The organism is Phenylobacterium sp. (assembly GCF_035309685.1).
Classification (GTDB): Bacteria; Pseudomonadota; Alphaproteobacteria; order Caulobacterales; family Caulobacteraceae; genus Phenylobacterium.
Genome location: NZ_DATGEX010000064.1, coordinates 227,563 through 312,460 on the forward strand (window position 1 = coordinate 227,563; position 84,898 = coordinate 312,460).

The 84,898-nt window shown below is 68.4% G+C and carries 74 protein-coding genes and 4 tRNA genes (1 of these 78 cut by a window edge); 27 read left to right on the plus strand and 51 right to left on the minus strand.

The genetic code is table 11. The features are described 5' to 3' along the window. Both VKQ35_RS20075 and VKQ35_RS20080 read left to right on the plus strand, forming a co-directional pair. Positions 1-159, plus strand: partial view of an NADP-dependent oxidoreductase gene (locus VKQ35_RS20075; RefSeq protein ID WP_324364499.1) — the final stretch only. 843 nt of this gene lie to the left of the window's left edge; 159 of the gene's 1,002 nt are visible here — the last part of the coding sequence; its start codon lies beyond the left edge, outside the window; its stop codon occupies positions 157-159. An 80-nt stretch (positions 160-239) separates the two neighbouring features. After that, on the plus strand, positions 240-1,139 hold the full coding sequence (locus VKQ35_RS20080) for a cobalamin biosynthesis protein CbiG (protein ID WP_324364500.1): 900 nt from the start codon (positions 240-242) through the stop codon (positions 1,137-1,139). A gap of 8 nt (positions 1,140-1,147) precedes the next feature. Here the strand turns inward: VKQ35_RS20080 and VKQ35_RS20085 are convergent, their stop codons facing one another. Then, positions 1,148-2,521: an MATE family efflux transporter gene (locus tag VKQ35_RS20085; protein ID WP_324364501.1), complete on the minus strand. Its 1,374-nt coding sequence runs from the start codon at positions 2,519-2,521 to the stop codon at positions 1,148-1,150. Positions 2,522-2,677: 156 nt separating this feature from the next. On the opposite strand from VKQ35_RS20085, the gene VKQ35_RS20090 reads away from it, so the two are divergent. The 3 genes from VKQ35_RS20090 (at position 2,678) to VKQ35_RS20100 (ending at position 6,707) form a co-directional block, all read left to right on the plus strand. Continuing rightward, positions 2,678-3,163 carry a DUF4188 domain-containing protein gene (locus VKQ35_RS20090; RefSeq protein WP_324364502.1) on the plus strand — a complete coding sequence of 162 codons (486 nt, stop codon included), beginning with the start codon at positions 2,678-2,680 and terminating at the stop codon, positions 3,161-3,163. A gap of 257 nt (positions 3,164-3,420) precedes the next feature. Continuing rightward, positions 3,421-3,783, plus strand: coding sequence for a response regulator (locus tag VKQ35_RS20095; RefSeq protein ID WP_324364503.1), 363 nt, complete (start codon positions 3,421-3,423; stop codon positions 3,781-3,783). 71 nt (positions 3,784-3,854) lie between these two features. Beyond that, positions 3,855-6,707 (plus strand): PAS domain S-box protein, encoded by a 2,853-nt coding sequence (locus tag VKQ35_RS20100; protein ID WP_324364504.1) that lies wholly within the window; start codon positions 3,855-3,857, stop codon positions 6,705-6,707. 13 nt (positions 6,708-6,720) lie between these two features. On the opposite strand, the gene VKQ35_RS20105 is transcribed toward VKQ35_RS20100, so the two are convergent. The 5 genes from VKQ35_RS20105 to glmU all read right to left on the minus strand — a co-directional run bounded on the left by VKQ35_RS20105 (position 6,721) and on the right by glmU (position 12,933). Next, the gene (locus VKQ35_RS20105) at positions 6,721-8,106 is read right to left on the minus strand and encodes a class II 3-deoxy-7-phosphoheptulonate synthase (RefSeq protein ID WP_324364505.1); all 1,386 of its coding nucleotides are present in this window, start codon (positions 8,104-8,106) and stop codon (positions 6,721-6,723) included. A 114-nt stretch (positions 8,107-8,220) separates the two neighbouring features. After that, positions 8,221-9,384: an O-antigen ligase family protein gene (locus tag VKQ35_RS20110; protein WP_324364506.1), complete on the minus strand. Its 1,164-nt coding sequence runs from the start codon at positions 9,382-9,384 to the stop codon at positions 8,221-8,223. A gap of 82 nt (positions 9,385-9,466) precedes the next feature. Beyond that, on the minus strand, positions 9,467-10,849 hold the full coding sequence (gene gor / locus VKQ35_RS20115) for a glutathione-disulfide reductase (RefSeq protein ID WP_324364507.1): 1,383 nt from the start codon (positions 10,847-10,849) through the stop codon (positions 9,467-9,469). A 42-nt stretch (positions 10,850-10,891) separates the two neighbouring features. Further along, the gene (gene rpiA / locus VKQ35_RS20120; protein ID WP_324364508.1) at positions 10,892-11,578 is read right to left on the minus strand and encodes a ribose-5-phosphate isomerase RpiA; all 687 of its coding nucleotides are present in this window, start codon (positions 11,576-11,578) and stop codon (positions 10,892-10,894) included. After that, the gene (gene glmU, locus VKQ35_RS20125; protein ID WP_324364509.1) at positions 11,575-12,933 is read right to left on the minus strand and encodes a bifunctional UDP-N-acetylglucosamine diphosphorylase/glucosamine-1-phosphate N-acetyltransferase GlmU; all 1,359 of its coding nucleotides are present in this window, start codon (positions 12,931-12,933) and stop codon (positions 11,575-11,577) included. The genes rpiA and glmU overlap by 4 nt, the downstream gene beginning before the upstream one ends. A gap of 111 nt (positions 12,934-13,044) precedes the next feature. Here glmU and VKQ35_RS20130 point away from each other — a divergent pair, with 111 nt between their 5' ends. Together VKQ35_RS20130 and gph are read left to right on the plus strand one after the other, a co-directional pair. Continuing rightward, positions 13,045-15,324 carry a transferrin receptor-like dimerization domain-containing protein gene (locus VKQ35_RS20130; RefSeq protein WP_324364510.1) on the plus strand — a complete coding sequence of 760 codons (2,280 nt, stop codon included), beginning with the start codon at positions 13,045-13,047 and terminating at the stop codon, positions 15,322-15,324. Positions 15,325-15,334: 10 nt separating this feature from the next. After that, positions 15,335-16,021 carry a phosphoglycolate phosphatase gene (gene gph / locus VKQ35_RS20135; protein ID WP_324364511.1) on the plus strand — a complete coding sequence of 229 codons (687 nt, stop codon included), beginning with the start codon at positions 15,335-15,337 and terminating at the stop codon, positions 16,019-16,021. A gap of 23 nt (positions 16,022-16,044) precedes the next feature. Here the strand turns inward: gph and VKQ35_RS20140 are convergent. After that, positions 16,045-16,119: transfer RNA gene (locus tag VKQ35_RS20140), tRNA-Val, on the minus strand. Positions 16,120-16,470: 351 nt separating this feature from the next. On the opposite strand from VKQ35_RS20140, the gene VKQ35_RS20145 reads away from it, so the two are divergent. Together VKQ35_RS20145 and VKQ35_RS20150 are read left to right on the plus strand one after the other, a co-directional pair. Then, positions 16,471-18,486: a redoxin domain-containing protein gene (locus VKQ35_RS20145; RefSeq protein WP_324364512.1), complete on the plus strand. Its 2,016-nt coding sequence runs from the start codon at positions 16,471-16,473 to the stop codon at positions 18,484-18,486. Between the two features lie 78 nt (positions 18,487-18,564). Beyond that, entirely contained in the window at positions 18,565-19,266 is a 702-nt protein-coding gene (locus tag VKQ35_RS20150) for a DUF899 family protein (protein WP_324364513.1), read from the plus strand. Between the two features lie 7 nt (positions 19,267-19,273). Here the strand turns inward: VKQ35_RS20150 and VKQ35_RS20155 are convergent, their stop codons facing one another. Together VKQ35_RS20155 and VKQ35_RS20160 are read right to left on the minus strand one after the other, a co-directional pair. Continuing rightward, on the minus strand, positions 19,274-19,921 hold the full coding sequence (locus VKQ35_RS20155) for a 2-hydroxychromene-2-carboxylate isomerase (RefSeq protein ID WP_324364514.1): 648 nt from the start codon (positions 19,919-19,921) through the stop codon (positions 19,274-19,276). A 151-nt stretch (positions 19,922-20,072) separates the two neighbouring features. Then, positions 20,073-20,384 carry a hypothetical protein gene (locus tag VKQ35_RS20160; RefSeq protein ID WP_324364515.1) on the minus strand — a complete coding sequence of 104 codons (312 nt, stop codon included), beginning with the start codon at positions 20,382-20,384 and terminating at the stop codon, positions 20,073-20,075. A gap of 288 nt (positions 20,385-20,672) precedes the next feature. On the opposite strand from VKQ35_RS20160, the gene VKQ35_RS20165 reads away from it, so the two are divergent. Genes VKQ35_RS20165 through VKQ35_RS20180 form a run of 4 tightly spaced genes read left to right on the plus strand, consistent with a single transcriptional unit; the run spans position 20,673 to position 24,239 of the window. After that, the gene (locus VKQ35_RS20165) at positions 20,673-21,815 is read left to right on the plus strand and encodes an ABC transporter permease (RefSeq protein ID WP_324364516.1); all 1,143 of its coding nucleotides are present in this window, start codon (positions 20,673-20,675) and stop codon (positions 21,813-21,815) included. After that, positions 21,812-22,666 (plus strand): ABC transporter ATP-binding protein, encoded by an 855-nt coding sequence (locus tag VKQ35_RS20170; protein ID WP_324364517.1) that lies wholly within the window; start codon positions 21,812-21,814, stop codon positions 22,664-22,666. The genes VKQ35_RS20165 and VKQ35_RS20170 overlap by 4 nt, the downstream gene beginning before the upstream one ends. Next, on the plus strand, positions 22,666-23,631 hold the full coding sequence (locus VKQ35_RS20175; RefSeq protein ID WP_324364518.1) for an MlaD family protein: 966 nt from the start codon (positions 22,666-22,668) through the stop codon (positions 23,629-23,631). The genes VKQ35_RS20170 and VKQ35_RS20175 overlap by 1 nt, the downstream gene beginning before the upstream one ends. Then, positions 23,628-24,239: an ABC-type transport auxiliary lipoprotein family protein gene (locus tag VKQ35_RS20180; RefSeq protein ID WP_324364519.1), complete on the plus strand. Its 612-nt coding sequence runs from the start codon at positions 23,628-23,630 to the stop codon at positions 24,237-24,239. The genes VKQ35_RS20175 and VKQ35_RS20180 overlap by 4 nt, the downstream gene beginning before the upstream one ends. Here the strand turns inward: VKQ35_RS20180 and folD are convergent. From folD to VKQ35_RS20200, 4 genes are read right to left on the minus strand one after another with little or no spacing between them, the layout of a single operon-like run. Beyond that, positions 24,236-25,135 (minus strand): bifunctional methylenetetrahydrofolate dehydrogenase/methenyltetrahydrofolate cyclohydrolase FolD, encoded by a 900-nt coding sequence (gene folD, locus VKQ35_RS20185; RefSeq protein ID WP_324364520.1) that lies wholly within the window; start codon positions 25,133-25,135, stop codon positions 24,236-24,238. The two genes, VKQ35_RS20180 and folD, sit on opposite strands and share 4 nt — an antisense overlap. 38 nt (positions 25,136-25,173) lie before the next feature. Further along, positions 25,174-25,647 (minus strand): NUDIX domain-containing protein, encoded by a 474-nt coding sequence (locus VKQ35_RS20190; protein ID WP_324364521.1) that lies wholly within the window; start codon positions 25,645-25,647, stop codon positions 25,174-25,176. Continuing rightward, a complete protein-coding gene (locus VKQ35_RS20195) occupies positions 25,647-26,678 on the minus strand; it encodes a S1/P1 Nuclease (RefSeq protein ID WP_324364522.1) in 1,032 nt (343 codons plus the stop codon). The genes VKQ35_RS20190 and VKQ35_RS20195 overlap by 1 nt, the downstream gene beginning before the upstream one ends. Positions 26,679-26,719: 41 nt before the next feature. Next, positions 26,720-27,307 (minus strand): glutathione S-transferase family protein, encoded by a 588-nt coding sequence (locus VKQ35_RS20200; RefSeq protein ID WP_324364523.1) that lies wholly within the window; start codon positions 27,305-27,307, stop codon positions 26,720-26,722. Positions 27,308-27,507: 200 nt separating this feature from the next. Between VKQ35_RS20200 and VKQ35_RS20205 the strand changes: the two genes are divergently transcribed. The 4 genes from VKQ35_RS20205 (at position 27,508) to VKQ35_RS20220 (ending at position 31,298) form a co-directional block, all read left to right on the plus strand. Beyond that, entirely contained in the window at positions 27,508-27,987 is a 480-nt protein-coding gene (locus tag VKQ35_RS20205; protein ID WP_324364524.1) for a 3D domain-containing protein, read from the plus strand. Between the two features lie 94 nt (positions 27,988-28,081). Further along, a complete protein-coding gene (locus tag VKQ35_RS20210; protein ID WP_324364525.1) occupies positions 28,082-28,648 on the plus strand; it encodes an AAA family ATPase in 567 nt (188 codons plus the stop codon). Positions 28,649-29,060: 412 nt separating this feature from the next. Then, entirely contained in the window at positions 29,061-30,326 is a 1,266-nt protein-coding gene (locus VKQ35_RS20215) for a hypothetical protein (RefSeq protein WP_324364526.1), read from the plus strand. A gap of 228 nt (positions 30,327-30,554) precedes the next feature. After that, positions 30,555-31,298: a PEP-CTERM sorting domain-containing protein gene (locus VKQ35_RS20220; protein ID WP_324364527.1), complete on the plus strand. Its 744-nt coding sequence runs from the start codon at positions 30,555-30,557 to the stop codon at positions 31,296-31,298. Between the two features lie 84 nt (positions 31,299-31,382). Here the strand turns inward: VKQ35_RS20220 and VKQ35_RS20225 are convergent, their stop codons facing one another. The 6 genes from VKQ35_RS20225 to cobA are packed head-to-tail and all read right to left on the minus strand — an operon-like array spanning position 31,383 to position 36,319. Beyond that, positions 31,383-32,204 (minus strand): ferredoxin--NADP reductase, encoded by an 822-nt coding sequence (locus VKQ35_RS20225; protein ID WP_324364528.1) that lies wholly within the window; start codon positions 32,202-32,204, stop codon positions 31,383-31,385. 28 nt (positions 32,205-32,232) lie between these two features. Then, complete coding sequence (locus VKQ35_RS20230; protein ID WP_324364529.1) at positions 32,233-32,973, minus strand: phosphoadenylyl-sulfate reductase; 741 nt, start codon at positions 32,971-32,973, stop codon at positions 32,233-32,235. A 2-nt stretch (positions 32,974-32,975) separates the two neighbouring features. Next, a complete protein-coding gene (locus VKQ35_RS20235) occupies positions 32,976-33,476 on the minus strand; it encodes a DUF934 domain-containing protein (RefSeq protein ID WP_324364530.1) in 501 nt (166 codons plus the stop codon). Beyond that, positions 33,460-35,115: a nitrite/sulfite reductase gene (locus VKQ35_RS20240; RefSeq protein WP_324364531.1), complete on the minus strand. Its 1,656-nt coding sequence runs from the start codon at positions 35,113-35,115 to the stop codon at positions 33,460-33,462. Before VKQ35_RS20240 ends, VKQ35_RS20235 begins: the two co-directional genes overlap by 17 nt. Positions 35,116-35,120: 5 nt before the next feature. After that, positions 35,121-35,480 (minus strand): DUF2849 domain-containing protein, encoded by a 360-nt coding sequence (locus VKQ35_RS20245; RefSeq protein ID WP_324364532.1) that lies wholly within the window; start codon positions 35,478-35,480, stop codon positions 35,121-35,123. Further along, positions 35,477-36,319, minus strand: a complete 843-nt coding sequence (cobA, locus tag VKQ35_RS20250) for a uroporphyrinogen-III C-methyltransferase (protein ID WP_324364533.1) — start codon at positions 36,317-36,319, stop codon at positions 35,477-35,479. The genes VKQ35_RS20245 and cobA overlap by 4 nt, the downstream gene beginning before the upstream one ends. Positions 36,320-36,490: 171 nt before the next feature. On the opposite strand from cobA, the gene gcvA reads away from it, so the two are divergent. Next, on the plus strand, positions 36,491-37,450 hold the full coding sequence (gene gcvA / locus VKQ35_RS20255) for a transcriptional regulator GcvA (protein ID WP_324364534.1): 960 nt from the start codon (positions 36,491-36,493) through the stop codon (positions 37,448-37,450). A 19-nt stretch (positions 37,451-37,469) separates the two neighbouring features. Beyond that, entirely contained in the window at positions 37,470-37,796 is a 327-nt protein-coding gene (locus VKQ35_RS20260; RefSeq protein WP_324364535.1) for a chorismate mutase, read from the plus strand. Here the strand turns inward: VKQ35_RS20260 and VKQ35_RS20265 are convergent. Then, entirely contained in the window at positions 37,793-40,000 is a 2,208-nt protein-coding gene (locus tag VKQ35_RS20265) for a hypothetical protein (protein WP_324364536.1), read from the minus strand. The two genes, VKQ35_RS20260 and VKQ35_RS20265, sit on opposite strands and share 4 nt — an antisense overlap. Positions 40,001-40,090: 90 nt before the next feature. After that, positions 40,091-40,396, minus strand: a complete 306-nt coding sequence (locus VKQ35_RS20270; protein WP_324364537.1) for an Hpt domain-containing protein — start codon at positions 40,394-40,396, stop codon at positions 40,091-40,093. Between the two features lie 148 nt (positions 40,397-40,544). Between VKQ35_RS20270 and VKQ35_RS20275 the strand changes: the two genes are divergently transcribed. The 4 genes from VKQ35_RS20275 (at position 40,545) to VKQ35_RS20290 (ending at position 44,391) form a co-directional block, all read left to right on the plus strand. Beyond that, positions 40,545-40,620: transfer RNA gene (locus tag VKQ35_RS20275), tRNA-Lys, on the plus strand. Positions 40,621-40,678: 58 nt separating this feature from the next. Then, positions 40,679-41,434 carry an alpha/beta fold hydrolase gene (locus VKQ35_RS20280; RefSeq protein ID WP_324364538.1) on the plus strand — a complete coding sequence of 252 codons (756 nt, stop codon included), beginning with the start codon at positions 40,679-40,681 and terminating at the stop codon, positions 41,432-41,434. A gap of 6 nt (positions 41,435-41,440) precedes the next feature. Beyond that, the gene (locus VKQ35_RS20285) at positions 41,441-42,199 is read left to right on the plus strand and encodes a hypothetical protein (RefSeq protein ID WP_324364539.1); all 759 of its coding nucleotides are present in this window, start codon (positions 41,441-41,443) and stop codon (positions 42,197-42,199) included. A gap of 74 nt (positions 42,200-42,273) precedes the next feature. Further along, positions 42,274-44,391, plus strand: a complete 2,118-nt coding sequence (locus VKQ35_RS20290) for a DUF6351 family protein (protein WP_324364540.1) — start codon at positions 42,274-42,276, stop codon at positions 44,389-44,391. 1 nt (position 44,392) lies between these two features. Here VKQ35_RS20290 and VKQ35_RS20295 read toward each other — a convergent pair whose 3' ends face one another. The 3 genes from VKQ35_RS20295 to VKQ35_RS20305 all read right to left on the minus strand — a co-directional run bounded on the left by VKQ35_RS20295 (position 44,393) and on the right by VKQ35_RS20305 (position 48,834). Then, complete coding sequence (locus VKQ35_RS20295) at positions 44,393-45,706, minus strand: hypothetical protein (protein WP_324364541.1); 1,314 nt, start codon at positions 45,704-45,706, stop codon at positions 44,393-44,395. A gap of 182 nt (positions 45,707-45,888) precedes the next feature. Next, positions 45,889-46,149: an SWIB/MDM2 domain-containing protein gene (locus tag VKQ35_RS20300; RefSeq protein ID WP_324364542.1), complete on the minus strand. Its 261-nt coding sequence runs from the start codon at positions 46,147-46,149 to the stop codon at positions 45,889-45,891. A 231-nt stretch (positions 46,150-46,380) separates the two neighbouring features. Next, a complete protein-coding gene (locus tag VKQ35_RS20305) occupies positions 46,381-48,834 on the minus strand; it encodes a hypothetical protein (protein ID WP_324364543.1) in 2,454 nt (817 codons plus the stop codon). Between the two features lie 192 nt (positions 48,835-49,026). Between VKQ35_RS20305 and VKQ35_RS20310 the strand changes: the two genes are divergently transcribed. Both VKQ35_RS20310 and VKQ35_RS20315 read left to right on the plus strand, forming a co-directional pair. After that, positions 49,027-49,488, plus strand: coding sequence for an Lrp/AsnC family transcriptional regulator (locus tag VKQ35_RS20310; RefSeq protein WP_324364544.1), 462 nt, complete (start codon positions 49,027-49,029; stop codon positions 49,486-49,488). Positions 49,489-49,561: 73 nt separating this feature from the next. Continuing rightward, positions 49,562-51,193: an AMP-binding protein gene (locus VKQ35_RS20315; protein ID WP_324364545.1), complete on the plus strand. Its 1,632-nt coding sequence runs from the start codon at positions 49,562-49,564 to the stop codon at positions 51,191-51,193. Here VKQ35_RS20315 and VKQ35_RS20320 read toward each other — a convergent pair. The 6 genes from VKQ35_RS20320 to VKQ35_RS20345 form a co-directional block, all read right to left on the minus strand. Continuing rightward, the gene (locus VKQ35_RS20320) at positions 51,190-51,570 is read right to left on the minus strand and encodes a helix-turn-helix transcriptional regulator (protein WP_324364546.1); all 381 of its coding nucleotides are present in this window, start codon (positions 51,568-51,570) and stop codon (positions 51,190-51,192) included. The two genes, VKQ35_RS20315 and VKQ35_RS20320, sit on opposite strands and share 4 nt — an antisense overlap. Before the next feature lie 26 nt (positions 51,571-51,596). Next, positions 51,597-51,824, minus strand: a complete 228-nt coding sequence (locus tag VKQ35_RS20325; protein ID WP_324364547.1) for a hypothetical protein — start codon at positions 51,822-51,824, stop codon at positions 51,597-51,599. A gap of 115 nt (positions 51,825-51,939) precedes the next feature. Next, positions 51,940-52,830, minus strand: a complete 891-nt coding sequence (locus tag VKQ35_RS20330; protein ID WP_324364548.1) for a 2-dehydro-3-deoxygalactonokinase — start codon at positions 52,828-52,830, stop codon at positions 51,940-51,942. Further along, a complete protein-coding gene (locus VKQ35_RS20335; RefSeq protein ID WP_324364549.1) occupies positions 52,830-53,597 on the minus strand; it encodes an SDR family oxidoreductase in 768 nt (255 codons plus the stop codon). The genes VKQ35_RS20330 and VKQ35_RS20335 overlap by 1 nt, the downstream gene beginning before the upstream one ends. Further along, on the minus strand, positions 53,597-55,336 hold the full coding sequence (locus VKQ35_RS20340; protein ID WP_324364550.1) for an IlvD/Edd family dehydratase: 1,740 nt from the start codon (positions 55,334-55,336) through the stop codon (positions 53,597-53,599). Before VKQ35_RS20340 ends, VKQ35_RS20335 begins: the two co-directional genes overlap by 1 nt. A gap of 9 nt (positions 55,337-55,345) precedes the next feature. Continuing rightward, positions 55,346-56,200, minus strand: coding sequence for an SMP-30/gluconolactonase/LRE family protein (locus tag VKQ35_RS20345; RefSeq protein ID WP_324364551.1), 855 nt, complete (start codon positions 56,198-56,200; stop codon positions 55,346-55,348). A gap of 104 nt (positions 56,201-56,304) precedes the next feature. Between VKQ35_RS20345 and VKQ35_RS20350 the strand changes: the two genes are divergently transcribed. Next, the gene (locus tag VKQ35_RS20350) at positions 56,305-56,580 is read left to right on the plus strand and encodes a hypothetical protein (protein WP_324364552.1); all 276 of its coding nucleotides are present in this window, start codon (positions 56,305-56,307) and stop codon (positions 56,578-56,580) included. An 11-nt stretch (positions 56,581-56,591) separates the two neighbouring features. Here VKQ35_RS20350 and VKQ35_RS20355 read toward each other — a convergent pair whose 3' ends face one another. From VKQ35_RS20355 to VKQ35_RS20385, 7 genes are all read right to left on the minus strand, one after another. Continuing rightward, the gene (locus VKQ35_RS20355; protein ID WP_324364553.1) at positions 56,592-58,667 is read right to left on the minus strand and encodes a response regulator; all 2,076 of its coding nucleotides are present in this window, start codon (positions 58,665-58,667) and stop codon (positions 56,592-56,594) included. A 1-nt stretch (position 58,668) separates the two neighbouring features. After that, positions 58,669-64,524 carry a HAMP domain-containing protein gene (locus tag VKQ35_RS20360; protein WP_324364554.1) on the minus strand — a complete coding sequence of 1,952 codons (5,856 nt, stop codon included), beginning with the start codon at positions 64,522-64,524 and terminating at the stop codon, positions 58,669-58,671. A gap of 207 nt (positions 64,525-64,731) precedes the next feature. Continuing rightward, on the minus strand, positions 64,732-66,183 hold the full coding sequence (locus VKQ35_RS20365; RefSeq protein ID WP_324364555.1) for a glutamate synthase subunit beta: 1,452 nt from the start codon (positions 66,181-66,183) through the stop codon (positions 64,732-64,734). Between the two features lie 26 nt (positions 66,184-66,209). After that, a complete protein-coding gene (gltB, locus tag VKQ35_RS20370; RefSeq protein ID WP_324364556.1) occupies positions 66,210-70,853 on the minus strand; it encodes a glutamate synthase large subunit in 4,644 nt (1,547 codons plus the stop codon). Positions 70,854-71,031: 178 nt separating this feature from the next. Further along, positions 71,032-72,630, minus strand: a complete 1,599-nt coding sequence (locus VKQ35_RS20375) for an alginate O-acetyltransferase AlgX-related protein (protein WP_324364557.1) — start codon at positions 72,628-72,630, stop codon at positions 71,032-71,034. A gap of 3 nt (positions 72,631-72,633) precedes the next feature. Further along, positions 72,634-74,076, minus strand: a complete 1,443-nt coding sequence (locus VKQ35_RS20380) for an MBOAT family O-acyltransferase (protein WP_324364558.1) — start codon at positions 74,074-74,076, stop codon at positions 72,634-72,636. Between the two features lie 28 nt (positions 74,077-74,104). Then, a complete protein-coding gene (locus VKQ35_RS20385; protein ID WP_324364559.1) occupies positions 74,105-74,788 on the minus strand; it encodes a hypothetical protein in 684 nt (227 codons plus the stop codon). A 128-nt stretch (positions 74,789-74,916) separates the two neighbouring features. Between VKQ35_RS20385 and VKQ35_RS20390 the strand changes: the two genes are divergently transcribed. Continuing rightward, positions 74,917-76,170 (plus strand): DUF418 domain-containing protein, encoded by a 1,254-nt coding sequence (locus VKQ35_RS20390; protein WP_324364560.1) that lies wholly within the window; start codon positions 74,917-74,919, stop codon positions 76,168-76,170. A 66-nt stretch (positions 76,171-76,236) separates the two neighbouring features. On the opposite strand, the gene VKQ35_RS20395 is transcribed toward VKQ35_RS20390, so the two are convergent. From VKQ35_RS20395 to VKQ35_RS20460, 14 genes are all read right to left on the minus strand, one after another. Further along, a tRNA-His gene (locus VKQ35_RS20395) sits at positions 76,237-76,313 on the minus strand. Between the two features lie 58 nt (positions 76,314-76,371). Beyond that, positions 76,372-77,208, minus strand: a complete 837-nt coding sequence (locus VKQ35_RS20400) for a LytTR family DNA-binding domain-containing protein (protein WP_324364561.1) — start codon at positions 77,206-77,208, stop codon at positions 76,372-76,374. Between the two features lie 137 nt (positions 77,209-77,345). Next, positions 77,346-77,975 carry an energy transducer TonB gene (locus VKQ35_RS20405; RefSeq protein ID WP_324364562.1) on the minus strand — a complete coding sequence of 210 codons (630 nt, stop codon included), beginning with the start codon at positions 77,973-77,975 and terminating at the stop codon, positions 77,346-77,348. A gap of 104 nt (positions 77,976-78,079) precedes the next feature. Next, positions 78,080-78,511 (minus strand): biopolymer transporter ExbD, encoded by a 432-nt coding sequence (locus VKQ35_RS20410; protein ID WP_324364563.1) that lies wholly within the window; start codon positions 78,509-78,511, stop codon positions 78,080-78,082. A gap of 5 nt (positions 78,512-78,516) precedes the next feature. After that, the gene (locus VKQ35_RS20415; RefSeq protein WP_324364564.1) at positions 78,517-79,398 is read right to left on the minus strand and encodes a MotA/TolQ/ExbB proton channel family protein; all 882 of its coding nucleotides are present in this window, start codon (positions 79,396-79,398) and stop codon (positions 78,517-78,519) included. A gap of 577 nt (positions 79,399-79,975) precedes the next feature. Then, positions 79,976-80,051 (minus strand) — tRNA-Phe (locus VKQ35_RS20420). 67 nt (positions 80,052-80,118) lie between these two features. Further along, positions 80,119-80,289 (minus strand): DNA gyrase inhibitor YacG, encoded by a 171-nt coding sequence (locus tag VKQ35_RS20425; RefSeq protein WP_324364565.1) that lies wholly within the window; start codon positions 80,287-80,289, stop codon positions 80,119-80,121. Beyond that, on the minus strand, positions 80,286-81,326 hold the full coding sequence (locus VKQ35_RS20430; RefSeq protein ID WP_324364566.1) for a ribonuclease E/G: 1,041 nt from the start codon (positions 81,324-81,326) through the stop codon (positions 80,286-80,288). Before VKQ35_RS20430 ends, VKQ35_RS20425 begins: the two co-directional genes overlap by 4 nt. Next, entirely contained in the window at positions 81,323-81,910 is a 588-nt protein-coding gene (locus VKQ35_RS20435; protein WP_324364567.1) for a Maf family protein, read from the minus strand. The genes VKQ35_RS20430 and VKQ35_RS20435 overlap by 4 nt, the downstream gene beginning before the upstream one ends. A 15-nt stretch (positions 81,911-81,925) precedes the next feature. Beyond that, positions 81,926-82,144 (minus strand): translation initiation factor IF-1, encoded by a 219-nt coding sequence (infA, locus tag VKQ35_RS20440; protein ID WP_215341158.1) that lies wholly within the window; start codon positions 82,142-82,144, stop codon positions 81,926-81,928. A gap of 73 nt (positions 82,145-82,217) precedes the next feature. Further along, entirely contained in the window at positions 82,218-82,757 is a 540-nt protein-coding gene (locus VKQ35_RS20445) for a low molecular weight phosphatase family protein (RefSeq protein ID WP_324364568.1), read from the minus strand. Between the two features lie 6 nt (positions 82,758-82,763). Further along, entirely contained in the window at positions 82,764-83,243 is a 480-nt protein-coding gene (locus VKQ35_RS20450) for a UPF0262 family protein (RefSeq protein ID WP_324364569.1), read from the minus strand. A gap of 145 nt (positions 83,244-83,388) precedes the next feature. Next, positions 83,389-84,456 carry a fatty acid desaturase gene (locus VKQ35_RS20455; RefSeq protein ID WP_324364570.1) on the minus strand — a complete coding sequence of 356 codons (1,068 nt, stop codon included), beginning with the start codon at positions 84,454-84,456 and terminating at the stop codon, positions 83,389-83,391. A 36-nt stretch (positions 84,457-84,492) separates the two neighbouring features. Continuing rightward, the coding region (locus VKQ35_RS20460; RefSeq protein ID WP_324364571.1) for a histidinol dehydrogenase at positions 84,493-84,898 on the minus strand (406 nt) is incomplete at its 5' end.

Here is an 84,898-nt window from a genome sequence, read left to right on the forward strand (position 1 = left end):
ATGATGCCGCAATACATCGCCGACCTCTCGGCCTGGGTGGCTGAGGGCAAGGTCAGCTGGAAGGAAACGGTGTTCGACGGCCTGGAGAACGCGCCCGACGCCTTCATCGGCCTCTTCAAGGGCGAGAACCTGGGCAAGATGCTGGTGAAGCTCGGCTGATAACCGTCGTTGGCCTGTCACAACGCAGGGGCTAGAACCCCTGCGTCGCCCGCCCCTTTGTTCGTGTTCCGGAGTCTGCCGTGCCGCGCCTGTTCAGCGCCTATGTGATCGTCGACTGGAGCGCCGCCTCCAAGCCGACCACGGGGGCCGACTCCATCTGGATCGGCGTGCTGAAGCGTGACGTGCGCTTCCGGCTGGCGTTCGAGAGCTACAACGAGGCGACCCGGACGGCGGCCGAGGCGCGGCTCAACACCATCCTGGCCGACCTGAAGAAGCGCTCGGAGCGGGCTCTGGTGGGATTCGATTTCCCCATGGGCTTCCCGCGCGGGTTCGCGGCGACCATGAAGCTGAAGGGCGACCCCTGGCGCGCGGCCTGGGACGAGCTTGGCAAACGGGTGGTGGACAAGCCCACTAACGTCAACAACCGCTTCAACGTCGCCGCCCAGCTGAACCGGCTGCTGACCGACGGACCGTTCCCGTTCTGGGGCGCGCCGCCGAAGGACGTGCAGACCACGCTGATGGCCACCAAGCCGCGCGCGCACGGCCCCGGCGACCTGCCGGAGTTCCGCCACGCCGACCTCGCCGCCAAGGGCGCGGCCTCGATCTGGAAGACCTATTACAACGGCTCGGTCGGCGGTCAGGCGATCATGGGCATTCCGGTCGCGCGGCGCCTGAAGGACGCCCGCGCTGAGGCGGCCAAGGTCTGGCCCTTCGAGACCGGCTTCAAGGCGCTGACCGAGGCGGACCTCGCCGGCGTCGACGTGGTGATGGCCGAGGTCTACCCCTCGCTGATCAAGGGCGCGGCCCTGCCGGGCGAGGTCAAGGACCAGACCCAGGTACGCCTCACCGCCGAGCACTTCGCCCGGCTCGACGAGGCGAACAAGCTGGGCGCGGTGTTCGGACCGGCGAAGGGCACGGCCGCCGACGTGGTGCTGGACGCCGAGCGCGAAGAGGGCTGGATCCTGGGCGCGGGCGCCTAAGGCCGGGATCAGTCCCGCCGGCTGAGCCGCCAGAAGCGGACCAGCAGCAGCCCGGCGGAGACGACGCTGGCGATCACCACCGCCCAGGAGATGCCCAGGATGCCCATGTGCCTGGGGATCGCCAGCCACCACGCGAGCGGCATCATGATCGCGATGTAGCTGGTCAGGTGCGTGCCGGTCGGCAGCCACACGTCGCCCCGCGCCCGCAGGGCCTGGGCCGTCACCACCTGCAGCGAATCCGGCAGGTACATCAGGCAGGAGATCACCAGCGCCGGGACGGCCATGGCCAGCGTCATCGGGTTGTCCGTATAGGCCTTGGAAATCCAGGCGGCGTTCGGCCAGACCGCCAGCGAGATCAGCCCTCCGAACGCGCCCGTCACCGCGAACGCCACCAGGCCCGCGCGCACCACGCCCCGCGGCTCGCGCGCGCCATAGGCGCGGCCCACCCGCACCGCGGCTCCGGTCGCCAGGCCGAGCGGCACCATGAAGACGATCGCCGCGACATTGAGCACGATGGCCCAGGCGGCCACCGCCAGGCCGCCCATCCAGCCGGCGATGACATTCATCGAGGCGAAAGCCGCCACCTCGAAGAAGTTCGACGCCCCGGCCCCGAAGCCGATCCGCCGCTGCTCGGCCTCGGCGGCGCGGTTGCGCTCGGGCTTATCGAAGACGCCGAGCGCGCGGGCCTCCGGCATCAGGGCGATGTAGCCCAGCATGAAGACCGCCAGGAAGGTCCTGGCCCCGGTCGTGGCGCAGGCGCCGCCGATCGCGCCCAGCGCCGGCAGGCCGAAGTGGCCTGGCACCAGGATCAGGTCGAGGGCCAGGTTGATGGCGTTGGCGATCCACATAGCCCAGGCGCCGGGCCCGGGCCGCGACAGCCCCTCCATCCAGAAGCTGGCGCTGACGCTGATCACATAACCCGGCAGCGACAGGCAGAAGACCAGCAGCACCTTGCTGGCCCCGTCCGCCAGGCTCTTCTCCAGCCCGATGGCGTGCAGGAACAGAGGCCCGGCCAGCACCAGGGCGGCCATGGAGATGAGGCCGATCCACAGGCTGTAGCTCAGGCCCCGGCGCAGGACCGCGCCGGTCTCGTGCAGCCGGCCCTCGCCGATCGCCCTCGCCGTCATCACCTGCACGCCGGACAACAGGCCGATGGCCATGGTGATGATCACGCTGGTCGGCGCCCAGCCCAGCGCGTGGTAGCCGAGCTGGGTCGCCGAATAGCGGCCGACGACGATGGCGTCCGACAGGCCCATGGCCATGATGCCCAGGCGCGAGATCACCACCGGCCCGGAGAGCTTCAGAAGCTCGGCCAGCTCAGTGCGGACGGGAAGGACGCGCCCTCCCGCGACGGAGGACGCCTGGGCCGCGGGACGGTCCATGGCGGTGCTGCCTGATTTTCAAAGAGGGGCGGACATTGGCGCCCGCGCCGAAAATGGCAAGCCGTCGCCGGGCGGCGGTTCGGCGGCGTGACCTCGAAGGCACATCCGGAAATCGCCGTTCGGCGGTAAGGTCCCGGTGAAAGCTGGGAGGGGCCGATGGCGAAGATCGTGGCGCGGCGGGTATGCGCGGAACGTGAGGGCGGATTCGTCGTCTTCCTGATCGGGATGCGGGTGAACAAACCCTGGAAGATCTGGAAGTGGCTGCCGGTGGCGACCGCCATGCCCAGGATGATCGTCGAGCTCTCCAGGCGCCCCGAGCTTGGCCTGCTGCACGCCCGCACCCAGTTCGGTTTTCCGAACGTGGTGGTGACCCAATACTGGGAAAGCTTCGAGAAGCTGGAGGCCTACGCCAAGGCGCGGGACCTGGCCCACCTGCCGGTCTGGCAAGCCTTCAACAAGGCCGTGGGCTCGAACGGCGACGTGGGCATCTGGCACGAGACCTATGTCATCGAGCCCGGCAAGTACGAGAACATCTACAACAACATGCCGCCCTGGGGCCTGGGCGCGTGCGCGACCGTCGTCGACGCCATCGGCGGCCGCCGGGCGGCGCGGCAGCGGGTGAAGGAGAGCGCGGGGGCGTGAGGCGGCGGCTTCGCGCCCGATCCCGATCAGGCCGGGGCGCCGCGCCGGGAACAGTTGCTGGCTTCCAGCCTGAAAAGAGCGCACACCCGGGCGATGTCTATATTGGCCAAATACTCAGCGTCGCGGTCCGCCGTCGATAGATCGGCCAGTTGCAACCTAGATGCGAATATTTCGCGTCATGTCATAAACTTCCAAGACGTCGCGCGAAATCTACAGTTCTGCTCGGTAACGTCCCTCGAAAATCGGCGCGCGGGCTGATGGCCTTGATTCTTATCGTGGAAGACGAGCTTTTCCTGCGGGAAAACGCCGAATGGATGATGGAGGATCTGGGCCACACCAGCCTGCTGGCCGCCAACCTTGAAGAGGCCCTGTTGCATCTGTCGACGGCGCCGACCATCGCCGCCCTCTTCGTGGACATGCGCCTGAACGAGCTGAAATTCGGCGGCTATGACGTGGCGAACCAGGCCATCGCCCTGCGGCCCGACCTGCGCGTCCTCTACACCTCCGGAACACCGCTCACGGCGGAGATGTCGGACCAGTTCGTCCTGGGCGGCCAGTTCCTCGCCAAGCCCTACTCCCCGGAACAATTGGGGATTTCCATGGAACAACTTCTCAACTGACGAGCTAGGTCTTCGCAGCTTGGCCGTTCGGGCCAGAGTCAGGACATCCGATCAAAAGTTCCGACGCCGAGATGGGCCTGGCGCTCCCGACCGCCAAACTTCCGGATGGCGAGGGCGCATTCCAGTCCGAGGAATCGCTCGTCAAGATCGGGGCCCTGCAGAGCGCGATCTTCAACAGCGCCAACTTCTCCTCCATCGCTACCGACGCCAACGGCGTGATCCAGATCTTCAACGTCGGCGCCGAGCGGATGCTGGGCTACACGGCCGCGGAGGTGATGAACACCATCACGCCGGCCGACATTTCCGACCCGCAGGAACTGATCGACCGGGCGGAGTCGCTAAGCGCCGAGCTTTCGACGCCGATCACGCCGGGCTTCGAGGCGCTGGTGTTCAAGGCCTCGCGCGGCATCGAGGACATCTATGAGCTGACCTATATCCGCAAGGACGGCACCCGTTTTCCCGCCGTGGTGTCGGTCACCGCGCTGCGCGACGCTCAGGACGCGATCATCGGCTATCTGCTGATCGGCACCGACAACACCGCGCGCAAGCAGGCGGAAGAGGCCCTGCTACAGGCCGGCGCCCTGCAGACGGCGATCTTCAACAGCGCCAATTTCTCCTCGATCGCCACCGACGCCAAAGGCGTGATCCAGATCTTCAACGTCGGCGCCGAGCGGATGCTGGGCTACGCGGCGTCCGAGGTGATGAACAAGATCACCCCGGCGGACTTCTCCGACCCCGCCGAACTGATCGTCCGCGCCGAGGCGCTCAGCGCCGAATTCGGGACGCCGATCACGCCCGGCTTCGAAGCTCTGGTGTTCAAGGCCGCGCGCGGCATCGAGGACATCTATGAGCTGACCAAGGTCCGCAAGGACGGCACGCGGTTCCCCGCGGTGGTGTCGGTCACGGCGTTGCGCGATCCGGTCGGCGCGATCATCGGCTACCTGCTGATCGGCACCGACAACACCGCGCGCAAGCTGGTCGAGGAAGAGCAGAAGAAGTCCGACCAGCGGCTGCGCGACCAACAATTCTACACCCGCTCGCTGATCGAATCGAACATCGACGCCCTGATGACCATCGATCCGGCCGGCATCATCACCGACGTGAACAAGCAGACCGAGGCGCTCACCGGCTGCACCCGCGACGAATTGATCGGCGCGCCGTTCAAGGATTGCTTCACCGACCCGGCCCGCGCCGAGGCCGGGATCAAGCGGGTGCTCGCCGAAAAATCGGTCACCGACTACGAGCTGACGGCCCGCGCCCGCGACGGCAAGCAGACCGTGGTCTCCTACAACGCCACCACCTTCTACGACCGCGGGCGCAAGCTGCAGGGCGTCTTCGCCGCCGCCCGCGACGTCACCGAACGCAAGCGCGTGGAACTGGAGCTCCAGCTCGCCAAGGCCGCCGCCGAGAGCGCCAGCCGCACCAAGTCCGACTTCCTGGCCAGCATGAGCCACGAAATCCGCACGCCGATGAACGCGATCATGGGCATTGCCGACCTGCTGGCGAAGACCGCGCTGACCGGCGAGCAGGACAAGTATGTGCAGATCTTCCGCCGCTCCGGCGACAACCTGCTCAACCTCATCAACGACATCCTCGACCTCTCCAAGGTCGAGGCCTCGCAGCTCGACCTGGAGCGCACCGGCTTCTCGCTGGCCGATCACCTGGAAAAGGTGATGGAGATGGTCTCGCCCAGGGCGCAGGAAAAGTCGCTGACGCTGGTCTGCGAGATCGCGCCCGGCGTCCACAACGAGCTGGTAGGCGACCCGACCCGCCTGCGCCAGGTGCTGCTCAACCTGCTGGGCAACGCCATCAAGTTCACCGAGACCGGCAGCGTCACCCTGCAGGTGGAGCCTGACGGCAATGACGCGGTCCCGACCGCTCTGCGATTCACGGTCACCGACACCGGCATCGGCATTCCCAGCGACAAGCTCGACCGGGTGTTTGAGCGCTTCACCCAGGCCGACAGCTCCACCACCCGCCGGTTCGGCGGCTCGGGCCTGGGGCTGACCATCTCGCGGCGCCTGGTCGAGCTCATGGGCGGCCGCATCTGGGTCGAGAGCGCGGTCGACCAGGGCAGCCTGTTCGCCTTCGCCGTGCCGTTCGAGGTCTCGACCGCCGCCATGCGCCCGGTCGCGGCCCCCGTTGGCGCCGGCCCGGAAGCGCCGCTCCCGCCCCTGCGCATCCTCATGGCTGAGGACTCCCCCGACAACTGCATCATCGCCCTCGCCTACCTCGAGGACACCCCCTACGTGGTCGACGTGGCGGAGACCGGCCTGCTGGCCTGCGAGATGTTCAAGGCCGGGCGCTACGATCTGGTGCTGATGGACCGGCAGATGCCCGCGATGGACGGACTGACCGCGACACGGACCATCCGGGCCTGGGAGAAGGCGCACGACCGCCCACCCACGCCGATCATCGCGCTGACCGCCTCGGCGCTGAAGGGCGACCGGGAAAGCTGCCTGGCCGCCGGCTGCACCGCCTATCTCACCAAGCCGATCAAACAGGACGTCCTGCTGCAGGCGATCAAGGACCATTCCGCCGTCAAGGCGCCGGCCCGGCGCGGCCGCGCGGCCTCGGCGGGCGCCTCCCCGAGGGTCTCCGCGGACGTTTCTCCAATTGTCCCGCCGAGTCTCTCCGGGGCCGCCGCGAAGCTTGCCGCGCGCACGCCGGCCTATCTGGCGAACTGCCGCCTGAACGTCCTCGCCATGCTGTCCGCGCTCGACAACGGAGACTTCGAGGCGGTGACCATCCTGGCGCACAATCTGCGAGGGTCCGGGGGCAGCTACGGCTTCCAGACGATCACCGACATCGGCGCGGGGCTTGAGCAGGCCGCGGACATCTCAGACCCGGTGATCTCGCGCCGGTGGCTGGGCGAGCTGTCGACCTATCTCGACGACCTGCACGCCGGCGAGCGACCGCACTAGGACCGGCGGATGTTCAGGCCCCGCCGGCCGCCCGCTTGACGCTGTCCACCCGCTGGTCCTTGAGCTTCTCGGCCACCAGGAAGGCCAGTTCCAGGGCCTGCTCGCTGTTGAGCCTGGGGTCGCAGTGGGTGTGGTAGCGGTCGGCGAGGTCGCCTTCGCTGACCTGCCGCGCGCCGCCGGTGCATTCGGTGACGTTCTGGCCGGTCATTTCCAGGTGGACGCCGCCGGGGTGGACGCCCTCGGCCTTGCAGATCTCCACGAAGGACTTCACCTCGGACAGGATCCGGTCGAAGGGTCGGGTCTTGTAGCCATTGTTTGCGGTCAAGGTGTTCCCGTGCATGGGATCGATGGCCCAGACCACCGACTTGCCGGCCGCCTTGGTGGCGCGCAGCAGGGCCGGCAGGCGCTTTTCGATCTTGTCGTAGCCGAAGCGGCCGTAGAGCGTCAGGCGGCCAGGCTCGTTGGCGGGCGACAGCGCGTCGGCCAGCCGCATCAACTCGTCGGCCTCCATGGTCGGGCCGCACTTCACGCCGATCGGGTTCTTGATGCCCTTGAAGAATTCGACATGGGCGCCATCGAGGTCGCGGGTGCGCTCGCCGATCCACACCAGGTGGGCGGAGGTGTCGTACCATTGGCCCGAGGTGCTATCGATCCGGGTCATCGCCTCTTCGAGGTTGAGCAGCAGCGCCTCGTGGCTGGTGAAGAACTCCACCTGATGCAGCGCCGGCTGGCTCTCCGGCGTGACGCCGATGGCCTCCATGAACTGCAGGGTCTCGCTGATCTTCTCGGCCATTTCGCGATAGCGGGCGCCCTGCGGGCTGTCGGCCACGAAGCCGAGCGTCCAGCGGTGGACGTTGTGCAGGTCGGCGTAGCCGCCGCCGGCGAAGGCGCGCAGCAGGTTCAGCGTCGCGGCCGACTGGCTGTAGGCCTGGATCAGCCGCTGCGGGTCCGGCGTCCGCGCCTCTGGCGTGAACTCCATGCCGTTGATGATGTCGCCCCGGTAGGACGGCAGGGTCACCCCGCCGACGGTCTCGGTGGGCGCCGAGCGCGGCTTGGCGAACTGGCCGGCCATACGGCCGACCTTCACCACCGGCTTGCCGCCGGCGAAAGTCAGGACGACGGCCATCTGCAGGATCAGGCGGAAGGTGTCGCGGATGTTGTCGGCGGCGAATTCCTTGAAGCTCTCGGCGCAGTCGCCGCCCTGCAGCAGGAACGCGCGGCCCTCGGAGACGTCGGCGAGCAGGGACTTCAGGCGTCGCGCCTCACCGGCGAACACCAGCGGCGGCATGGCGCGCAGCGTCTGCTCCACCTTGGTCAGGGCGGCCAGGTCCGGATAGTCCTCCGGCATGTGCTTGGCGGTCTTGCCCCTCCAGGAGGCCGGCGTCCAATGGTCCGTCATAGCTCGCAACTCCACGCCCCGTGCGGCGGAGCCGAAACGGGGCCCAGCCGACGAAGCCGGGCTTTCTACTCCAAGATAGGGTGAAAGGTCGATGTTTGCGCCGGCGGGGCGGCCTTAAGCGCCGGAGCGTGGCTTGACGGGCACGGGCGCGTTCATCGCCGCCAGCATCGGGATCATGGCGCCCAGCGCCAGCCACCACTCCTGCCAGACGCCGAAGTTGAACATGGCGAACAGCAGATAGACCGAGGCGCTCGCCGCCGTCGTGGCGGTCAGCAGGTTGGACCAGGTGCGGGAGAGCCGGCTCAGCGCCACGCCCCAGAAGCTGGCCACGGCCACCGCGCCGATGGCGCCCAGCTCCATCCAGATCTGCAGGGCGTCGTTGTGCGGGTGCAGCTTGATGCCGGGCCCGAATTCGCGGCTGGCCTCCAGCCCACAGCCGCGCAGGGGGTGCAGCTGGATCCAGTCGATGGCGTGGCTCCAGTAGCCCATGCGCAGGGCATAGGACTTGGGCATGGCGGCCTGGATCGCGGCGTAGTCGCCGAAATGCCGGACTGCCCAGACGATCGCCGGCGCGGTCAGGAAGATGGCCGCGGCGCCGAGCGCCATCACCCTGGGCGCGCCCTTCGGCCAGCGCAGGACGATGACGCCGACCAGGGGCGCCAGCACCAGGCCCAGCACCGGCGCGTCGGAACCGAAGGCGATGGCCGAGGCCCCCGTGCCCAGCGCCATGACCAGCGCCAGCCACCAGCGGAACCTCGCGCCCGCGCCATAGGCGGCGAGCGGCCACAACAGGCCCAGCACGAAGGTCGAATGGCCGATCTTGGCCTCGGCGATGTCGTCGCGCATCGGGTCGTAGTGGGCGTGCACGGTCTTGTAGAGCACGCCGCCGTCGAGGGCCTCGGTCATGAGCGCAAGGCCATAGAGGGCGCAGCCCCAGGCGAGGATCTTGAGCGCGCGGGTTCGGAGCACCGGGTCGGCGCGGCGGGCGGCGGACACGGCGCTCCAGTAGAGCGGCAGCTCGAAGGCGAGCTTCAGGATCGTCGAATGGGCCGCCTTGTCGGGATGATAGGGGCTCCAGGTGGTCGAGACCGCCGCCCAGATCAGGGCCGCGGTGAGGATCAGCGCCGCCGGCCGGTCCTCGTCGGTGATCCGCACCGCCGGCAGGCAGAAGAGGCCGATGGCGGCCATCAGCACGGAGAACTCGCGCGGCGCCAGCCAGCCGGTCACCGGAATCAGCACGGCCGCGCCCGTCAGCACCCAGCCGCACCATACTGCCACGCTCCTCTCAGAGCTTCGCAGCACTGGGCGTTCCACGTCCTGACTCAAGGACCTGTCCTCCGAAGCCTTGGGCGAAGGAGGATCAAGCGACCTGGCCCAGGCCCATGGGCACGTATTTCTCGCGCATGGTGACCAACTCTTCGGCCAGCGTCGGGTGGACCGCGCAGGTGGCGTCCCATTGGGTCTTGGTGACGCCCATCTTGATCGCGATGGCGGCCATCTGGATGATCTCCGGCGAGTCCGGCCCGACCACGTGGCAGCCCAGCACCCGCTCGGTGGCGCAATCGACCACCAGCTTCAACAGCGCCCGCTCCTCCGAACCGCTGAAGGTGTATTTCATCGGCCGCTGGCGGGACAGGTAGATGTCGACCTTGCCGAATTGGTGGCGGGCGTCGGCTTCCGACAGGCCAACCGAGCCGATCGGCGGCTGCGAAAACACCGCCGAGGCCACCATCTCGTGATCGAAGCGGGTCGGCCGATCGTAGAACTCGGTCTCGGCGAAGGCCGCCCCTTCACGGATCGCCACGGGCGTCAGATTGATCCGGTCGGTGACATCGCCCACAGCCCAGATGTTCGTGGCCGTGGTGCGCGAGTAGTCGTCGACCTTGATGGCCCCGGCCTCGTTCAGTTCGACGCCCGCCGTCTCCAGGCCGAGGCCCTCGACATAGGGCCGGCGGCCCACGGCCCACATCAGCACGTCGCTCTCGACCTCGTGGCCGTTGGTGAACTTGTGCAGGAGGCCGGTGGCGGTCTTTTCGATCGAGGCGTGCTGGGTCCCCAGCACCACCGTCACGCCGCGTTTCTCGATCTCCTCGGTCACATGGCTGCGCACGTCGTCGTCGAAGCCGCGCAGGATGTTGGGGCCGCGGTAGACCAGCGTCGTATCGACCCCCAGACCGTTGAAGATGCCGGCGAACTCAACGGCGATATAGCCGCCGCCGGCGATTACGATCCGCTTGGGCAGTTCGGTGAGGTGGAAGGCCTCCTTGGAGGTGATGCCCAGCTCGGCGCCGGGGATTTCGGTCGGCCGCCAGGCCTGGCCGCCGGTGGAGATCAGGATCTTGCCGGCTGTCTTTGTCCCAACCTTGTCGATCTCGATGGTGTGGGCGTCGGTGAGGCGGGCCTTGCCGTGCGCGAGCTCTGCGCCGGCGTTCTGCAGGTTGCGCACATAGATGCCGCTGAGCCGGGCGATCTCCTTGTCCTTCTCGGCCAGGAAGGTCGGCCAGTCGAACGTCGCGCCGTCGATGGTCCACCCGTAGCCCTTGGCCGTCTTGAAATGGTGAGCAAATTCCGAAGCGTAGACCATGAACTTCTTGGGCACGCAGCCGCGGATCACGCAGGTGCCGCCGACGCGGTCTTCCTCGGCGATGGCCACCTTGGCGCCGGACATGGCGGCCAGGCGCGCAGCGCGCACCCCGCCCGAGCCGGCCCCGATCACAAACAGGTCGTAGTCGTATTTGGCCACCTAGGGGCCTCCTTCATCTCGTGGGCGTCAGCCCATAATCCTCTACGGCTCGAGGACGGTTACGCCCGTTTCGCCGCCAATCAGCGCCTGGTCGGCCAGGTCGAGGAACAGGCCGTGCTCCACGACGCCGGTGACGCTCTTCAGCGCGGCCGCCAGCGCCGCCGGCTCCTCGATCCGCCCGCAAGCTGCGTCATAGATGAGGTTTCCGTTGTCGGTTCGCACCGGGGCTCCATCCTTCATCCGCAATCGCGGCGCGATGCCGATCTCGAATTCGCTGAGGACGTCGCAGATCCGCGCCTGCGTCGTCTTGTGCCCGAAAGCCACCACCTCGATCGGCAACGCGAATTTCCCCAAGATCGGCACCAGCTTGGCGGCGTCGGCGATGACGATGGAGCGGCGCGAGGCCTCCCAGACCAGCTTCTCGCGCAGCAGGGCCGCGCCGCCGCCCTTGATCAGCGACAGGCCCGGCCCGATCTCGTCGGCGCCGTCGACGGTGAGGTCGATGGTCCGCGTCTCCCCCAGCTCGGCCACGTTCAATCCGAGGCCGGTCGCCAGGTCGGCGGTCGCCTGCGAGGTCGCAACGCAGGTCAGGGATAGGCCCTGCGCCGCCAGCGCGCGCACGAACCAAGCCGCCGTCGAGCCGGTGCCGAGGCCCACGACCATGCCGTCCTCGACGAGCGCGGCCGCCGCCTCGCCCGCCGCGCGCTTCTGATCATCCGCCGAACTCATTTGGCCTTCTTGGCCGCCCGTTCGGCGAGCTTGCGCTCGCGGAACCGCGCCGCCCAGCCGGGGCTCTCAAGCTGCTTGCTGCGCTCCAGCGCCAGGGCGTCGGGGGCCACGTCCTTGGTGATCACCGAGCCCGAGCCGGTGAAGCCGCCGGCCCCGACCCTGACCGGCGCCACGAGCGCGGTGTTGGAGCCGATGAAGGCCCCCTCGCCCACGTGGGTCTCCCATTTGTCGAAGCCGTCGTAGTTGCAGAAGATCGTGCCGGCGCCGATGTTCGCGCCCGCGCCGACGCTGCCGTCGCCCAGGTAGCTGAGGTGATTGGCCTTGGCGCCCTTGCCGACCGCGACCTTCTTCACCTCGACGAAGTTGCCGATGTGGGCGTCCTCGCCGATGTCGGCGCCGGGGCGCAGGCGGGCGTAGGGGCCGATCAGCGCGCCCTCCTTCACCACCGCGCCTTCCAGATGGCTGAAGGCGCGGATCACTGCGCGGGTCTCGACGCGAACGCCTGGCGCGAAGACCACGAACTGCTCCACCGTGGCGCCGGCCTCGATCTCGGTGTCGTAGGAGAAGTGCACAGTCTCCGGCGCCAGCATGGCCACGCCATCGGCCAGCGCCTGCGCGCGGCGGCGATCCTGAAAGATGCGTTCGGCCTGGGCGAGCTGCATGGGCGTGTCGCAGCCCATGACCGAGCTTTCCGGCACGATGGCGGCCTTGACGACCGCCTTGTCGGCATCGGCCAACGCGACCACCTGGGTGAGGTAATACTCGCCCTTGGCGTTCTTGTTGTCGGTCCGGTCCAGCCAGCCGAACAGGCGCGCGCGGTCGGCGCAGAGCATGCCCGCGTAGCAGGCCTTGATGGCCAATTCGGCTGGGCTCGCGTCCTTCGGCTCGACGATGCGGCTGACGCGGCCGTCCGGCCCGCCGACCATGCGCCCGTAGAGCAGGCCATCGACCGGCTCGAAGCCCAGCAGCGCCAGGTCGACGCCGTCGGCGCGCATAGCGAACAGCGGCTCAAGGTCGGGCGGCGTGAGCAGCGGGCAGTCGCCGTTGGTCACCAGAACGTCGCCCGCGAAGCCGGCCAGCGCGTCCCGCGCGGCCATCACCGCATGGCCCGTGCCCTGCGGCGGGTCCTGGACGGCGACGGCGCCCTCGCCGAGCCGCCGCACCACCAGATCGCGCACCGCGGACGGGCCTGCGCCCACCACCACGACGATCTTCTGGCAGCCGGTTGCCTCGACCGTGTCGATGACCCGGTCCAGCAGGGCGCGGCCGCCGACCTTGTGCAGCACCTTGGGGATGGCGGACTTCATCCGCGTGCCTTGCCCGGCGGCAAGAATGACGGCGGCGCGGGCAGTCATGGGTGCAGGCCTCCGGCCCGAGTCATCAATCGCATGCGGCGTGCTTACCAAGCCTTGGCGCCCGGGGCGAGACAGGGGTAGCGTCCGCGCGCCTTGTCTGGGGAATCCTTCATGAAATCGCGTACCACCGTTGTCGCCCTCCTGTCCGCCTGTGCGGTCGCCGCCGTCACCTCAGCCCGGGCCGCGCCGCCGCCGGCGATGGACCGCGCGGCGATGGAGGCCAAGTTCGATTCCGCCATCGACCCGGCCGAGATGGGCCGCTGGCTGAAGGACCTGGCCTCGCAGCCGAACCATGTGGGGTCCCCCCACGACAAGGCCAACGCCGAATGGATGGCCGCCCAGTTCAAGTCCTGGGGCTGGGATACCAAGATCGAGACCTACGACGTGCTCTATCCGACCCCGATCAGCGAGGCGCTGGAGCTGGTGGGCGGCGCGGGCGCGCCGTTCAAGGCGACGCTGACCGAAAAGCCGATCCCGGGCGACGAGCCCACCTACACCAAGGACGCCTTGCCGGCCTACGTGGCGTTCCAAGGCGACGGCGATGTGACCGCGCCGCTGGTCTACGCCAACTACGGCATGCCGGAGGACTACCTGGCGCTGGAGAAGATGGGCGTCTCGGTGAAGGGCAAGATCGTCATCGCCCGCTATGGCGGCGGCTGGCGCGGCCTGAAGCCCCTGCTGGCGCAGATGCACGGGGCGGCGGGCGCGATCATCTATTCCGACCCGAAGGACGACGGCTATTCCACCGACGAGGTCTATCCGAAGGGGCCGGCGCGGCCGCCGCAGGGCTTCCAGCGCGGCTCGGTGGCCGACATGCCGATCTATCCGGGCGACGTCCTGACGCCGGGCGTCGGCGCGACCAAGGACGCCAAGCGGCTGGACCGCAAGGACGCCGTCACCATCCTGAAGATCCCCTGCCTGCCGATCGGCTACGGCGACGCCCAGGTGCTGCTCTCGGCGCTTGAGGGCCCGATCGCGCCGGCGGGCTTCCGCGGCTCGCTGCCGATCACCTACCGCGTGGGCGGCGGCGACGGGGCCAAGGTGCATCTGATGGTCAAGTCGGACTGGTCGATGAAGACCCTCTACGACGTGATCGCCACCCTGAAGGGCTCGGAAGCCCCCAACGACTGGATCGTGCGCGGCAACCACCACGACGGCTGGGTGATGGGCGCGTCCGACCCGCTGTCGGGGATGATCGCTGAACTCGCCGAAGCCAAGTCCATGGGCGCCATGGTCAAGGCCGGCTGGAAACCCAAGCGCACCATCGTCTACGCCAGCTGGGACGGCGAGGAGCCGAGCCTGCTGGGCTCGACCGAATGGGCCGAGACCCACGCCGAGGAGCTGAAGGCCAAGGGCGTCGTCTACATCAACTCCGACGGCAACGGCCGCGGCTACTTCCGCGCCGAGGGCAGCCACGCCTTCCAGCATTTCGTCAACGAAGTCAGCGCCGATGTGAAGGATCCTGAGACCGGGGTTTCGGTGCGCGACCGCGCCCGCGCCCGCCTGGCCGTGGGCCTGGCCGACGGCGGCGGCGCCGGCCGCGGCGGCGAGAACAACCCGCAGACCAAGGCCGCGGCCAACGATCCCTCCAAGGACCTGCCGATCGGCGCGCTCGGCTCCGGCTCGGACTACTCGACCTTCCTGCAGCACCTTGGCCTGCCCTCCATCGACTTCGCCTATGGCGGCGAGGGCGACAGCGGCGGCGTCTACCACTCGCTCTACGACGACTATCAGCACCACTCGACCTTCGTGGACCCGGGCTTCGTCTATGACGCGACACTGGCCAAGACCGTGGGCCGCGCGGTGATGCGGCTGGCCGACGCCGACCTGCCGGTGCAGCGCTACGCCGACTTCGCCGACACGGTGTCCACCTACCTCGACGAGGTGAAGAAGCTCGCCGACACCAAGCGCGACGAGGCCAAGACCCAGGCGCGGCTGTTGAGCAGCAACGCCTTCAAGCTGGCGGGCGACCCGACCAAGACCACGGTCAACCCGGCGGCCCTGGCCCAGTCCCCGACCTACGACTTCAAGCCGCTGGAAGCCGCGGTCGCCAAGCTGAAGACCAGCTCGGCGGCCTTCGACAGCGCGCTGGCGTCCAAGGGCGCCGGGCTCTCCAAGGCCCAGAAGGTCAAGCTGGACAATGTCGTGCGCCCGCTCGACCAGGCCATGCTGCGCCCCGAAGGCCTGCCCGGGCGGCCCTGGTACATGAATATGGTCTACGCCCCCGGCCGCTTCACCGGCTATGGCGCCAAGACCCTGCCCGGCGTGCGCGAGGCCATCGAGGAGCGCCGCTTCGCCGATGCGGAGAAGTACATCGGGATCACGGCCCAGGCGCTCGACGCCTATGCCGCCGAACTCGACAAGGCGACCGCGGTCGTAAATGGCGCCTAACGGGCCTGAGATGGCGGGGCTTTCGGGCGCCGCCATCGCCTTCGACCTGGACGGCACCCTGGTCGACACCGCCCACGACCTGATCGGCACGCTGAACTGGCTGCTCGCCGAGGAGGGGCATCCGCCCCTGCCGCTGGCGGAGGCCCGGCCGTTCATCGGCCGCGGCGCGCGCTGGATGATCGAGCGCGGTTTCCAGGCCGCCAACGCGCCCCTGCCCCCGGCCGCCGTCCAGCCGCTCTTCGAGCGCTTCATCGACCGCTACACCGGCCACATCGCCGACGAGAGCCGGCCGTTCCCGGGCTGCGTCGCCGCGCTCGAGGCCCTGAAGGCGCAGGGCGCGAAGCTGGCGGTCTGCACCAACAAGCTGACGGGCCTGTCGAACGCCCTGCTCGACGCGCTCAACATGAGCCGGCTGTTCGAGGCGGTGATCGGCTCCGACGCCACGCCGGCCATCAAGCCCGACCCGCGCCATCTTGAGACCGCCATCGCCGCGGCGGGCGGGGCCATGGACCGCGCGATCATGGTCGGCGACGCCGCCACCGACGCCGGCGCCGCGCGGGCGGCGGGCGCGCGCCTGATCCTGGTCAGCTTCGGCTACACCGAGGTCCCGGCCCGCGATCTGGCGCCCGACATCCTGATCGACCACTTCGACCAGCTGCCCGACGCCTGCGTGCGGCTGTTGGGCGCGGGAGCCTGAGATTCGAAGTTTCGGAGAGGCGATGGTGGATGCGACAGGGATTGAACCTGTGACCCCCTCGGTGTGAACGAGGTGCTCTCCCGCTGAGCTACGCATCCGCTATCCGCGAGGAGGTGGGCGTATAGCGTGGGCCCTTCCGCCCCGCAAGCCGCGAGAGCCCGATCGGACCCGCCGGCGCCGAAGTCGCGGTCGACACCCCGGCGCCTGCCTCGCTCAGCGGGCTCGTTCACACCGAGGGGGTCACAGGTTCAATCCCTGTCGCATCCACCATCCTGCTTCGCCCTGGTGGGCTTCGCAGGACAAGTCCTTCACATCGTTGGCGAAGCGGGATGCCCTCCGAAGCCTTGGCGAAGGAGGGCTCGCCTCGGCGGTCGCCCTGATTTGTGGGCGTGCCTGACTGCAAAACCATGTTATTCTCACCAAAACATGCCGTTCTGGGGAGAGCTGGGATGAGGGCCGTTCTGGGCGCCGTGGCGGTTTCCGCCATCGTTGTCGCAACCGTTGGGACCGCTTCGGGGACCGCCGCGCCGAATGGCGGCGCCTCGTCGATGACGCCGGACCACGTGAGCGACTTCCAGCTCACCGACACGACGCGAATCGGGCACCGGTTGTCCTACTACCAGTACGCCCCGGCGATCGTCCTGATGTCGCACAAGGTGGGCTCGCCCCTGTCGATCGCGGCGGCGGGCGAGCTGGCCAAGCTGCAGGCCGCCTACAAGGACAAGGGTGTCCTCTTCTACATGATCGACTCGGCCGACACGCGCGACCAGGCCGCGGCCGAGGTGGCGGCGAAGAAGCTCGAAGTCCCGATCCTGGTGGATGACCTGCAACTGGTCGGCGAGCAGATGAACATCCAGCGCGAGGGCGAGGTCTTCGTGCTGGACCCGAAGGCCGACTTCAAGGTCGCCTACCATGGACCGCTGGACGACCGCTTCAACAAGGCGGCGCCGGATACGCGCGCGCGGGCCGCGAACGCCTATGCCGCCTCGGCGATCGATGCGGTGCTCGCCCGCCAGCCCGTCGCCAATCCGCGGGTGGCGGATAAGGTCGGGCAGACCATCTCGTTCCCGAGCCGCGCGCACGCCGCCGACTTCGACAAGATCTCCTACTCGGAGACCATCGCGCCGATCCTGCAGAAGAAGTGCGTGACCTGTCACCAGAAGGGCGGCATCGGCCCGTTCCAGATGAACAGCTATGAGGTGGTCAAGGGCTTCGCGCCGATGATGCGCGAGACGGTGATGACCAAGCGCATGCCGCCGTTCTTCGCCGATCCGCACGTAGGCAAGTGGTCGAACGACACCTCGCTGACGCCGGACGAGGCCAAGACCCTGATCCACTGGATCGAGGCCGGCGCGCCGCGCGGCCAGGGCGAAGACATCCTCAAGACCCACGCCGGCGAGGCGCCGGAGTGGCCGACCCAGCTCGGCAAGCCCGACGTGATCGTCCAGTTGCCGTCGTTCAACGTGCCGGCCACCGGGGTTATCGAGTACCAGCACATGACGGTCGACAACCCGTTCAAGGGCGACGCCTGGCTGCGCGCGGTGGCCTTCCAGCCGGGCGCGCGTCCGGTGCTGCACCACATCACCTCTGGCTATTCGCCGGACCGCTCGCTGCCGCCGGCCGACATTCCGGGAAGCTCGGTGGGCTCCTACGTCCCCGGGGCCGGCATCCAGGTCTACAACGAGGGCACGGGCGCGCCGGTGCCGGCGGGCGGCAAGCTGTCGTTCTCGATGCACTACACCACCAACGGCCGGCCGATGACCGACGTGACCAAGATCGGCTACTACCTGTTGAAGACCCCGCCGGAGATCATCCGGCGCGCGGCGGTGATCTCCAATCCGATCATGGCCATCCCAGCGGGCGAGGCGCGCCACAAGGAGGTCGCCTACCTCGAATTCCCGGCCGACGCCCTGCTCTACAGCGTCCACCCGCACGCCCACTACCGCGGCTATGCGGTCGAGCTGACGCAGATCACGCCAGACGGCAAGGAGACGCCGATCCTGTCGGTGCCGAAGTACGACTTCAACTGGCAGCTCGACTACGACCTGGCCGAGCCGCTGCTGGTCAAGAAGGGCACGAAGCTGCGCGTGAAGTGGATCTACGACAACTCCGCGCACAATCCGGCCAATCCTGACCCGAAGCTCAACGTCACCTGGGGCGAGCAGACCTGGAACGAGATGATGTACTTCCGGGTCAACTACCGCTGGGTGGACGAGACCAGCCACCATGTCCGCAACGACCTGCAGGCCAAGCTGATGGAGTCGCGGATCATCGGCTTCCTGGACGAGAACGCCGACGGCAAGCTGCAGCCTTCCGAGCTCAAGGGGCCCTACGCGGTGCTGAAGAGCCGGTTCGCCGAACTCGACCTGAACCACGACGGCGGACTCGATCTGCAGGAACTGGCCGCGGCCGGCATGACGCGCGGCGCCGCCAAGCGCCTGGCGGAGACCGACGTCGAGCAGTAGGCGGGGAATAGTTTTCCACCTGGTGTACCTTTTCCGGCGCCGGAGGGTTATGCTCCGGCGCCCGGAGGAGCCGCACCCATGGACGCCAAGACCGAGACCCTGACACCGGCCGCCGAGCTTGCCGCGCGCGGGCCGGTGCGTTTCCCCAACGAGAGCGCCGAATATCGCGCCGCGCGAACCGCGCTGCTTGAGGAGGAATATGAGCTACGCCGCCATCTGGCGCGGGTCGCCGCCCTGCGCCGCGGCCTGCCTCCGGGCGGCGAGGTGAAGGGCGACTACCGATTCATGGGCGAGGCCGGCGCGCGCGATTTCGCGGGGCTGTTCGGCGATAAGGACACCCTGATCCTCTACAGCTTCATGTTCGGGCCGCAACGGGAGCGGCCCTGCCCCATGTGCACCAACCTGCTGGGCCCGCTCGCCGCCAACGCGCAGGACCTCGAGCAGAAGGTCGCCTTGGGCGTGGTGGCGAGATCGCCGGTCGAGCGGCTGATCGCCTTCAAGCAGGAACGCGGCTGGCAGGGTCTGAAGGTCTATCAGGACCTCAACGACGCCTATTCGACGGACTATCACGGCCTGTTGCCGGAGGGCTCGGAGATCCCCGCGATCAACGTCTTCACGCGACGCGACGGGACGATCCGCCACTTCTGGTCCGGCGAGATGACCGAGGGCGACCCCGGCCAGGACCCGCGCGGCGCGCCGGATCCTGCGCCTCTGTGGAATTTCCTGGACATGACCCCAGAGGGACGCGGCGCGGACTGGTATCCGAAGCTGACCTATTGAAGCGCGGCTAGCGGCGCTGAAGGCCCTGCTGCTCTAGGCGCCATTTGAGCTGATCGAAGCGGTCCTGACCGAAGAAGGCCTCGCCGTTGAAGGTCATCATCGGTACGCCCCAATGGCCGGCGGCGCGCTGAGCGAGCTGATTGGCCTCAACCGCCGCGGCGAAGGCCGCCGGATCGGCGTCGACCGCGGCGGCCATCCCGGCGAAATCCAGTCCCGCGCGTGCGGCCGCCTGGGCCAGGTGATCGCCCTCGTGCCAGTTGTCGGTCCCGCCGTCCCAGATCGTGCGGCTAACCTCATCGAGGAAGGCCAGGCCCCGGCCGCGCTGCACGGCCGCCACGCCCAGGTGAGTGAGGCGGTGGATGTAAGGCTGCCGCATTCGGTAGCCCTCGCCCTCCGAGCGCTGCACCGGGTCGGGCCGGGGCCAGCGGAACGGCAGGCCCAGGAACGCCGCCTCGCGGAACACGTCGGTCATGAAGTAGCGGATCCACAGGGGATCCTGCTGCTCGAAGAACTCCGGCGTGCGCACCGCCAGCGGATAGACCGGCCGCACGTTGCAGGCGACGTCGTAGTCGCGCTCCAGCGCCGCCAATCGCCCCGTCACCATGTAGGAATAGGGCGAGCGGAAGGACCAGTAGAGGTCGTAGCTGAGCGTCATCGGCAGGTCCCCGGCCAGGAGCCCTTCCCGCTCATGATGAATCATCGTGAGCGGACGAGAAGGGCTCCCGAAATAGGCGACGACCCTGTTCTTCCCCGGCTGACGAGTCAGCCGGGACAGGGTCTAGGGCCGAAGCTCTACCACAGCGCCGCTAGCCGTTCATCGGCGGCTGGTGCTCGGCGATCAGGTCCACCCGCTCGGCCTCGCGCACCGCGCGGGTGACGTTGAGCCGGGTGAGGATCGCGGCGTCGCGATAGGTCTCGCGCGCCTTCTCCAGCGTCTTGCGCCAGCTCTGGGCGGCGAGGTTGTCGGTCTCGCCGGCGTAGACGACGGTCGCGCCCTCCTTGGTCAGGCGGGCGATGACGAAATTGGCTCCCGCCGGCGGCAGGAAGCGGTCCTCCTCGAAGGAGATGTAGCGGTAGCGGGCGCCGGACTTGCCGGCGAGTTCAAATTGGCGGGACAACGATACTCTCCACCCCTGGACACTGCGGTCTTCGGCGCGCCCGGGTGATCCGGTGGGCGACCGGGCGCCACTGTCGGCTGCGGGCTTGACCAAAAATGGGCTCAGCTTGACCATAAGGACGCCTCCCGGCTCAGAACGGCCGGAAGCTGGCCAAATGCGGAACAACCTGCGCCGTAAGACGTTCGGGCGGTTGCGCCGTCTCTGTTAGGGTCACATCTCCCTTTGGAGCGCGACTCGAAAGTCGCCGCCCCTGAGATAAAGACGCTCGATAACGGAGCCCGCCTGACTGTGGAGACGACGGCCGAATTCAGCGTCAGGACCGCCGGCGAGCGCCCGACCGTCGCCCTGACCGGCGACTGGACGGCCAACAGCCTGGGCGATGCGCCGGCCAGGCTGGCGCAAGCCCTGGGTTCGCAGAGTGGAAACGCGCGGGGCCAGGTGGGCGTCGATATCCGCAAGGTGCGCCGCCTCGACACCGCCGGCGCCTACGCCCTGATCCGGGCCCTCCCCGAGCATTTCGACCTGAAGACCGTCCAGTCGCGCCCCGAAAGCGCGCGCCTCCTGGAGCTGGTCGGCGCGGCGGTGCATGTCGAGCCGGTCAGCACGGCTCCCCCTCGCGGCTTCCACGAAATGACCGTGCGGATCGGCAAGGGGGTGATGAACATCGGCTACGAGTGGCTCGACACCCTGGCCTTCCTGGGTCACCTGCTGGTCGTCGTCGCGCGGTCTGCCGTCTACCTGTTCACCAACCCCAAGCGGATCCGCTGGGCGGCGATCTTCTCGCTGGCCGAACGCGCGGGCCTGGACGCCATCCCGATCGTCGCGGTCACCTCGTTCTTCATCGGCGCCGTCGTGGGCCTCCTGGGCGCCAACATGCTGAGCCAGTTCGGGGCCCAGGTGTTCGCCGTCGAACTGATCGGCATCGCGGTGCTGCGCGAGTTCAACATCATCATCACCGCGGTGCTGCTGGCCGGCCGCTCGGCCTCCAGCTTCGCCGCAGAGCTCGGCTCGATGAAGATGAACCAGGAGATCGACGCCATGCAGGTGATGGGGGTCGACCCGTTCGAGGCCCTGGTCCTGCCGCGCTTCGTGGCGCTGCTCGCCACCATCCCGCTGTTGACCTTCGTCGCCACCCTGTCCGGCCTGCTGGGCGGCATGGTGGTGGTCTGGAGCGTGCTGGACCTGGGGCCGACGTTCTTCCTGCAGCGCATCGTCGACAACGTCGGCGCCGTGCACTTCTGGGTCGGCATGTCCAAGGGCCCGGTGATGGCCGCGGTGATCGCCGGCATCGGCTGCCGCCAGGGCCTGGAAGTCGGCGGCGACGTGGAATCGCTGGGCCGGCGGGTGACGGCGGCGGTGGTCCACGCCATCTTCGCGATCATCATGATCGACGCGGCGTTCGCGCTGCTGTTCATGAAGCTGAACATATGACCGAGAGCGCACCCCCTCACGCCGTCCCCCCCGAAGAGGTGGACGAGGACACCCTCACCGACGATCAGCTGCTCGACACGCAGGGGCCGGCGGTGGAGGTGCGCGGCCTGGTCTCGCGGTTCGGCGACAATGTGGTCCACGACGGCCTGGACATCACCGCCCAGCGCGGCGAGGTGCTGGGCGTGGTCGGCGGCTCAGGCGCCGGCAAGTCGGTGCTGCTCAACACCATCATCGGCCTGCGCAATCCGCAGGCGGGCACGGTGCGGGTCTTCGGCCAGGACATCGAGCGCGCCTCGCGGCGCCGCTGGACGGCCATCGAGCGGCTCTGGGGCGTGCTCTTCCAGCAGGGCGCGCTGTTCTCCAACCTGACGGTGCGCGAGAACGTGGCCGCCCCGATGTTCGAGCACACGACGCTGACGCGCAAAGAGATCTACGACCTTTCGGACCTGAAGATCGCCCTGGTGGGCCTCGGCCCTGAATCCGGCGACCTGAAGCCAGCGGAACTTTCCGGCGGCATGCGCAAGCGGGCGGGTCTGGCGCGCGCCCTGGCGCTCGACCCCGAGCTCCTGTTCCTCGACGAGCCGACCGCCGGCCTCGACCCGATCAGCGCGGCGGCCTTCGACGAACTGATCAAGGACCTGTCGGACAGCCTGGACCTGACGGTGTTCATGATCACCCACGACCTCGACACGCTCTACGAGATCACCGACCGCGTCGCCGTGATCGCCGACAAGAAGGTGGTCGCCACCGCGCCGGTCCGCGAGCTCGAACACAACAAACATCCCTGGATCCAGGAGTATTTCCTGGGCCCCCGCGGCCGGGCCGCGGCTAAGGTGAAGACGGAAGCCTGATGGAAAAGAACGCCAATTACGCCCTGGTGGGCCTGTCCTCGCTGATCCTCTTCGTTGGCCTGGTGATCTTCGTCGTCTGGCTGGCCCGGGTCTCGTTCTCCCAGGAGTACGACCTTTACGACATTGTCTTCGACGGGCCGGTGCGCGGCCTGAACCAGGGCGGCGAGGTTCACTTCAACGGCATCAAGGTCGGCGAGGTCACCAAGATCGCGCTGGACCGCACCAATCCCAGCCGGGTGATCGCGCGTGCGCGCGTGACCTCCGACGTGCCGATCCGCGTCGACAGCTACGCGACGCTGGAGCCGCAGGGGATCACCGGGGTCAACTACATCCAGATCACCGCCGGCACGCCGTCCAAGCCGCTGCTGAAGGTGGTCGAGAAGGCCAAGTGCCAGTCGAACGGCCTCAACGGCCCCTGCATCCCGATCCTGAGAAGCCAGCGCAGCGCGCTCTCCGACCTGCTGGAAGGCGGCGGGACGGTGCTGACCCGGACCATCGAGGCGCTGGACCGGGTGAACCGCGTGCTCTCCGACAAGAACATCCAGACCTTCTCGGCCACGCTCTCCGACGCCCAGGCGGTCACCGCCGAGATCCGCGAGCGCAAGGAGATCATCGGCGACGCCCAGAAGCTGATCCAGGACCTGGACACCGCGACCCAGCACGCCGACGGCATCCTGAAGTCGACGCAAGGGCTGGTGGACGGCGACGGCAAGCGCAGCCTGAAGAGCATCGCCGACGCCGCCGACGAGGCCAAGGGCGCGGCTCACGACCTACGCGGCATGATCGACAAGCTGCAGGGCCCGACCGCCGACTTCGCGAACAACGGCCTGCCGCAGATCACCTCGGCGATCGTCGAGCTGCAGAAGGCGGCCGAGTCCCTCCAGCGCCTGGTCAACGAGATCCAGCGCAGTCCCACCGGAGCGCTGGGCAAGGGCTCCGCGGAAGAAGTGAAGGTGAAGCCATGATCCGCCCCATTCTTCGCCTGGCTGCGATCGCGGTCTGCGCCGCGGCGCTTTCCGGCTGCATCTCGCTGTTGCCCAAGAGCAAGCCGGCGCAACTCTACCGCTTCTATGCGCCCGCGGCGGCCACGCCGGCGCCGTCGCGGCCGGCCAGCGCCGTGGCGGTCTTCCAGACCAACGGCACGTTCCAGGAGGAGGCCTCCGACGACCGCATCCTGACCATGACCGGCGGCAGGGCGGCCTATATCGCCGAGAGCCGCTGGGTCGCTCCGGCCGACATCCTGTTCGACGAGGCGGTGGCGAAGGCTTTCGACGCCAGCCCGATCCGCCTGATCGCCCGCGGCCAGCAGGGCCGTTCGGCCTATGCGCTCAGGGTCGACGTGCGCACCTTCGAGACCCGCTACGACCACGGCGAGAAGGCGGCTCCGACCGTCATCGTCCGCGTCCACGCCGCCCTGACCCGCGCCGATCAGAGCGGGGTCGGCGAAGATGAGTTCGAAGCCCGGGTCCCGGCCTCCGACAACCGCGTGAGCGCCATCGTCGCGGCCTACAACACCGCCGTCGGCGACGTGGTCGGCAAGATCGTCAGCTGGACGGAGAAGAGCGCGACCTAGGCCAGCCCCGCCTGCATCTTCGCCGCCGTGACCGTGTTCTGCAGCAGGACAGCCACGGTCATCGGCCCGACGCCGCCCGGCGCGGGCGTGAGCCAGCCGGCCACCCGGCTCGCCTGTTTGAAGTCGACGTCGCCTACGACCTTGGTGCGGCCCTCGGCGGCCTTGATCGGATCGTCGAAAGGGACGCGGTTGATGCCGACGTCGATCACCGCGGCGCCCGGCTTGATCCAGTCGCCCTTGATCATCCGCGGCCGGCCGACGGCGGCCACCAGGATGTCGGCCTCGCGGCAGACGGCCGGCAGGTCGGCGGTGCGGGAGTGGGCGATGGTCACGGTGCAGTCGGCCTGCAGCAGCAGCTGGGCGATCGGGCGGCCGACCAGCACGGACCGGCCGACGACAACGGCGCGCTTGCCGGTCAGGTCGCCCAACACGTCGCGCAGCAGGATCATGCAGCCCATGGGCGTGCAGGGCACGAGCGCGGGCAGGCCGCTGGCCAGCCGCCCGGCGTTGGCCACCGTCAGGCCATCGACGTCCTTGTCGGGGTTCAGCATGGCCAGCACCGGCTTCTCGTCCAGATGCTTGGGGAGCGGCAGCTGCACCAGGATGCCGTGGATCAGCGGGTCGACGTTGAGCTCGGCGACCAGGCGCTCCAGTTCGGCCTGGGTGGTGTCTTCCGGCAGGCGGTGGGTGACCGAGTGCATGCCCGCAGCCAGCGACTGCTCGCCCTTGGAGCGGACATAGATCTGGCTGGCGGGGTCGTCGCCGACCAGCACCACCGCCAGGCCCGGCTGCAGGCCGTGGTCGCGCTTCAGCGCCGCCACCTGCTCGGCGACCTTCTCGCGCAGGCGCTCGGCGTAGACCTTGCCGTCGATGAGCTGGGCGGACGACTCGGACACGGTGACGGCCTCCTGGAATTGGCGCACCGACTAGCGGGTCAGGCGCGCGCGCGCAAACGCAACCATGCCGCCAGCGCCCAGGCGTGGGACTCGCGGTCGAGCGCGAGCAGCGCGTCCTGCGGCGTCATCCATTCGAGCGCGTGGTCGTCCTCCACCTTCAGCTGCGGCGCCTCGGCGGTGACATGGGCCGCGAAGAAGACGCCGCGGGTGTTCACCCGGCTGTCGTCCTCGTTGGTGAAATAATGGTCGGCGCGGGCGACCTCGGCGTCGACGGCGATCTGCAAGCCCACTTCCTCGCCGCACTCGCGCGCCGCGGCCTGCGCCGCCGTCTCGCCGGGATCGAGGCCGCCGCCCGGCAGGTCGAGGCGTCCGCCGCCGGCCGCGAAACTGACCCGGGCCACCGCGATCTGGCCGTCGCGCTCGACGATGGCGAAGGCCGCTGGCCGGTCCGGATAGGCGCGGCCCGGCGCAGGCTGGCCGAACTGCGGGACGATCCTGCCCGCGGCCGGCATCAGTCGATCGCGTAGAAGGCGTTGTAGGGGTCGGTCTTGCCCGAGAGGATGTCGGCCAGCGGAATCGGGCGCCAGCCCACGGTCTGCTTGTCGGCGCCCTGCCAGGCCATGACGAGCAGGTCTCTCAGTTCCGAGGCGCCGATCGCGATCTGCCGGGTCGCGAAGGCCGCGCCGCGCGGATCGCCGGGCTTGAGGCCGCCGGCCTTTTCCAGCTCATAGAGCGGGACCACCTGGGCGCCTGTGGCGGCGAGGTAGGCCCCGACCTGTGCGATGTCGAGCCCACCGGCGTTGACGCGCAGCGGCGCCATCGCCTTGTCTACGTCGGCCTGGGTGACCGACAGGCGCACCAGGGCGCCCTCGAAGTCGCTGTGGAACGTCCGCGAGGTGGAGTAGCCGCCCGGGTTGGGATAGTCGCCCCAGCCGTTAAAGTGGACGCTGACGTGCAGCGGCTGACTGCCGTCGCCGACGAAGTGCGACAGGTAGCCGATATCGATCAGGATCTGCTGCTCGCGCCGCACGCGGTCGGCGGTGAAGAACGCCTTGTGCGCGGCCCAGGCCGGGTTCGATTCGGCGAACTTCAGCGCTTTCCAGTAGGCGAAGTCCTGCATCACCTGCTGGTAGTCCTCAAGGATGCTGTAGGGCAGGTAGCCGGCCTTCCAGCTGTCGGCGCCCACCGCCTGCAGGGCCTTTTCATAGTCCTGGCGCGTGGGCGGGAGCGCGGTGGCCTTGGGACCGCCGAGCGCGGTCCCGTCGTCGTTCATGTCGAAGAAATGGCCCTGGTCGCGGTCGCTGTCGAAGGCCTTGCCGGCGCGCTTGATGCGGTCGGGCTCCCGCGAATATTCGCCGACGTCGACAATGGCCTGCGGGGCCTTCAGGAAAGCCGGCAGGTCCGCCGGCAGGGCCTTCATGGCGCCAACCCCGATCATCCGGTGCCCGGAGCCGCCCCAGGCGAACACCGAACTCGGGGTCAGAGCCGTGGCGAGAGCAGCGCAAAGCGAGGCGACGGAGGCGATGGGCGCAAGGCGTTTCATGCCCGACGGTTTGTCGCCTCCCCCGACCGAAGGCAAGGGCCTCAGTCGCGGATATTCAGCGCCTGCTCGACGCGACCGACCCAGGCCTGCACGAGGGGATAGTCGGCCAGGTTGAACTGACCCTCGTGGGCGACCCGGGTGTAGGCGACCAGCGCCACGTCGGCCAGGCTCACCGCCTCGCCGACCAGGAAGGCGCCGCCGCCGGCCAGCCCGTCCTCCATCCGCTGCAAGGCCGCGCGGCCGCGCGGCATGACCTTGGGGTCGAGATCGGCCTGGGTCTTGCCGAGATAGGCGAGCTGGAAGCGCGCCACGGCGATGTAGGGCTCGTGGCTGTACTGCTCCCAGAACATCCACTCGAGCATCCTGGCCCGGTCGTAGGCGTCAGCCGGGATCAGGGCCGAGCCCTCCGCCAGGTGCAGGATGATGGCGTTGGACTGAGCCAGCGGGCGACCGTCGGCCAGCACCACCATGGGGACCTGACCGGCCGGATTGAGCGCCAGGAACTCCGGCGTCCGCGTTTCGGCGGCGATCACGCTGGTCTCGATCCAGTCGTAGGCAAGGCCCAATGAGTCGCAGACCCATTTCACCTTCAGGCAGTTGCCCGAGATGGAATCCCCATAGATTTTCATGAATACCTCGCCCCAAAAGCCCACCGGAAACCCAGGTGGATATGGCGGATTTCGCCTGTGGAGCGCAAACGATCTGAACTCCACGGCGCTGTTAGTTCTACTGACAGGTCGCCGCGCCGCACCCGTTCCGGGGTTGGCAGCCCTGACCGCCCCGGCTACAAACCCGGTCGCACCAGTTCAACGACGAAGGAGGAGCCGTCTTGCGACGCCGCCTCGCCGCCCTGGCACTCTTGCCCCTGATCTTCGCAGCCTCCGGCGCTCAAGCTGCGCCCGCCGACCCTGTGGGCGACCTGATCATGTCGGTGGTCACCGGCGCCCTGCCCTCGGGCCCTGGCTGGAATCTAAAGGCGACGCTCTATCACGCCGGCGCCAAGGGCGTGGGCGCGCTGGACGCTCTGGGCTGCAAGGTCGTGGCCATGCGCACCGTCGCCGTCGACAAGAACCTGATCCCGCGGCACAGCGTGCTGTTCATCAAGGAAACCGTCGGCCTGAAGATGCCGGACGGCTCGACACACGACGGCTACTGGTACGCATCTGACGCCGGCAGCGCGATCAAGGGCAAGCGGATCGACCTCTACACCGGCGCCACGGCCCGCTCGATGGCGGCGACCAAGGGCCTGGACCTCTCCAGCCTGACGGCCATCAAGGTCGGCGACTTCCAAGGCTGCCCGCCCGGCTAGCCATTCCGGGCTGAAGCCTCCGGCTCACCCGACAAATCCCCCGGACCGCGAACCGCCGACTTCCCGGCGCACCTCAGCATGTCTGGAGAACAGCTTGATCCATAAACCTAACTTCTTCGTCTTCACCGGCGGCCCCGGGGTCGGCAAGACCTCGCTGCTGCGCCACCTGCAGGCCATGGGCGAGACCGTCGTCGAGGAGACCCACCGCGCCGTCATCGCCGAGCAGGCGGCCGCGGGAGGCCGCGCGCTCCCCTGGGACGACTTCGCCGCCTATTGCGCGCTTTGCGTGCGGCGCGACATCGGCAAGTTCGACGCTCTGGTTGAGGCGACGGGGGCAGATGCGACCGGGCGCGTGTTTTTCGACCGGAGCCTCCTCGACGGCTTCGATCCGAGATGGGCCGCCCCGGCGGACCTGGCGGCGGCGGCCCGGGACCGGCGCTACAATCGCCGCGTCTTCGTCTTCCCGCCCTGGCGCGAGATCTACGAGACCGATGCCGAGCGGCGCCAGGACTGGGCGGAAGCGGAGGCCACCTTTCCCCGGATCCTCGAGGTCGTGGCCCGCTTCGACTATGAGCCGCTGGTCGTGCCCCACGGCAGCCTCGACGAGCGCGCCGCCTTCGTGCTGGCAGAGGCCGCTCGGGCTCTGGCCGCCCCACGCTAGGATCGGGTTCGCATAACGCACTACCTGAGGTGGTCTCACCCTCCGGAGCTGTCGGCAAGGGGCGGCGCGCCGCGCGATGAGCTCTGCGGCGGCCGTCAAGGCACGCCGCCGGAACGCCGGCGCGTCGATCCATAAGTTTGATATAAAATACTTTTGCCGGTCGCCGCCGCGCTCATCGCCGCGCCAGCCGGGCCGGATCGGACAGCGCCCGGATGATTTGCGGCGACGGACTGAACAAGTTGATCGCCCTTAACGATCCAACAACCTTGGCGGGCTTTTCTAGGCCCTGCGCCGGCTCAGGCTCGCGCGGCGGGCGCAGAAGGGCCTGCCCTAAGGCTCTTCAAGGCGCCGAGGCGGACTCCGGCTCCTGCACGGCCGACACATTTTGAATGTTGCTGTGCCAAGGACGCCGATGCCCTACGACCTCAGGACCCTGATCTCCGCCACCGGTCCCACCGAGTTTTCGACCGTCGCGCCGGTCGCCAGCCTGGGCGTCGCCGCGCTTGGCCGCCTCGTGTTCGAAGGCGCTGGGCTGCAGGAAGTCTGGGACCGACTGATCGCCCGCGTCAGCGCCAACGAGGCCGACTACGGCGCCCTGCTCGACCTCTCGACCCTGGTGCAGATGACCGGCAGCCGCGAAAAGGGTCTGGAGCTGCAGGCCGCCGCCATCGCCGGCCAGCGCTGCTATCGCACCCGCCATGGCGACGGGCGGCTCAAGGTGCTGGCCTTCATGACCGCCGGCGATCTGATGACCAACACGCCGATCGACTTCCTGCTGGAAGGCTCCGACGTCGAACTGACCGTCTATTTCGTGGATGGCGCGCTCCCTTCGCCGTCGCAGGTTCCCGAGCACGACGTGGCCTTCCTGGCGATCGGCCAATCCGACGACGGATCCAAGGCGCTCGCGGCGCTCGGCGCCGAGCCCTTCGCGGCCTGGCCCCGGCCAGTGATCAACAGCCGGCCGCAGCTGATCGCCGCGCTCAGCCGCGACGGCGTCGCCGACACCTTCGCCGGCCATCCGACGCTGATCTGCCCCGCCACACGCCGCGCCCCGCGCGCCGCCCTCGAAGGCGTCGTCAGCGGCGCGTCGGAGCTTTCCGCCCTGCACGCCGACCTGAGGTTCCCGGTCATCGTCCGGCCGCTCGGCTCCCACGCCGGCGCCGGTCTGCAGAAGCTCGCCTCGCGGGCCGAGCTGGGCGCCTATCTCGCCGAGCATGCCCAGGCGGAGTTCTTCGTGGCGGCTTTCTTCGACTATCGGGGCGCCGACGGCCGGTTCCGCAAGCTGCGCGTGGTGTTCGTGGGCGGTCAGCCCTTCGTCAGTCACATGGCGGTCTCCGAACGCTGGATGGTGCACTACCTGAATGCCGATATGGGCCAGGCCGCCAATCGCGCCGAGGAAGCCGAGGTCATGGAGACCTTCGACACCGGCTTCGCCCTGCGGCATCGCGCCGCGTTCGAAGCGCTGAACCAGACGCTCGGCCTCGATTATTTCGGCATCGATTGCGCCGAGACCCAGGACGGGCGGCTGCTGGTCTTCGAGACCGACGTGGCGATGATCGTCCACGCCATGGATTCGGCCGAGCTCTACCCCTACAAGAAGCCGGCAATGGCCAAGCTTTTCAACGGCTTCGTCGCCGCCCTCGGCGCCGCGGCGGGCCAGAGCCGACTGGCCGCCTAGGGCCGAGAAACGCTGCTGAACAGCTCCCTGCCCGGCGCGAATTCGCCGGTCGCCCGCCGCTATGCGTTCTTGTCCCCAAGGACTCCCCTCTTAGGCGAGTCCCGTTGCTTAAGCTTAACGGCATGCTAACGCTGTAAATTGAAGTCGCCTCCGTGCGCGTCGGCATGTCCAATGCAGGGGCTGAGGCGAATGGGCATGGGGGCCCAGTACATGTTCAGGAGTGACACAATGCGTATGCGTGGGATCAAGGCCCTGGCCGCGGCGGCGAGCCTTGGTGTGATGGCGATGGCGGGGCAGGCTTCGGCCACCCAGACCTTCACCTTGGTCAGCTCGTCGATGGATCAGTCGTACACGGCGCTCGTCACTGCTCCGGCCAACGGCAGCTACGGCGCCATCAACGAATATGTCTATGACGGCCCACTCACCTTCACGGTGTCCGGCTATCCGGGCGGCGCCACCTCCCTCTTCGGCTTCTGCATCGACCTCTACCACGACATGAACCTGGGCAATCTGGGCTGGACCTATACGACCAACCAGCCTGACGGCGGTGGCTTGATCCCGAACGCGCCGCAGACGCTTAGCGCCGACCAAACGAAGACCATCACCGACCTGGTGGACACCGGCTGGATCATGGAGATGCAGGGGACCGCTCCTGATCTCGCGGCTCAGGAAGCCGCGATCCAGGCGGCGATCTGGAACGTCGAGGTGCCGGGTTCGGTCAGCAATTTCAATTCGGGCCTGGTCGCCAGCTACTACGATACCTACGCGAACGGCCCTTCCTCCTCGTGGAACCTCGCCGACGCCAACGACAGGGTGTTCACGATCTCCAACGGCGGCAATCAGTCGTTCGCCATCGGCTGGCCGATCGCCGGCGTGCCGGAGCCGACCAGCTGGGCTCTGATGCTCACCGGCTTCCTCGGCATGGGCACGATGCTCCGCCGTCAGCGTAAGACCGTGGCGGCCACCGCCTAAGCTTCGGCGTCAGCCTGAACAACAGAAACCCCGGCGCTCCGCAGCGCCGGGGTTTTTCTTTGTCCGGAGGTCTGGCGGCCGGCCTCAGGTCTCGACGAAGGCGCGTTCCAGGACGAAGTCGCCGGGCTGGGCGATGGAGCCTTCCTCGTAGCCGAGGTCGAGGAGCTGCTGCTTCAGGTCGGCCAGCACCGAGGGGCCGCCGCACAGCATCACCCGGTCCACCGCCTTGTCGAAGGCGGGCAGGCCAAGATCGCGGAACAGCTGGCCCGACGCGATCAGGTCGGTGATCCGCCCCTGGGTCTTGAACGGCTCGCGCGTCACCGTCGGGTAGTAGCGCAGCTTCGGCCCGATCAGCTCGCCCAGGATTTCGTCGTGGGCCAGGTCATGGCCCAGCAGCTCGGCGTAGTTGAGGTCGGCGACCTCGCGCACCGTGTGGGTGACGATCACATCGTCGAAGCGCTCATAGACGTCCGGGTCGCGCGCCAGCGACAGCCAGGGCGCAAGCCCGGTGCCGGTGCCCAGCATCCACAGCCGTTTGCCCGGCTTCAGCCCATCAAGAACGAGCGTGCCGGTGGGCTTGCGGCCGATCAGCACCTCGTCGCCGACCTTGAGGTGCTGCAGGCGCGAGGTCAGCGGCCCGTCCGGCACCTTGATCGAATAGAACTCCAGCTCCTCGTGCCAGGCGGGCGAGGCGATGGAATAGGCGCGCACCAGCGGCTTGCCGTCCTCCTTCGTCAGGCCGACCATGACGAACTGGCCGCTGGCGAAGCGAAGCGCCGGATCGCGGGTCGTGCGGAACGAGAACAGGCTCTCGGTCCAATGCTGGACCCAGGTCACGGTCTCGACGAAGAAAGCGCCGCCTGCCTTCACAGGCGCGGCCACTGGAGCGAAAGCAACGTCATTCATCGGGGTGTCTACACTCTTTCAGGCGGCGTCAAATGTCGCCGCCGACATTGGGCGCGGCGCCCGGGGCGCGGGCGACATGGATGCCGCACTCGGTCTTGTCCTGCCCCGCCCAGCGGCCGGCGCGGACGTCCTGACCGTCTTCCACCGGCTGGGTGCAGGGCCAGCAGCCGATCGAGGGGAAGCCCTGGGCCACCAGCGGGTGCGCCGGCAGCGCATATTCCGCCATGTAGGCGTCGAGGTCCTCCTTGGCCCAGTTGGCCAGAGGATTGAACTTCAGTTGGTGATCGGCCTGCTCCACCACCGGCAGCGACAGCCGCGCCCCGCCGTGGAACCGCTTGCGGCCGGTGATCCAGCCGTCGAAGCCGGCCAGCGCCTTGTCCAGGGGGATCACCTTGCGGATCTCACAGCAGGCGTCGGTGTCGGTCTGCCAGAGCTTCGCGGCAGGGTCGCCGGTGGCCAGGTCCTGGTAGGCCGGGCGCAGATCGCGCACGTCGGTCAGGCCCAAGAGCGCCGCCAGCTGACGGCGGTAGTCGAGCGTCTGGCCGAACAGCATGCCGGTATCCAGGAACAGCACCGGCATGTCGGGCTTCACCTTGGAGACCAGGTGCAGCAGCACCGCCGATTCCGCCCCGAAGGACGAGACCAGCGCCAGCCTGTCGCCGAAGGTCGCGACGGCCTCCTCGATCACCGTCCGCGGGTGCGCATGGCGCAATTCCGCGTCCAGACGCGGCGCGAGCGTCTGATGCCAGTCGCTGTGATCGTAGGCCAAGCTCACCCTCCCCGCTCCACATAGGCCGGCGCGCGGCCGTCGGCGGAGCGTTGATAGACGTGACGGAAGCGCTGGCTGGCCCTTTGCCAGTCCTCCGGGGTCGAGCCGTCCGCCGGCTCGAAGGCGGTAAAACCGCAACGGACCATGAAGCCCGCCTGGGTGCGCAGGACATCGCCCACCGCGCGCACCTCGCCCGTGAAGCCCAGCCGCTCGCGCAGCAGGCGCGCCGAGGTGAAGGCGCGGCCGTCGCGGTACTTCGGATATTCCAGCGCCACCACCGCGATCCGCGGCAGGTCATAGGCCAGGACCTCGACCTCCTCGTCGCTCGCGAGGCGAACGCCGACCTTGCGTCCTTCCGAGAGCAGCGCCTCGCCGTCGGCCTGGAAGCGGGTCAGCGTGACGATCACGTCGCCCGGCGGCAGGCCCTCGTCGTCGGCCACGTGGGTGAAGGCGTCCTCGGCCAGCGAGAACACGCCGTCCGCCAGCCTAATGAACGTCGGCATAGACGGCCTCCTTGAAGGGGGCGACGCCGGTGCGCCGGAAGGTGTCGAGGAAGCGCTCGGCGCCCTGGCGCTCGCGCAGATAGGTCTCGACCAGGGTGTCGACGGCGTCGGCCACCTTGTCGTAGGGCAGCGCCGGGCCCAGCGCCTGACCCACGGCAGCGTCTTCCGCCCCGGAACCGCCGAGCGTGAGCTGATAGAATTCCTCGCCCTTCTTATCGACGCCCAGGATGCCGATGTGGCCCACGTGGTGGTGCCCGCAGGCGTTGATGCAGCCGCTGATCTTGATCTTCAGCTCGCCGACCTTCTCGGCCCGGTCTGGATCGGCGAACTTCTGGGCGATGTGCTGGGCGACCGAGATCGACCGCGCATTGGCCAGCGCGCAATAGTCCAGGCCCGGGCAGGCGATGATGTCGCTCACCAGGTTGATATTGGCGCTGGCGAGCTCGGCGGCCTTCAAGGCGGCGTAGACCTCGGGCAGGTCGTCGAGCCGGACATGCGGCAGGACCAGGTTCTGCTCGTGGGTGACGCGGATATCATCCTGGCCGTAGCGTTCGGCGAGGTCGGCCACGGCGTCCATCTGCGCGGCGCTCGCGTCGCCGGGCGTCTCGCCGACGGTCTTGAGCGAGATCTCGACGATGCCGTAGCCGGGCTTCTTGTGCGGCTTGAGGTTGTTGCGGATGAAGCGCGCGTAGGCCGCATCGGCCGCCTTGGCCCGCTCGTGGGCTTCGGAGACCGCCGGCAGGACGTCGAAGTCGGCCGCCGCAAAGGCGCCGCGGATGCGCGCGAGCTCGGTGTCCGGCAGGTCGACGGACGCACCGACCTTCTCCCACTCGGCCTCGACCTGGCGGGCGAACTCCTCGGCGCCCAGGGCCGCGACCAGGATCTTGATCCGCGCCTTATAGGAATTGTCCCGGCGGCCGTGACGGTTATAGACCCGCAGGATCGCCTCCAGGTACGAGAACAGCCGGTTGGCCGGCAGGAACTCGCGGATGGTCGAGCCGATGTAGGGCGTGCGCCCCATGCCGCCGCCGACGATGACCTCAAAGCCCATCTGACCGTCGCGGGCGCGGCGCACGACGAGACCAATGTCATGCACCTTGGCCGCCGTGCGGTCCTTGGGCGCGGCGGTGATCGCGATCTTGAACTTGCGCGGCAGGAACGAGAATTCCGGGTGCAGGCTCGACCATTGGCGCATGGCCTCGGCCCAGACGCGCGGGTCGTCGATTTCCTCTGACGTCGCCCCGGCATAGGGGTCGGCGGTGATGTTGCGGATGCAGTTCCCGGAGGTCTGGATCGCGTGCATATCGACGCTGGCCAGGTGATCGAGGATATCCGGCGTGTCGGCCAGCTTGATCCAGTGGAACTGCAGGTTCTGGCGCGTCGTGAAGTGGCCGTAGCCCTTGTCGTAAGTCCGCCCGATCCAGGCGAGCTTGCGCAGCTGCGTCGGGTTCAGCGAGCCGTAGGGGATCGCAACCCGCAGCATGTAGGCGTGGAGTTGCAGGTAGAGGCCGTTCATCAGCCGCAGCGGCTTGAACTGGTCCTCGGTGAGGTCGCCGGCCAGGCGGCGGCCGACCTGCTCGCGGAACTCCGCCGAGCGGTCCGCCAGCATTTCCCGGTCGATGGTGTCGTAGCGGTACATGAGGCCTACTTCCGCTTGATCAGGTCGACGCGGCCCGTGGAGCGGGACGCGCCGTGGGCGTGCTTGAGCGCCGCGATCGCCGCGCCGCCCTCGGTCTGTTTGCCGTGATTGAGGTTGGTGGGCCCGAGCGCCCGGATTCGCTCGCGGTAGCTGAGCGGGGCCCAGAGGCCCTCGGATTCCACCAGGTCGATGAGATAGGGCTCGACCACCACCTTGGGCTGGTTCTTGGCGTGGCCCTCGGCGGCCTCGCCGGCCGGATCGTCGTCGGCGAACAGATCGGCCTCGGCGAAACGCTCGACCCACTGGCCCTGGCGCCAGAACACGACCTCGCCATCGGTCAGGCGGTTGGCGGTGAGCGCCTTCATGCGCGGACCTCCTGGATCAGCGCCGCCAGCTCGGCGGGCTCGCCCGCCTGCGCCAGCGCCATGGCCTCGCCGACGATCAGCAGGGCCGGGCCGCTGAGCGCCGAGGCGGCCTCGGCCAGGCCCCAAAGGTTGGTGACGATGCGGCGCTCGTCGGCGCGGCTGGCGTTTTCAACGATCAGGGCTGGAGTCGTGGCGGCGCGGCCGGCGGCCATCAGGCGCGCGGCGATCGGGGCGGCCTGCGAGAGGCCCATGTAGATGACCACGGTCTGGTTGGGGCGCGCGAGGCTCGCCCAGTCCAGATCTGGCTCGCGGCCTTCTGAGGCGTGGCCGGTGACGAAGGTGACCGCCTGGGCGGAGCCGCGATGGGTCAGCGGCGCGCCGGCGCTGGCGCCGGCGGCGAGCGCCGAGGTGATCCCCGGAACGATCTGGCAGGCCACGCCCGCCGCGCGGCAGGCTTCCAGTTCTTCTCCACCCCGGCCGAAGATGAAGGGGTCGCCGCCCTTCAGGCGCACCACCGTCAGGCCGTCGAGCGCGAACGCCACCAGCATGCGGTTGATCTCGTCCTGGCTATAGGAATGGCGCGACTTGCGCTTGGCCACCGAGATGCGCCGCGCGGCGCCCGGCGACAGCTCCAGGATCTCATCGGAGACCAGGCCGTCGTGCACCACGACGTCGGCTTTCTGCAGGACTTTCAGCGCCTTGATGGTCAAAAGGTCGGGGTCGCCAGGACCCGCGCCGACCAGCCAAACCTCGCCCGCCGCCAGGTCCTTGGAGGCCTTGCCGCCGCCCAGCATCACCAGGCCGCCCGCGCGCCTTGACCTCACTTGCCGCTGGGACATGATTAGCTTCTCTAACGCCTACGAACCTTGAACCGGAACGGGACGGGCCTGCGCCCGCCCCGCCGAATTCCCGCGATGAAAAGGGCCTGGACACCGCTGGAGGCTTGCAAATAGGTCTCGGCGCCCCCAATTCGCAATCCAAGGACTTCTGCCGGGGCTGTCAGGAATTCTATGGAACGACCGACGGAACAACGACGACGTCTGCCGCCGCTGAACGCCCTGCGGGCGTTCGAGGCCGCGGCGCGTCATCTGAACTTCAGCCGGGCGGCGGACGAGCTGTCGGTGACGCCCGGCGCCGTCAGCCAGCAGATCCAGAACCTCGAGGACTATGTCGGCGCGGCGCTCTTCAAGCGCACGCCCAAGGGGCTGTTGCTCACCGACGCGGCCCAGACCGCCCTCCCCGCGCTCCGCGAAGCTTTCGACCGCCTGGCCGAGGCCGCCTCCCTGCTCACCGCCGCCGTCGATGGACGGCGCCTGACGCTGACTGCCCCGCCCTCCTTCGCCGCCAAGTGGCTGGTGCCGAGGCTCGGCGCCTTCGAACAGGCGCATCCGCAGGTCGATGTCTGGCTGTCGGCGGCGATCGAGCTGGTCGACCTGACCGCCGGCGAGGTGGACGTCGCCATCCGCTACGGCGCCGGGCGCTACCCGGGCCTGGAGGTCCACCGCCTGTTCTCCGAGACGGTGATCCCGGTGGCCAGCCCCGAGCACCTGGCTAACCAGCCGCTCAGCACGCCCGCGGACCTCGCCAACCACATCCTGCTGCACGACGGCTCGCCCGATCTCGACGACAGCTGCCCCGACTGGTCCATGTGGCTGGCGGCGCGCGGCCTGAAGACCATCGACGGCATGCGCGGGCCCCGCTTCAACCAGAGCAGTCTGGTGATCGAGGCCGCCGTGAATGGCCGCGGCGTCGCGCTCGCCAAGCGCACGCTGGCCCAGGCCGACCTGGAGGCCGGCCGCCTGGTCGCGCCGCTACAGATCGCCACCGCCGTCGACTTCGCCTATTACCTCGTCCACCCCAAGGCCAAGGGCCGGCTGCCGCAGGTGAAGGCCTTCGTGAGCTGGATCGAGGCCCAGGCCACGGCCCACGAGGCGGCCCTGTTGGCGATCGATAACGGGGCCGGCATCTAACCAAGAGTCTGAGTCACCGATGAGCTTTTCCACCGACCCGCGCCCGGCGCCCGCCGACTGCGCGACCATGGCCGAGGTGCGCCAGGGCGTTGACGCGCTGGACCGCCTGCTGGTCACGGTGCTGGCCGAGCGCCAGCGCTACATGGACGCCGCCGCGCGTATCAAACAGGACCGCGAGGCGGTGCGGGACAACGCCCGGGTCGAGGAGGTGGTGGCCAAGGTGAAGGCCGCCGCCCGCGAGGCCGGCCTCTCCGAAGCCATCGCCGAGCCGGTCTGGCGCACGCTGATCGAGGCCTGCATCGCCCATGAATTCGGCGTCTGGGACGCCCTGCGCCAGGACGCCTAGTCCGCCAGCGCCTCGCGCAGCCCCGGCACGCGCGCGATCAGGGCCTCGTTCAGCTCATCGCGGCGGCGCCAGAGGTCGAAGTACCAATCGCGCCGTAGCGCCTCCTGGTCGGCGAACATCCGCTCATCCCGCACCTGCGCCCAGGCCGCCTTGGCCATCCGTTCGCGCGCGGGTTCGTCGGTCAGCGCCTGGCGCAGCAGGGGCGCCCAATCGGCCACCTGACGGGCCATCAGGCCGTTGACCCCGTGACGGATGATCCGCTCGTAGACCACCGGCGAGCCGATGGTCAGCACGCCCGCCCGTGCGGCGTCGATGTATTTGCCGTCGCTCTTGGTGTCCCAATGGGCCAGGTCCTCGACCGGCGACAGCGAGACCGTGCACTGGCTCATCAGCCGCAAATAGGCCTCGAAGCTCATGTATTCGTAGTAGCGCTTGTTGGCGGTCGGCAGGGCCGCGAACACCTCCTTGTCGCCGATGACCACGAACTCGGTCTCGGGCCGGCTCTCGATGGCTGGGCCCAGCGACCGCGCCACCGAGACCGCATAGTCGCCGCGGATGAGCGCGCCATAGAAAACCCGCGGCGGCCGCGGCCCTTGCGGGAACGGCAGCAGTTCGAAGGCCGGATTGGGGAACAGCACGGTCTCAGGATTGTATTCGCGGAAATGTTCCACGAGGGCCGGCGTCGAGGTCTGCACGCCGTGCGCGTACCAGAACAGCTGCATGCCCTCCTCCTGGATCGGCAGGCCCTTGGTCATGGCGATGAGCGGCGGGTAGTCATCGAAGTCCATGACCGTCACCCAGCCCCCGCGGATCACCCGGACAAGCGACCTGCGCCAGACCTCCAGGCGCAGCTCGCCTGGCCGGATCATGACCACCAGCTTCGGCGCGTCGTAGGCCAGCGGGGGCACATCGACCGGCGGGAGGCAGTAGGCGACCTGCAGGTCCGGGTCCGAGGCCAGGCCGCGCGCCGGCATCCGCGTGCGCACGTCCATCAGCGCCCGGGTGTAGGGCGCGACCTGGACATAGAGCGCCGGGCGCGGCGGCGCCCCGCCGGTCTTCTGAGCCCGCACCACACCGGTGCCGCCGGCGTCCACCGGCTCTCGCAGGACGAGGCCGCTGGGCGCCAGGTCCGCGGCCAGCGCCGCCCGCTCGGCCGCCCAGCGCACGACGAAACAGCCCTCGGCGCTCAGCGCCGCGGCCAGCCGCTGCAGCACGTCGGGTGACGGCGGGCGGGCGGCGACCACCGTGTCGAAGCCGCCGGGCGGGCCGGCGGCCGCGCCGGCGCCTCCGTCCGGGTTCGCGGTCGTGACCAGGGCCTTGGGATTGAGCCTGCGATAGGCCTCGGCGAAGACGTCGCCGTCCGGACCCCAGTGCAGCACGCGCCGCGCCGCCAGCGGCGTCGCCTCCAGCAGCGGCTCGTCGAGGCGCAGGCGCTCGGCCGGCAGCTGGGCGGAGGCGCGGTGGCACGCCTCCAGCACGATCTCCGACGCGGGCTCGATCGCATGCCCAATGAGATTGTGGCCCGTGCCGGCGACGAGGTGCAGCCGCACGCCGGGCGTCGCCGCCAGCAGCCGCCGCTCGGCCTCGCCCACCAGGCTCGGATGGCGCGCGAGCGCGCGCCGCGGCTCCAGGGGCTCCTCGGCCAACATCACATCGACCGGTACGTTCAGCCCTTGCAGCACCCAGCGATGGTCGAGCCCCACGACATCGGTCTGGGTGACCCCGAAGGTGCCCGAGATGTAGGCTTCGGAGAGCTCATCCTTCACCTGCCGCAGATGCTCGCCGAAGGCGTCGAGCACCGGCCATAGGCCCGCGGTGACCAGTGGCGGCTCGACGGCGACGATGCGGGCGAGATTGCGCGCCCGGACGCCCAGCGCGATCACCGCCCCGATCGAGGCGCCCAGCAGCACCACCGGCCGGTCCGGATAGCGGCTTTCCAGCAGCTCGCCCACCAGGGCGGTCAGGCCCTGCACCGTGTGGGCCGCAAGGTCGTAGGCGGCCCCGATCGGCAGCGTCATGACGCACATGTCGGCCAACAGCTCGAGCCGCTGCTGCACGGCCGCGAAGTTTTCCGGCGTGGACAGCGAACTGGGCAAGGCGAAGACCAGCGGGCGCACCGAGTCCGCCGGACCCGGACTGGTCTGCAGGCGCACGACCCCCAGCCGCGTCTTCACGCTTTCGCCGATGAACTCGCTCAGGGACACGGATCGCTCGGGGACAAAGGGCGCGCAAACCTTAAGGGTGAGCGCCGCTCATAGGGCAATCCGCCACCTGAATGAAGCGGGAGGGGCCCGTCAGGCCGGGCGGGCCTGATAGGCCACGATTTCGGCGACCGCGGCGGCCAAGGCGTCGCGCACCGCCGGCACGCCGGCCTCGCCCTGCGCCTCGGCCCGGGCGCAGACATCGCCCAGCTCATTGGCGCCGACGCCCCGCGCCGCGCCCTTGATCGTGTGGACCACGTCGCGCCAGCCGGCGCTGCCGGCGTCCAGCGTCGCAGCCCAGATCTCCGCCTGTTGCCGGAACAGCGCCAGCACCTCGCCCACCACCTGCCGGTCGCCGGCGGCGAAGCCTTCCAGGTACCCAAAATCCACCGCGCTCATCGGCCTTTCAGTCCCCCAAATCGCCTGGCGCGACCGCGCCCCAAACGCGCCATCCGGACACGCCTTGCCAAGGCCGCGTTTTCGCGTATTTTCCGCGCCCTCGCCGCCGGGGCTGATACTGCCTCAGAAAACGCTCCGGTGCGACGGCGGGTGCTTAGCTCAGTTGGTAGAGCAGCTGACTCTTAATCAGCGGGTCGTGGGTTCGAATCCCCCAGCACCCACCATTCCTTCCGGCCTTCCCGTCTTTCGCGGACTGAGCCGCTGACGGAGACGTGGCCTCGCATGGACCGCCTCATCGTCCAGACCAGTTGTGGTGCGCTGTACCTAGGGGGACGGCTGCACGCCGACCCGGCGACGCCGGCGCTGGTGGCCATGGGCGGCGTCTGGACGCCGCGCGACTTTCTGCATGAGCTGGTGGACGCCTTTCCGGAGGTCAGCGTGGTCATCGCGCCCCTGCCGGGGATGGGTGGCTCGCTGGCCCGCACCTTCGACATCGCCACCATCACCCGCTCGCTGGACGAGGCGCTCGTCAGCCTGTTCCGCGAGACGCCCCTGGTCATCTACGGCGTCTCCACAGGCTGTCTGGTGACGCTCGGTTTGCAGGCGCCGCAGATCGTGCGGCAGGTGGCCCTGGAGCCCTTCTTCCGCACCGCGCCGCTGTGGCCGTTCCACGTGACCGCGCGCGAGTTCCTGGCCAGCGAGCCGGAGAACCGCGGCGCGCGCGTCGCGGCGAACGAGATCTTCGGCATTGCCGAGACCGGGGAGGTGACCGACCGCGACTACCGCGCCCTGCTGGCGGGGCTAAAGCGGCCCCTCGACGTCATTCTGGGCGATCTGCCTCTGGAGCCGGTCCGGCCGCTGGAGGACCTGCCCTCGCTCTGCAGCCGTGAGGACCGCGCGGCCCTGGCGGCCCATCCGCAGGTCACCTTGCATCCCGGCCCGCCGGGCTCAGGCCACGACCTGGGGGCGACCCCGGACGGCGCGCAGCTGGTCCGCGCGGTGCTGCGCCAGGCGCTCGACGCCGTGGCAAGGGCCTGACCGCGCATGGATTTCCTGACCCTCCAGACCGCCGCCGGCCCGCTCGGCGTCGTTGGCCGGATCCACACCGGCCCGCCGCGCCCGGCCCTGCTGGCCGTCAACGGCGCCTTCCCGCGCAGGCATCATCGCCACGATCTGGTCGACTATTTCCCAGGCGTCAGCGTGCTGGTGGTGGAGCTGCCGGGGATGTCCGGAGTGCCCTGGGCCAATCCGACGATCCCAGAACTGACCCAAGGGCTCGAGGCCGCGGTGCGACGGCTCGTCGGCGATGTCCCGATCGTCGCCTTCGGCTCCTCGACCAGCGTTCTCGTGACGCTCGGCCTGCGGCTGCCGAACATCTGCCGCCACCTGCTCCAGGAGCCGTTCTTCCAGACCGAAAACCTCTGGCCCTTCGTCGCGAGCTCCCGCGCCCGGATGGCGCGGAACCCGGACAACGCCGCCATGACGCGGTTCTACTGGGAGGCGTTCGGCATCGGCCCCGAGCGGCTGGAAAACCGCGACTACCGCCACCTGCTTGAGAACATCACCAAGCCGACCGACGTGATCGTCGGCGGCGCGCCCCTGGAACCGATGCGAGAGATGGACTTCTGGCCCTCGTTCACCTCGGGGCAGGACCGCGCGGCGCTGCGGGCCAATCCTCTGGTCAGCCTGATCGAAGGCCCACCCGATAGCGGCCATAGCTTTGGCTCCGAAGGCGGCAGCGATCTCCTGATCAAGCGCCGGCTTCACGCCGCGCTCCTCGAAGCCGCCAAGCTCTGCGGCTGAAGCCGCCCCCTTAGCGATTGCGTCGCCACCCGCAAGCCGCCAAGCTTACAGAAAAGGGCTTGGGAGGACGGGATATGGACATGGGCGCTCGCGCGCGGCGGCTCGCCGTCGGTCTGGCGGCGATTTTGGGCCTGGCCGGGGCGGCCCACGCCGCCGACAAGCCCGTCGCGGCCCCACCGGCCGCCGCCAAGGCGCCTGTCGGCAAGTCGGGAGCGCTTGCGATCCGCACCCTCTCCTCGCGGCCCGACATGGTCAGCGGCGGCGATGCGCTGGTCGAGGTGCGCGGCGCCGCCAAGGGCGTGAAACTGACGCTCAACGGCAAGGACGTCTCCGGCGACCTGCGGCTCGATCCCGCCAGCCACACCCTGCGCGGTCTGGTCGGCGGCCTGGAGGTCGGCAAGAACACGCTGAGCGCCACCGCCGGCGCGGCCAAGGCGACCCTGACCCTCACCGACTACCCGCTGGCCGGGCCGATCGTCTCGGGCCCGCACATCATGCCCTATGAGTGCCGCACCGAAGAGTCGGGCCTGGGCAAGGCGCTGGACGCCGACTGCTCGGCCGCCCCGCGCACCGACTATTTCTACCGCACCACCGGGGGCAAATTCGAGACCCTTGCCAATCCGGCCGACCGTCCGGCCGATCTGGCGATGACCGCCGTCGAGGGCGTCAGCGTCCCCTATGTGGTCCGCGTCGAGTCCGGGACGCTCAACCGCTCGATCTACCGCATCGCCATGCTGGCCGACCCGAGGGGCTGGAACCACCGCCTGGCGGTGAGCTTCGGCGGCGGCGCTGGGGCCAAGTACAACCAGGGGACCAACACCGCGAAAGACCCGCTGAGCGACCTCTTCCTGTCGCGCGGCTTCGCCCACATGGTCGCCACCGAGCTGGTCAACAACCTGCACGGCAATGCCGTCCTGCAGGGCGAGACCCTGATGATGCTCAAGGAGCACTTCATCAAGACGCACGGGGTCCCGAAATGGACCGTCGGCTTCGGCGGCTCGGGCGGGGCGATCCAGCAGCTGACCATCACCCAGATGTATCCCGGCCTGCTGGACGGCTTGGAGCCTTCGCTGTCGTTCCCGGATTCGACCCTGCACACCGCCGATTGCGGCATCCTGCAGCGCTACTGGAAGTCCGACGCCGGCAAGGGCTGGAGCCAGGAGAAGAAGACCGCCGTGGAAGGCTTCACGCCCGGCACCTGCCGCGCCTGGGAAGCCTCGTTCGTGCCGGTCTCCAACTCCGGCAACAAGCCGGGCTGCGACCTGAAGGACAAGTCGCTGGTGTGGGACAAGGAGACCAACCCCAAAGGCGCCCGCTGCGCTCTGGCCGACTGGCGGGTCAATATCTACGGCCGCGATCCGAAGACCGGCTATGCGCGCAAGACCGAGGACAACGAAGGGCTGCAATATGGGCTGAAGGGCCTGAACGCCGGCAAGCTCAGCGTCGACGAGTTCCTCGACCTCAACGAGAAGATCGGCGGCTATGACGACGACGGCGGCTTCGCCGACCACCGCAGCCACGGTGACCCGATCGCCCTGCACGCGGCCTATGCGTCGGGCCTGCTGAACGGCGGCGGCGGCGGCCTGAAGACCGTGCCGATCATCCACTACCGGACCTACAACGATCCGCTCGGCGACATTCACAGCCGCGAGCGCGACATGTCGATCCGCGCCCGCCTGATCAAGGCCAACGGCGACGGCGACAACGAGGTGTTCTGGGTGGGGCCCGGCGCCACGCCTGGCGGGCCGCGCAACGACCCGGCGGTCGCCAAGACCTACGCCCTGATGTCCAGCCAGACGCTCGACGCCATGACCAAGTGGCTGGATGCGCTGGCCGCCGACCCCACGCCGCTGACCCACGCCAAGGTGGTCAAGCACAAGCCCGCCGAAGCCAAGGACGCCTGGTTCGACGCCTCGGGCGTCAAGCACGACGAGAAGGCGACCTGGGACGGGCCCGGCGGCTACAACGCTGCGTACCCCAACCACTCCGAGCCGCGCATCCAGGCCGGCGCGCCGATCGCCAACGACGTGCTGAAGTGCCGCCTGAAGCCGATCAAGGCGGCCGACTACAAGGTGAAGTTCTCAAGCGCCCAGATGGCGCGGCTGAAGGCCATCTTCCCGACCGGCGTCTGCGATTTCTCGAAGCCCGGCATCGGCCAGGTGGCGCTGAAGGGGACCTATCAGCGCTACTGAGCTAGCCGGCGTCCAGGCTGATGTGGGTGGCGCCCAGCGAGGCCAATACGCCCGCGCGCTTCATGGTGCCGGCGCGGTAGACCAGCACCGAGCGGGCGACCTTGCGGGCCGCGGTCAGGGTGGCGCTGGCCCAGCCCAGGAACTCCGCCTCGCCGACGCCGACGTGTGGACATTCGAAGGACAGCGCCTGGAACCCGGCGCCCGAGAGCCGCGCGAAGGCCGAGGCCGTGGGTCGAGACAGGCGGCCCACCACCAGCAGCGACAGGGGCCGCAGCAGCGTTGTCACTTGGTGCAGGGCGCTGGTCGGCACGCCCTCGATGTCGACGACCTCGCAGATCACGCCCAGCTTCACCAGGGCGGCGGCTTCGCGCACCGGCTCGACCAGTTCGGCGCGGCCACGCGCGGCGGCCAGGCTGGAAAACGACACCGGCACGATCAGGCTGAGCTGCTGCTCGCCCGCGCCCTCGGCCTTCAGCCGGTCGATGCCGCGGGTGATGGTGGCCAGGTCGGCGCGCAGGAGGTCGCCGGTGGAGAGCGCCGAGACCTGTTGCTGGCTCAGCTCCTCGGCGGTGTCGACCACGATCACGCGGCGGATCATCCGAAAGCCGATCCGCGTGAAGCCCTTCAGCTCGTAAACCGGCTCCAGGGTGGCCGAGATCCGCAAGGTGCGCCCGTCCGAGGCGGTGAACGGCGTCCAGCGGTTCACCAGCTTGGTGGTGATGTCCGTGTCTTCCTGGAACGCCGCCAGGTGCGTGCCGACGTTGACCGACAGGTCCTGGCCCAGGTCGTTGGCGATCTGCTCGACCCTGTCGGCGTCGACGGGCTTCGTCTCCAGCCGCCCCTTGTTGATCCTGGTCACCTGCAGGATGCCCGCGACGGCGTGGTCGGCCTCGCCCACGAATTGCGTCAGGATTTCCCGCAGATAGCGCAGGCAGGCGGCCTGCCCCTGCAGGCGCGACAGGCTCGGGTGGATGATGAAATAGTCGCTGTCGGAGACCCGCAGGTGGATGCCACGCGCGCCCAGCGCGCGGGCCAGCACCGCCTCGGTGAAGGCGAAGACCTGGTCGCGCTGCGACTGCCAGCGCTCGCCCAGCACCTTCTGCACCGCCTCCAGCGACATGATGGTGATCTTGCCGGCGGCGGCCAGCTGGTGATCGGCGAACCGCTCGACGTCGTCCTGCGCCTCGGGAGAGACGAGCCGCAGCGCGCCGGAAAGCTGCGCCTTGGCGAGCGCGCCCAGCTCGGCGCTCTCCGACTCCGCGCGCGCGCCGGCGACTTCCTTCGGACGAGTGGCCAGTTCTGTACCGTCGGCCACACTCAGCACTCCTAGACGACTGGGCCCCATCTTCGCAGGACGCGGTTAAGCGATGGCGCCCATTCGCAAAAAAATCACCCCTAGGTGGTGTTCCAGACAGCAAGAGGCCTCGCCAGGCTTGCCCGGCGAGGCCTCTGCAAGATCGCGATCCGTGGCGGGACACGTCCGCCGCGGGATGTCGGCTACTTCAGGTGGCCGGCGAGGTGCTTGTTCATCTCGAACATGCTGACCTTGTCCTTGCCGCCGAACACGGGCTTCAGCTTGGCGTCGGCCAGGATGTCGCGCTTGTTCTTCGGATCCTGAAGGTTGTTCTTCTTGATGTACGCCCAGATCTTCGAGACCACTTCCCCGCGGGACAGTTGTCCCGGCCCGACCACGGCGGCCAGTTCGGCCGACGGCGTCAGGGGCTTTTGCAGGGCGTTGGTTTTCTTGGCATCGGCCATTTGTTGGGCTCCCCCAGCTAGATATTAGGCGCCTACGGCCTCACGCCGGAAGTGCGTGAACTGAGTCGCTTGAGGGTATGCTAGGACCGCAATGCGTCCCGCGTCACCTAGAGAAACGCCAGAAGTCGCCTCTGAGGTGTAAAACCGCGATTTAGGCGGCTTTCGATAACGTCGGCGTGACCGTGAGGGGCGGATTCGCCGTCGCAACGGCCCTTTTTCCCCGGCGCCGCCCTAGGCGCCGAAGATCCAGCCCGGCGTCAGCGTCGACATCTGCACCCCGACCAGGATCATCTCGTTGCCGTTCCCGAGATCGATGACCGTGTCGGCGCCGACCTGGCTGATGGTGAAGGTGGTCCCGGGATCGAGCTGCACCCGGTCGCCCTCGGAGAGGTGGAAATCGAGCACCCGGTCGATGCCGGCGTCCTGGCTGGTGTGGAAGATGTCCGCGCCGGCGCCGCCGCTGAGGGTGTCGTTCCCCCGGTCGCCGGAGACGAAGTCGTTCCCGGACCCGCCGACGATCACATCGTCGCCCTGACCGCCCCGCAGCACATCGCCGCCATTGCCGCCGTGCAGGGTGTCGTTGCCGAGGTTGCCGTAGAGCAGGTTCTGGCCCGCGTGGGCGGTGATGAGGTCGTCGCCCTGGCCGCCGACCAGCCAGTCGCCGCCGGGCCCCGCCCCGCCGTCGATGGTGTCGTTGCCCTTGTTGCCGTTGATGTCGTCGAAACCGACCCCGCCAACGATGCTGTCGTCGCCGTCGCCGCCGCGCAGATAGGTCTGGGTCGCCGTGCCGGCCTGGATCGTGTCGTCGCCGGTCCCGCCGTCGAAGGTCGAGAGCGTGCCGCCGCCGATCATCAGGTCGTTGCCGCCCCAGCCCTGGCCGGTGAAGCTGGTGTCGGCGCCCGGCGCGGAGCCGCGCACGGTGATCACGTCATCGCCGGACATCAGGGCGGCCGTCGACAGGTCCGCGTTGTTGGCGTCGTGGGCCGCCGCCAGGATGGTGGCGTCGGTGTGGGCGCCGGTCAGGGCGAAGTGGCCGTTTGGCGAGGTGATGTCGAGACCGGTCACCGTGCCGCCGATGAACTTGCCGTTGGCGTCGTAGGTGAAGCCCGTGCCGGTGATCGTCATCTTGGCGGTCCCGGCCCCAAAGACCAGGACCTCGGACGTGGACGACCGGGTGACCGTCGCATCGGCGAGCTGGCTCTCCTGGAACGCACCCATGTCGGCGCCGTCGAAGAGATCAACGGTGGCCCCCGCGCCGGCCGCGGGTGGCGGAGGCGGCGCCGGCGCCTGTGTGGCAAGGGCCGGGTCGCCGCCGACATTGGCCTGAGAGATGCTGGCGAGCGTGGTGTTGGACAGCACGACTTCGTCGGACTGCGCCAGGCCGACGACAACGACGTCGGCGCCCACCTGGGCGACGACATAGAAGATCTCTGCGCCAAGGTCGGCGTTGGCCTGGGCGTAGGCCGCCTCGACGCTGCTGGCGGTGATCTCGACATAGTTGGTGGCCGTGGCCACCGGGCCGCCGGTGAACTGGATGAAATCGCTACTGGACCAGTCAGTGATGTGGTCCAGGCCTGTGGGGTTGTTTTCCAGCCCGGCGGAGGACCGGCTCTCGTTGACGCCGAACTCGAAGACGTCCTTCGCGCCGCCGCCGGTCAGGGTGTCGGCGCCGGGGCCGCCGTTCAGGTAGTCCGAGCCGCTGCCGCCCCGCAGGATGTCGTCGCCCGCGCCGCCATAGAGGCTGTCATTGCCGCCGTTGCCGACGATCAGATCGTCCCCATCGTAGCCGCGCAACAGGTCCGAGCCGCCGGTGGAGCCGCAGATGGTGTCGGCGCCGGCGAAGATCTGGCCGAACGCCAGGGCGTTGTTGTTCAGCGCGAAGGCCTGCACCAGGGGCGCCACCGGCGTGGAGAGGCCCGTGACAATGCCCTGAGGCTGGCCCGGGCTGAGCCCATCCAGGAAGGTTATCGAGGTCACCGTGCCGCCGGTGATCTGCTCGTTGGCGTCGTAGGTGAAGCCCGTTCCGGTCAGCGTCAGGCTGACGTTCGACCCGGAGATGAACAGCGTCGTCGAACTCGCCTCGACGATCGGGGCGCCCACCAGGTGCTGCAGCTGGACGGCGTCCATGTTGCCGGTGAGCGAGGCCGTCGCGCCGGCGGAACCGCCGGAGCCGCCGGACCCGCTGGCAGGCGGCGGCGGCGCGCCAGCCGCACTGCCCAGCAGCTTGAAGGGCGTGATGGCCGCCAAGGGGGTGTTCGACACGACCACGGCTTCATGCTGGTCGTCGATGACAACCTCGTCCGCGCCGACCTGGGTTAAGACGTAGACGAGGCCCGGCCGCGTCGCGAAGAAGTTGTTGGCTTGCGACAAGGCGGTGTCGAAATCCGGCGCGGAGGTGCCGATGACGTTGGTCGCTGTGCCCGAGACCTCGCCGGCGAACACCAGGGTGTCGCTGGTCGACCAGTCCGTGATGTGGACCAGGTTCGAGATATGGCCGCCGACCGCGGCCGAGGTGGGGCTTTCGCCCACGCCGATGTTGAAGCTGTTGACTCCGGCGCCGCCGGAAAGGGTGTCGGCGCCGCCAAGGCCGAAGATCTGATCGTCGCCCGCCAGGCCCGAAATACTGTCCGGGCCCGACGTGCCCTCCAGGGTGTCCGGCCCGGATGTTCCCGTGATCGTTGCCATCCTGATACGCCCCCCGACACACAACTGAGCGGCTGGCGGGTGAAGCGTCAATCCGGAGATTGCAACCTTATAGTGTAAATATCTGCCCGGTACGTGCCGCATCGTCAGCCCGACTTCTCGCCATCGGATGGGCTGAGATGACGCGCGCGGCGCCACATTGTAGAAGGTGGTTCTCCAAACAGCGAGACTCACATGCAGATCGTTCTCGATCCTATCGACCGCCGCATCCTGCGCGAGCTGCAGGCCGACGCCACGGTTCCCATCGCCGAACTGGCCGAACGCGCCGGCCTGTCGCAGACGCCGTGCTGGAAGCGGGTCAAGCGGCTGACCGACGCCGGGGTGATCGAACGCCGCGTGGCGATCCTCGACCGCGAGCAGCTGGACCTGGGCCTGGTGGTGTTCGTCTCGGTGCGCACCAGCCGCCACGACGAGGAATGGCTCAACGCCTTCGCCAAGGGCGCCGCGGGTCTCCCGGAGGTGGTGGAGTTCTACCGGATGAGCGGCGAGACCGACTATCTGCTCAAGGTGATCGTGCGCGACATCGCCGCCTACGACACTTTCTACAAGCGCCTGATCGCCGCGGCGCCGCTGCAGGACGTCTCCTCCTCCTTCGCCATGGAGCAGATCAAGTTCACCACGGCGCTCCCGATCTGACGAAGCCCGTTGACTTACGCGGGCCCAACGCCGCCAAATTCGATCCATAAGAACAAGACTTTCGGAGGATGCGGTGGCTTGGAATTTCGCGGACGTCTGGGAGGCGATCGTCGCCGTCCAGCCTGAGCGGGCGGCGCACATCCAGGGCGATCGCGTCATCACCTGGGGTGAGATGGACGCCCGGGCCGACGCCCTCGCCGCCCATTTCATCGCCCGCGGCCTGCGCCAGCAGGGGAAGGTCGCGGCCTTCCTCTACAATGGCCCGGAGTACATCGAGGCCTACTACGCCGCCTTCAAGGGCGGGTTCGCACCGGTCAACACCAACTACCGCTACGGCCCCGAAGAGCTCTTCTACCTGTTCGACAACGCCGACGCGGAAGCCGTGGTCTTCCACTCAGGTTTCACCGAAGTGCTGGAGAAGATCCGCGGCCGGCTGACCGGCGTGAAGGCCTGGATCGCGGTGGCCGAGCCCGGCCATCCCGTCCCCGCCTGGGCCGACGACTACGACGCCATCGTCGCCGAGGTTCCGGCCGCGCGTCCAGTGAAGGCGCCCTGGGGCCGCTCCGGCGACGACCTGCTGCTGCTCTACACCGGCGGCACCACCGGCATGCCCAAGGGCGTGATGTGGGCGCAGGACGACCTCTTCAACGTGATCGGGGCCGGCGGCAACGCGCTGCTCGGCATCCCGCCCGCGACCTCTATCGAGGAGCTGACAACCCGCATCCTGTCGCCGGAGCACCTGCGGCCCACCTCGCTGATCGCCTGCCCGCTGATGCACGGCACCGGCCAGTTCTCGACCCTGATCTGCTTCAACCAGGGCGGCACGGCGGCCACGCTCCCGTCGCGCAGGTTCAACGCCATGGAGCTGTGGGACGAGGTCGACCGCATCGGGGCGACCGCGGTGGTGATCGTCGGCCTGGCCTTCTCGACGCCGATGCTGGAAGCGCTGGAGGCCAACCCCGGCCGTTGGGACCTCTCGAGCGTCAGGTCGATGAGCTCGTCCGGCTCCATGTGGAGCCAGGAGAACAAGCAGGGCCTCTTGAGCTACGCCAAGAACGCCATGATCTTCGACAGCTTCGGCTCATCGGAGGCGGTGGGCCTCGGCGTCTCGGCGTCGGCGCCCGGCGCGGAGGCCAAGACCGCGGCCTTCACCCCCGGCCCCAACTGCGTGATCTTCACCGAGGATGGCCGCCGCATCGAACCCGGCTCCGGCGAGCGCGGCCTGGTCGCCGTCTCGGGCCTCCTGCCGCGGGGCTACTACAAGGACGAGGAGAAGACCGCCAAGACCTTCAGGACCATCGAGGGCATCCGCTGGAGCGTGCCGGGCGACTGGGCCGAGGTGAACGCCGACGGCACGCTGAAGCTGCTTGGCCGAGGCTCGGTCTGCATCAACACCGGCGGCGAGAAGGTCTTCCCCGAAGAGGTCGAGGAGGCGCTGAAAACCCATCCCGTGGTGCGCGACGCCGTGGTGGTCGGCCTGCCCGATCCGCGCTTCGGCGAACGGATCTGCGCGGTGGTGGAAACCGACGGCGCGGCCCAGCCGACGCTCGCCGAGCTCTCCGAGCACGTGCGCGGGACGCTCGCCGGCTACAAGGCTCCGCGCGAACTGGTGCTGGTCGACTCGATCGGCCGCGCCCCCAACGGCAAGGTCGACTACAAGGCCATCAAGGACCGCGCGGTGGCGGCGCTGGGGGTGAGCGCCTAGAGCGCCTTCAGGCTGCGGACGAATTCGACCAGGGCGGCCCTGGGCGCGCCGCGCGGCAGCGTGGCGTAGGCGCGCAACAGCGAGAGCGCGCCGGGCTCGGCCAGCAGGCCCGCGACCTCGTCGATCGCCCCGCTCGCCGGGCTGACCTCGCCGAACATCTCCGATACTGGCGCCTGCAGGGTGGTGGCGATGCGCGAGAGCATCGAGGCCGAGACGCGGTTTGCGCCGCGCTCGTACTTCTGAATCTGCTGGAAGGTCACGCCGGCGGCTTCGGCCAGCGATTGCTGCGACAATCCCCGGACCTTGCGCAGCAGCCGAATCCGCGCACCGACGGCGATGTCGATGGGGTCGGCGAGTGCTTCGGGCTTACGGGCCATAGTGTCTCCGAAAAATACTGACTGAACTAGCGCCGGGTCGAATCATCGGCGGGCGGCGCCCACTCGGCCTGGGCCATGCCCTGGTCGGTAATCAGATAGCAGGCCTCGGCGATGGCGATCCCCACGGCGCGCCGCAGCTGCGACATGACCGGAGTCTCACGCTCGAGGACCATCAACTCCTCCTCATACGAGGCCAACACATCCACCAGAGTTTGCGCGAGCGCCTTGGCCCTCTCCTCGCTCGTCTGGCCCATCTCCGTCCCCCAACACCCCAGGTTGAACCTTGAGCATTGGCACGGCGAAAGCAAGGCAAAGGGTCCGAAAAGGCCCCAGTTTGGGTAAGGCCATGTGACGCACCCTGATCAATGATCACCTGGCGTAGAGCGCCCAGAGGCCGGCGATGGCGGCGGTTTCTCCGTCGAAAATCTCGGCCTCGACGCCCCGCTGGCGTAGCGCGCGCGCATAGCGTGCGCAGAGCGCCGGATCGCCCAGCAAGGCTGCGTGCGAGGTCCCCTCGCCGAGCAGGGCCGGGACCGCGGCGATCTCCGCGCCGATCAACAGGCCGGAGAGGTAGCTGGGGGTGCTGGCCGCATCGGCCTGGCCGCCGACCACCCGGGACCGGGCGGAAAACAGCCGCGCGGCCAGTGCGTCGCCGGCGCCGGCCGCCGCTACCCCTGCCTCGAAGGCGACGTCATCGTCGGCGGGCGCATCGCTCGCGAGCAGGCTGTGCGCGCCCAGCACGGCGAACAGTTCGCCGGTCATGGCGGTGATGAAGCGGACGACGCGGCCGTCCTCGATCAGCACCCATTTGGCGTGGGTGCCGGGATGGCAGAGCAGGTGGCGGCCACGACGGCGCTCAGGATGCTGGGCGAGCCAGCCCAGAATCTGGGTCTCCTCGCCGCGCATGACGTCCGGCGCGCCGGCGATCCCCTCGCAGCGCAGGCCGGGCGCGATGCGGACGCCATCGGCCGCCACGGTCAGCCGGCCGGCCAGATCGGCAAGGCCCGCGGGACAATCGACATAGGCCGCCGTGGCCCAGCCGATGTTGGAGCCGATCATGCCGCAGAGGATCGCGGGCAAGCCTTCCGCCCCCAGCGCCGGCCTGACCTCGGCCTGGAAGCGGCGGGCCGCCTCGCCGGGCGCCAGCTTTGCGACCCCGAGCCGAAAGTCCCGCTGCGCGATTACCGCGCCCTGCCCATCCAGGGTCCAGGCCCGCAGATTGGTCGTGCCCCAGTCGCAGGCGAGCACCTCGGCGGCCATCAGGTCCGCCCGGCGTCCACGACCAGGTTCTGGCCGGTCATCATGCGGCTGTCGTCGGCGGCCAGGAACAGGGCGGCGCGGGCGATATCGTCGGGGTCCAGCCGATCCTTGAGCGCGGTGAGCTTCTGCCACTCGGCCTCGGCTTCGGGCGTCAGCCAGAGCTCCAGCTGGCGCTCGGTGACCACCCAGCCCGGCGACAGCGCGTTCACCCGGACGCGGTCCGCGCCCCAGGCGTGGGCCAGGCTCTTGGTCAGCGAATTGATCGCGCCCTTGGCGGCGGAATAGGCGGCGAGGTCCGCATGGCCGATCAGGGCGTTGATCGAGCTGAGATTGACGATCGACCCGCCGCCGGCGTCGCGCATCATCGGATAGACGGCGGTCGCGGCGTTGAAGGTCGGGTCGAGGTTGACAGCCAAGGTCTCGCGCCACGCCTCGGGCGTCACCTCGGCCGCGACCTGCCGGCCGTCGTTGGCGACGTTGTTGATCAGGACTGTGATCGGCCCGAGAGCGGTTGCCGCGTCGCGGATGGCGGCTTGCAGAGCCGCGGCGTCGGTAACGTCGCAGCGTCGGAACCAGCACCCGTCCGCGCCAAGTTGGGCCGCCATGGCCTGGCCCTTCGTCTCGTCCAGGTCCACGAAGGCGACCTTGCAGCCCTGCGAATAGAAGTGGACAACCAGGGTCGCGCCGATCCCAGTCGCTCCCCCTGTGATGAAGACGGTTCGGTCATTGAGGCTCGGATAGGTGGCGAAATGCCTGCCTTCAGCCATCAGTGGGACTCGCGGGTCACTTCGGCGGAGGACTTGCCGACCAGGAAGTCGAGGTCGACGCCTTGGTCGGCCTGCAGGACGGTATCGACGTAGAGCTTGTACCAGCCGCGGCTGTACTTCGGCGCCGGACGGGCGGCCTCCCAGGCGGCGCGGCGGCGCGCCAGCTCGGCCTCGTCCACCAACAGGTCCAGGGTGCGACCGGGGCCATCCAGCGCGATCTCGTCGCCGGTCTGGACCAGCGCCAGCGGGCCGCCGGCCTCGGCCTCAGGCGCGACGTGCAGGATCACGGTGCCGTAAGCCGTGCCGCTCATCCGCGCGTCGGAGATGCGCACCATGTCGGTGACGCCCTTGGCCAGCACCTTGGGCGGCAGGCCCATGTTGCCGACCTCCGGCATGCCCGGATATCCCCTCGGCCCGCAGCCCTTCAGCACCAGGACCGAGGTCTCGTCGGCGGGCAGGTCCGGATCGTCGATGCGGGCGTGGTAGTCCTCGATATCCTCGAAGACGACCGCCTTGCCGCGGTGGGTCAGCAGGGCCGGGGTCGCCGCGCTGGGTTTGAGGATCGCGCCCTGAGGGCAGAGGTTGCCTTTCAGCACCCAGACGCCGGACGAGGGCCCGATCGGCGCCTCGAGCGAGCCGATCACCTCGCTGTTCAGCACGCGCGCGGCGTCGGCGATCTCGCCCTGCGTCTTGCCGCTGACGGTCATGGCGTCACGGCGGTAGAGCGCGCCCAGTTCCTTGGCCACGGCGGGCACGCCGCCGGCATAGCAGAACTCCTCCATCAGGTAGCGGCCGGACGGCATCAGGTTGACCAGCAGCGGCGCATCGCGGGCGATCTCGTCGAAGTCCTTCAGCGTCAGCGGCACGCCGAGGCGCCCCGCCAGCGCCAGCAGGTGGACCACCGCATTGGTCGAGCCGCCCAGCGCGGCGTGCATCAGGATGGCGTTCTCAAAGGCTTGGCGCGTCAGGATGTCCGACGGCTTCACGTCGTCCTTCACCAGCTGGACGATGCGATTACCGCTCAGATGCGCCAGCACCTTGCGGCGGCTGTCGACCGCCGGCAGGGCGGCGTTCATCGGCAGCGAGATGCCCAGCGCCTCGGTCAGGCTGGCCATGGTCGAGGCCGTGCCCATGGTGTTGCAGGACCCCGCCGAGCGGCTCATGCCGGACTCGGCGCGCATGAAGTCGTCGAGGCTCATCTCGCCGGCCCGGACGGCTTCCGAGAACCGCCAGACGTCGGTGCCGGAGCCGATGTCGCGGCCCTCGAACTTGCCGTTCAGCATCGGGCCGCCGGAGACGAAGATCGCCGGCAGGTCGACGCTGGCCGCGCCCATCAAGAGGCCCGGCGTGGTCTTATCGCAGGCGCCCATCAGCACCACGCCGTCGATCGGGTTGGCGCGGATCGACTCCTCGACCTCCATGGCCAAGAGGTTGCGGAACAGCATGGCCGTCGGCCGCATCTGGGTCTCGGGGAGCGACATGGCCGGGAACTCGATCGGCACGCCGCCCGCCTCCCAGACGCCGCGCTTCACGAAGCCGGCGAGGTCGCGCAGCCCGACCTGGCAGGTGACCAGCTCCGACCAGGTGTTGGCGATGCCGATGATCGGGCGGCCGTCGAAGACGTGGTCCGGCAGGCCGGTGGCCTTGATCCAGGAACGGTGGACAAAGCCGTCGCGGTCGAGCTTGCCGTAGCTGTTGGCGCTGCGCAGGGGTTTCTTGGGCGGAGGGTCTTTGGCCATGCCGCTAACTCACCCTTCAAACAGCGGCAGCGCCAGTCCTTTAACGCCCGTCTCGATGGCGAAGAGGTTGCCGGCCAGCGTCTGCTGGGCGCGGGTCGCCAGCGGCAGCTCGTCCCAGGCGGAGGTGACGAAGAGCGTGGTCATGTCCTCGCCGCCGAAGGCGCAGCTCGACGGCTGCTGCACCGGCATCGCGACGATCGTGTCGATCTCGCCCTTCGGCGAATAGCGCACGATCCGCCAGCCGCCCCACTGGGCGTTCCAGAGATAGCCTTGGGCGTCGACCGCCGAGCCATCAGGGCTCGCGGGCGCGCCGGCGGTATGGGCGAACATGCGGCCCTTGGACAGGTCCGCCGTCTCGTGGGCGAAGATCGTCTGCAGCCGGGAGTCGGCCATGTAGAGGGTCTTGTTGTCGGGGCTGAAGGAGACGGTGTTGGGGATGTGGATGCCGCTCAACACCCGCTCGGTCTCGAGATTGGGCTTGGTGCGGAACACGTCGCCGGTGCGCTCCCCGTGGTTGTCGTCCATGGTCGACCACCAGAAGTTCCCCTCCATGTCGACCTTGCCGTCGTTGGTGCGGAAGCCTTCCGGCAGCTGATAGGGCCGCACGACTTCCAGCGTGCCCTTGTCTACGTCGCAAATGGCCAGCCCCTGCTCGGTCGCCATGATCAGGCCGCCCTGGGCGCGCGGCACGCCGGCGCTGGCCCGCATCGGCAGGTCGAAAGCGCCGCGGTCGTCGGTCTTGGGCTCGTACCAGGCCAGCCGCTTGCCCTTGATGTCGAACCAGTAGAGGCGGCCGTCGTTGGGCGACCAGCAGGGCCCCTCGCCCAGCCGGTCCTGCGATTTCACCACGCAACGCACGTCCATCCGGCGCTTCCCCTGTTCGAGCCGTCCCAGTTCAGCCGCCTGGGTCCGGGCCTCTACTACCCTATTGGCGGGAACCGTCGACTCCGCGGCCCGTTGGCAACCGCATGGCCGATCGTCGAAACACCGAGCCGGCCGGTGAGGCCGAGGTCGTCCAGTTGGACGACGTCATGCTGGAGGCCTGCGGGCCGGCGCTGCGAACTCAGCTGATGACCGAAGCCGCGATGCTGGCCGAGGCCTTCGCGCCGGAGGGCCGCACCGAACAGCTGCTGGCCATCGCGACCACGCTCGCCTCAGGGGCGCGGGACGACGAGATGGACCGGGACCGGGCGCGGCAACTGGCCTGCGCGCTGCGCTGTCTTGCCCGCGGCGTCGAGGCCTAGGGACCTAGCGCCTATTCCGCGGCCGCCGAGGCTTGCCGCTCGCGCGTCGCGCGGGGGCGGCGCCTTCGCGTCACCGGGCGGTCGAGCAGCTGCCGCAGCTTGGCCGAGAGGAGGCGGGTCTCATAGGGCTTGTCGAGCAGCGGAAACTCCTTGGTCTCCAGCACCGCGCCCTCGCCAACATAGCCGGAGGTGAGCAGCACCCGCAGCCCCGGACGCAGCTCGCGGGCCGTGCGCGCCAGGCTGACGCCGCTGACCCCGCCCGGCATGACCACGTCGCTGAACAAGAGGTCGATCGGCGCGTCCGACTGGATCACCTCCAACGCCTCGTTCGCGTTGGTGGCGGTGACCACCTGGTAGCCCAGGCCGCCTAGCATATCGACGGTGAGCGTCAGCACCGTGGGATCGTCCTCGACCACCAGGATGCGTTCGCGGCCGCCCTCGACGGTCACCGCCGGGGCCTCCGCCTCGACCCGCGCATCGGGCTCCGCGGAAACCGGCAGACGGAGCGCGAAGGTGGTGCCCTGCCCGACCGTCGAATGCAGTTGCACCTCGCCTTCGGACTGGCGGACAAAGCCGTAGACTTGGCTGAGGCCCAGGCCGGAGCCCTTGCCGACCTCCTTGGTGGTGAAGAACGGCTCGAAGACGCGCTCGCGCACCTCGGGCGACATGCCGACGCCGGTGTCGCGGACCTCGATCATCACATGGCTGGCGTCGCGGCGGGTGGAGATCAAGAGCTGGCCGCCCTCCGGCATGGCGTCGCGCGCATTGACCGCCAGGTTGAGCAGCGCGGTCTCCAGCTGGTTGGGGTCGGCATGCGCGCAGAGCGCCTCGTCGCTGAGCCGCAGATCGAGGGTCACGGCCTCGCCCACCGCCTGGCGGATCAGCGGCGCGAAGCCCTGGATCAGGGCGTTGACGTCGAGGCTGACGGGGCTGAGCTGCTGGCGGCGCGAGAAGGCCAGGAGTTGCTTGGTGAGGTCGCGGCCGCGCTCGGCGGCCTGGCGCACGGCATCGAGGCGGCGCCCACGGCGCTCGTCGTCCTCGGGCTTGCGGGCCATGATGTCGATGTTGCCAAGCACGACGGTCAGCAGGTTGTTGAAGTCGTGGGCGACGCCGCCGGTCAGCTGGCCCACCGCCTCCATCTTGCGCGCCTGGGCGAGCTGTTCCTCGAGCGACCGGCGGTCGGTGGCGTCGAGGATCACGCCGAAGATCTCGCGGGCCTCGCCGTCGTCGCTGGGCGCCACGACGCCCTCGTCCAGCAGGACCTTGTATTGCCCGTCGGCGCACAGCCAGCGGAACTCCACCGAATAGTGGCCGGTGATCGCCGACGCCGAGACCTTCTGCACCACCATCTCCAGGTCGTCGGGATGGATGCGGCTCGAGCCGAAGCCCGGCTCGTCGACGAAGCGGCTGGCGGGAAAGCCGGTGATCTTTTCGACGGCGTCGGAGACGAACTGCGGCGCGAAGGGCGGCTCGATGCTGCGCGAGTGCACGACGATCGGCAACGACCGCAGGATCGCCTCCTGCCGGGCCTCGGTGCGGGCCAGCGCGCGCTCGGTCTGCGCCTTTTCGGCCTTCACGCGGGCATGCTCGTCGAGCAGCCACTGCTGATAGGCCGACTGGCGCTTCATGGCCTCGGTCGTCAGGTAGAGGTCGACCAGGACCGTGACCTTGGACTTCAGGATGAAGGGATCGACCGGCTTGAACACCACATCGACCGCGCCGGAGGCGTAGGCCTGGAAGACGTGCGCCTCGTCGCGGAAAATGGCGGTCAGGAAGACGATCGGCGTCGACGCCGTGCGCTTGCGCGAGCGGATCAGGGCCGCGGTCTCATAGCCGTCCATCCCCGGCATGTGCAGATCCAGCAGGATCAGCGCGAACTGCTCGGTCAAAAGCCGGCGCAGCGCCTCCTCGCCGGAGCGGGCCACCACCAACTCGTGCCCCAGCTCCTCCAGGGCCTGGACCGCGGCGAAGGCGTTCCGTTCGTCATCGTCGACGATCAGGATCCGCGCTTTGAGCGGCGCTTCCAGATCGGGCGCTTCCGCCCGCCAGGATCGTCGCTCGGCCCCCCGGGTTGCGGACCAGGTCACGTCAGCTCGCTTGCGGCATCAGGACGACGGTGTCGGACGCCATTCGTATGGCGTCGGCCCGCTGGATCGAGACCCGCAGGACCGAAACCAGGTGATCGATGTCCACGGGCTTGGACACATAGTCCGAGGCGCCGGCCTGGATGCACTTCTGCCGGTCGCCCTTCATCGCCTTGGCGGTGACCGCGACGATCGGCAGGTCGGCCAGGCCCGAGCGCGAGCGGATCTCGCGGATCGTCTCGTAGCCGTCCATGTCGGGCATCATGATGTCGACCAGCACCACATCGACCTCCGGCTGGGCGTCCAGCACCTCCAGCCCCGCGCGGCCGCTCTCGGCGTAGCTGAGCTCGATCCCGTACTCCTCGAGCGCCGAGGCGAGCGAGAAGATGTTGCGGATGTCGTCGTCGATCACCACGATCTTGCGGCCGGTTAGCACCGGGTCCTGGTGCTTGTTCTGGCTGAGCTTGGCCTTGGCGCCTTCGCTCATCCGTTCCACCGGTTCGTGCAGCATCAGGCTCGCCTGCTCGACCAGTTGGTCGGGTGTACGCGCGATCCGGACGAGACCCCCGAACACCGCCAATCGCAGCCGGCGATCGTCGTCGCCCTCCAGCTCGTCGGGCGCGTAGACCACCGCCGGGATGGAGCGGCCATCGGCCTGTTTCAGATGGTCGACGAGCTGCGGCACCGGCAGCGCCGAGGCCTCGATCATCAGGCCCTCTGGACGCTCGCCGGCCGGACGGGCCAACACCTCGGCGAGGTCGGCGGCGACCTCGACCTCGGTGAAGGCCTGGCGCAGGGTTTCCACGGCCGGGCCTTCGGCGCCCACCAGAACGATGCGGCGGTCAGCCTTGTCGACGAAGCTCTTCACGCCCTGCAGGGTCGAGACCACCACCTCGCGTTCCACCGGCTTGTGGGTGAAGCCGAAGGCGCCCATGGAGAGGCCCAGGCCCTTCTGGTCGTCGGCGGAGATCACGTGCACCGGAATGTGCCGCGTCTCCGGCGTGCGCTTCAGGAGGTCGAGCAGCGCCAGGCCGTCCATGTCCGGCAGGCCGATGTCGAGCATGATGGCGTCGGGGCCGAAACGGCGGGCCAGTGACGGGGCGGCGGCGCCCTCGCCGGTCACCACGCCTTTGAAGCCGCTGTCATGGACAAGGCTCAAGAGGATCGAAGCGAAGCGCGGATCGTCCTCGACGATCAGCACCACGCTGTCCCCCGACCCGATCAGGTCGCGGTCGTCGGCGACGGCCTCGGCCGGTTCGTCGGAGAAGGCGGACGGCATCAGCATCGGCCGCGGCAGCAGCGGATTGGCCGGCAGGCGGCCCGACGCCGGCGCCTGGGCCGGGCTGAAGTTGAGCGGCAGGTAGAGGGTGAAGGTCGAGCCCTTGCCGGCCACAGAGGAGACGCGCAGCTCGCCGCCCAGCAGGCGGGTGATCTCGCGGCTGATGGAGAGGCCCAGGCCCGTGCCGCCATACTTGCGGCTGGTGGTGCCGTCGGCCTGCTGGAAGCTCTCGAAGATGATCCTCTGCTTCTCCTCGGGGATGCCGATGCCGCTGTCTTCCACCGAGAAGGCGAGCACCTGGCCGGCGGTGTTCAGGTGGTCGTTGGTGGCGTTCCAGCCGGAGCTGGCGCGCTCGACCTTCAGCTTCACATGGCCGGCTTCGGTGAACTTGAAGGCGTTCGACAGCAGGTTCTTGATGAACTGCTGCAGGCGCTTGTCGTCGGTGTACATCGACCGCGGCAGCGCGGTGTCGAGCTCGATCTGGAAGTCGAGTTTCTTGTCCGCCGCGATCTGGCTGAACGTGCGGTCGACCTGATCGCTGAGGCTCGCGAAGCTCATCTCGCTGATGTCGAGCGTGACCGTGCCGCTCTCGATCTTGGCGAGGTCGAGCACGTCGTTGATCAGGCCCAGCAGGTCGGTGCCCGCGGCGTGGATGTTCGAGGCGAACTCCACCTGCTTGTCCGACAGGTTGCCCTGGGTGTTGTCGGCCAGGAGCTTGGACAGGATCAGCAGGCTGTTCAGCGGGGTGCGCAGCTCGTGGCTCATGTTGGCCAGGAACTCGGACTTGAACTTGGAGGTGAGCGCCAGCTGTTCGGCCTTGTCCTCCAGCGCGATCTTGGCCTGTTCCACCTCGCGGTTCTTGGCTTCCACCTGCTGGTTCTGGACGCTCAGCAGATGGGCTTTTTCCTGCAGCTCGGCGTTGGTCTGCTGCAGCTCCTCCTGCTTGGTGCGGAGCAGTTCCTCCGATTGGCGCAGCGACGCGGCCTGTTGTTCGAGCCGGTCGTTGGTCTTCTTCAGCTCCTCCTGCTGCGCCTGTAGTTCCGACGTCAGCAGCTGGGATTGTTTCAGCAGGCCCTCGGTGCGCATGTTCGCCGCGATGGTCGAGAGCACGATGCCGATGGATTCCATCAGCTGGTCTAGGAACTGCTGCTGGGTCTCGTTGAACTCGCCGAAAGTGGCCAGTTCGATCACCGCCTTCACCTCGCCTTCGAAGAGGGCGGGGAGCACGATGATGTTGGCCGGCGCTGCCTCGCCAAGGCCCGAGGAGACCTGCACGTAGTCCTTCGGCACGTTGGTCAGCAGGATGCGCGATTTCTCGTAGGCGCACTGCCCGATCAGGCCTTCGCGCAGCTGGAACTGGTTGGCCAGGTGCTTGCGGTTGTTGAAGGCGTAGGAGGCCGCCAGGTTCAGCACCATCTGGCCTTCGTCGTCGCGGTCTGAGACGTAGAAGACCGCGTGCTGGGCGTTGATCAGCGGCGCCAGCTCGCTGAGCACCAGGTTCGACACGGTCGACAGGTCGCGCTCGCCCTGCAGCATGCGGGTGAAGCGCGCCAGGTTGGTCTTCAGCCAGTCCTGCTCGGTGTTCTTCAACGTCTGATCGCGCAGGTTCCGGATCATCTCGTTGATGTTGTTCTTGAGCTCCTCCACCTCGCCGGAGGCTTCCACGGTGATCGACCGCGTCAGGTCGCCCTTGGTCACGGCGGTGGACACCTCGGCGATGGCGCGCACCTGGGTGGTCAGGTTGGCGGCCAGTTCGTTCACGTTGTCGGTCAGGTCGCGCCACAGGCCCGCCGCGCCCGGCACGCGGGCCTGGCCGCCCAGCTTGCCTTCGGAGCCCACCTCGCGGGCCACGTTGGTCACCTGGTCGGCGAAGGTCGCCAGCGTCTCGATCATGCCGTTGATGGTGTCGGCGAGCGCGGCGATTTCGCCCTTGGCGTCGAGCGTCAGCTTGCGCTTCAGGTCGCCCATGGCGACCGCGGTCACCACGTCGGCGATGTTCCGCACCTGACCGGTCAGGTTGGCGGCCATCATGTTCACGTTGTCGGTGAGGTCCTTCCAGGTGCCGGCGACGCCGGGCACCTGCGCCTGGCCGCCGAGCTTGCCTTCGGTGCCCACTTCGCGGGCCACGCGGGTCACTTCGGAGGCGAAGGAGTTCAGCTGGTCCACCATGGTGTTGATGGTGTTCTTCAGCTCCAGGATCTCGCCCCGCACGTCCACGGTGACCTTCTTGGAAAGGTCGCCGCGGGCCACGGCGGTCGTCACGTCGGCGATGTTCCGCACCTGGCCGGTCAGGTTGCCGGCCATCAGGTTCACGTTATCGGTGAGGTCTTTCCAGGCGCCGGCGACACCCTTCACCTGGGCCTGGCCGCCGAGCTTGCCCTCCGTACCCACTTCACGGGCCACGCGGGTCACTTCCGACGAGAAGGAATTGAGCTGGTCCACCATGGTGTTGATGGTGTTCTTCAGCTCCAGGATCTCGCCCCGCACGTCCACGGTGATCTTCTTGGAAAGGTCGCCGTTGGCGACCGCGGTCGTCACTTCGGCGATGTTCCGCACCTGGCCGGTCAGGTTGCCGGCCATCAGATTCACGTTGTCGGTCAGCTCCTTCCAGGTGCCGCCGACGCCCTTCACGTTCGCCTGACCGCCGAGCTTGCCTTCGGTGCCGACCTCGCGCGCCACGCGAGTCACTTCCGAGGCGAAGGCGTTCAGCTGGTCCACCATGGTGTTGATGGTGTTCTTCAGTTCCAGAATTTCGCCCTTCACGTCGACGGTGATCTTCTTGGAAAGGTCGCCGTTGGCCACGGCGGTGGTCACTTCGGCGATGTTCCGCACCTGACCGGTCAGGTTGTTGGCCATCAGGTTCACGTTGTCGGTGAGGTCCTTCCAGGCGCCGGCGACACCCTTCACCTGGGCCTGGCCGCCGAGCTTGCCTTCGGTGCCGACCTCGCGGGCCACGCGGGTGACTTCCGACGAGAAGGAATTGAGCTGGTCCACCATGGTGTTGATGGTGTTCTTCAGCTCCAGGATCTCGCCCCGCACGTCGACGGTGATCTTCTTGGAAAGGTCGCCGTTGGCCACAGCGGTGGTCACTTCGGCGATGTTCCGCACCTGACCGGTCAGGTTGTTGGCCATCAGGTTCACGTTGTCGGTGAGGTCTTTCCAGGTGCCGCCCACGCCCTTCACCTGGGCCTGACCGCCGAGCTTGCCTTCGGTACCCACTTCGCGGGCCACGCGGGTCACTTCGGAGGCGAAGGCGTTCAGCTGGTCCACCATGGTGTTGATGGTATTCTTCAGCTCCAGGATCTCGCCCTTCACGTCGACGGTGATCTTCTTGGAGAGGTCGCCGTTGGCCACGGCGGTGGTCACCTCGGCGATGTTCCGCACCTGGCCGGTCAGGTTGTTGGCCATGAAGTTCACGTTGTCGGTGAGGTCCTTCCAGGCGCCGGTCACGCCCTCGACTCGGGCCTGACCGCCGAGCTTGCCTTCGGTGCCGACCTCGCGGGCCACGCGGGTCACTTCCGAGGAAAAGGCGTTCAGCTGGTCCACCATGGTGTTGATGGTGTTCTTCAGCTCCAGGATCTCACCCTTCACGTCCACGGTGATCTTCTTGGAAAGGTCGCCGCGGGCCACGGCCGTCGTCACTTCGGCGATGTTCCGCACCTGACCGGTCAGGTTGTTGGCCATCAGGTTCACGTTGTCGGTGAGGTCCTTCCAGGCGCCGGTGACGCCCTTCACCTGGGCCTGACCGCCGAGCTTGCCTTCCGTACCCACTTCGCGGGCCACGCGGGTCACTTCGGAAGCGAAGGCGTTCAGCTGGTCCACCATGGTGTTGATGGTGTCCTTCAGCTCCAGCACCTCGCCCTTCACGTCCACGGTGATCTTGCGGCTCAAGTCGCCGTTGGCGACCGCGGTCGTCACCTCGGCGATATTCCGCACCTGGCCGGTCAGGTTGGCGGCCATGAAGTTCACGTTGTCGGTGAGGTCCTTCCAGGTGCCGCCCACGCCCTTCACCTGGGCCTGGCCGCCGAGCTTGCCCTCCGTACCCACTTCACGGGCCACGCGGGTCACTTCCGAGGCGAAGGAGCCGAGCTGCCCCACCATGGTGTTCACGACCTTGCCGATCCGCAGGAACTCGCCGCGCAGGGGTCGTTCCTCGTTCTCCAGGTCCATGGTTTGCGACAGGTCGCCCTTGGCCACGGCGCCGATCACCCGGGCCATTTCGGCGGTGGGGTGCACCATGTCGGCGATCAGGGTGTTGACCGCGTCCACGCTGGCGGCCCAGGAGCCCTGGGCGGCCGGCAGGCGGGCGCGCTGGTTGATCTTGCCCTGGCGGCCGACCGTCTCGCCCAGCCGCTCAAATTCCTTGGTCATGCGGTCGTTGAGCTCGACCACGTCGTTGAAGGCCTCGGCGATCTCTGCGGCGATCCCGCGCCCGCGCGGCAGCCGCACCGAGAAATCGCCGCGCCGGAAGGCCCGCAGCGCCGCCAGCAGTTCCGCGGTTTCCGCCGGATCGCTCTCGGGCCTCTGGGCGCGCGAAGAGCCAGTGGCCTTGGATTTGGTGGCGGAAGCGGCTGCGGTCATGTGTTCCCCCAAGGAACGATAGGTTGCCTTCATCGGGGTTCTGCCGGTCCGTCAGAAGACGGATGCCGGGCACACCCCGCCCTTTCGCCGAACGAATAAATCCGGCGAAAAGTTCCACGAGGGAGACAAATTTTTGGGGACGCCCGAAGGCCTTTGGACCCTAGCGCGTTTCGGGCGCGAGCGCAGCCCCCAATAGGCGCCGGCCGCCTAGCGCGGCAGCTTCGAGGCGCCCATCAGGGCCTCGTCGACGGCGCGGGCGCATTGGCGGCCCTCGCGGATCGCCCAGACCACCAGGGACTGCCCGCGCCGCATGTCGCCGCAGGCAAAGATGTTGCGGACCGAGGTCTGGTAGTTGGCGACATTGGCCGCGACATTGCCGCGCGGATCGAGTTCGACGCCGCTGGAGTCGACGACGCCGGAGACCCGCGGGCCGGTGAAGCCCATGGCCAGCAGGACGAGATCGGCCTTCAGCGTGAACTCCGAGCCCGCGACCTCGCGCATGTGCATGCGCCCGTCGTCGCCCGCGACCCATTCCAGCCGCACGCATTCCAGCGCGGTGATCTTGCCGTCCGCGCCGATGGCCCGCTTGGTGGCGACGGCGAAGTCGCGCTCGCAGCCCTCTTCCTGGCTGGAGGAGGTGCGCAGCTTCAGCGGCCAGTCGGGCCAGGTCATGGCCTTGTTCTCGTGCGCCGGCGGCTGCGGCATGATCTCGAGCTGGGTCACCGAGGCCGCGCCGTGCCGGTTGGAGGTCCCGATGCAGTCACTGCCGGTGTCGCCGCCGCCGATCACCACCACATGCTTGCCGGCCGCCGAGATCGTGCCCGTGGGCGCGGCGATGGCCTCGCTGTCGCCGGCGACGCGCTTGTTCTGCTGGGTGAGGAACTCCATGGCGTAGTGGACGCCGGAAAGCTCGCGGCCCGGCACTTCCAGATCGCGGCCTTGCTCTGCGCCCCCGGCCATCACCAGGACATCGTAGTCGTCGAGCAGGCGCTGCACCGAGACGGTGACGCCCACCTCGAAGCCGGCGCGGAAGATCACGCCCTCGGCCTCCATCTGGCGCACGCGTCGATCGATCAGGTGCTTTTCCATCTTGAAGTCGGGGATCCCGTAGCGGAGCAGGCCGCCGATCCGGTCGGACTTCTCGAAGACGGTCGGCGCATGGCCGGCGCGGGCCAGTTGTTGCGCGCAGGCCAGGCCCGCGGGCCCCGAGCCCACGACGGCGACGCGCTTGCCGGTGCCGCGCGGCGACATCTGCGGCGTGATCCAGCCTTCGTCCCATCCGCGGTCGACGATCTGGCATTCGATCGTCTTGATGGTCACCGGATTGTCCTGGATGTTCAGCGTGCAGGACGCCTCGCAGGGCGCGGGGCAGACGCGGCCGGTGAACTCCGGGAAGTTGTTGGTCGACTGCAGGTTTTCCAGCGCCGCCTTCCACTGGTCCCGGTAGACCAGGTTGTTGAAGTCCGGGATCTGGTTGTTGACCGGGCAGCCCTGGTGGCAGAACGGAATCCCGCAGTCCATGCAGCGCGCGGCCTGCTCACCGACCTGCGGCGCGGCCAAGGGCTGGACGAATTCCTTCCAGGTTTTCAGGCGTGCGGCCACCTTGTCGTAGGTGCGGTCGCTGCGCTCGATCTCGAGGAAGCCGGTGGGCTTGCCCATCGGGGTAATCTCCGGAACTTGAAGGATTATTCCGCGGCGACGGCGGCAGCCGTCGCGCGGTCGGCGGCGAGATCGCTCAACGCCTTCTTGTAGTCGGTGGGCATCACCTTGACGAACGAGCCCAGCGCCTTGTCCCAGTTGGCCAGGATTTCGGCGGCGCGCGCGCTCCTGGTGTGCAGGTGGTGGCGCTCGATCAGGATGCGCAGCCGCTCGGCGTCGAAGCTCAGCATGTCGCCCATGCCGTTGTTCTCGACCGAGACCGAGCGCTGGCTGGGACGGCCGGCCTCGTCGCCGCCGGCCGCCGGCGACACGGGCCCGAGCTCGACCATGGCCTTGTTGCAGAGCACGTCGAAGCGGCCCGCCGGATCGTAGACATAGGCCACGCCGCCGCTCATGCCGGCGGCGAAGTTGCGGCCGGTGTCGCCCAGTACGACGACGACGCCCCCGGTCATATATTCGCAGCCGTGGTCGCCCAGGCCCTCGACCACCGCCACGGCGCCGGAGTTACGCACGGCGAAACGTTCGCCCGCCACGCCCTCGAAATAGGCCTCGCCGGCGATGGCGCCGTAGAGGACCGTGTTGCCGACGAGGATGTTGCGGGTGGGTTCGCGGCGGGCCTCGGGCGGCTGGCGGACCACCACGCGGCCGCCGGAGAGGCCCTTGCCCACATAGTCGTTGGCATCGCCGATCAGCTCCAGCGAGACCCCGCGCGCGGCGAAGGCGCCGAAACTCTGGCCCGCGTTGCCCTTGAAGGTCAGCGAGATCGTGTCATCGGCGAGGCCCGCATGGCCGTAGCGCCGGGCCACCTCGCCGGAGAGCATGGCGCCCACCGTGCGGTTGACGTTGCGCACTGCGTGTTCGCCACGCACAGGCGTGCCGTGCTCCAGCGCCGCCGCGGCGTGCTCGATCAGGGTGTTGTCCAAAGCGCGGCCGAGCCCATGATCCTGGCGATCCTGGTTCCACAGCCCCTTCGCGGCCTCCATCGGGGCGGCGTGAAGGATGCGCGACAGGTCGATCCCCTGCGCCTTCCAGTGTTCCAGGGCAGGCGCGAGGTCGATGCGGTCGACGCGGCCGATCATCTCGTTGACCGTCGCAAAGCCCATCTGCGCCATGATCTCGCGCAGCTCCTCGGCCACGAAGAAAAAATAATTGATCACATGCTCGGGCTGGCCGGTGAAGCGGGCGCGCAGCACCGGGTCCTGGGTCGCCACGCCCACCGGACAGGTGTTGAGGTGGCACTTGCGCATCATGATGCAGCCGGCCGCGATCAAGGGGGCGGTGGCGAAGCCGAACTCGTCGGCGCCCAGCAGCGCACCGATCGCGACGTCACGGCCGGTTCGCAGGCCGCCATCGACCTGGACGGCGATGCGGGTGCGCAGGCCGTTCAGCAGCAGGGTCTGCTGGGTCTCGGCCAGGCCGATCTCCCACGGGGAGCCCGCATGGGTCAGCGAGGTCAGCGGCGAGGCGCCGGTGCCGCCCTCGAAGCCCGAGATCGTCACATGATCGGCGCGCGCCTTGGCGACGCCCGCGGCAACCGTGCCGACGCCGACCTCGGAGACCAGTTTCACTGAAATTCTGGCCTGTTGGTTGACGTTCTTCAGGTCGTGGATGAGCTGGGCCAGGTCTTCGATCGAATAGATATCGTGGTGCGGCGGCGGGCTGATCAGGCCCACGCCTGGCGTCGAGTGGCGCACGCGGGCGATGTTCTTGTCGACCTTGTGGCCGGGCAGCTGGCCGCCCTCGCCGGGCTTGGCGCCCTGGGCCATCTTGATCTGGATGTCATCGGCGTTGACCAGGTATTCGGTGGTGACCCCAAAGCGCCCCGAGGCCACCTGCTTGATAGCCGAGCGCATGGAATCGCCGTTTGCCATGGGCTTGTAGCGGTCGCTCTCCTCGCCGCCCTCGCCGGTGTTCGACCGGCCGCCGATGCGGTTCATGGCGATGGCGAGTGTGGTGTGGGCTTCGCGGCTGATCGAGCCGAAGCTCATGGCCCCGGTGGAGAAGCGCTTGACGATCTCGGCCGCCGGCTCGACATCCTCGATGGGGATCGCCCCGCCCTCGCCCGGCTTCAACTGCATCAGCCCGCGCAGCGTCAGCAGCCGCTCGGACTGCTCGTTGATGGTGGCGGCGAAGGTCTTGTAGGCGTCTGGCAGGTTGCCGCGAACGGCGTGCTGCAGGTTGGAGACCGACTCCGGCGTCCAGGCGTGGGTCTCGCCGCGCAGCCGCCAGGCGTACTGGCCGCCGACGTCGAGCATGGTCTGGTAGATCGGATTGTCGCCGTAGGCGTCGCGGTGGCGGCGCACGGCCTCACCGGCGACCTCCGCCAGGCCGACGCCCTCGATCTGCGACGCGGTGCCGGTGAAGTACTTCTCGATCAGCGCGGTCGACAGGCCCACGGCGTCGAAGATTTGGGCGCCGCAGTAGGACTGGTAGGTGGAGATGCCCATCTTGGACATCACCTTGAGCACGCCCTTGCCGATGGCCTTGATGTAGTTCTTGCGGACCTCGTAGGCGGTCTGGGAAAGACCGTTCTGGATGCGCAGCGCCTCGATGGTCTGGAAGGCCAGATAGGGGTTCACCGCCTCCGCGCCATAGCCCGCGAGCACGCAGAAATGGTGCACCTCGCGCGCCTCGCCGGTTTCGATGACCAAGCCCGTCTGCATGCGCAGGCCCTGGCGGATCAGGTGGTGGTGCACCGCCGCCGTCGCGAGCGCCGCCGGGATCGGCACCCGGTCCGGCCCCGCCGCCCGATCCGAGAGGATCAGGATGTTCATGTCGGCCAGCACCGCGTCGGTGGCGTTGCGGCACAGCCGTTCCAGCGCCGCTTCCAGGCCATTGGCGCCCTCGGAAGCGGGCCAGGTCGTGTCGAGGGTTTCGGTGCGGAAGGCCCCGTCCAGGAGCTCGTTGATCGCGCGGATCTTGGCCAGGTCCTCGTCGGTGAGGATCGGCTGGGCGACCTCCAGGCGCTTGTGGGTGCCGGCTTGACGGCCGAGCAGGTTCGGCCTGGGCCCGATCATCGAGACCAGGCTCATCACCAGCTCCTCGCGGATCGGGTCGATGGGCGGGTTGGTGACCTGGGCGAAGTTCTGCTTGAAATATTCGTAGAGCAGCTTCGGCCGGCGCGAGAGCACCGCAATCGGCGTGTCGAAGCCCATCGAGCCCAGCGGGTCGTCGCCCGCCTTGGCCATGGGCTCCAGGAAGAACTGCAGGTCTTCCTGGGTGTAGCCGAAGGCCTGCTGGCGATCGAGCAGGGTCGCCGGATCGTTGGAGACCGGCGGCGCCTGCGGCTCTTCGGCGAGCGCCAGCTCTTCCAGCTTGAACTGGGTCTCGGCGAGCCACTCCTCGTAGGGCGCCGCTTCGGAGAGGGACCGCTTGATCTCCTCGTCCTCGATGATGCGGCCTTCCTCCATGTCGATCAGCAGCATCTTGCCGGGCTGCAGGCGCCACTTGCGGACTATGCGCTCCTCGGGGACGTCGAGGACGCCGACCTCGGAGGCCATGATCACATGGTCCTGGTCGGTGATGATGAAGCGCGCGGGCCTGAGGCCGTTGCGGTCGAGGGTCGCCCCGATCTGGCGACCGTCGGTGAAGGCCACGGCGGCCGGGCCGTCCCACGGCTCCATCAAAGCGGCGTGGTATTCGTAGAAGGCGCGCCGCTTGGCATCCATCAGCGGATTGCCGGCCCAGGCCTCGGGCATCAGCATCATCACCGCCTGGGCCAGCGGATAGCCGCCGGCGACCAGCAGTTCGAGCGCGTTGTCCAGGCAGGCGGTGTCCGACTGGCCGTGCGGGATCAGCGGCCACATCTTGTTGAGGTCGGGGCCCAGCAGCTCGCTTTCCAGCGTGCGGCGGCGCGCGTTCATCCAGTTCACGTTGCCGCGCACGGTGTTGATCTCGCCGTTGTGGGCGATGAACCGGTAGGGGTGCGCCAGGCGCCACGATGGGAAGGTGTTGGTCGAGAACCGCTGGTGGACCAGCGCCAGGGCCGACTCCGCCAGGGGATCGGTCAGGTCCTTGTAGAAGGTGCCGACCTGGTGGGCGAGCAGCAGCCCCTTGTAGACCACCGTCCGCGTCGACAGCGAGGGGATGTAGAGCTCGGTCAGGCCCGGCATCTTGCGCTTGGCGGCGAGTTCGCGCAGCGGGTTCTGGGTCTGCTTGCGCACCGCCAGCAGCTTGCGTTCATGGGCGTCCTGGTCGCGGATGTTGGGACCGCGGCCGATGATCGCCTGGCGGATGACCGGCATCTGGGCCAGCACCGCCTCGCCCAGGCCCGTGGTGTCCACCGGCACGTCGCGCCAGCCGATCAGCGGCTGCTTCTCGACGGCCAGGAAGTGCTCCAGCTGGCCCATGGCCACTTCGCGCGCCAGCTCGTCGCGCGGCAGGAAGCACATGGCGACCGCATATTCCCCGGCTGGCGGCAGGGTCACGCTCTCGCCTTCCGCCCAGGCAGCCAAGAGGCCGTGCGGAATCTGAATCAGGCAGCCGGCGCCGTCGCCGACCAGCGGGTCCGCGCCCACGGCCCCGCGGTGATCGAGATTGACCAGGATCTGCAGGCCGCACTGGATCACCTCGTGCGATTTGCGGCCCTTGATATTGGCCACAAAGCCCACGCCGCACGAGTCATGCTCGTTCGCCGGATCGTACAGTCCCTGCTTGTGGGGAAACCCCATCTCGTCCTCGTAAAACCGATACCCAATAGACACGCGTAAACGCGGCCGAACCTCACGTTGTTGAGAGGCTGGTCGTGTTCCGGGGCATTTACCCGGCAAGATCGCCCCTTGTCGATGGGCGGAGGGCCCAGCGCGGGGAAGATTTTTCTAATGGCTGCCGCAGGGCGCCTGCAGGCGCTTAGGGCATGGTCACCGTCTGCTTACCCACACAGCCCATCCAGCCATCGGAGACCTGGCGGTAGAGCATGGCGTCGTAGCGTCCGGGCGGCATCTTGTGGATCGCAAAGGTCTCGACGAAGCCGCTGGAGACCATCTTCGGATTGTTGAAATAGTTCCCCACGTCGGGCCTGGGCTTGTCCACCTGGATCGGACCGGCCAGCACCACGTTGGCGCCCTTGAGCGCCAGGAAGCCCTTGGCCGATGGCCGCCAGTCGGAAACCCCCGAGATCCAGCCGGACCCCATGAAGGTCGCCTCGCCGTCCTCGCTCGGCTTGAAGTCGACGATTTCGAGATTGCAGGCGCCGGTGATCTTCGCCCCGGCCATGATCGCGGCGACCTTGGCGTTCGGCGGCGCCAGCGTCGGCGTCCCCGCGGCGCCCAGGGTGGGCGAGGCGGCGATCGCGTGATCGATACGGGTCGTGGCCTCCTTGGACGCCGTCGGGCCATCGCCCATCGATACCCGCAGGCCATGCTCCACGACCTCGAGGATCACGATGTCGGGCTTGAAGCGGTCGATCAGGTCGGGGCGCCAGGCGCCGTCCTGATTGTGCGCCAGGATGATCCGGCTGAAGTGCGGCAGCATCATCGGCAGGATCTCGTTGGAGAACGAGTCCCGGGTCATCAGCAGCACAGGCTTGCCGGTCTCGCCAGTGTCGATCACCTGCGGCGCGGTCCAGTCCTGCTTGGGGCCCAGGTAGGTGGTCTGGATTTTCGCTTCGCCGGCCGGATTGTCGATGTGCGGAAAATCGATGTCCACGAAGCTCGCCACGCCCAGCATCAGGGCGAGATCGCGCGGCCGGTTCTTCGCGTGGGATGTCTCCACGATGAAGTCGGACATCGGTCGGGGCCCCTCGGTCAGGCCGAGCGCCTGCAGGTGGCCCATCAGGCCCGCGTAGCCGGCGTAGGCGCCATAGCCCGTCCAGTGGGTGTCGTGCCGGCTGAAGGTCTTCTGACCGTTGCGGGTCGCCTGCGCCACATAGGGATGCAGGTAGAGGACGTCGCCGACGCCCGCGTCACGGGCGAGCTTGGAGAGCAATAGGGTCGAGCGCTGCGAGCTGGGGCCTGGGTACCAGGCCGGCCCGAACTGCGGATAGATCGTCTCCTTCACCGGGGCCGCGACCACTACATAGGGAATGTTGCGCGCCTTGAGAGTCTCGGTCCGGCCGGCGAGAAAGCTGAGCCAGGAGCGCGCCTCGGGCCCCAGGATCGGCGGATCGCCCCGCGAGGCGCCCAGGTGGGTGCCGTCGTCGAAAAACAGCCAACCCTGGCGGCCGACGATCACCCGGTTCGAGCCGCTGACGCCCACCAGCATGCGCAGACGGTTCAGGAGCCCGATCAGGTAGGGCCGGATCGGGAAGTGATCGGCGACGTAGGGGTCGGCCGCCTGGCGAAACGCCTCGACCTCGGAAAGATGCTGCGGCCAGGCCGGCTGGGCGGCCAGCACGCGGTTTTCCTGGATGTCTGGAGCCTTGACGAAGCAGGGCGTGAGCCAGGCCGCCGCCATCAGGACCAGGACGGTTCCGATCAGCAGGCGCCAGTGAAGACGGGAGGCCAGCACCGCTCAGAACCTGAAATAGAGGAAGGGGTTGAGGGTCGACCCCACCAGGATCGCGATGGAGAGCACGAAGCCCGCCGCCAGCAGCGGAATCGGCAGCGCGTGCACGCTGCGCGTCTCCAGCCGGCCGGGCAGATCGGGCCGCGGCGGCTCGGCGCGCGGGGTGCGGAGCGCCTGCATCGCCGCCGGCAGCAGCGGCGCGGCCAGCAGGGTTCCCGCCGCCAGCGCCGCCAGGGTCTGGGCGTTCAGCAGGATCGCAAGCGCCGTGTCGGGCGCCGCGAACTGGCTAAGCTGAGCCATCTGGCCAAGGTAGCCCAGCGCCTGTGGCACGCTGTCGGCGCGGAAGAACACCCAGCCGACCATGACCACCAGCATCGCGTAGAGATGGCGCAGCGGCCGCGGCGCACGGTCCAGCAGGCGGCCCAGCCCGAACCGCTCCAGCATCAGAAAGGCTCCGTGATAGAGGCCCCAGATGATGAACCGCCCCGCCGCGCCATGCCAAAGGCCGGTCAGGAAGAAGACGATCAGCAGGTTCCGGACGGTCTGCAGCAGGCCGTGCCGGTTGCCGCCCAGCGGGATGTAGACGTAGTCCCTAAACCAGGACGACAGGCTCATGTGCCAGCGCCGCCAGAAGTCGGTGATCGACTGGGCGATGTAGGGGTAGTCGAAGTTCTTCGGGAAGGTGAAGCCCAGCAGGAAGGCGAGCCCGATCGCCATGTTGGAATAGCCGCAGAAGTCGAAATAGATCTGCAGGGTGTAGGCCCAGACGCCAAGCCAGGCCGTCGTGGCGTCCAGGTGCGTGAGGTCCGCGGCGAAGGCGTGGTCGGCCAGCGGCGCCACCACATTGGCCACCAACACCTTCTGGCAGAGGCCGACGATGAAGTACTGGACCCCCAGGCCGATGTGGGCGGTCCTGCGCCTTTGCGCATGCATCTCGTCGCGGATGTCGGCGTAGCGGACGATGGGCCCGGCGATCAGGTGCGGGAACATCAGAATGTAGGCCGCGAACCGCGTCAGATCGCGCTCAACCTTCACAGAGCCCCGGTGCACGTCGACCGCGTAGCTGACCAGCTGGAAGGTGAAGAAAGAGATGCCGAGCGGCAGGCGCTGGTGGATCTCCGGCAGGGGCGCGTGCGGCAGGAAATGGTTCAGTTCGTGGGCGAGGAACTGCGAGTATTTGAAGAAGCCCAGCACCGCGAAGTCGGCGACCACGACCGCGGCCAGGATCGCCAGCCTTCGCCGCCGGTCGCTGGTCGCATCGAGCCAGCGGGAGCCCACATAGTTCAGCCCGATCAGGCCCAGCAGCAGGAAGACGAAGACGCCCTCGCCCCAGACGTAGAAGGCGGCGCTGCCGGCCAAGAGGGCGCCGGCCCGCCAGCCGGACACGTAGTAGCCGAGCAGGAAGAACGGCAGAAAATAGAAGATGAAGATGACCGAGCTGAAGACCACGCCCTGAGGACTCCCCGGACGCTGGCGATCAGGACTTCGGCGCGGCAGGTAGCGCGGCCGGCGGCGGCGGAGATGACGCCGCGGTCGGGTCCAGGGGCTCGGTGATGGCGATCTGGCGGATCACGAAGGCGCCGCCGGGCTTGTCTTCGATATCGAAGCGGATCTGATTGATGATCGAGGCCATCCAGTCCGGGCCGCCCAGGGCTTGGTGGCTCATGTCGTAGACCAGCGTTGTGGTCTCGCCGACCTTGGGATCGGCGCCGGAGGTCGGCTTGCCCAGGAAGTTGATCGTCTCGCTGTGACCCGCGGTCGAATAGTAGAGCGCACCGTCCCAGGCCGACGCCGCCGCCGTGCGGGTCAGCCGCACCAGCACGACCGGATATTGCGCGCCCGGCACGTTGAGCCCCTTCGGCGAGCGCAACGTCGGATCGGCGATGGTGACGGCCAGGCCCTGCCCAGTGGCGGGGCTGATCTTGCTGCCCATGGCGGTGAAGCCGTCGGTCGAGCCGTCGAAGGTCCAGAGCTTGGCGGTCTTCAGCGCGCGGCCGTTGAACTCAAAGCCGCCGGTCGTGGCGTTCCAGCGCACCGGGCTGTCGCGCTCCGGGCCGACGGGGGGCGCGGCGACCGGGGTTTGCGCCTTGTCGGCCGGGCGGCCGCAGGCGGCCAACAACGCCACGGCGGTGGCAAGTCCGATCCAGGTCAGGCGTTTCACCGTGGCGGTCTCCGTGAGCGGCGGCCGCCGCGGCAGCCGGAATCGACCTGAGGTTTAGCATGGGCCGGCGTGCGGTTGACACCCCGGGCGGCGCGCTCATCCTTCGAGAAAACCAGGGAGAACGCGGAATGCCGGGCGCAGCGGGCGGGGCGGAAGCCGACCGCCACATCTCGATCGACGCCGTTCGCGGTTTCGCGGTCCTGGGCATCCTCCTGATGAACATCGTCGGCATGGGGATGCCAGCCTTCGCCTATCTCGACCCGACCTACGCCGGCGGTTCCACCGGCGCGGACCTCTGGACCTGGGCCGTCAACAACGTGCTCACCGACGGCAAGATGCGCGCGCTCTTCACTATGCTGTTCGGAGCCAGCGCCGTCCTGATCGCCGAGCGCGCCGAGGGCGGCAGGCCCGGGCCGATGGCCACCCACTACCGCCGGATGTTCTGGCTGTTCGTGATCGGCATGATCCACGCCTATTTCCTGTGGTGGGGCGATATCCTGGTCACCTATGCCCTGGCGGGCCTCGTGATCTTCCCGTTCCGCAAGCTGAGCTGGAAGGTCCAGCTCGGCGTCGGCGTCGCGATCCTGGCGGTGCTGCTGGGCGCAAACCTTGTGGTGGCCGACCAGCTGATCGCCATGCACGCCGCAGCGACCGCGCCGGGCGCCTCGCCCGACGCGATCAAGAGCTGGCAGGAGGCCTCGCAGCTCGTCGCCCCCTCTGCTCAGATGGGCCAGCTGGAGATTGCCGGCTATCGCGGCGGCTTCATGGATGCGCTCAGGGTCCGCGCGCTGGCCGCCCGGCTGATCCAGACCTACCTGATGCCGACCGGCGAAATTCCCGAGGCGATCGGTCAGATGTTCGTCGGCATGGCCCTGTTCCGCACCGGCTTCTTCACGCTCGGGTGGTCGAGCCGCGCCTACGGGGCGATGATCGCGGTGGGTTACCTTTTGGCTGTGCCAGTGACGGCCTGGATCGCCTGGATGATCTGGCGGGCGGGCTTCGAGCCGCTGACCATCAACAAGCTGGAGGACTGGCAGCAGGTCACCCGCCTGTTGATCGGCCTGGCGCACGCCAGCGTGCTTCTGCTGATCGTCCGCGCCGGCGCGGCCCAGGCCGTGATCGACCGGCTGGCGGCGGCAGGCCGCATGGCCTTCAGCAACTATCTGGGCACCTCGATCATCACCACCCTGGTGTTCGATGGTTTCGGTCTGGGGCTCTACGGCCGCCTCTCGCGCTTCCAGGAGCTCATCGTCGTGGCCGGGGTGTGGGTGTTCATCCTCGCCTGGAGCAAACCATGGCTCGCACGGTTCTACTACGGACCGTTCGAATGGGTCTGGCGCTCGCTGGTCCGCTGGAAGCCGCAACCCTTCCTGCGCAAGTGACCGAAGGCCGCCGCTGCCGCAGCCTAGACCGGGCTGCCCAGATCATGCTGTGGGGGATATTCGCGATGGTACCAGCTCTCGGGCTCGAACCGAGGACCTCTAGATCCACAATCTAGCGCTCTAACCAACTGAGCTAAGCCGGCCCATCGCGAGGGGGGTTTCTAGTCGCGCGGCGCGGCCCAATCAAGTCAAACAGGCGAGTCAGTCGGCGAGCAGCGGATGGCGATAGCGCCGGCTGCCGGCCAGTTCCCGTCCGTCGGTCAGCCGCACCGTAAAATCGCCGGTCGGCTTGGACTCAATCGCCGCCACGGCCTGGCGCCGCACGAGGCGCGAGCGGTGGATGCGCACGAAGCCCGCGGTGTGCAGCCGCCGCTCCATCTCCGACAGCGAGGCGCGGTGCAGCAGGCCCGCGCCGCCGCGGTGCAGCTCCACATAGTTGCCGGCCGCCTCCACCCAGACCACCTCGGCCAGCGGCACGAAGTGACGGCGCGCGCCGTCCCGCACTTCAAGGACGTCGGCCCATGCGTCGGCGACGCCGGCCGCGGACTTGGCCCTCACCAGGCGCCAGAAGGTGTAGACGCCGACGATCGCCGCATAGACCATCAGGTCCTTGCGCAGCTCGTAGGGCCAGTCACCCAAGGGGCCGAGCGGGTCGTATCGTGCGCGCATCACCCGATAGACCGCCCAGCGCGCCGCGCCGATGAACAGCACGTGGACCAGCGAAATGGCGACCGCGGCCACGAAATGGATCGCCAACCTCGGGAGCAGCGGACGGTCGCCCAGCCACGCACGTCGGGTGAGCAGCTGGATGATCGGCCCCACGGCCAGGAAGAAGAGGCCGCTGGAGACCTCCCACACGGCAGGCTCCCAGGGCGCCAGCGGATGACCCGCCCTGACGTGCTCATGGTAGGTGTTCATGGCGTTGAAGGTGAGCAGCACCGCCAGCACCGCCAGCGCGATGCCAAGGAACTGCAGGTCGTCCCGGGGGCTGCCGGGCGGCGGGCCGGAGCGCGCTGCTGGATCGCCGACCCCGCTCATCCCCCGCCCCACTCCTCGCCCGACACCGAAACCGCGCTGTGAGAATGGGGTGGGTCGCGCGGGCTGTGAAGGCGGACAAAGAAAAAGGCCCCGGGGCTTTCGCCGCCGGGGCCTGATCCAAAGTCAGCTTGAGAAGGTCAGCCCTTCGGAAGCTTGAAGGCGATCGGGATGTTGATCTGCCCGCCGTCAACCGGCGCGCCATCCTTGGTCTGCGGCTTCATCTTGAACAGCTTGGACAGCTTCATGGCGGCGTCGCCGAAACCAGCGGTCTCGGGTTCTTCGCCCTGAATCGAGCAGTTGTTCAGGGTTCCGCGCGCATCCACCGTGCAGTGGAGGGTCGCGTGGCCTTCGATATTCATCCGGGTCGCACGTTCCGGATAGTACTTCGCCATGTCCTCGCCGGTCGGCTTACGCAGCCAGTCGGCGTTGGTGATCACCGACGGACGCGGCGGCTCAGGCGGCGGCGGAGCCGGCGGCTTAGGCTGCTCGATCCGATGCTCGACCGGCGGAACCGGCAGAGGCGGGATCGAAGGCACGTCAGGCGCGGACACCGGAGGCCGGGGCTGCAGCTTGGGCGGCGGCGGCGGCGGGGTGTTCGGCGGCGGCGGCGGCGGTGGCGGAGGCGGCGGAGGCGGCACCGGCTTGATGAGCGCCACGTCCGTCACATCGTCCGAGTATTCCTTGAAGTTGGGCTCGAACTTGCTCTTCCACAGATAGATTGCCAAAGCGCCGTGCACGACAACCGCGATGGCCATCGCGATGAGCATGCCCTTGTTCCGCTTGGGCCGCGGATCGTCAAAGGGGTTGTGACTGCCGAAGGCGGGAGCCGGTGTGGCGCCGCGCGATGATGTATCGGTCATGCGTCAGCGCCTCACTTATTCGCGTCTTCGCCGACCAGGGCCACGCTGTAGAACTGGTTGTCCTGCAGCATGTTCATCACGGCCATGAAGTCCCCGTACATCACGTCCCTGTCGCCGCGGATGAAGATCCGCTCGTGAGCAGGGTCGCGCTTGGAGCCCACTTGCCGCCGAAGGTCATCGCCAAGGCTGGCGAGGTCCGTCGGAAAGTCCTGGATGAAGATCCGGCCGTTGGCCTGGAGTGAAATATAGACGGGCTTGGGCGGATTGGTGCCCGGCTTAGCCACCGCCGGGGGAAGGTTCACCTTCACCGTGACGGCCGCCAGAGGGGCCGCCACCATGAAGATAATCAACAGAACCAGCATAACGTCCACAAACGGCGTGACGTTGATGGTGCTGTTCATTTCCTCCGAGGCGCCGCCAGAGCCTGAAAGCTTGGCTCCCATCTGGCTTACGCTCCTTTGTCGAGCTGCCGGGAGATCGCGTTCATCAGCTCAGCCACAAAGCCTTCCGAGCGGGCGCCGTAGGCGGCGATCCGCGTCTGGAAGACGTTGTAGAAGATAACCGACGGAATGGCGGCGAACAGACCCAGGCCCGTGGCCAGCAGAGCTTCGGCGATGCCGGGCGCCACGACCGCGAGGTTGGTGGTGTTGGTGTTCGCGATCCCGATGAACGAGTCCATGATCCCGTACACGGTGCCGAACAGACCGATGAACGGACCGTTGGAGCCGATGGAGGCCAGGAAGGACATGCCGCTGCCGAGGCGGCGGGTCAGCGAGGCCTGGACGGCGGACACGGCGTGCTCGGCGCGGTTCAGCGTCGTCTCGCGGTGCTCGCCAGCCACATGCAGGCCGGCCTGGCGGCTGAGCTCGATTTCCTGAGCGGCCGCGGCGGCCATGTCGGCCAGCGGGTTGCCGTCGAACTCTTCAGCCACGGCGATCCGGCCCATGTCGCTGATCGACTTCGCGCCGCGGAAGGCTTCAAGGAAGCTGTCCGAAACGCGATTGAGGGAGCGGAACTCGATGCTCTTCGTGATCAGGATCGTCCACGAGAAGATGGAGGAGAGAAGGAGGATCAGCATGACCACCTTCACTTCCGGCTTCGCGTCCATGAACATCGTACCGATGCCCATCTTGCCGCCATGCTTCATTTGCGGGGGTTCAGCCGGCGCACCGGCGTCGGGAGCCGCGGCGGCGGGCGCAGCGGCCGGAGCGGCGGCGGCGTCAGCAGCCGCGGGCGCGGCGGGGGCCTGCGCGAAAGCAGGAGCGCTCGCCATCAACGCGACGGCGCCGATGAGAGCAATGAAAGGGGTCTTCAGTTTGTTGTCGAACATCTGTCGCCAGTTCCTGGTTGGTCTAGCACGAGTGGCCAAAGGGTCGTCGCGCGAGAGCGTCTCCACCCTAGTTGAAACAATCCCGACCTCCAGAACCGATTGCCCGGTCCGGGACGTCAGGCCGCTGTCGCTGCGCCGCGACCCGTAACGGCTGCTCCCAACTTGTATGAAGGGGCAACGTTTCGAAGGCGCGAAGCGAACTCTTCTTCCCCGGGGGGCGTCTGAGGTCTTACCGCTATCTTAGACTTGCGGCTCGGGTCCTTTGGCAACCCCTTAATGAGGCGTCAAGAGGGCACACGATAACGGGGGCTTGCGAAAGTTCGATGGCGCCCTACAGCGTACCGCGCTGCACAAAACATCATCGAAGAGGGCGGCGCCGAATTTCTACCCTTACGGGAAATTAATGCTGCACTGCGGTATGTATTTCACATTTGTAATCTGATCACATTGCGGGGGGTCTGGGCATATTGTCGCCCCGAAACAGTCGACTGCGATTGGATCAGGCCCGCCGGCCGGAGGGCCGCAAGGCGAGCGGCGTCCGGATCCGGACAGCGCCCGCGAAACCGGCGGGAGATAGTGGTGCCTGGGGGCGGATTCGAACCACCGACACGCGGATTTTCAATCCGCTGCTCTACCAACTGAGCTACCCAGGCGAAGGCCGCCGTCGCGGGGAGCCGCGTCTATAGAAGAGGCTCTTTCGGAAGTCCAGCGGAGGGCCGATCAGTCATCCGCCTCCTCGTCGCCAAGGGCGTCGGGGTCCTCGGTTCCGGGGACCGAATAGCGGCCGCTCAGCCAGCGGTGCAGGTCGACGTCGGCGCAGCGCGCCGAGCAGAACGGCTTGAATTCGGGCGCCGCCGGCCGCTCGCAGATCGGACATTTGGCTGGAGTCATCGAGCCTGCCCGACATCCAGGCTGTCGCGAGCTCGGCCCGGGTCAGCGGTGATCGAAAATCGGGCGCCGATCTGCTCGGCGAGCAGGGCGCCCAACGGCGCGGCCGCGGCGGCCACCCCCGGCGCGCAGACCGCCGCCAGCCGCGCGCCAGGCTGGGCGACCGCCTCGGCCTGCAGCCGCCGGATGAGGCGTCGCGCCAGCGTATCGTCGCTCAAGGCTCCGTCGTCGCGGCAGAGGCGCTCGGCGAGCGGCCGGATGCGGCGCGGCAGCGACAATTCCATGGTGCCGAACCGGCCGACCGGTCCGATGGCGACCCCAGGATTGTCCGGCCCGAAGGCTGCGCGCGCGGCCGCCAACAGGGCGTTGCCATCATGCCCGCGCCCAACCAGGTCGATGACCACGATCCCGCCCAGGCCTTTCAGCCGCAGCAGGCGCCCGGCCATGCCCAGAGCGGCGAGATTGGCCTGGCGGGTGACGCGCTTGGCGTCGCCGCCCTTGCGGTCGGAGAGGTCGACGTCGATGGCGGTCAGCGCGCGGGTCGGCTCGATGGCGATCTGGCCGCCGCCGGGCAGCGGGTGCAGCACCTCCAGCGCCTCGGCTTCGGCCTCATCGGCCACCTGCCGCGCGGCCGCTCCCTCGACCAGCCTGGCGCCATGGGACAGCGCCTCGAGGTCGGCCAGCACGTCGGGCGCGGCGATCAGGCGCGGCGCGCCCTCCGCCGGGCCGATGGCGCGCGCCTGCGCCAGCTTGCCCCGCCGGGGCTCGCCGCGGATCTCGATCTCGATCGACTGGCCGCGCACCGGGCGCGCGTCGGGCTTGAAGGGCAGGATCGCCTCGGCTCCGGCGCCCAGGTCCAGGAAGGCCGTGCCCAGCGCCGGCTCCAGGCTGGTCACGCGGGCGATCAAGCGTGCGCCGAGCCTCAGCCGGGGCTCGTCGTCATCGCGGCGGATGAGCAGGCGCTCGGGCCGCCCGTCCAGGGTGACGACGCCACGCGTCTCGCCAATGCCGCGGTCCAGATAGGCGCGACGCTCGCTCATGGCCGCCGACGCCCCAGCCCACCCAGCAGGGTCGCGGCTTCATAGAGCGGCAATCCGACCACGCCGGAGTATGAGCCTTGCAAGGCGGTCACGAAGGCCCCTGCCCGCCCCTGGATCGCATAGCCGCCGGCCTTGCCCACCCCTTCGCCGGCTTCGAGATAGTTTTCGATCTCATCGGCCGTCAGGCGCTTGAAATGCACCCGGCTCTCCACCAGCCGCTGCGCCCGCCGGCCGTCCGGCGCGAGCACGCAGAGCCCGGTCAGCACCCGGTGCGCCCGCCCCGACAGCAGGCGAAGGCAGTCCCCCACCTCTTCGGCGCGCTCCGCCTTGGGCAACACCCGGCGGCCCAGCGCCACCACGGTGTCGGCCGCCAGCACGAAGGCGCCATCATGGCGCCCCGCCACGGCGACGGCCTTCTCAGCCGCCAACCGCTGGGCCAAGCGACGAGGCGTCTCGTCCTTCAGGGGAGTCTCGTCGACCTCGGCCGCGTCCACTGCGTCGGGCTCGAAGCCGATCTGGCGCAAAAGCTCGAGCCGCCGGGGACTTGCGGAGGCCAGCACCAAGCGCGGAGGTTGTGACGGCACGGAGCCGAGGCGCGTCTAGCGGACGCGGAAGGTGATGCGGCCCTTGGAAAGGTCGTAGGGCGTCATCTCCACAAGCACCTTGTCGCCAGCCGAAACCCGGATGCGGTTCTTGCGCATTTTGCCGGCGGTGTGGGCGATGATCTCGTGGTCGTTCTCAAGCTTCACGCGGAAGGTCGCGTTGGGCAGGACTTCGCTGACCGTGCCCGGAAACTCCAACAGTTCTTCTTTCGCCATGCAGGCTCCAAATCGAGAATAAAATGACGGCCCGCGCCTTACGTCAGGCCGCGAGCCGCTGATAGCCGGTAAATTATAGCGCACCGGGCGGGGCAAGGTCGATGGGCGACGGCGCAAGCCCCCCAAACCGCTCGGCGATCCGCCTGGCGAGGCCGTCACGCACCTGTCGATAGACCGCCAGCCGCGCCTCGCGCGACCCCTCGGTGAGTGTCGGGTCGTGGGTCGGCCAGTACTCGATATCCGCGGCCCGTCCGCGGGCCAGATCGAGCGACCGGTGATGCGCCTCGGGCGTGAGCGACACCACGAGATCGAAAGAGAAGTCCTCCAGATCATCGAAGGTCTTGGGCCGATGGCGGGCGAGGTCGTAGCCCAGCTCCGCCATCACCGCCTGGGCGAAGGGGTCAACGCCAGCGGGTACGTCCTCGTCGCGGACATCGTCATGCACCATGGGCGCACGCTTCAGGCCACAGCTGTCCACATACACGCGGTCGCCGACCAGAAGCTTCAGCAGCGACTCCGCCATCGGCGAGCGGACCTGATTGAAATTGCAGGCGAACAGCACCGCGCCTGGCGCTGGCGCCCCCTGCAACGAAGACGGGGCGTCAGCCGGCATCTGCGCCTAACCCCGCCAATGCAGGGCGCAGATCAAGGTGAAGAGCCGGCGCGAGGTGTCGACGTCGGTCTCGATCTTGCCCGCCAGCCGCGCGCGCAGGACTTCGGAGGCCTCGTTGTGCAGACCCCGCCGGCCCATGTCCAAGGCCTCGATCTGGCTGGGCGTCGAGCTGCGGATCGCCTGATAGTAGCTCTCGCAGATCAGGAAATAGTCCTTGATCAGGCTGCGGAACGGCGACAGCGACAGGATGTGCCGCCGCTCATAGTCGGGGCCGCGAATGTCCAGGACCAGACGGTTTTCGATCAACCCCATCTTCAGGTCGTAGGGGCCTCTCTCGGCGCCTTCCGGATGGAAGAAATTCTCTTCCAGTAGGTCGAAGATCGCGATCTGCCGTTCTTGCTCCTGGTCGCGCGACGACGCCGCGAGCGACTCATCATCGAGCTCGACGGTCTGCAGGCGATGCATCTGGCGGTCGTCGTCAGCCATGGGCGTCCTGGAGGCTCACCCACGCTTTATGGCATTCCGGCCCCTCACGTCATCCCGCACCTGCGAACAAGCTGGCTCCAGACAACGAAAGATACCCGGCGCGTGTGCGCCGGGCGTCTTCAGAATCTGCGATGTCGAGATCGGGTCAGGCCGTGCGGCGCGCTTCGCGGAAGGACACCAGGCGACCGGCGGCCTCGTCCCACAGCGCCAGGCGGGCGCAGCGGAAGCTCGCCCAGAAACCGACCCGGCTCATGGCGTTCAATTCCGGATGATCCTTCAGCACCTTGGGCAGACGATAGAAGGGGATGCGGCTCGACAGGTGGTGCACATGATGGATGCCGATGTTGCCCGTGAACCAGCGGAGCGGCTGCGGCAGGTCCAGGTGCGAGCTGCCCGCAAGGGCCGCGTCGTCGCGCTTCCATTCGCCGTTCCGCATCCAGACGGCGCCGTCGAACTGATGCTGCACATAGAACAGCCAGACGCCGATCGTCGCCGCCAGCAGCATGGTCACCACATTGACGATCAGCACCGGCGCCAGGCCGAACAGCCAGATCAGCCCGCCGATCCCCGCCAGTGCGCCCAGGCTATTGCCCATGACGCTGGCCCATGGCCGCCAGCCCTGGCGCATCATGCCGATCGGCAGGCGCTGGCTGATCAGGAAGACGTAGATGGGGCCGACGCCGAACATCACAACGGGGTGGCGATAGAGCCAGTAGCCAAACCGGCGCAGGGGCGAGAGCGCGCGATATTCCTCGACGGTAAGGGTCTCGATGACACCGAGATTGCCGCGGCGGTCCAGGTTGCCGTGGGTCGCATGGTGCGCCGCATGGCTCTGACGCCAGTAGTGGTAGGGCGTGATGGTGAAGACGCCGGCGATGCGGCCGACCCACTCGTTGGCCTGGCGCTGACGGAAAAATGAGCCGTGGCCGCAGTCGTGCTGAATCATGAACAGCCGGACCAGGAAAAAGGCCGCGGGAACCGTCAGCAGCAGCGCCGCCCACCAAAGGCCCCGGGCATGCAGCTCCCAGGCGACCGCCCAGAGGACCAGCAGCGGCAGGACCGTGACGGCGATCTCGAAGATGCTGCGGGCGGTCTTGGGCTCACGGTAAGGCGCGAGGATCTTCGACCAGGCGCCGGGCGGCGTCTTCGTTGCAGCCGTAGTGGGGGCGGCCATCGTCGGGGTCTCGCTGGCGGTTTGGGAAGTGGCGGTCATCTGCTCTCAGAACAAGGTTTGTTTGCGGCCAATGGCTCAGCCCTGCCCCATGCGGATGGCCGCCGAGCGGGCGTGGGCGGGCAGGCCTTCAGCCTCCGCCAGCGCCACCGTGGCCGGCGCCAGGCGCGCGAAGGCGGCTTCGTCGCACTTCACGATCGAGGTCCGCTTGAGGAAATCATAAAGCGACAGGCCCGAGGAGAATCGCGCCGCCCGGCTGGTCGGCAGCACGTGATTTGAGCCGGCAACATAGTCGCCAATTGCTTCCGGCGCATGACGTCCCAGGAAGATCGCGCCAGCATGCCGCACGTGGTCGGCCAGGCGTTCGGGGTTTTCAACGGCGAATTCGACGTGTTCCGGCGCGATCCGGTCCACCAGCCGCGGCGCTTCGTTGAGCGGAGCGATCACCACCGCCCCATGGTCGCGCCAGGACGCGGCGGCGTCC

Excerpts from the sequence above, each read along its gene's own strand:
- VKQ35_RS20425 (WP_324364565.1), bottom strand. The coding sequence starts at position 80,289 with ATGACTCCAGCCAAATGTCCGATCTGCGAGCGGCCGGCGGCGCCCGAA.
- VKQ35_RS20215 (WP_324364526.1), top strand. The coding sequence starts at position 29,061 with ATGCCCTACGACCTCAGGACCCTGATCTCCGCCACCGGTCCCACCGAG.
- VKQ35_RS20320 (WP_324364546.1), bottom strand. The coding sequence starts at position 51,570 with ATGGCCCGTAAGCCCGAAGCACTCGCCGACCCCATCGACATCGCCGTC.
- VKQ35_RS20310 (WP_324364544.1), top strand. The coding sequence starts at position 49,027 with ATGCAGATCGTTCTCGATCCTATCGACCGCCGCATCCTGCGCGAGCTG.
- VKQ35_RS20225 (WP_324364528.1), bottom strand. The coding sequence starts at position 32,204 with ATGAATGACGTTGCTTTCGCTCCAGTGGCCGCGCCTGTGAAGGCAGGC.
- VKQ35_RS20280 (WP_324364538.1), top strand. The coding sequence starts at position 40,679 with ATGGACCGCCTCATCGTCCAGACCAGTTGTGGTGCGCTGTACCTAGGG.
- VKQ35_RS20175 (WP_324364518.1), top strand. The coding sequence starts at position 22,666 with ATGGAAAAGAACGCCAATTACGCCCTGGTGGGCCTGTCCTCGCTGATC.
- VKQ35_RS20455 (WP_324364570.1), bottom strand. The coding sequence starts at position 84,456 with ATGACCGCCACTTCCCAAACCGCCAGCGAGACCCCGACGATGGCCGCC.
- VKQ35_RS20410 (WP_324364563.1), bottom strand. The coding sequence starts at position 78,511 with ATGGGAGCCAAGCTTTCAGGCTCTGGCGGCGCCTCGGAGGAAATGAAC.
- VKQ35_RS20270 (WP_324364537.1), bottom strand. The coding sequence starts at position 40,396 with ATGAGCGCGGTGGATTTTGGGTACCTGGAAGGCTTCGCCGCCGGCGAC.
- VKQ35_RS20340 (WP_324364550.1), bottom strand. The coding sequence starts at position 55,336 with ATGGCCAAAGACCCTCCGCCCAAGAAACCCCTGCGCAGCGCCAACAGC.
- VKQ35_RS20245 (WP_324364532.1), bottom strand. The coding sequence starts at position 35,480 with ATGAAGGCGCTCACCGCCAACCGCCTGACCGATGGCGAGGTCGTGTTC.
- VKQ35_RS20365 (WP_324364555.1), bottom strand. The coding sequence starts at position 66,183 with ATGGGCAAGCCCACCGGCTTCCTCGAGATCGAGCGCAGCGACCGCACC.
- VKQ35_RS20105 (WP_324364505.1), bottom strand. The coding sequence starts at position 8,106 with ATGACGGACCATTGGACGCCGGCCTCCTGGAGGGGCAAGACCGCCAAG.
- VKQ35_RS20360 (WP_324364554.1), bottom strand. The coding sequence starts at position 64,524 with ATGACCGCAGCCGCTTCCGCCACCAAATCCAAGGCCACTGGCTCTTCG.
- VKQ35_RS20405 (WP_324364562.1), bottom strand. The coding sequence starts at position 77,975 with ATGCTCATCGCGATGGCCATCGCGGTTGTCGTGCACGGCGCTTTGGCA.
- VKQ35_RS20150 (WP_324364513.1), top strand. The coding sequence starts at position 18,565 with ATGGACGCCAAGACCGAGACCCTGACACCGGCCGCCGAGCTTGCCGCG.
- VKQ35_RS20220 (WP_324364527.1), top strand. The coding sequence starts at position 30,555 with ATGCGTATGCGTGGGATCAAGGCCCTGGCCGCGGCGGCGAGCCTTGGT.
- gcvA (WP_324364534.1), top strand. The coding sequence starts at position 36,491 with ATGGAACGACCGACGGAACAACGACGACGTCTGCCGCCGCTGAACGCC.
- VKQ35_RS20450 (WP_324364569.1), bottom strand. The coding sequence starts at position 83,243 with ATGGCTGACGACGACCGCCAGATGCATCGCCTGCAGACCGTCGAGCTC.
- rpiA (WP_324364508.1), bottom strand. The coding sequence starts at position 11,578 with ATGAGTTCGGCGGATGATCAGAAGCGCGCGGCGGGCGAGGCGGCGGCC.
- VKQ35_RS20305 (WP_324364543.1), bottom strand. The coding sequence starts at position 48,834 with ATGGCAACGATCACGGGAACATCCGGGCCGGACACCCTGGAGGGCACG.
- VKQ35_RS20430 (WP_324364566.1), bottom strand. The coding sequence starts at position 81,326 with ATGAGCGAGCGTCGCGCCTATCTGGACCGCGGCATTGGCGAGACGCGT.
- VKQ35_RS20260 (WP_324364535.1), top strand. The coding sequence starts at position 37,470 with ATGAGCTTTTCCACCGACCCGCGCCCGGCGCCCGCCGACTGCGCGACC.
- infA (WP_215341158.1), bottom strand. The coding sequence starts at position 82,144 with ATGGCGAAAGAAGAACTGTTGGAGTTTCCGGGCACGGTCAGCGAAGTC.
- cobA (WP_324364533.1), bottom strand. The coding sequence starts at position 36,319 with ATGTCCCAGCGGCAAGTGAGGTCAAGGCGCGCGGGCGGCCTGGTGATG.
- gph (WP_324364511.1), top strand. The coding sequence starts at position 15,335 with ATGGCGGGGCTTTCGGGCGCCGCCATCGCCTTCGACCTGGACGGCACC.
- VKQ35_RS20090 (WP_324364502.1), top strand. The coding sequence starts at position 2,678 with ATGGCGAAGATCGTGGCGCGGCGGGTATGCGCGGAACGTGAGGGCGGA.
- VKQ35_RS20200 (WP_324364523.1), bottom strand. The coding sequence starts at position 27,307 with ATGAAAATCTATGGGGATTCCATCTCGGGCAACTGCCTGAAGGTGAAA.
- VKQ35_RS20235 (WP_324364530.1), bottom strand. The coding sequence starts at position 33,476 with ATGCCGACGTTCATTAGGCTGGCGGACGGCGTGTTCTCGCTGGCCGAG.
- VKQ35_RS20350 (WP_324364552.1), top strand. The coding sequence starts at position 56,305 with ATGGCCGATCGTCGAAACACCGAGCCGGCCGGTGAGGCCGAGGTCGTC.
- VKQ35_RS20390 (WP_324364560.1), top strand. The coding sequence starts at position 74,917 with ATGCCGGGCGCAGCGGGCGGGGCGGAAGCCGACCGCCACATCTCGATC.
- glmU (WP_324364509.1), bottom strand. The coding sequence starts at position 12,933 with ATGACTGCCCGCGCCGCCGTCATTCTTGCCGCCGGGCAAGGCACGCGG.
- VKQ35_RS20085 (WP_324364501.1), bottom strand. The coding sequence starts at position 2,521 with ATGGACCGTCCCGCGGCCCAGGCGTCCTCCGTCGCGGGAGGGCGCGTC.
- VKQ35_RS20190 (WP_324364521.1), bottom strand. The coding sequence starts at position 25,647 with ATGCCGGCCGCGGGCAGGATCGTCCCGCAGTTCGGCCAGCCTGCGCCG.
- VKQ35_RS20180 (WP_324364519.1), top strand. The coding sequence starts at position 23,628 with ATGATCCGCCCCATTCTTCGCCTGGCTGCGATCGCGGTCTGCGCCGCG.
- gltB (WP_324364556.1), bottom strand. The coding sequence starts at position 70,853 with ATGGGGTTTCCCCACAAGCAGGGACTGTACGATCCGGCGAACGAGCAT.
- VKQ35_RS20445 (WP_324364568.1), bottom strand. The coding sequence starts at position 82,757 with ATGCCGGCTGACGCCCCGTCTTCGTTGCAGGGGGCGCCAGCGCCAGGC.
- VKQ35_RS20100 (WP_324364504.1), top strand. The coding sequence starts at position 3,855 with ATGGGCCTGGCGCTCCCGACCGCCAAACTTCCGGATGGCGAGGGCGCA.
- VKQ35_RS20095 (WP_324364503.1), top strand. The coding sequence starts at position 3,421 with ATGGCCTTGATTCTTATCGTGGAAGACGAGCTTTTCCTGCGGGAAAAC.
- VKQ35_RS20145 (WP_324364512.1), top strand. The coding sequence starts at position 16,471 with ATGAGGGCCGTTCTGGGCGCCGTGGCGGTTTCCGCCATCGTTGTCGCA.
- VKQ35_RS20285 (WP_324364539.1), top strand. The coding sequence starts at position 41,441 with ATGGATTTCCTGACCCTCCAGACCGCCGCCGGCCCGCTCGGCGTCGTT.
- VKQ35_RS20240 (WP_324364531.1), bottom strand. The coding sequence starts at position 35,115 with ATGTACCGCTACGACACCATCGACCGGGAAATGCTGGCGGACCGCTCG.
- VKQ35_RS20300 (WP_324364542.1), bottom strand. The coding sequence starts at position 46,149 with ATGGCCGATGCCAAGAAAACCAACGCCCTGCAAAAGCCCCTGACGCCG.
- VKQ35_RS20415 (WP_324364564.1), bottom strand. The coding sequence starts at position 79,398 with ATGTTCGACAACAAACTGAAGACCCCTTTCATTGCTCTCATCGGCGCC.
- VKQ35_RS20335 (WP_324364549.1), bottom strand. The coding sequence starts at position 53,597 with ATGGCTGAAGGCAGGCATTTCGCCACCTATCCGAGCCTCAATGACCGA.
- VKQ35_RS20325 (WP_324364547.1), bottom strand. The coding sequence starts at position 51,824 with ATGGGCCAGACGAGCGAGGAGAGGGCCAAGGCGCTCGCGCAAACTCTG.
- VKQ35_RS20130 (WP_324364510.1), top strand. The coding sequence starts at position 13,045 with ATGAAATCGCGTACCACCGTTGTCGCCCTCCTGTCCGCCTGTGCGGTC.
- VKQ35_RS20195 (WP_324364522.1), bottom strand. The coding sequence starts at position 26,678 with ATGAAACGCCTTGCGCCCATCGCCTCCGTCGCCTCGCTTTGCGCTGCT.
- VKQ35_RS20155 (WP_324364514.1), bottom strand. The coding sequence starts at position 19,921 with ATGACGCTCAGCTACGACCTCTACTGGTCCTTCCGCTCGCCCTATTCC.
- VKQ35_RS20400 (WP_324364561.1), bottom strand. The coding sequence starts at position 77,208 with ATGAGCGGGGTCGGCGATCCAGCAGCGCGCTCCGGCCCGCCGCCCGGC.
- VKQ35_RS20170 (WP_324364517.1), top strand. The coding sequence starts at position 21,812 with ATGACCGAGAGCGCACCCCCTCACGCCGTCCCCCCCGAAGAGGTGGAC.
- VKQ35_RS20330 (WP_324364548.1), bottom strand. The coding sequence starts at position 52,830 with ATGGCCGCCGAGGTGCTCGCCTGCGACTGGGGCACGACCAATCTGCGG.
- VKQ35_RS20290 (WP_324364540.1), top strand. The coding sequence starts at position 42,274 with ATGGACATGGGCGCTCGCGCGCGGCGGCTCGCCGTCGGTCTGGCGGCG.
- VKQ35_RS20345 (WP_324364551.1), bottom strand. The coding sequence starts at position 56,200 with ATGGACGTGCGTTGCGTGGTGAAATCGCAGGACCGGCTGGGCGAGGGG.